The 115,343-nt window shown below is 53.9% G+C and carries 103 protein-coding genes and 1 tRNA gene (2 of these 104 running past the window's edge); 70 read left to right on the forward strand and 34 right to left on the reverse strand.

Annotated elements, in window-relative coordinates; genetic code table 11:
* Window positions 1-436 carry the 3' portion of a flavodoxin family protein gene (locus O5O45_RS03330; RefSeq protein ID WP_305903865.1) on the forward strand. 32 nt of this gene lie to the left of the window's left edge, so the window shows 436 of its 468 coding nt (coding positions 33-468); its start codon lies off the left edge, out of view; its stop codon occupies window positions 434-436.
* 61 nt (window positions 437-497) lie between these two features.
* Here the strand turns inward: O5O45_RS03330 and O5O45_RS03335 are convergent, their stop codons facing one another.
* Together O5O45_RS03335 and O5O45_RS03340 are read right to left on the reverse strand one after the other, a co-directional pair.
* Window positions 498-1,133, reverse strand: coding sequence for a YchE family NAAT transporter (locus tag O5O45_RS03335; RefSeq protein WP_305903866.1), 636 nt, complete (start codon window positions 1,131-1,133; stop codon window positions 498-500).
* A gap of 171 nt (window positions 1,134-1,304) precedes the next feature.
* Window positions 1,305-2,057: a substrate-binding periplasmic protein gene (locus tag O5O45_RS03340; protein WP_305903867.1), complete on the reverse strand. Its 753-nt coding sequence runs from the start codon at window positions 2,055-2,057 to the stop codon at window positions 1,305-1,307.
* A gap of 691 nt (window positions 2,058-2,748) precedes the next feature.
* Here O5O45_RS03340 and O5O45_RS03345 point away from each other — a divergent pair.
* Window positions 2,749-3,594, forward strand: a complete 846-nt coding sequence (locus O5O45_RS03345; protein WP_305903868.1) for a helix-turn-helix transcriptional regulator — start codon at window positions 2,749-2,751, stop codon at window positions 3,592-3,594.
* Window positions 3,591-3,917 (forward strand): cyclic-phosphate processing receiver domain-containing protein, encoded by a 327-nt coding sequence (locus tag O5O45_RS03350; RefSeq protein WP_305903869.1) that lies wholly within the window; start codon window positions 3,591-3,593, stop codon window positions 3,915-3,917. Before O5O45_RS03345 ends, O5O45_RS03350 begins: the two co-directional genes overlap by 4 nt.
* Before the next feature lie 141 nt (window positions 3,918-4,058).
* On the opposite strand, the gene O5O45_RS03355 is transcribed toward O5O45_RS03350, so the two are convergent.
* Complete coding sequence (locus O5O45_RS03355; RefSeq protein WP_305903870.1) at window positions 4,059-4,844, reverse strand: iron-containing redox enzyme family protein; 786 nt, start codon at window positions 4,842-4,844, stop codon at window positions 4,059-4,061.
* Between the two features lie 496 nt (window positions 4,845-5,340).
* Here O5O45_RS03355 and O5O45_RS03360 point away from each other — a divergent pair, with 496 nt between their 5' ends.
* From O5O45_RS03360 to O5O45_RS03385, 6 genes are all read left to right on the forward strand, one after another.
* Window positions 5,341-5,886, forward strand: coding sequence for a YbhB/YbcL family Raf kinase inhibitor-like protein (locus tag O5O45_RS03360; RefSeq protein ID WP_371747961.1), 546 nt, complete (start codon window positions 5,341-5,343; stop codon window positions 5,884-5,886).
* A gap of 146 nt (window positions 5,887-6,032) precedes the next feature.
* Window positions 6,033-6,494: a GNAT family N-acetyltransferase gene (locus O5O45_RS03365; protein ID WP_305903871.1), complete on the forward strand. Its 462-nt coding sequence runs from the start codon at window positions 6,033-6,035 to the stop codon at window positions 6,492-6,494.
* A 310-nt stretch (window positions 6,495-6,804) separates the two neighbouring features.
* Complete coding sequence (locus tag O5O45_RS03370) at window positions 6,805-8,823, forward strand: methyl-accepting chemotaxis protein (RefSeq protein ID WP_305903872.1); 2,019 nt, start codon at window positions 6,805-6,807, stop codon at window positions 8,821-8,823.
* Window positions 8,824-8,920: 97 nt separating this feature from the next.
* Window positions 8,921-9,952 (forward strand): oxidoreductase, encoded by a 1,032-nt coding sequence (locus O5O45_RS03375; protein ID WP_305903873.1) that lies wholly within the window; start codon window positions 8,921-8,923, stop codon window positions 9,950-9,952.
* A gap of 13 nt (window positions 9,953-9,965) precedes the next feature.
* Entirely contained in the window at window positions 9,966-10,376 is a 411-nt protein-coding gene (locus tag O5O45_RS03380; RefSeq protein ID WP_305903874.1) for a VOC family protein, read from the forward strand.
* Window positions 10,377-10,424: 48 nt separating this feature from the next.
* Window positions 10,425-10,952: an O-acetyl-ADP-ribose deacetylase gene (locus tag O5O45_RS03385; protein ID WP_305903875.1), complete on the forward strand. Its 528-nt coding sequence runs from the start codon at window positions 10,425-10,427 to the stop codon at window positions 10,950-10,952.
* 248 nt (window positions 10,953-11,200) lie between these two features.
* On the opposite strand, the gene O5O45_RS03390 is transcribed toward O5O45_RS03385, so the two are convergent.
* Window positions 11,201-11,467 carry a hypothetical protein gene (locus tag O5O45_RS03390; protein WP_305903876.1) on the reverse strand — a complete coding sequence of 89 codons (267 nt, stop codon included), beginning with the start codon at window positions 11,465-11,467 and terminating at the stop codon, window positions 11,201-11,203.
* Window positions 11,468-11,602: 135 nt separating this feature from the next.
* Here O5O45_RS03390 and O5O45_RS03395 point away from each other — a divergent pair, with 135 nt between their 5' ends.
* Both O5O45_RS03395 and O5O45_RS03400 read left to right on the forward strand, forming a co-directional pair.
* Entirely contained in the window at window positions 11,603-12,517 is a 915-nt protein-coding gene (locus O5O45_RS03395) for a LysR family transcriptional regulator (protein ID WP_305903877.1), read from the forward strand.
* A 4-nt stretch (window positions 12,518-12,521) separates the two neighbouring features.
* Window positions 12,522-13,511, forward strand: a complete 990-nt coding sequence (locus tag O5O45_RS03400) for a ribonuclease Z (protein WP_305903878.1) — start codon at window positions 12,522-12,524, stop codon at window positions 13,509-13,511.
* A 130-nt stretch (window positions 13,512-13,641) separates the two neighbouring features.
* Here O5O45_RS03400 and O5O45_RS03405 read toward each other — a convergent pair whose 3' ends face one another.
* Entirely contained in the window at window positions 13,642-13,953 is a 312-nt protein-coding gene (locus O5O45_RS03405) for an EH domain-containing protein (RefSeq protein WP_305903879.1), read from the reverse strand.
* A gap of 364 nt (window positions 13,954-14,317) precedes the next feature.
* A complete protein-coding gene (locus O5O45_RS03410) occupies window positions 14,318-14,809 on the reverse strand; it encodes a hypothetical protein (RefSeq protein ID WP_305903880.1) in 492 nt (163 codons plus the stop codon).
* Between the two features lie 402 nt (window positions 14,810-15,211).
* Between O5O45_RS03410 and O5O45_RS03415 the strand changes: the two genes are divergently transcribed.
* Window positions 15,212-17,794 (forward strand): M14 family zinc carboxypeptidase, encoded by a 2,583-nt coding sequence (locus O5O45_RS03415; RefSeq protein ID WP_305903881.1) that lies wholly within the window; start codon window positions 15,212-15,214, stop codon window positions 17,792-17,794.
* A gap of 419 nt (window positions 17,795-18,213) precedes the next feature.
* Entirely contained in the window at window positions 18,214-18,645 is a 432-nt protein-coding gene (locus O5O45_RS03420; protein WP_216737206.1) for a hypothetical protein, read from the forward strand.
* A 71-nt stretch (window positions 18,646-18,716) separates the two neighbouring features.
* On the opposite strand, the gene O5O45_RS03425 is transcribed toward O5O45_RS03420, so the two are convergent.
* Both O5O45_RS03425 and O5O45_RS03430 read right to left on the reverse strand, forming a co-directional pair.
* Window positions 18,717-18,923 carry a tautomerase family protein gene (locus O5O45_RS03425; protein WP_216737205.1) on the reverse strand — a complete coding sequence of 69 codons (207 nt, stop codon included), beginning with the start codon at window positions 18,921-18,923 and terminating at the stop codon, window positions 18,717-18,719.
* Window positions 18,924-18,986: 63 nt separating this feature from the next.
* A complete protein-coding gene (locus tag O5O45_RS03430; RefSeq protein WP_305903882.1) occupies window positions 18,987-20,177 on the reverse strand; it encodes a YbfB/YjiJ family MFS transporter in 1,191 nt (396 codons plus the stop codon).
* Window positions 20,178-20,278: 101 nt separating this feature from the next.
* Between O5O45_RS03430 and O5O45_RS03435 the strand changes: the two genes are divergently transcribed.
* From O5O45_RS03435 to O5O45_RS03480, 10 genes are all read left to right on the forward strand, one after another.
* Complete coding sequence (locus tag O5O45_RS03435; protein ID WP_305903883.1) at window positions 20,279-21,133, forward strand: LysR family transcriptional regulator; 855 nt, start codon at window positions 20,279-20,281, stop codon at window positions 21,131-21,133.
* Between the two features lie 87 nt (window positions 21,134-21,220).
* On the forward strand, window positions 21,221-21,616 hold the full coding sequence (locus tag O5O45_RS03440) for a diacylglycerol kinase (RefSeq protein ID WP_305903884.1): 396 nt from the start codon (window positions 21,221-21,223) through the stop codon (window positions 21,614-21,616).
* Between the two features lie 856 nt (window positions 21,617-22,472).
* Window positions 22,473-22,979, forward strand: a complete 507-nt coding sequence (locus O5O45_RS03445; protein WP_305903885.1) for a hypothetical protein — start codon at window positions 22,473-22,475, stop codon at window positions 22,977-22,979.
* 22 nt (window positions 22,980-23,001) lie between these two features.
* The gene (locus tag O5O45_RS03450; protein ID WP_305903886.1) at window positions 23,002-23,391 is read left to right on the forward strand and encodes a hypothetical protein; all 390 of its coding nucleotides are present in this window, start codon (window positions 23,002-23,004) and stop codon (window positions 23,389-23,391) included.
* Window positions 23,392-23,740: 349 nt separating this feature from the next.
* Complete coding sequence (locus tag O5O45_RS03455; RefSeq protein WP_305903887.1) at window positions 23,741-24,040, forward strand: hypothetical protein; 300 nt, start codon at window positions 23,741-23,743, stop codon at window positions 24,038-24,040.
* 24 nt (window positions 24,041-24,064) lie between these two features.
* Window positions 24,065-24,757 carry a DUF6882 domain-containing protein gene (locus O5O45_RS03460; protein WP_305903888.1) on the forward strand — a complete coding sequence of 231 codons (693 nt, stop codon included), beginning with the start codon at window positions 24,065-24,067 and terminating at the stop codon, window positions 24,755-24,757.
* Between the two features lie 147 nt (window positions 24,758-24,904).
* Entirely contained in the window at window positions 24,905-26,680 is a 1,776-nt protein-coding gene (locus O5O45_RS03465; protein ID WP_305903889.1) for an alkaline phosphatase D family protein, read from the forward strand.
* Window positions 26,681-26,853: 173 nt separating this feature from the next.
* On the forward strand, window positions 26,854-28,815 hold the full coding sequence (locus O5O45_RS03470) for a methyl-accepting chemotaxis protein (RefSeq protein ID WP_305903890.1): 1,962 nt from the start codon (window positions 26,854-26,856) through the stop codon (window positions 28,813-28,815).
* A gap of 109 nt (window positions 28,816-28,924) precedes the next feature.
* On the forward strand, window positions 28,925-29,632 hold the full coding sequence (locus O5O45_RS03475) for a metallophosphoesterase (protein WP_305903891.1): 708 nt from the start codon (window positions 28,925-28,927) through the stop codon (window positions 29,630-29,632).
* A 109-nt stretch (window positions 29,633-29,741) separates the two neighbouring features.
* Entirely contained in the window at window positions 29,742-30,602 is an 861-nt protein-coding gene (locus O5O45_RS03480) for a CAP domain-containing protein (protein WP_305903892.1), read from the forward strand.
* A gap of 68 nt (window positions 30,603-30,670) precedes the next feature.
* Here the strand turns inward: O5O45_RS03480 and O5O45_RS03485 are convergent, their stop codons facing one another.
* Complete coding sequence (locus tag O5O45_RS03485) at window positions 30,671-31,144, reverse strand: Lrp/AsnC family transcriptional regulator (RefSeq protein WP_305903893.1); 474 nt, start codon at window positions 31,142-31,144, stop codon at window positions 30,671-30,673.
* Between the two features lie 127 nt (window positions 31,145-31,271).
* Between O5O45_RS03485 and O5O45_RS03490 the strand changes: the two genes are divergently transcribed.
* A complete protein-coding gene (locus tag O5O45_RS03490) occupies window positions 31,272-32,240 on the forward strand; it encodes a hypothetical protein (protein WP_305903894.1) in 969 nt (322 codons plus the stop codon).
* Window positions 32,241-32,339: 99 nt separating this feature from the next.
* Window positions 32,340-33,149: a lipase family protein gene (locus tag O5O45_RS03495; protein WP_305903895.1), complete on the forward strand. Its 810-nt coding sequence runs from the start codon at window positions 32,340-32,342 to the stop codon at window positions 33,147-33,149.
* Between the two features lie 9 nt (window positions 33,150-33,158).
* Here O5O45_RS03495 and O5O45_RS03500 read toward each other — a convergent pair whose 3' ends face one another.
* Window positions 33,159-33,677 carry a GNAT family N-acetyltransferase gene (locus tag O5O45_RS03500; protein ID WP_305903896.1) on the reverse strand — a complete coding sequence of 173 codons (519 nt, stop codon included), beginning with the start codon at window positions 33,675-33,677 and terminating at the stop codon, window positions 33,159-33,161.
* A gap of 874 nt (window positions 33,678-34,551) precedes the next feature.
* Between O5O45_RS03500 and O5O45_RS03505 the strand changes: the two genes are divergently transcribed.
* Both O5O45_RS03505 and O5O45_RS03510 read left to right on the forward strand, forming a co-directional pair.
* Window positions 34,552-35,139, forward strand: coding sequence for a PEP-CTERM sorting domain-containing protein (locus O5O45_RS03505; protein ID WP_305903897.1), 588 nt, complete (start codon window positions 34,552-34,554; stop codon window positions 35,137-35,139).
* A gap of 668 nt (window positions 35,140-35,807) precedes the next feature.
* On the forward strand, window positions 35,808-38,204 hold the full coding sequence (locus tag O5O45_RS03510) for a DNRLRE domain-containing protein (protein ID WP_305903898.1): 2,397 nt from the start codon (window positions 35,808-35,810) through the stop codon (window positions 38,202-38,204).
* A gap of 72 nt (window positions 38,205-38,276) precedes the next feature.
* Here the strand turns inward: O5O45_RS03510 and O5O45_RS03515 are convergent, their stop codons facing one another.
* The 4 genes from O5O45_RS03515 to O5O45_RS03530 form a co-directional block, all read right to left on the reverse strand.
* Window positions 38,277-38,744: a GNAT family N-acetyltransferase gene (locus O5O45_RS03515; RefSeq protein ID WP_305903899.1), complete on the reverse strand. Its 468-nt coding sequence runs from the start codon at window positions 38,742-38,744 to the stop codon at window positions 38,277-38,279.
* Between the two features lie 209 nt (window positions 38,745-38,953).
* Complete coding sequence (locus tag O5O45_RS03520) at window positions 38,954-39,832, reverse strand: hypothetical protein (RefSeq protein WP_305903900.1); 879 nt, start codon at window positions 39,830-39,832, stop codon at window positions 38,954-38,956.
* Between the two features lie 41 nt (window positions 39,833-39,873).
* A complete protein-coding gene (locus tag O5O45_RS03525) occupies window positions 39,874-40,389 on the reverse strand; it encodes a hypothetical protein (protein WP_305903901.1) in 516 nt (171 codons plus the stop codon).
* A 410-nt stretch (window positions 40,390-40,799) separates the two neighbouring features.
* Window positions 40,800-40,876: transfer RNA gene (locus O5O45_RS03530), tRNA-Arg, on the reverse strand.
* 161 nt (window positions 40,877-41,037) lie between these two features.
* Here O5O45_RS03530 and arsS point away from each other — a divergent pair.
* The 18 genes from arsS to O5O45_RS03620 all read left to right on the forward strand — a co-directional run bounded on the left by arsS (window position 41,038) and on the right by O5O45_RS03620 (window position 58,060).
* Entirely contained in the window at window positions 41,038-42,000 is a 963-nt protein-coding gene (gene arsS / locus O5O45_RS03535; protein ID WP_305903902.1) for an arsenosugar biosynthesis radical SAM (seleno)protein ArsS, read from the forward strand.
* The gene (locus tag O5O45_RS03540; RefSeq protein WP_305903903.1) at window positions 41,997-42,692 is read left to right on the forward strand and encodes a TIGR04283 family arsenosugar biosynthesis glycosyltransferase; all 696 of its coding nucleotides are present in this window, start codon (window positions 41,997-41,999) and stop codon (window positions 42,690-42,692) included. The genes arsS and O5O45_RS03540 overlap by 4 nt, the downstream gene beginning before the upstream one ends.
* A complete protein-coding gene (locus O5O45_RS03545; protein WP_305903904.1) occupies window positions 42,685-43,347 on the forward strand; it encodes a TIGR04282 family arsenosugar biosynthesis glycosyltransferase in 663 nt (220 codons plus the stop codon). Before O5O45_RS03540 ends, O5O45_RS03545 begins: the two co-directional genes overlap by 8 nt.
* 208 nt (window positions 43,348-43,555) lie before the next feature.
* Window positions 43,556-44,539, forward strand: a complete 984-nt coding sequence (locus O5O45_RS03550; protein ID WP_305903905.1) for an NAD-dependent 4,6-dehydratase LegB — start codon at window positions 43,556-43,558, stop codon at window positions 44,537-44,539.
* Window positions 44,532-45,716 carry a LegC family aminotransferase gene (locus O5O45_RS03555; RefSeq protein WP_305903906.1) on the forward strand — a complete coding sequence of 395 codons (1,185 nt, stop codon included), beginning with the start codon at window positions 44,532-44,534 and terminating at the stop codon, window positions 45,714-45,716. Before O5O45_RS03550 ends, O5O45_RS03555 begins: the two co-directional genes overlap by 8 nt.
* Window positions 45,713-46,897 carry a UDP-N-acetylglucosamine 2-epimerase gene (neuC, locus tag O5O45_RS03560; protein WP_305903907.1) on the forward strand — a complete coding sequence of 395 codons (1,185 nt, stop codon included), beginning with the start codon at window positions 45,713-45,715 and terminating at the stop codon, window positions 46,895-46,897. The genes O5O45_RS03555 and neuC overlap by 4 nt, the downstream gene beginning before the upstream one ends.
* Window positions 46,894-47,985: an N-acetylneuraminate synthase gene (gene neuB / locus O5O45_RS03565; protein WP_305903908.1), complete on the forward strand. Its 1,092-nt coding sequence runs from the start codon at window positions 46,894-46,896 to the stop codon at window positions 47,983-47,985. The genes neuC and neuB overlap by 4 nt, the downstream gene beginning before the upstream one ends.
* Complete coding sequence (locus O5O45_RS03570; protein ID WP_305903909.1) at window positions 47,978-48,613, forward strand: acetyltransferase; 636 nt, start codon at window positions 47,978-47,980, stop codon at window positions 48,611-48,613. The genes neuB and O5O45_RS03570 overlap by 8 nt, the downstream gene beginning before the upstream one ends.
* Before the next feature lie 263 nt (window positions 48,614-48,876).
* Window positions 48,877-49,932 carry a nucleotidyltransferase family protein gene (locus O5O45_RS03575; RefSeq protein WP_305903910.1) on the forward strand — a complete coding sequence of 352 codons (1,056 nt, stop codon included), beginning with the start codon at window positions 48,877-48,879 and terminating at the stop codon, window positions 49,930-49,932.
* A 34-nt stretch (window positions 49,933-49,966) separates the two neighbouring features.
* Window positions 49,967-50,692, forward strand: coding sequence for an acylneuraminate cytidylyltransferase family protein (locus O5O45_RS03580; RefSeq protein WP_305903911.1), 726 nt, complete (start codon window positions 49,967-49,969; stop codon window positions 50,690-50,692).
* Window positions 50,693-50,711: 19 nt separating this feature from the next.
* Window positions 50,712-52,028 carry a glutamate-1-semialdehyde 2,1-aminomutase gene (locus O5O45_RS03585; RefSeq protein WP_305903912.1) on the forward strand — a complete coding sequence of 439 codons (1,317 nt, stop codon included), beginning with the start codon at window positions 50,712-50,714 and terminating at the stop codon, window positions 52,026-52,028.
* A gap of 166 nt (window positions 52,029-52,194) precedes the next feature.
* Window positions 52,195-53,055: a class I SAM-dependent methyltransferase gene (locus O5O45_RS03590; RefSeq protein ID WP_305903913.1), complete on the forward strand. Its 861-nt coding sequence runs from the start codon at window positions 52,195-52,197 to the stop codon at window positions 53,053-53,055.
* Between the two features lie 41 nt (window positions 53,056-53,096).
* Complete coding sequence (locus O5O45_RS03595; protein ID WP_305903914.1) at window positions 53,097-53,978, forward strand: hypothetical protein; 882 nt, start codon at window positions 53,097-53,099, stop codon at window positions 53,976-53,978.
* A gap of 53 nt (window positions 53,979-54,031) precedes the next feature.
* Window positions 54,032-54,808, forward strand: a complete 777-nt coding sequence (locus O5O45_RS03600; RefSeq protein WP_305903915.1) for an oxidoreductase — start codon at window positions 54,032-54,034, stop codon at window positions 54,806-54,808.
* A 54-nt stretch (window positions 54,809-54,862) separates the two neighbouring features.
* Window positions 54,863-56,032, forward strand: coding sequence for an N-acetyl sugar amidotransferase (locus O5O45_RS03605; protein ID WP_305903916.1), 1,170 nt, complete (start codon window positions 54,863-54,865; stop codon window positions 56,030-56,032).
* Window positions 56,029-56,643 (forward strand): imidazole glycerol phosphate synthase subunit HisH, encoded by a 615-nt coding sequence (gene hisH, locus O5O45_RS03610; RefSeq protein ID WP_305903917.1) that lies wholly within the window; start codon window positions 56,029-56,031, stop codon window positions 56,641-56,643. Before O5O45_RS03605 ends, hisH begins: the two co-directional genes overlap by 4 nt.
* Window positions 56,637-57,404: a glycosyl amidation-associated protein WbuZ gene (gene wbuZ / locus O5O45_RS03615; RefSeq protein ID WP_305903918.1), complete on the forward strand. Its 768-nt coding sequence runs from the start codon at window positions 56,637-56,639 to the stop codon at window positions 57,402-57,404. Before hisH ends, wbuZ begins: the two co-directional genes overlap by 7 nt.
* 2 nt (window positions 57,405-57,406) lie before the next feature.
* Complete coding sequence (locus O5O45_RS03620; protein ID WP_305903919.1) at window positions 57,407-58,060, forward strand: LbetaH domain-containing protein; 654 nt, start codon at window positions 57,407-57,409, stop codon at window positions 58,058-58,060.
* Window positions 58,061-58,147: 87 nt separating this feature from the next.
* Here the strand turns inward: O5O45_RS03620 and O5O45_RS03625 are convergent, their stop codons facing one another.
* Window positions 58,148-60,148 carry a tetratricopeptide repeat protein gene (locus O5O45_RS03625; protein ID WP_305903920.1) on the reverse strand — a complete coding sequence of 667 codons (2,001 nt, stop codon included), beginning with the start codon at window positions 60,146-60,148 and terminating at the stop codon, window positions 58,148-58,150.
* Between the two features lie 35 nt (window positions 60,149-60,183).
* Window positions 60,184-62,235: a flagellin N-terminal helical domain-containing protein gene (locus tag O5O45_RS03630; protein WP_305903921.1), complete on the reverse strand. Its 2,052-nt coding sequence runs from the start codon at window positions 62,233-62,235 to the stop codon at window positions 60,184-60,186.
* A gap of 571 nt (window positions 62,236-62,806) precedes the next feature.
* Here O5O45_RS03630 and O5O45_RS03635 point away from each other — a divergent pair.
* The 5 genes from O5O45_RS03635 to fliS all read left to right on the forward strand — a co-directional run bounded on the left by O5O45_RS03635 (window position 62,807) and on the right by fliS (window position 70,193).
* Complete coding sequence (locus tag O5O45_RS03635; protein WP_305903922.1) at window positions 62,807-64,870, forward strand: motility associated factor glycosyltransferase family protein; 2,064 nt, start codon at window positions 62,807-62,809, stop codon at window positions 64,868-64,870.
* Between the two features lie 177 nt (window positions 64,871-65,047).
* Window positions 65,048-67,108 (forward strand): flagellin N-terminal helical domain-containing protein, encoded by a 2,061-nt coding sequence (locus tag O5O45_RS03640; RefSeq protein ID WP_305903923.1) that lies wholly within the window; start codon window positions 65,048-65,050, stop codon window positions 67,106-67,108.
* Between the two features lie 80 nt (window positions 67,109-67,188).
* Window positions 67,189-67,635 carry a flagellar protein FlaG gene (locus tag O5O45_RS03645; protein WP_305903924.1) on the forward strand — a complete coding sequence of 149 codons (447 nt, stop codon included), beginning with the start codon at window positions 67,189-67,191 and terminating at the stop codon, window positions 67,633-67,635.
* A 130-nt stretch (window positions 67,636-67,765) separates the two neighbouring features.
* A complete protein-coding gene (gene fliD / locus O5O45_RS03650; RefSeq protein WP_305903925.1) occupies window positions 67,766-69,736 on the forward strand; it encodes a flagellar filament capping protein FliD in 1,971 nt (656 codons plus the stop codon).
* Window positions 69,737-69,797: 61 nt separating this feature from the next.
* Window positions 69,798-70,193 carry a flagellar export chaperone FliS gene (gene fliS / locus O5O45_RS03655; RefSeq protein ID WP_305903926.1) on the forward strand — a complete coding sequence of 132 codons (396 nt, stop codon included), beginning with the start codon at window positions 69,798-69,800 and terminating at the stop codon, window positions 70,191-70,193.
* 103 nt (window positions 70,194-70,296) lie between these two features.
* Here the strand turns inward: fliS and O5O45_RS03660 are convergent, their stop codons facing one another.
* Window positions 70,297-71,220, reverse strand: coding sequence for a histone deacetylase family protein (locus O5O45_RS03660; protein ID WP_305903927.1), 924 nt, complete (start codon window positions 71,218-71,220; stop codon window positions 70,297-70,299).
* 246 nt (window positions 71,221-71,466) lie between these two features.
* On the opposite strand from O5O45_RS03660, the gene O5O45_RS03665 reads away from it, so the two are divergent.
* Window positions 71,467-74,199 (forward strand): bifunctional acetate--CoA ligase family protein/GNAT family N-acetyltransferase, encoded by a 2,733-nt coding sequence (locus tag O5O45_RS03665; RefSeq protein WP_305903928.1) that lies wholly within the window; start codon window positions 71,467-71,469, stop codon window positions 74,197-74,199.
* 53 nt (window positions 74,200-74,252) lie between these two features.
* On the opposite strand, the gene O5O45_RS03670 is transcribed toward O5O45_RS03665, so the two are convergent.
* Both O5O45_RS03670 and O5O45_RS03675 read right to left on the reverse strand, forming a co-directional pair.
* Window positions 74,253-75,176 (reverse strand): recombination-associated protein RdgC, encoded by a 924-nt coding sequence (locus O5O45_RS03670; RefSeq protein WP_216737814.1) that lies wholly within the window; start codon window positions 75,174-75,176, stop codon window positions 74,253-74,255.
* Window positions 75,177-75,324: 148 nt separating this feature from the next.
* Window positions 75,325-76,902, reverse strand: a complete 1,578-nt coding sequence (locus tag O5O45_RS03675) for a carboxylesterase/lipase family protein (RefSeq protein ID WP_305903929.1) — start codon at window positions 76,900-76,902, stop codon at window positions 75,325-75,327.
* A gap of 275 nt (window positions 76,903-77,177) precedes the next feature.
* Here O5O45_RS03675 and O5O45_RS03680 point away from each other — a divergent pair, with 275 nt between their 5' ends.
* Window positions 77,178-77,549: an MmcQ/YjbR family DNA-binding protein gene (locus tag O5O45_RS03680; protein ID WP_305903930.1), complete on the forward strand. Its 372-nt coding sequence runs from the start codon at window positions 77,178-77,180 to the stop codon at window positions 77,547-77,549.
* Window positions 77,550-77,570: 21 nt separating this feature from the next.
* Here the strand turns inward: O5O45_RS03680 and O5O45_RS03685 are convergent, their stop codons facing one another.
* The gene (locus O5O45_RS03685; RefSeq protein ID WP_305903931.1) at window positions 77,571-78,335 is read right to left on the reverse strand and encodes a substrate-binding periplasmic protein; all 765 of its coding nucleotides are present in this window, start codon (window positions 78,333-78,335) and stop codon (window positions 77,571-77,573) included.
* A 53-nt stretch (window positions 78,336-78,388) separates the two neighbouring features.
* Window positions 78,389-79,180: a substrate-binding periplasmic protein gene (locus O5O45_RS03690; RefSeq protein ID WP_305903932.1), complete on the reverse strand. Its 792-nt coding sequence runs from the start codon at window positions 79,178-79,180 to the stop codon at window positions 78,389-78,391.
* 90 nt (window positions 79,181-79,270) lie between these two features.
* Between O5O45_RS03690 and O5O45_RS03695 the strand changes: the two genes are divergently transcribed.
* From O5O45_RS03695 to trhA, 3 genes are all read left to right on the forward strand, one after another.
* The gene (locus O5O45_RS03695) at window positions 79,271-79,603 is read left to right on the forward strand and encodes a hypothetical protein (RefSeq protein WP_305903933.1); all 333 of its coding nucleotides are present in this window, start codon (window positions 79,271-79,273) and stop codon (window positions 79,601-79,603) included.
* 106 nt (window positions 79,604-79,709) lie between these two features.
* Window positions 79,710-81,332 (forward strand): methyl-accepting chemotaxis protein, encoded by a 1,623-nt coding sequence (locus O5O45_RS03700; RefSeq protein WP_305903934.1) that lies wholly within the window; start codon window positions 79,710-79,712, stop codon window positions 81,330-81,332.
* A gap of 181 nt (window positions 81,333-81,513) precedes the next feature.
* Complete coding sequence (gene trhA, locus O5O45_RS03705) at window positions 81,514-82,158, forward strand: PAQR family membrane homeostasis protein TrhA (protein ID WP_305903935.1); 645 nt, start codon at window positions 81,514-81,516, stop codon at window positions 82,156-82,158.
* Between the two features lie 35 nt (window positions 82,159-82,193).
* Here the strand turns inward: trhA and O5O45_RS03710 are convergent, their stop codons facing one another.
* A complete protein-coding gene (locus tag O5O45_RS03710) occupies window positions 82,194-82,961 on the reverse strand; it encodes a DODA-type extradiol aromatic ring-opening family dioxygenase (RefSeq protein ID WP_305903936.1) in 768 nt (255 codons plus the stop codon).
* 149 nt (window positions 82,962-83,110) lie between these two features.
* Window positions 83,111-83,548 carry a DoxX family protein gene (locus tag O5O45_RS03715; protein WP_305903937.1) on the reverse strand — a complete coding sequence of 146 codons (438 nt, stop codon included), beginning with the start codon at window positions 83,546-83,548 and terminating at the stop codon, window positions 83,111-83,113.
* Between the two features lie 127 nt (window positions 83,549-83,675).
* Between O5O45_RS03715 and O5O45_RS03720 the strand changes: the two genes are divergently transcribed.
* From O5O45_RS03720 to O5O45_RS03745, 6 genes are all read left to right on the forward strand, one after another.
* Window positions 83,676-84,584 (forward strand): LysR family transcriptional regulator, encoded by a 909-nt coding sequence (locus O5O45_RS03720; protein ID WP_305903938.1) that lies wholly within the window; start codon window positions 83,676-83,678, stop codon window positions 84,582-84,584.
* Window positions 84,585-84,733: 149 nt separating this feature from the next.
* Window positions 84,734-86,686, forward strand: a complete 1,953-nt coding sequence (gene acs, locus O5O45_RS03725; RefSeq protein WP_305903939.1) for an acetate--CoA ligase — start codon at window positions 84,734-84,736, stop codon at window positions 86,684-86,686.
* A gap of 129 nt (window positions 86,687-86,815) precedes the next feature.
* Window positions 86,816-87,079, forward strand: coding sequence for a glutaredoxin family protein (locus tag O5O45_RS03730; protein WP_305903940.1), 264 nt, complete (start codon window positions 86,816-86,818; stop codon window positions 87,077-87,079).
* Between the two features lie 2 nt (window positions 87,080-87,081).
* The gene (gene yaaA / locus O5O45_RS03735) at window positions 87,082-87,852 is read left to right on the forward strand and encodes a peroxide stress protein YaaA (protein ID WP_305903941.1); all 771 of its coding nucleotides are present in this window, start codon (window positions 87,082-87,084) and stop codon (window positions 87,850-87,852) included.
* A gap of 61 nt (window positions 87,853-87,913) precedes the next feature.
* Window positions 87,914-89,038, forward strand: coding sequence for an SGNH/GDSL hydrolase family protein (locus tag O5O45_RS03740; protein ID WP_305903942.1), 1,125 nt, complete (start codon window positions 87,914-87,916; stop codon window positions 89,036-89,038).
* 112 nt (window positions 89,039-89,150) lie between these two features.
* Entirely contained in the window at window positions 89,151-89,351 is a 201-nt protein-coding gene (locus O5O45_RS03745; protein WP_127969420.1) for a DUF2788 domain-containing protein, read from the forward strand.
* A 103-nt stretch (window positions 89,352-89,454) separates the two neighbouring features.
* On the opposite strand, the gene O5O45_RS03750 is transcribed toward O5O45_RS03745, so the two are convergent.
* Window positions 89,455-90,489: a LacI family DNA-binding transcriptional regulator gene (locus O5O45_RS03750; protein ID WP_305903943.1), complete on the reverse strand. Its 1,035-nt coding sequence runs from the start codon at window positions 90,487-90,489 to the stop codon at window positions 89,455-89,457.
* A 390-nt stretch (window positions 90,490-90,879) separates the two neighbouring features.
* Here O5O45_RS03750 and O5O45_RS03755 point away from each other — a divergent pair, with 390 nt between their 5' ends.
* The 6 genes from O5O45_RS03755 to O5O45_RS03780 all read left to right on the forward strand — a co-directional run bounded on the left by O5O45_RS03755 (window position 90,880) and on the right by O5O45_RS03780 (window position 101,506).
* The gene (locus tag O5O45_RS03755) at window positions 90,880-91,509 is read left to right on the forward strand and encodes a hypothetical protein (protein ID WP_305903944.1); all 630 of its coding nucleotides are present in this window, start codon (window positions 90,880-90,882) and stop codon (window positions 91,507-91,509) included.
* Window positions 91,510-92,379: 870 nt separating this feature from the next.
* Window positions 92,380-94,410: a glycosyl hydrolase family 18 protein gene (locus O5O45_RS03760; RefSeq protein WP_305903945.1), complete on the forward strand. Its 2,031-nt coding sequence runs from the start codon at window positions 92,380-92,382 to the stop codon at window positions 94,408-94,410.
* Between the two features lie 415 nt (window positions 94,411-94,825).
* Complete coding sequence (locus O5O45_RS03765) at window positions 94,826-96,553, forward strand: RICIN domain-containing protein (RefSeq protein ID WP_305903946.1); 1,728 nt, start codon at window positions 94,826-94,828, stop codon at window positions 96,551-96,553.
* 211 nt (window positions 96,554-96,764) lie between these two features.
* Entirely contained in the window at window positions 96,765-99,413 is a 2,649-nt protein-coding gene (locus tag O5O45_RS03770) for a family 20 glycosylhydrolase (RefSeq protein WP_305903947.1), read from the forward strand.
* Between the two features lie 190 nt (window positions 99,414-99,603).
* Entirely contained in the window at window positions 99,604-100,077 is a 474-nt protein-coding gene (locus O5O45_RS03775) for a VOC family protein (protein WP_305903948.1), read from the forward strand.
* A gap of 259 nt (window positions 100,078-100,336) precedes the next feature.
* A complete protein-coding gene (locus O5O45_RS03780; protein WP_305903949.1) occupies window positions 100,337-101,506 on the forward strand; it encodes an FAD-dependent oxidoreductase in 1,170 nt (389 codons plus the stop codon).
* Between the two features lie 71 nt (window positions 101,507-101,577).
* Here the strand turns inward: O5O45_RS03780 and O5O45_RS03785 are convergent, their stop codons facing one another.
* From O5O45_RS03785 to O5O45_RS03830, 10 genes are all read right to left on the reverse strand, one after another.
* Window positions 101,578-101,793: a dodecin gene (locus tag O5O45_RS03785; RefSeq protein WP_127969428.1), complete on the reverse strand. Its 216-nt coding sequence runs from the start codon at window positions 101,791-101,793 to the stop codon at window positions 101,578-101,580.
* A gap of 63 nt (window positions 101,794-101,856) precedes the next feature.
* Window positions 101,857-102,159 carry a hypothetical protein gene (locus O5O45_RS03790; RefSeq protein ID WP_305903950.1) on the reverse strand — a complete coding sequence of 101 codons (303 nt, stop codon included), beginning with the start codon at window positions 102,157-102,159 and terminating at the stop codon, window positions 101,857-101,859.
* 114 nt (window positions 102,160-102,273) lie between these two features.
* Window positions 102,274-103,125, reverse strand: a complete 852-nt coding sequence (locus O5O45_RS03795; protein WP_305903951.1) for a substrate-binding periplasmic protein — start codon at window positions 103,123-103,125, stop codon at window positions 102,274-102,276.
* A gap of 188 nt (window positions 103,126-103,313) precedes the next feature.
* Entirely contained in the window at window positions 103,314-103,916 is a 603-nt protein-coding gene (locus tag O5O45_RS03800; RefSeq protein ID WP_305903952.1) for a DUF6940 family protein, read from the reverse strand.
* Between the two features lie 13 nt (window positions 103,917-103,929).
* Window positions 103,930-105,666: a BatD family protein gene (locus tag O5O45_RS03805; RefSeq protein ID WP_305903953.1), complete on the reverse strand. Its 1,737-nt coding sequence runs from the start codon at window positions 105,664-105,666 to the stop codon at window positions 103,930-103,932.
* On the reverse strand, window positions 105,660-107,660 hold the full coding sequence (locus O5O45_RS03810) for a vWA domain-containing protein (RefSeq protein ID WP_305903954.1): 2,001 nt from the start codon (window positions 107,658-107,660) through the stop codon (window positions 105,660-105,662). The genes O5O45_RS03805 and O5O45_RS03810 overlap by 7 nt, the downstream gene beginning before the upstream one ends.
* On the reverse strand, window positions 107,657-108,691 hold the full coding sequence (locus tag O5O45_RS03815; protein ID WP_305903955.1) for a vWA domain-containing protein: 1,035 nt from the start codon (window positions 108,689-108,691) through the stop codon (window positions 107,657-107,659). Before O5O45_RS03815 ends, O5O45_RS03810 begins: the two co-directional genes overlap by 4 nt.
* Window positions 108,685-109,149 carry a DUF4381 domain-containing protein gene (locus O5O45_RS03820; RefSeq protein WP_305903956.1) on the reverse strand — a complete coding sequence of 155 codons (465 nt, stop codon included), beginning with the start codon at window positions 109,147-109,149 and terminating at the stop codon, window positions 108,685-108,687. The genes O5O45_RS03815 and O5O45_RS03820 overlap by 7 nt, the downstream gene beginning before the upstream one ends.
* Window positions 109,149-110,075 (reverse strand): DUF58 domain-containing protein, encoded by a 927-nt coding sequence (locus O5O45_RS03825; protein WP_305903957.1) that lies wholly within the window; start codon window positions 110,073-110,075, stop codon window positions 109,149-109,151. Before O5O45_RS03825 ends, O5O45_RS03820 begins: the two co-directional genes overlap by 1 nt.
* A 29-nt stretch (window positions 110,076-110,104) precedes the next feature.
* The gene (locus O5O45_RS03830; protein WP_305903958.1) at window positions 110,105-111,064 is read right to left on the reverse strand and encodes an AAA family ATPase; all 960 of its coding nucleotides are present in this window, start codon (window positions 111,062-111,064) and stop codon (window positions 110,105-110,107) included.
* A gap of 387 nt (window positions 111,065-111,451) precedes the next feature.
* On the opposite strand from O5O45_RS03830, the gene O5O45_RS03835 reads away from it, so the two are divergent.
* From O5O45_RS03835 to O5O45_RS03845, 3 genes are all read left to right on the forward strand, one after another.
* The gene (locus O5O45_RS03835; RefSeq protein ID WP_305903959.1) at window positions 111,452-111,919 is read left to right on the forward strand and encodes a hypothetical protein; all 468 of its coding nucleotides are present in this window, start codon (window positions 111,452-111,454) and stop codon (window positions 111,917-111,919) included.
* A gap of 35 nt (window positions 111,920-111,954) precedes the next feature.
* Window positions 111,955-112,413: a hypothetical protein gene (locus O5O45_RS03840; protein WP_305903960.1), complete on the forward strand. Its 459-nt coding sequence runs from the start codon at window positions 111,955-111,957 to the stop codon at window positions 112,411-112,413.
* Between the two features lie 370 nt (window positions 112,414-112,783).
* On the forward strand, window positions 112,784-115,343 hold the 5' portion of the coding sequence (locus tag O5O45_RS03845; RefSeq protein ID WP_305903961.1) for an NAD-glutamate dehydrogenase. It continues 2,303 nt past the right edge of the window; 2,560 of the gene's 4,863 nt are visible here — the first part of the coding sequence; it begins with the start codon at window positions 112,784-112,786; its stop codon lies beyond the right edge, outside the window.

Consider the following 115,343-nt stretch of genomic DNA (forward strand, 5'->3'; position numbering starts at 1 on the left):
CGCGCCTTCTCCCAATACGCAAAGATTAGTTGAGGCGGTTGTGCGCGGCGCGGGGCATGAAGATATCGAAACAGTGACAACGAAGTGGGTTCCTCCGCTTCAGGCGACGTCGGAGGATGTGTTGGCCTGCGACGCGATTATCCTCGGGACGACCGAAAACCTCGGATACATGAGCGGAGCTTTGAAAGACTTCTTCGACCGCTGCTATTACCCTTGTCTGGAGAAAACCCAAGGACTGCCTTATGCGCTGTATATCCGCGCGGGTCATGATGGAACCGGAACACGGCGCGCCGTGGAGAGCATTGTTACGGGGTTGCGCTGGCGTGCGGTGAGAGAGCCGTTGATCTGTCGGGGCGAGTTTCAGGAAACGTTTGTGGAGCAGTGCGAAGAGTTCGGAATGTATGTGGCGGCGTCGCTGGACGCCGGCATCATATGATGAATCTACTGCTATGGCGGAGAAGGGCGCATGCCGCGCCCTTTCAGACTGTCCCTGAATCCTAGGCCAGAACAGGGAAAAGGCCTTTCAGACCGTTGGCGATAAATTCAATGGCGATCGCCGCCAGGATCAGTCCCATGATACGGGTGAAGATATTGATGCGGGTCTTGGTCAGATGACTGGAAAACCAGGGAATCATTGAGAACACAATCCACAAGGTCAGACAGAGTATCAAAATCGCCACGCCCACCATGGCGTAGTGAGCCGCGTCTGTACCCCGGTGGGCGTAAAGAATCACGGTGCTGATGGCCCCCGGGCCCGCTAGCAGCGGCATCGCCAGGGGAACAATCGCGACGGAATGATGATGCCCTTCCTCTTCTGCGGTTTCTTCTTCCGTATGCACGGTGGCGCTGACTTTGGCGTGCAGCATGGAGATCGCCATCAACAGAATCAGGATGCCGCCGGCAACCCGGAAAGAGTTAATGGTGATGCCGAAGAAGTTCAGCAGGTATTCGCCCAATATCATGGAGATCAGCAGAATCAGGCCTACGGCGATGACCACGGATTTGCCGATTTTCTTGCGCTCCGCTCCGCTGACGTTGGAGGTGAACGCGACGAATATGGGAACCGCGTTAACCGGGTTCACGATGGCCATCAGGCCGATGAGAATCTTGGTGTACTCGTGGAACTCAAGCATAGACGGCGCGCCTTTTACTCGTAAGTAAGGGAGGTAAAAATTCGGCGCAATCATAGCGGCGGGCCGCTTAATAATCGAGGTAAGAAATATACCTACCGTTCAGGCGCCGCCATGCTCGTCCGAGTTCCGGCTGCGTATCCGGGACGACTGCGCGCCCCGGATAGCGACAGCTTACTGCATGTAAACGTCGGTAATGGATCTGGCTTCACCGGAGTCAGTGATGGCTTTGAAGCCGGCCTGCAGCGCTTTCAGCACTTCGGGGCTGGTTTCTTTGTTGATCGCCATGTACATCGGGGTGGTTTTGAACACCAGAGCGGGAACCAGATTGGTCATGTCTTCCACTTCCGACGCCACGTAAGGACCGGACAGGCCGTCAGTCACCCACAGATCGATTTGATCCAACGCCAGACGGCGCGGGTTCAGGCTGTCGTTGGCGATGGTGGATACATTGAAGCCGCGCTCGATGAGATAGTTGCTCATGACGTCGCCTTTATAGCCGCCGATACGATATTTTTTGGCTTGATCCAGGCTGGTGAGCTTCAGGTTGGAGCCTGGTTTGGCGAACAGCGTCCATTTGATTTCCGCCAGCGGCCCGATCCATTCGAAATAGGGGGTGCGGTCATCGGTTTTGGATACGCAGTAAATGGCGTGGTTGGGCTTGTTTTTGGAACGGTTCATGGATGTAGCCAGGTCCCGCAGTTTCAGAGAATACTCCAGAGGCGTACGCTTCAGCAGCGCTTTAACCATCTCCGTACACAATCCCGCAATCTCTTCTTCTTTATGGGCAAAAGGCTGCCCGCTCAGAGACATGTTATAGGGAGGGTAGTTCTCGGTAAAAATATGCAGCTTTTCCGCAGCCAAGCTTTTACCGCTGACAAGGGCCGCCAGTAGCATATAAGTCCAAAAAGCCAGTTTGGATCTCATATTCAAATATCACCTCTATTTACTTAAAAACGCTTCGTTGGCGCCCGGATGCATCCCGTGCGCCGGCCTTATTAACCAGGTTTGTGATTGTTCCGGCTGCGAGCGACTCCAAGCCTGCTGCTACCGACAATAACCCATACGTAAACCCCGGAAATCAATTCCGGGAACTCGTCCGTAAAAAACCCTTTATAAACGGAAGATTCTGTCAGATGGATTACTTCAATTTTTTTGGACGACTTGTCTGTGGCAAGTCTTTGGGCTCTGCGTCGGCATACGGCTGATTGCCTGTTTGGTCCGCGCGCCCGATTTGTTATATGAAAGGCGCAATTTTATAACACTTTGATGTAATGTTTGTGAGCTTATTGTAATGATAGTTCATGATTTGTTAAGCGCCACATCAGGCGTGGATTCTTGTCTGACGGGCGATTCAATGGCAAGAGCCGGATGGCGTTGGGCTAACTGGCTCGCGGCCTGTATTCGGTTGGATTTGTATTCCGCGCTATCCTGTCTGACAGTTTTGCCTCGTAGATATACCGATAGGAATACGCAATGGACTGACGTGTTTTTGATAGGCGATAAACGGGATTAAATGTAATGATAGAAGCAGGTAAATGCGCGCCGCCATATAGAACTGAGTCTCGCATTTAAATGGCGAGCGGAAATAGACCATCTATTAAAACGGGAGAGTAGGGTGTTGCTGGAAACAATGCGGCCAAAGTTGATTCGCTTGATGCAGCGTGAGGAAAAAGAATCCGTCATGCTGCCTTTCAGCGTCTATCGGTGCCTGCAGCCGCAGAACCTGCACGGCGTGCCGTTTATTGATCCTTGTCTCATCATCGTGCTGCGCGGCGCCAAGGTGCTGAGCTTGCAGCCGGAGGTGGCGTGTCGGTCGGGTGAGTTCATTTTGGCGCCGGCGGGTATTGAGCTTCAATTCATGAACCTGCCGGAAGGGGAATACGTCGCAGTGGTGATTGGTTTCTGTGTATCCGACCTTGAGGCGATTCCGGTTTCCGCGCCTCCGGACAGAGACGGCGCGGCCATCGCCAGAGTGGACCGGACTCTGGCGGAATTTCTCAACCAATGGATTAATTGGATAGATGTCAGTCCGCCGGAGTTGTGGGCTTTACGGCGCAAGGAGCTGGCGCATTTGCTGTACGCCAAGGGCTACGGGTCTTTGTTGAAAAGTCGTAGCGGGGCGTCCTGGCGTCGAAAGGTGAGTGAGATTCTGATTCAGGAGCCCGCAAAGGATTGGAGTCTATTGGAAGTCAGCCGCTCGTTGGCGGTAAGCGAATCCACTTTACGCCGTCGCCTGCAAGCGGAGAACGCCGGTTTTCGTGACTTGTTGGAGTCCGTACGTTTGGGAATGGGATTGCATCTGGCGCAAACTACGCTGCTGCCTATTTCCCATATTGCGGATCAATGCGGGTATCAGTCGCAATCCCGTTTTACCGAGCGTTTTAAGCAGCGTTTTGGGATGACGCCGAGCGAGCTGAGACAAACCCGGCTGGAGGAATTAGGAGAGGGTATTTTGACGTGAGTGAGGCATATAAAGTTTATCTGGACGATGAGCGCCCAACGCCGCCGGGCTGGACCCGGGTCTATTGGCCGGATGAAGCAATTGCGTTACTGGAGACGGGCGCGGTGGTTGAGATCAGTCTAGATCACGACCTTGGAGACGATGAGCGGGGAACCGGATATGACGTCGTGCTCTGGATTGAGGAAGCGGTGGCCACCACGCGGGGGTTCAATCCGCCGTTGATTCGGGTGCATTCCGCAAATTCTTCCGCCCGAAAGAAGATGGAGTTGGGCGTGGAGAATATCCAGGCTCTGGCGAAGAGATTAAGTGCGGTCGTCGGTTAGGACTAACAAGACAACAGCGGTAAGTCTTTCGCGAGCTTTGGGGGCGGCTCCTTGTGCCCCCGGCCTTCCTGGCGGTTCAGATAATTCCTCCTGACCTGAATGCCTCTGTTCCGATTTAAAATTAAAGCTTCGTCTTGCCTGCTATTGCAGTCTGAATTGCGATCCTGGCGGATTGATCAACTCTCCCTCGTCATCAAAACGGGGCAGGTAATCCACGCCTATCCACGAATGCAGCATCGCCCCCCACAATGAGACGCCTTCCAGCGCCTTGCGCAGCAGCACTTTCGCACGATGTGAGTCGGCGATATCGCTGTTTTCCGGGAACGACGTCAGATACTCCAGACCCATTATGGAGTGGTGTTCGTCCGCTTCCACATGAATATCGAAGTAACAGTGGCCGGCGTTCAATTCGTACATTTTGGGCGCCACGACCTTGAAAAAGTCATTGGAGCAGCGCTCGATGCCGCTATTGATGGCGACAAGCCATTTCTCCTGGTCCTGCTCAATCGCCAGCTGGTAGGCCATATTAACGCAGGCGTTGGTATATAGACTGGTGATGACGTTATCCAGCTCGGAAGCGTGTCGGATAAGCCCATGCTGCAACATCCAGTCGCGCAACAGCATGTGATGGTCCGCTTCACCGAAAGCATGTTTGGCGTAAAACGGCATCATCGGATTATTGCGTAACGAAGTCATGCCGAGCATCAGCCCGAGCACTTTGGGGAAGGTGGCGGAGTGATAGTACAGTTGCTCCGCCACAGGCTTGAACTGTCTGGCGTCGTTGAGGTTTCGCACCCAAGTGAAGAAAGGCAGCCGGGTAATATGGTCGCTGGCGCGGTAGATAGGCTCCACCAGCCAGGCATGCCTTTTTCTCAGCGCATCCATTTTTCCTTGATCAACCACTTCATATAGGGTCTGTTCAGTCATGATCCATCTCCTTTTGACTGTATTGAGAACATTGCTTTGCACCGAAACCGAGTCTTCGGGCGCGTCAATGAAGCGTTAGAACCTCCGTGGAGGTAAAGCTACTGTCCGTAATATCCGGCGCGTGGACAATTTGAAAACCGTAACGAATTGCGACGCCACTGGTGCAATGCGTTATTGCTGTGAGAAAACAATACGCTTGCGGCGCCAAATGAAACGAATTGTATAAGAGGCTAAGAAGTACGGCGTTGCGTTGATGGCCTGCGATATCCTGACGCTAAAGGGGATGGGCGCATATTCGGCGTGAATAGTGGTTGTTGGCGTGAAGCGATTGGGGAGCGGATTTAAATAAAACGTAACCAGAGATCACACAAGCATGCAAAAACAAAACTGAACGCATCAGGCGAACTTTTGACGTTTTCAGGCGAACGCCAGCGGGCTCTTTTGGGTAGATTGAAAGCCTGTCATTTAACTCAGTCTGACTATTAAGGAGACGGCCATGAAAACGACGACGGCGGCATTGTTAGGGCTGTTAGCAGCCAGCATGTCTCATGCGGAGATGACTCTGACCAGTCCGGATGTGACGGATGGGGGCAAGCTATCGAAGCAGCAGGAATATAAAGGGTTTGGTTGCGACGGAGGAAACCAGTCGCCGCAGTTGGTGTGGCGGGGAGCGCCAGAGGGAACCAAGAGCTTCGCCATCACTGCCTATGATCCCGATGCGCCCACTGGCAGCGGCTGGTGGCATTGGCAGATGATTAATGTTCCCGCCGATATTAATAAGCTGGAGCGCAATGCTGGCGTGGTGAACTCAAGCGCTCTTCCAAAAGGCGCGCAGCAGATTGAGACGGATTACGGCTCCGCTGCATTCGGCGGCGCTTGCCCCCCTGCTGGCGATAAGCCCCATCGCTACCAATTCAAAGTGTACGCGCTGGGCGTGGAAAAGATCGATTTGCCTTCCGATAGCTCCAATGCTTTGGTGGGCTTCTATATTCACGCCAATATGCTGGATAGTGCGGTGATTGAAGCGACCTATCAGCGTTAGAACATTTCCTGCTAAATCCTAACCTTTAGGAATAACCAGCCATATTGGAATAAGTGGAATAAGTGCAATAAAGGGAACAGCGAGCGTAGATGCAGGTGTGCTACGCTCGTTTTCTTTTATGTCATCGGGAAAATCAAGGAGTGTTGATGACTGCTGGTGAAGAAATTCGGTTTTGTTCGCCGCGAAATCCCATGGCGGCGGCATTGGTGGAGGAATTGTCGCAGGCGTTGCGATATCTGACCGGCGATGATGGACGCTCGTCTTTCTCCGAGGCGGATGTGGAAACGCCGGACTCGGCTTTTGTGGTGTTGCTGCGAGGGGGCGCGCCAGTAGCCTGCGGCGCGCTACGCCCGCTACTGAACGACTGCGCGGAAATTAAGCGCATGTATTCACGGAGCCCTGGCGGCGGACTCGTCGTGTTGGCGGCGCTGGAGCGGCGCGCGGGGGAGTTGGGTTACCGTGAAATTCGCCTTTCCACTCGTAAAATCAATGATCGGGCGATCGCCTTCTATCGTAAACATGGGTACGTCATTACCGAGCCTTATGGGAAATATCGGGAGACGGACTTGTCTGTCTGTTTCTCCAAACGGCTGCAACCAAATTCCTGAGAAAGGAAACCGAAGCGGCGTATTAGGTAACAGAAAATAACTCGAAAATTTTCCGCTTTGCCTCTATAAATTGTGATAGGTGTCACAAAACAGGGCGCCTCTGCAGAATGTATGACGTTATAAGGACAAGACGGTCAATTCCCCATAAAAGGAATTCACGCCGCTGAAATAGTAGTAAGTAAATAGATAGTAGTAAGTAAATAGTATCCCTTCCGAACCCAAGCGTGTCCCGCTGGATTCTGATCTGCCAAAGCAGAAGGACCTGCGGACAGCCTGATGAATACGCCTGAGAAAATTCGAGGTGGACGCCATGTTCAGACGGTCTATAGCAGTACGCCTTTCCAGCGTGGTGGCATTATGCATTGCGGTGGTGCTAGGTGTGGCTTCCTTTTTCCTGATTCGTTCGGTTGACAAATCCGTCACCCAACTCACCCGGTCGGACTTGCAGCACTTGGTCGGCGCCGCTCACATGGCGGCCAAAGCATACAGTGAAGAGCTGGATAACGAAGCGGTGCGCCTTTCGGAAGTGTTTGGCCTTACTTTTCCCGGTGAATTCAGTATCAGTACTGGAGAGAAAGTGGATGTCGCGGGGCAAAGCGTTTTTCAGATGTACTCTGGCGACACGCCATTAGCGGGTAATTATACGGCGGTAGATGATTTCGCCAGCGCCACCGGCGGCAATGCGACTATTTTTGTGCGGCGGGACGATGATTTTGTGCGCCTGGTGACGTCAGTTAAAAAGGAAGACGGTTCCCGCGCCATTGGCACGCTTCTGAGTCATTCTTCTCCTGCCTATGAAAAAAATCTGAGTGGCGAGGCCTATACTGGCAAGGTGACGCTATTCGGGCGCGATTTCATTACCAACTATACACCGATCAAGAACAACCGCGGCGATGTCGTCGGCATTCGTTACATTGGCATCGAGTTCTCCAGCTCCTTGGCTAACCTCAAGCAACAACTCGGCGCCCAGAAAATTGGAGAGGAAGGGCTGCTCTTCGTTGTTAACGCCGATAAGGGCGAAGCCCGTGGGACCTTTTTGCTGCACCCTTCGCTGGAAGGCAAAAACATAGTGGGGCAAGACGGGCTCGGGCAGGCGGTCACCGCCATGCTGCAAAAACATAACGGGGAAGTCACTTTTACGGCCCAAGACGCCAATGGCGCGCAGCGTACCTATTTAGCGTTTTTCCAGGAGGCGCCTGAGTTACGCTGGGTGGTCGCCGCCGCCATGCCGATGGACGAAATTTCCGCCACCAGCGACTGGTTGTTGAGCGTCATGATTGTGACCACTGTTCTGATTGTGGCGATCTTGTCCGTCGTCATCTGGTTCGCCACTAAGCGGATGGTCGGCAAGCCCCTTGAGGAGGCCGTTTTCTGGATGGAGGAAATGGCGCAAGGCGATTACTCCCGCGATATCGAGGTCAATCGCGAGGATGAGGCGGGCAGGCTGCAAGAGGCGCTTAACACCATGCATCGGCATATGCGCGACATTGTTAAGGATATCGCCTCCACCGCGACGGATTTGGCTTCGGCCTCATATCAATTGTCCGACGCCAGTAAGCAAGTGGCTGCCGGTTCCACACAGCAAAGTCAGGCGGCTTCCTCCATGGCTTCAACCATTGAGGAACTGACCGTCAGTATCGACAGGCTGTCGGAAAACGCCGACGAAGCGCAGCGCCTGTCATCGGAGTCCTTCCATACGGCGGAAGACGGCGCGGTGGTGATCGAGCGGGCGGGAGAGGAAATGCAGCGCATCTCCACAACAGTAAAAGCCTCTTCTGAAACCATCGGCGCTTTGGGAGAGCTATCTGAACAGATCTCTTCCATCATCATGGTGATCGAAACCATCGCCGGACAGACCAACCTGCTGGCGTTGAATGCGGCCATTGAGGCGGCCCGGGCCGGCGAGCAAGGGCGCGGCTTCGCCGTCGTGGCGGACGAGGTGCGCAGTCTGGCGGCGCGCACCACCGAATCGGCGCGGGAGATTACCTCCACTATCGCCAAGATTCAGGAAGGCTCACTGGATGCGGTGGAAACCATGAGTCGCGGCGTAGAGCAAGTGGAGCAGGGCGCCACATTGGCCGGACAGGCCGGAAGCTCCATTCATGGCATTCGCAACAGCGCCAAACAGGTCATGGACGTATTCAGCGACATCTCTCTCATGCTTCGTGAACAGGCTCAGGCCAGCACCGATGTCGCGCGCAATGTGGAGCAGATCGCCACCATGACGGAAACCAACAATCGCGCGGTGCAGGATGTGGCTACCGCGGCGCGGGAACTGGAAAATATGGCCGGCGGCCTGAAGACCTTGGTGGGACGTTTCCGCACCTGATGCGCCGACGCAAGCGGCCGGTTACTCTGCGTTAAGGTGACAAAGGACTGTCGCCTGCAGTATAAAGCGGTTTTAGCCGATGTAGATGGAGAGGACGATGCGTCCGGTACGAACCGCCTTGATTGGCCTGGGATTTTCCGGCCAGACCTTTCACCTTCCGTTTCTTAAAACCCTCCCTGAATTTGAAGTCAGCGCCGTATTGACCCAGCGCGAAGAACTGGCGCAAGCATTGGCGCCGGAAGCGGCGCATTGCCGCACTATGACGGAACTGCTGCAACAGGATATTGAGCTGGTTGTCATCACGGCGCCTAATGTTGAGCATTATCCGCTGGCGCGACAAGCGCTGGAGGCCGGCGTGCATGTGCTGGTGGAGAAGCCGTTCACGCCTGAATCTGTGCAGGCCAAGACCTTATGTGAGCTGGCGGCGCAACGTAATCTTGTGCTCAGCGTTTATCACAATCGCCGCTGGGACGGAGATTTTTTGACGATTAAGTCGTTATTGGAGAGCGGTCGGCTGGGCGATCTCTATCACTTCGAAAGCCATTTTGACCGTTTTCGTCCCCAAGTGCGCGACCGATGGCGCGAGAAACCTGGAGCGGGCAGCGGCTCGCTGTATGATCTGGGCTCCCACTTGATTGATCAGGCGCTGTGCTTATTCGGGCCGCCCCAAGCGGTCACTGCGCAAGCTCTGCGACAGCGCCCAGGCTCGGAAGCCGTGGACTACTTCCATGTTGTGCTGGACTACGCGCCGCTGCAGGTGATTCTGCACGGCAGCGCCTTGACCGCTTTGCCGGGACCTCGCTTTCAGTTGCATGGCGATCGCGCCAGCTATATTAAGCACGGATTGGATCCGCAAGAGGATGCGCTGCGCGACGGGCGGGCTCCAGACAGCCCTAACTGGGGGCTGGAGCCGGAGGATTGTCATGGCGTGGTGACGGACGCGGAAGGTTCCCAGTCGCAAGCCACTCAGGCCGGGGATTACAAGCTTTTCTACCGGCAGTTGGCGGCGGCGATTCGTGGCGAGGCCGATAATCCCGTGCCGCCAGAGCAGGCGATGCAGGTTATTCGCATCATCGAACTGGCGCAGCAAAGCAGTGACGAAGGCAGACGCATCGCATTCACTAAATAAACCAAGGAACATCATGGAAGTAGTAGGACTGGATCATATCAACATCACAGCGCCGATGGATCTTTTGGAGAGCGTGCGCGATTTTTATCTGCATGTGCTGGCGCTGCGACAAGGGCCGCGCCCCTCTGGGTTTCGGCGTCAAGGTTTCTGGCTGTATGCGGACGAAGCGCCGATTCTGCATCTGACGGCCTCGGAAACCGCAGACAGCGACAGTACGACGACGGGGTATCTTGATCATGTGGCGCTGAGTTGCCGCGGTTTGTCGGAAACCTTGCAACGGCTCGCCGAACATGGCCTGAATCATTCCGTTGAGGTGGTTCCCGGGCTGGGGCAAACACAGATCTTTCTACGCGATCCTGCCGGTTTGGGCGTGGAGTTGAATTTTGTCGATGAGTTTCCGCAGGATGCGGATAGGTCAGTCTAAACCCGTCTATCGAAATAAATAGGCTGTTAGCAAAGGGAGACGAAAGCTATGTTGCAGGACAGAATCGATATCATTCGTGGAGACATCACCCGTTTGCAGGTGGACGCTATTGTCAACGCGGCGAATAGCGCTCTGTGCGGCGGCGGTGGCGTAGATGGCGCCATTCATCGCGCGGCGGGGCCCGAGTTGTTGCAGGAATGCCGCACTCTGGGACGTTGCGATACTGGGGACGCCAAAGCCACCAAAGCATACAACCTGCCAGCGCAATGGGTGTTTCACGCTGTCGGACCGGTCTGGCGCGGCGGCGACGCCAATGAGGAAGCGCTATTGGCGTCCTGTTTTCAGGCGTGTTTCCGTCTTGCTGAGCAACACGCCGTCACCTCTATGGCGTTTCCTGCGATCAGTTGCGGCGTGTACCGTTTTCCCATCGCCAGAGCTTGCCAAATTGCAATGAGGGAAGTGATGGCAGGGCTACAGCACAACCCCCAGATTAAACGGGTGATTTTTGCTTGTTTTGACGGCCAGGTTGAAGACGCGACGCGAAAAGCGTATGCGGAGATCGTTGGCTCGGACTAGTGGTCCTGAACCTCAATTTACTGGTCGGGGCATTGGAGAGATGAGTTCAATCGCGTAAAAGCGTCGAGAGAAGAAAGGACGCGATATTCCTCTTGGGAGAAAAGGAATATCGCCGCCGGCGGTTCAGGGACGGGAGCCCGTTTTTGAGTTGGTCCTCGCCCTGATTTCGCTCCTTGCTTTCCGCTGTGAGGCGGTCTACGGTCATCCGTGATGGCGGTTAGCCGCCGACGGTTTTATCCTTGCGCTTCTCAAGACTCTTCGACGACTTCACCGCGGATGTACTTCACTGTGCCGGTGTATTGGCCGTCGATCACTTTCTTGTCGTCTGCAGACTTAACCACTGGGATGCGTTTGCCCTGTTCAAAGCGGTAGTTTCCGCTGTAATGAGCGTTAGGGGTAGGTACGTCCTGAACGCTTTCAGCGCGACGGTCCGCCAGGGATTCAGCGCTTGCTACGCCAGCCATTGCGGAAAGAGATAAAGCAGCGACTACTGAAAAAAGTTTTGAAGTTTTCATTTGAGATTCTCCTCTAGGGTTTTGACTTCAATCGTTGTGTGGTGGCTACTTTATAGATACCATTGTCAGGAATAAACTCGCCTTTCTGAAATTAATTGTTTCTAAAAATGAAACAATACTAAGGGGGAAATCCGGATGGATAGAATTCAGGCAATGCGTGCGTTCGTCGCCACGGTTGATCATGGCAGTTTTGCGAAAGCGGCGGACATTCTTGATTTGTCCCGGCCCGTGCTGACGCGTCTGGTGTCAGGGCTGGAAGACAGTCTGGGCGCCAAACTGCTGCATCGTACGACCCGTCGGTTGAGTCTGACGGAATCCGGAGAGCGTTTTCTGGAAGCCTGTAGAAATGTGTTCTCCCTGCTGGATGAAGCGGAGTCGGATCTTTCCCAGCAAACCCAATGTCCCAAGGGCGTCCTGCGTCTGAGCGCGCCGATGGCGTTTTCTTTGCTGCATCTGGAGCCGGTCATCGCAGAGTTCATGTCCACTTATCCCAGCATTGAAGTGGATATGGAGCTGGCGGACCGTCGCGTGGACCTGGTGGAAGAGGCGTTTGACCTTTCTATTCGTATCGCTCACGAGCTTGAACCGGGCCTCATTGCGCGTCGTATTGGCGGCACTGCGCTGGTCACCTGCGCTTCTCCGGAATACCTGAAACTCAACGGATTGCCGGAAACCCCAGATGACCTGAGAACCCATGAATGTATGGGATTCTCGCTGGCCCGGCGCAACTCATGGAGTTTCTGGGAGAATGACAAGGTGCGCTACGTGGATGTGCGGGGGCGGTTTAAGTCCAATAACGGCATCTTCCTCGCCAAACTGGCGGAGAGCGGCAAGGGCATCGTGCAACTGCCTTGTTTTATCGTGAATGAAGCCCTGCGTGAGAAACGTCTGGTCACGGTATTGAAGGACTACCAGCCGCCGAATCTGGATATCTTCTGTGTATACCAGAGCCGTGAGTATCTGCCGCAGAAAGTGAGATTGTTTATTGATTTTATTAGTGAATATTTTTCTCGTAACTGTCAGAAAATTGTGACTTTGAAAAGCGCCTGAATTTATGGAACTCACATTTCTTGGAACGTCCTCCGGCGTGCCGACAAAAAGCCGTAATGTCTCTGCGGTGTGCGTCAAAATGGCTGAAACCAAGGATTGGTGGCTGGTGGATTGCGGCGAGGGGACGCAACACCGTCTGCTGCATTGCCGACACACTTTGAAGCAACTGCGCGGCGTATGCATTACACATGTGCATGGCGATCATTGCTATGGCCTGCCGGGTCTCTTGGCCAGCGCCAGTATGAGCGGGCGCACTGAGCCCCTGACGGTAATCGGACCGGCGCCCCTGCAAACGCTATTGCAGGCGGTGATTGAGACTACGCAGTTGCGCTTCACTTATGAATTGCGTTTTGTGGATGTCACAACTTTGTTGCATAGCGATTTCGTTGATGCTGACTTTCAGCTGCGCGCTCACGTGCTTTCTCATCGTGTTCCTTCCTATGCTTATTCATTTACTGAAAGGCATGTGGAGGCGAAGCTGGATGTGTCGAGACTGCAAGCGGACGGCGTACCTCCAGGCCCCATATGGGGACGCCTGCAAAAAGGCGAGAGCGTTACCCTGGATAATGGCGCTGAGATTCATGGCGCGGACTATCTGCTGAGAGCGCGAGCGCCAAGACGCATGGTTATTGGCGGCGACAATGACCAGCCGGATTTGTTGAGAGATGCGTGCGTCGGCGCCCAGGCGTTGGTGCATGAAGCGACTTACACCCGTGACGTGGCGGAAAAAGTCGGACAGGGACCGCAGCACAGTTGCGCGCTGGCTGTAGCGCAATTCGCTGAGTCTGTGGCGTTACCCAATCTGGTACTTACGCACTTCAGCCCCCGCTATCTGGATAAGGCGGATAATAAAAACGCCTCCATTCTTGATATTGAGCGGGAAGCGGCGTCAGCCTATTCGGGGTGTCTGTTTTTGGCGAGGGATTTCGAAATATTTCAATTGGACAAGGAAGGGCGCTTACACAGAAGCGGAGAAGTTGTCGTTAATACCTGACAGCGCTGACGGATGTTGCGTCCTGCGAAAATGGTCCGCCGCATCGGCGGCTGGACCCAAGCCCGGATCTGCAGACGGAATCTGCAGACCTCGGTAATAAAAGCCATCTCTCAGCTAAGGTTAAGGTAACTTATTCAGTTACCGGCTCTTCCAGAATTTGCTCTTCGCTTGCAGAGCCTGAAGCGGTGGCTTCACCCGTGTAGATGGAATATTCCTGTGGGCTGATAACGCCGTCTTTGTCGATGTCGACAGACGCCCAATTGTTAGTCAGCTCAGTGTTGCTGCTGGCTTCAGATTCATCAAGCACGCCATCCTGGTTAGCATCCAGAGCTGAGAATTGTTGCTCGGACGGCATTTTTTCAGAGGCTCCCATATCGCCTTCTGCATAGGCGGCGGAAGCGGCCAAAAATGATGACAGTGCAAGTGCGCTCAGTTTGTTCATGTTAATCACCTCTCTGTGATCCTGTGAAATCTTTATGTTGTCCGCAATGAACATTGTCCTTATCCAATGTTGGCCTTCGTACTCCTGTCGTAATCCCTGCCGATGCGGTTCCTCATGCGCTTTAGTGCGCTCACCGTAGAGTTTCCAATTTCGGCGCCAGAAAATAGAAGTTGTTATAAATCAAATGGTTGGATTCGTTCTGGGGAAGGGGAGGCCGGGAACGCTGTGTTGAAACGTCCCCGTTTTGCGACGCCTGGTTGCAGGCGGAGATAAGAAGTCTTATAAATCAAAAGCTTAAGCGTCCGTGATTTGCGACAGTGTAAATTCTGTGTTAGCAGACGCTTTGGGAAATGGCGCGGCTCGACTATTCCCAGCTATATAGCCAGCCGGAGGCCGTTAACTTGTCGCCATCAAAGGCGAATACCAGTTGGTCATGGGCGCCGCGCCAGTCGTATACCCATAGTGAACCTTGCGGTTTGCCTTTCCATTCAGTCATGCGAATCACAGTGTCGAAATGCTGATCGCCCGGTTGGTGGGTGCGGTCGGGGGCGCCCATCAGCTCGCGGGTGTGGGTGGCGTCAAGGCGTTCCGACGCGACTTTGGCGCCGAGAACCTGCATGACCTGATGCTTTTTGCCTTGCCACTTATCCACATCCTCATTCCATTGACCGCCGCTGAAGTGGCCTTTGATCTCGCGTAGTTCCCGATAAACGCCCGGGGCCTGAGCTTCAAGTCCGGGTAAGGGTTTACCAGTATTGGTGGGAGAGGCCTGCGCGCAGCCTGACAGAATAGCCGTTGCGGCGAACGGCGCTAAAAAATGCCCTAATTTGCGGCAAAATGATGTGATGTTTCGCATAAAGCGCCCCTTTTTGGCGAGTTTTCCCTGCGTGTTTTAGAGAACACAAGTCAGAGTTTTCGCGTCTCGGTACCGCCTTTGATATTGCGGATTGTACTTATATTTGTCAGGAATAAGCAGTAGCGCAACCTTTCTGGATTGACACTAAACAGCTTAGCTTCTACGTTAATCGAGGCTGTTTAACGCTGTTCAAATTTGAAGATTGGGAAATAGGCTTAATCTCTAAGGCCACTTTCGGCCTGGAAGGATTTTGACACATTATGCGTTTTAACAGCCTCAGTGGAACGTCGATTGCAGTAACGGACCGCGCCGCCCAAACCCGGGCGCTGATAATAATCAAATCGATCTCCCTACAAGGGAAAAATAAATCACCGGGAACTTGGATTCCAAGGAGAAATAACAATGAAAAAGAAAGCTAGCGGCTTATCTGTGGCCACTCTCATGGCGGGCGCTTTGGTAAGTTGTTCCGCACTGGCCGCCCCTGGACATGCCCACGACGCCTATCAACTGCTCGAACAGGAAAAAGCGTCGGACAACATTTATAAAGCCTATTTCCCTAATCAGGATATCGCTCGCAAAGCGGCGATCAGTTTTCACGCGCAGATGCTGGAGTCTCATTATGACGACGGCTATCTGGTCATGCAGTTGCAGCCGGAGGAAATGAAAAAGCTGGAGCAATTCGGCTTCACCTTCGAGACCGCGACGGATTTTATTGAACAACGCAACTCCATTCTTACCCAAATGCAGGGCTTGAGCAGCCTGGGCGTCTTTTCCGCGCAATCGGTCAACGGTTCCGTAGCGAGCTCGGAGGCTATGCTGGCGGGTATTCCCGGTTACCCCTGCTATGAAACCGTAGAAGAGACTTTCGCCGCGGCGGAGGGTTTCGCCAGCAGCCATCCTGAACTGGCTGAGTGGATCGACGTTGGCGACTCCTGGGAGAAAAAACAGGGACTCGGCGGCTTCGATATGCGGGTCCTGAAACTGACCAACAAAAACACCGGCGGCGACAAGCCCAAGCTGTTCATTAACAGCGCTATCCACGCCCGTGAATACACCACCGCGCCTTTGGCTCTGGAATTTGCGCGCTGGCTGGTCAATGGCTATGGAACCAACGCCGACGCCACCTGGATCATGGATAACCATGAAATACACTTGATGTTGCAAACCAACCCGGACGGACGCAAGAAAGCGGAAACCGGCTTATCCTGGAGAAAGAACGCCAACCGCAATTACTGCGGCTCCACCAGCAACAGTCGCGGCGCGGACTTGAACCGGAACTTCACATTCAGCTGGAACAGCACCAATGGCGAAGGCTCTAGCGGCAGCCAGTGTAATGATACCTATCGCGGCCCCAGCGCGGGTTCAGAGCCGGAAATCCAGGCCTTGGAAGGGTACGTGCGCAGCCTGTGGCCGGACCGTCGCGGCCCTGGTAAAAACGACCCGGCCCCTAGCGACACAAGCGGTATTCACCTGGACATTCACAGCTACAGCGAACTGGTGTTGTGGCCATGGGGCGACACCAATCAGGCGGCGCCCAATGGAACGGCGTTGCAGACACTGGGACGTAAATTCGCTTTCTTCAATGGCTACTCACCGCAACAGTCCATCGGTCTTTATCCCACCGACGGCACCAGCGATGGCGTCAGTTACGGCGAGCTGGGTGTAGCGGCGTACACCTTCGAGCTGGGCACGTCTTTCTTCCAGAGCTGCAGTACGTACGAGAGCAAGATCAAGCCGGACAACCTGAACGCATTGATCTACGCGGCGAAAGTCGTGCGCACGCCTTACATCACGCCAGCGGGTCCAGACGTCACCAGCCTGTCCTTGAGCGGCGGCGCTTCCAGCGGCGGTGTGGAGCCGGGTACGCAGGTGACTTTGACCGCATCCGTTACAGACACTCGCTTCAACAACAGTAACGGGACCGAGTCCACGCAAAACCTGACGGCGGCGGAATACTACGTTGATACCCCGCCCTGGGCCAACGGCGCCCAGGCCATCGCCCTGTCCGCTTCTGACGGTTCATACAACTCGAAGACGGAAGGCGTCACCGGCGTGATCGACACCACCGGCATGAGCGAAGGCAAGCATATCGTCTATGTGCGCGGCAAAGACGCCAGCGGCGCCTGGGGTGCGGTGAGCGCCGTGTTCCTGGTTATCGACAGCGATCCGACCATTCCGCCTGCGGAATACTGCGACGCAGCCAGCAACAGCTCGAATGACGAGTGGATCTCCAGCGTACAGGTTGGCGGCTTCCTGAAGTCTTCCGGCGCGTCCAAATACAGCGACTTTACTGAAGCCCAGGGCGGCGAAGTAGTGTCCCTGGTGAAAGGCGGCAATAGCGTCACCTTTACGCCTGCATTCTCCGGCCAGTCGTACAAGGAGTACTTCAAGGCGTGGGTCGATCTAAATGGCGACGGCGACTTTGACGACGCCGGTGAGGAAGTCTTCGACTCTGGATCAGCCTCTTCTTCGCCCGCCAGCGGTACGTTGACTATCCCGGCGAGCGCGTCCTTTGAGAAGACCACCATGCGTGTCGCAATGCGTTATAACGCGGCTCCAACTCCATGTGGAACCTTCAATTACGGGGAAGTGGAAGACTACACCGTATCCCTCGGCGATGGCGGCGAGCCGCCGACAGATCCAGACGCTTATGAGAATGACACCGACGTCAGCATCCCGGACAATAACGCCACTGGCGTCAGCAGCCCGATTGATGTGACTCGCAGCGGCGCTTCCGGCTCCGTGAGCGTAGCGGTGAAGATCAAGCACACCTATATCGGCGACTTGATCGTGGATCTGGTGCATCCGGATGGAACAGTCTATAACCTGCACAACCGCACTGGCGGTTCTACAGACGACATCGACCAGACCTACACTGTTGACGTGGGGGCGAAGGATTCCGCAGGAACCTGGAATCTGAAAGTACGTGACAGAGCCAACCGCGACACCGGCAACATCGACAAGTGGGGCATTACTTTCAAGTAAGTCTGCCTGACGTGCGCCATGGCGATGACGCTATCGGCATACTGAACTAGATTAAGGCCGTCCTTCGGGGCGGCCTTTTTTGTAGGGTTAATTTCTTTATAAAATTTTTATGTCCCGCGGGTATCGCAACAGGGCTTATGGGGCTAGAATTTTAATGCTTCCTGCGGCGCCGAAGTCGTTAAGGATAATCGATATTCAGGGAAGGTCCGCTGCGAACGGGAGAGTTCTTGTTCTTCATCACCGGCTTCGTTTGATTGTCGCCTTGTTCTTAACAGTAGCGCTGGCGGCCGTTGTGAAGTGTCCGGGCGCGTCGCGTTCGGGGTACGCTATCAATCGATACAGCCCGCCCTCGTGCGGTTAACAAGTTTGGGTGTCCTTCTTGTCGGCTGTCTAAGTCGGGCGGTGAAGGAGATCTTTCAATGGAAAACCCACAAAAAACACCCGTCTCTTCTTTCGTTGAACACAAGCTTTATAAAGTTTCCGGTATCGGCATTGCGACCTTTTTGGGGTCGGCATTGGCTGGCGGCATTCTGTTGGCGAAGAACTTTCGCAAGCTGGGCAAGGAGTCTCATGCCCGCAAGGCGATCGTTGGTTCGTTGGCGGCGACAATAGGCGTTATTATCGCCGCTCTGCTGGTTCCGGCGGAGTGGCATGTGCCCAAGCTGGTGTACTTCGCCCCGCAGATCATGGTGATGCTGCAGTTGGCGAATCTGTTTCAGGGCAAAGCCATCAGAGGGCACCGCGAAAGCGGCGGTGAGCTGGCGTCCAATTGGGCGGCCGCGGGCGTGGGCGTCACGGTGCTGCTAACCCTCGCCGTTTTAGCGGCTCCCGTCTTGTGGATGTTGCAATAGCGTAGGCTGAATACGCCTGGAGCCAATGCGTTCAGGCGGGCGTGGGCCTGCTTGAACGCATTCATCCGCTGTCAGCCCGCCTCGCGCTTGCGACGCGCGGTGACAGACTCGCCACCGATCCCCCAGTTGTCCGTCTCCACCTCATCAATGATCACGAAAGTGGTGGCGGGATTCTTGTTCAGCGTTTCCTGCAAGAGACGGGTAACGCCTTCGATCAATGCCGCTTTTTGCTCTGCGGTGGCGCCTTCGCGGGTGATTTTGATATTAACGTAGGGCATGCTGGCTCTCTCTTGTTGAGTTGGTTCGCGACTATTAATGGCCAGATGTATGGCAGGTAATAGTCAGGTGTATGACAGGGCCTGACGGCGTTCACTTTGCTCCACGCTTTTCAAGGCCAGCAGTAGCAATACCCCCAGCACCATTACAGCGGCGGCCAGATAAAGGCCGTCCGTATAACCGCCGCCTGTCGCCGCCAGCCTGCCGGTAAGGGCGGGGGAAAGAATCTGTGCGACGCCGTAGGTCAGGGTCATTTTGCCCATCATTTTGGCGGGGCGTGACGGGTAGAAACGTCCCGCCATCGTCAGCACCAAACTGACGATTCCCATAAACGTGGCCCCGAAAAGCGCGCCGCCAAGCAGCGCCATGGCGAGGCCGCCCTGTGTCGGCGCCAGTATGCTCAGAGCATGCAAGGCCGCCGCGATGATCAAAGCGTTGATGTCGCCGATGCGTCGCGCCAGTAAATCCCAAAGGATACAGGCGGGCGCGGCTGCGGCTCCTACAAGAAGAAATACAAAAGCGCCTTGCCCCTGTAAGGCCGGTTGCTGATCGACGATGGCGACTAAAAAGGTGGCGCTGACCACATACCCTACGCCAGCGCAAAAATAGGCGGCCATGAAAATACCCATATAAAGACGCGAGGGCGGTCGGTCTTGCATTGCGTCCTCATGTTGAGAACGGCTGGCGGCGGTGGGCGAGGGCAACCATAGCCAGGCGGGGATAGCGAACAGCAATCCGCATAGCGTCAACGCCACCCATTGCTCGCGCCAATCGAAGTGGGGAGTCATAAGATCCACGGCGAGAGAGCAACACAGTATACCCAGACCGACGCCGCTGAAATGAATGCCCAATTCGCTGCGGTGGCCGTTGCGGATAAGCCAGTGCATGATCAGGCCGGACCCGATCAACAAGCCTGCGGCGCTGCTCAATCCGGCGATGAAGCGCATGAACGCCCATACCCATACGTTGTCGCACAGCGCCATGCCGGCGGTGCTGATGAGGGCGATCAGTAAACCTGAGCGGTATAGCTTGTCTTTCAGCGTCAGGCTGCTGATAGAGGCGGCGATCAAGGCTCCGCACAAATATCCCAGATAATTTACGCTGGCCAGCCAGCCCCCTGCGAAAGCCGATAGTCCCGCCTGCTGTTGCATGATGGGCAGTAGCGGCGTGTAGGCGAAGCGCGCCACGCCTAACATCAGCATCAGACTGAGTATGCCCGCCGTCAGCACTTGTAAGCGTTGTAGTTGTGCGCTCATGGTTCACTTCCGGTTGTATCTCTGGGAGAGAAGATAAATAATGCAATCTATCAAAACAATCGAATAATAGAGAAGAAAATATTCTCTAATGGAGAATGGTTATGGAGTTAGTCGCGTTGCGCACCTTTCTCGCAGTGGTGGAGGAAGGCGGCATTCTCGCTGCGGCGAGTCGGCTCAATACGGTGCAATCCAATGTAACGACGCGTATTCGCCGCTTGGAGAAGGAACTGGAGGTACAGCTGTTCTTTCGCAAAGGACGTGGACTGGAGCTGGCGCCTGCTGGACGGGTGCTGCAAAAACACGCGCAAGAGATACTGCAAATGGCGCAACAGACTGCGGCCGCAGTGCGCTCTGCAGGCGAAGCTACTGGCGAGTTGCGCATCGGGACCATGGAGACTTTCGCTGCTGTCAGGCTTCCCTCCGCGCTGAAAAAAGTGCGCTCCCGGCATCCCGGGCTGGATCTGCAGGTACAGACAGCCACATCCGCGGATCTTATTGAACGCGTTCTGAGCCATAAGTTGGACTGCGCATTTATCGGCGGCCCCCTGGATCATCCGATGTTGATCGCGGAGCCTGTGTTGAGGGAAGAGCTGGTATTGGTGACGGCGAAAGGCGAGGGCGACCTGCAGGAGCCGCTGATTTTGTTTCGCGAAGGTTGCGTCTACCGCGCTCGCGCGCTGGCCTGGCAGCGGGAGTGTGGTCATCAGATTGCATCGGTCATGGAACTGGGGACGCTGGAAGGTATTCTGGGCTGTGTGGCGGTGGGGCTGGGATGCACGTTGATGCCGCGCAGGGTAGTGGAGCAATCTCCCTATGCGAGAGAACTGGCGGTCTCCGAATTGCCGGAGCATATCGCCCACACGCCTACGTTGATGATTCGCTATCGTGACATCCCATTACGGGGAGGCATGCAGACTTTGCGGGACGCCGTCGCCGGCCGGTTCCCGCCAACATAACGCCTGTGCTACTCCCCAGTCGGCTTTGTGATTATACTGTCACCGCATTCAGTAGTGAGTATTCAGCAGTCAGGAGCCATCAGTCCCATGACCGATTCGTCCGATAATCTTTCCTCTTCTTCTAGCCAGCCCAAAGGCGCCACTGGCCTAAAACGCATTATTCTGGCGACGGGTTATTCGATAAACGGGCTGCGAGCCGCTTGGCGAAATGAGTCCGCTATCCGTCAGGAAATGGTCGCCGCCTTGATTCTGATCCCTCTGGCGCTGTTTTTGTCCGTCACAATGGTGGAGAGAATATTGATGATCGGCAGCGTCTTGCTGGTGTTGATCGTGGAGTTGATCAACTCCGCCATTGAAGCTGTGGTCGACCGCATTGGCGCCGAGCGTCATGAGTTAAGCGGACGCGCCAAAGACATGGGCTCCGCAGCGGTGCTGGTGGCCTTGAGTCTGGCTATGTTCACCTGGATTGGCATTCTGATTTAAGTCTCTCGCCGCATGGGCGTTATGTTCATGCGGCCGTCTCGTTATAGTCTCCCGCAGTCCGCATTCTTCGCTTCTTCCTCTGTCTCTTCTGTCTCACCTCCTCCCCCTCGTCAGACGTCCTTTACTCGCTTTGATATTTCCTTGATGTTTTCTTGAGATTTGCTTGGCTCGTGGTTTTTTAAACTCTGCAGATAACTCTGATGAGCGTGCGTTATTTGCAGGAGGGGGAGTTGATTCGGGCCAAACTTATTAATCAGGAAGACAAATAGCTTCCTTCTATTTGTCTTCCTCGGCGCGCCGCCGCATCCATGCGCCTGGTTATTAACATGTCAATATCATTGCCGTGTCAATAACAAGCTACTGGGAGCGGGTACTTCAACGTGGCTTATGTCGTTGGCGGTGCCCGGATATTTGCTCTGCGCCTTCAATACGAAATTCTTCGCTACGGTTTTTCAATTGCGTGGCGATGAGGGCGTTGGTGGTATGAATTGACCACAGATGAATCCGGCGCCCGCGTCAAAGTCTGGTTTTGGGTCGCCTGAGTTCCAGGTTCTGCTGACCTCTCTAAACGATAAAACAGCTAAGCGCCGCCCGGTATGCCGGGGGCTTCCCTGGCTGTTTTGACGTTTCTATTCTTATCCTGAATACCCTGCTTACCCTCTTGTTGATTCCTCTCCAGACATCGCCTTTTTGTTGCTTTGATCTGTTCTGACGTCCAGGTCAATGGCGCCGGATTTTTACAATCTCTGCTTCTCCCTTGTGGATATTCTGAACCCATGACGACATGAGACCCAGTGCGGCGTTGAAGCTCAAGGGCCTCAAGCATGGCGTGGAAAACATGGGAGGAATTTCGACAATGAAACGGACTTGGGTATTGCTCGGAGGCGTTTTGGTGCTGGAGTGTCTGCAAACCGGGTTGCTCTGGACGCGGACTCAGGAAGCCAAGACCCAACCAGTACAGGCTATGGCGTACGAATCACCGCCAGTCGCAGTGACAGAGCCTTCTCCACAGTTCACCAGTGATGTGCATGCGTTGGAACTGCAGATCGCCAAACTGGGGCAGCTGTTGTCTCAACACAGGGAGTTCACCGCTCCCGCTGCGACGGTTACTCAGAGCCTGTCCGATAACGGTTCTACGGTGCAGGAAGAGCGACCCGTGCTCACTTATGACGAAAACTTTCAACGAGGGTTGTCTGTGGTGGAAGGCGCCGTATCGGCGGGCGCATGGGGACAGGAAGACAACCGCAGAATGTTCGAACTGAAACGGACCCTGACTCCGGCTCAGTACGACGCGCTGGTGGATGAAATATCCACGGCGATCAACCAGGGCGCGCTGACTATGCAGGCGCCCCCAATCTTGTAAGCAATCATAAAGGAATATCTGTATGAAAAAACTAGGCAAAGCATTAATGATGGCGGCGGTATGCTCAGTCGCATCAACAGCGATGGCTCAAACTAACGGAGCTGTGCAGGTCGGGGACTGGCTCAATAATGCTGTTATGTTGAGTGCTCAAATTGGAGAGCAGGCTGTGGAGAACAGCGGGCAAATTTCCGCTCATCGCTCGGGGACTTCTATTCACTTTTACGGACAGGACCCAAAGAGCAATAGAAGCTTCGCGTGCAATGTGAGTAAGGGTGACGACTTGTACGACACGGCTTACAACGCCCTTACCGATTTGCGCGAAGGAGGGAGGGTTATTATCCTCCGCCCTGGAAATAGCAATAAGTGCAGTGATTTCATTCTAACAGGCGTTTTCTTTAACTTTAATCAGTAATAGATGAGTTCAGCCCGGCCTCAGAGCTGGGCTTTTTATGTAAATCAGCGTAGAAGCACGAAATACTCACCTTGCAGTACGCCTTGCGTCGCACGCATATCCTCTACTGCGCCTGCCAGGTTTTTTTCCATTCAGATCCCTGCGCCGTTGCTTACAAGCGCTATTGGTTTGGCGATATGCGGAACTTGAAAAAACGGGATTCTGATTCACGCTATGTTAAAGGCTTGTAAGGGAGTCAGGACTGGCTAAATCCATCCACTTGGCATACCCTAGAAAACTGGCGCCAAATGTTGGCGAAAGGGGTTAAATTCCATATTTGGAATTGTTTTTACAAGGAAAGTTGCAAAAAATGAATGGTAAACGACGCGACTACGCGCCGGGCGTTATGGCGTCCGATATATCTCATCCGTTGTCTTCGTGTTATTCGCACGATATTCCTCCGTGTGATGCGGCGGACAAATCCACTGACGCTTTTGAATCCGCGCAAGCGCGTCAGCAGGAACATTATCTTCCCAACTGTTTATTTAGAACCATGATTCCCACCTCCCTAAAGACAGCCAGCACGTCTGAACCAGCGCAAGGCGATGATATTGAAGAGTGGTTGGATCATGTGGACCGTTTGATCTCAACGCCAGGGAAAAGCGTATGAGCTATAAAAGTCAGGATAAATAAAATGGAAAAAATGGATTATTTCAGAATGGACGCGACAGCGAAGGTCACTTTGGACTCGCTGAAGGAATTATACCTGCTGCCCCAGATAAGCCGATATCAACGGCTACAAACTGCTTACCCCTGTGAATCGCCGGTGGAGTACAACCTCTACGAAGGCGTCGCACGCTATGGCGATACGCGTCGGCGCATTCAGCTCATCGGCACCTATGCGACAGGCAGTCGCTCGTTTTGCTGGGCCTGGGCGAGCCCTAATCCACTGCCGGAAACAGTGATTCAGGCCAGCCTGCAATTGGTGGCCTGGGCGGAGGCCGCTAAAATAGAAAGCTGGGGCGTCATCAAAGGCGTCTGTGAACCCGTGGAGCCTGTGGTGGTGTCTTCCATCGCGGCGGGCGTATTGAATCATGACTATGTCTTCGATGTATGGGAATTCACGGAAACGCTGCATGGCTGCGTCTTAGTGGAGCACTCCGACGACCTGCCCAAATTGGGGTTGCATGCTATCTGTCGGGTGCTGCAAACGGCGTTGCGGCGCCTCTCCGCACGCCAGAAAACACCAGTCCTGGAGTATCTGCGTCAGGAAGGGTTCAAGCTGCGTGAGGAGGGCTCTTTCTGCTATGGCTCCAGGTTTGACGGCGAACTCACGCTAACCTTTGACGAGCGGGGCGGCGTGCGCCAGATTACACCCAGCCATTGAATTCTTGGCGTAAGGCGGCCGCTTAGGATCCAACTATCCTCTTCTTCGGGTAACGAAGCCTTCACGAAGTTTTAACAGTGTTTCATTAGCATTGTCTCGCTTTGGCGGCTTCACCATTAAACAAAAACCGAAGAAGAGGAACCCAGAGTGCCTGACTATAACAGACGACAATTTCTGTCACTCATGGCGGCAGGGACCGCCACGCCGTTCTTGCTTACTTTCAGTGCGGATAAAGCGCTGGCCGGACTGAGCCGCGCCGCTTATCCAGATAAAGCACCCTTACCGCTCAACCGAACCGACCCCTCCGCTGTATTTGACCTGTCCGTCGCCTCCGGCGATCCCACCGCCAGCGGCGTCATGCTGTGGACTCATATTCGTTCCGGGCAATATGATCCCAGCGAAAGCCTGACGTTCCAGGTAGCGGTTGATCCTGGGTTCACCCTGCTGGCGTTGGAAGGCAAAGTGCGAGGCGAGCAGTTCGGCGCGGACCGGGACCATACCGTCAGGATCGACCTGGATGGCCAGTTGGATGCTGACAGCTATTACTACTACCGTTTTCAGTACCGGGGCGTATTCAGCCGTACGGGACGGTGTCGCACGGCGGCGGCCGTGGGGCAGTCTGTGGACAGCGTCAAATTCGCGTTGTTGACCTGTCAGGATTACACCAATGGATACTACGGCGCTTTGAACTGCGTCGCTGACGATAACAGCATTGATTACGTGGCCCACCTGGGGGACTTTATTTACGAGAGCGTCGGCGATCCCCGCTACCAGGACCTTCCCTTCGAGGACCGTAAAATAGAGCTGCCCAGCGGCTTCCCGGTGGCGATGAATCTGGAGGACTATCGCTTTCTACACCGCACCTATCGGAGTGATCCTTTTCTGCAAAAAGCGATGGAGAACCATACCTGGATCATCGCCACTGATGACCATGAAACTTGTAACGATTGCTATTGGGATTACGAACAGGACACGCTGGGATGCCCGGACCACCCCTATAGCACTGATCCGCAATTCGGTGATAACGCCGATTTGAAACGCCAGCTTAAACTCGATTCACAACGGGCCTGGGCGGAATATATTCCTGCGCGTATCGACATCGACGAGGGCCGCGCCCATCCGCATTTGTATACGCGTATCTATCGGCAATTCCGGTTTGGCGATCTGGTGAATCTGAACATGCTGGACACGCGTACATACCGAACGCCTCATCCATGCGGCGAAGAGGCGTTTCTGGGGCGTTACGTTCCCTTTGGCTGTGGCAATCTGAATAATCCTGAGCAGAGCATGATGGGGGAGACCCAGCGGGAATGGCTGATCAATTCCATGTCGGGCTCAACAGCGCGTTGGAATATGCTGGGCAACCAAACCTACATGGGGCGTTTGGGCATTGACCTGGGTGAAAAGGCTAAGCTGCCATTCAACGTTGACGCCTGGGACGGATATGACGCTGAGCGGATATGGCTGATGAACGAGGTGCAGTCCAACTCAATCGAAAATCTCGTCGTGGTGACTGGGGACTTACACACTTATATGGCTTCTCAAGTGAAGAAGAATTACGCGGATCTGAATCCGTTTAACTTCTCTAATCAGGTTGGCGTTGAATTCATGACGCCCTCGCTGACGTCCGCAGGCCTGTTTGATGTGCTGTTGGCGCAGGCGCCGGACGACGAAGTGAGAGACTTTCTGCTGAATGCGACCAGCGAGGGCGCTGTACGCCTGACCAACCCGCATATTCGCATGTTCAACAGCAAAGACCATGGCTATTCGACGATTGAATACACCGATGGCTACTGCGAGTGGGTGGCCTACAAGGTTAACAAAAACCTCAATAGCGGCGAGCAGCAGCGCAAAGCGCTGGCGCGTTATCGTAAATACGAAGCCTGGCCCTGGATGACGCAAAAGTCGGTGCAAGGCTACTAGGCACAGATAAATTTACTTTGTTTTGCATATTTTTTAGCCTGTTTTCTTCATGGAAAACGGGCTTTTTGCGTCTAACTGCTAATATTTAAATATACGTGACTATCAAACCATGGAGGTGTGAATGGTCGTTAACCCTTCCTAACAACGCCAGACCTTTAGGTCGGGAGACGCTTATGTTCGCCAACATGAAGCTCCGTACGAAGCTGGCCGCAACTGGCGTTGCGTTGCTGCTTCCCCTGATTTGGGTAACCTATCTTCTGTCCGATGAAATGGACATCCGCATCAATTTCGGCGCGCAGGAAATCCTCGGCGTTGAATATCTCAATCCATTGCAAAACCTATTGGATCTGGCGGGTGAATATAAAGTCGCCGTCGCCGCCAATAGCAGTGTGACGCAAATCGTCTCGCGGATTGAGAAAGCCATGTCCGCTCTGGAGAAAGAGCAGCAACGTTCCGGCGCAGCGCTTAAAACGGCGGAGCAATATGCGAACCTGCAAAAAGCCTGGGGCCAGGCGCGCGCCAAGCCGGGCGTAGAGGAAGCGGACGCACTGATCGCCGCCACCCGGGAGCTGATCGCCAGGGCGGGCGATACCTCCAACCTGATTCTCGACCCGGATTTGGATACCTACTACGTGATGGATGCGCTGTTGCTGAAACTTCCCAATAGTCTGGATTTATTGGCGCAGATGCGAGAGTTCGGGATTGGATTGATGAATAGCGGTTCGATGAGCGCAGATGATAAAACCCGTATGGTTGTGTTGTCTGGACTGCTGCAGTCGGATCTGGACGGCGTGAACTACGACAGCAAAGTAGCCTACGAAAACAATGTGGTGGGAGACATGCCCAAATCTGTTGGAAAAGCGGTGGATAGCTATACCCAGGCTATTGGCAATTTTCTTGGCTTCGTGGAAAAAAACATTACTGGTCGTAGCCTCAATGTTGACGTAAATGGCTTCAAATCTGCAGCGCAGCGCGCGGTGGAAGGCAATATGGCGCTTTTTCAAGAAGCTTCGCCTGCGTTGAAAGACATGTTGCAACGTCGTATTGATGGGTTCTCATCTCATAAGTTTGGGCTGTTGGCGGGAGTGATTCTGTTTGAACTGCTGGCGATTGCTTTTAGCGTCATGACAGTGCGTCGGATATTGAATCAATTGGGCGGCGAACCGGAATACGCTGCGGATATCGTGCGGGCTATCGCCGCAGGCGATCTGACCCGGGAAGTGAAGATCAACGACGGCGATGCGACGAGTTTGCTCGCAGGCATTCGCAATATGCAGAAAGCACTGCACGATCTGATCGGCAAAGTCAGCGACAGCGCAAGCAAGATCCTGTCTTTCTCCGCGGAAATTACCCAGACTACGGAAGCCATCGTCACCAGCTCCAGCCGTCAGAGTCATGCTACTGCGACCATGAGTTCTGCGGTGCAGGAAGTCGCCGCGAGTCTGCATGAAATGGTGGCCAGCGCCGGTGAGGCGCGATCGTTGTCGCTGGAGTCCAATCAACGCTCCAGCGAAGGCAAGGATATCGTTGAACAAGTGTCCGAGGACATTCGCCGACTCTGCGATTTTGTGGGGGACTCCGCCAAGTCGGTACAGAGCCTGGGGCAGCAGTCAGAGCAGATTTACTCCATCGTCAATGTCATCAAGGGCATCGCCGAGCAGACCAATCTGCTGGCGTTGAACGCCGCCATCGAAGCCGCCCGGGCGGGAGAGCAGGGGCGTGGATTCGCCGTGGTGGCGGACGAAGTGCGCAACCTGGCTGCGCGCACCGCATCGTCGACAGTGGAGATTACCGATATGATCGAGCGCATCAAAGATGATACTCTGGCTGTCGTCAAGCGTATGGATTCCGGGGTGGAGGAAGCCTCCCGCAGCGCCGGACGCGTGACCTTGACGGTGGACACTATCGCCGCCATCAGCGACCTGTCGGAAAGTGTCAACCGCTCTGTGACGGAAATATCCACGGCTCTCGAACAACAGGCTCAGGCCAACGAACTGCTCAGCGAAAATGTGGATGAAATCGCGCAACTGGCCGAGCAGAATCACGGCAGCGTCGAGAAGACCGCCGACAATCTGAGTGAACTGAAAGCCTTGGCGGATACACTGGAAACCGCCATCGCCAGCTTCAAGGTATGACGGCGCTAGCGCCGTCATCATCCGTTAAAACGCCTTAATTCGCATAAATGTTAGAAACCCTGACTGCAGAAGCCTAAAATAAGGACTGGTTGTCAGCTTAAGGATGTGCATGGAACTTTTTAAACGTCTTCCCCCAAATACCGCTGGTATAGACTTTTTTGTGGGAGATATTCACGGTCACTACAGTGAATTGATGAAAGCCCTGGAGGCGATAGATTTCAAGTTCGATCAAGATCGGCTAATCAGCGTCGGCGATCTGATTGATCGCGGCGAAGAGAACGAACGCTGCATAGAGCTACTGCATGAGCCCTGGTTTCACGCCTGTCTGGGCAATCATGAATGGATGATGATTGGCGCCTTCGTATATGAAGATCGATATGATCTCAGCCTGCAACGCGGTAATGGCGGCGAATGGCTGGATAATCATGATACTGATCAATTGACTGAATGGGCGCATTTGCTGCAACACTCCTGTCCGCTGGCGATAGAAGTTCCCGGCAAAGGCGACAGGCTGATTGGCGTCACCCACAACGATGTGATCAACAGCGACTGGACCTTTATGGCGTCGGCGCAACGAGGCGATATTGACGAATGCGTGTGGAGCCGGACGCGTTTTGCGTCGGCGCTGACGAATCCCGCATTGGCGGAGCCTATCAAAAATATCGACGCAGTGGTGTCCGGCCATAATTCTCATACGGGCATACTGCTTGCCGGCAACCAGCTCTACATCGACACCCTATGGAAGAGCGGCCAGCTAACCCTCCTGTCAGCAATGGAAGTCTTAGCGGTCGCGGCGCGCGGTAAGGTTTCCGCCTAGTCTCGGTTATTGACCCTGCATTAAATCTGTTTGTTTTTTGAGCTAAACTTGTGTTTGCGGCTACTACAGCCGCTCGCATGAGCGTAATAAGCAAAAAAGGAATTTGCATATGAAAAACAGACTGTATTTGGTATTCACCGCTACTATTCTGATCCTCCTCCTCGGCTCTACGCCGGTTGTTCTTGCTGATGTCCTTAAAAATGGCGAAACGCTTGAAAATCTGTCCGGCGATAGGGGCGGCGAAGCGTTCTACACCATTGACGTCGCAGAAAAATCACTCAGTCTGGTTGTGGAAATCTGGGGCGGTCAAGGCGACGCTGACATGTATGTCGCTTTCAATCGCGAGCCCAACAAATCCGACTTCGACTGCCGGCCTTATGAATGGGGCAATAAAGAGACTTGCACCTTCAAGCCGCCGGAGCAGGGAACCTACCACATCATGTTGCACGGCTATGATCAATATTCGGGTCTTTCTCTGAAAGCCACGTACGTGCCGGATAGCGGCGGCGATCCCGATCCGGATCCGAAATGCGCCGATGGCGGGGAAGGGCCGTCAGATGTGCAACTGGAACTGCTGACCGCTCACAATAAGGCCCGCAGCCAGGGGCGCAGTTGCGGCGGCGTCTATTACGACGCAGCGCCTGCCTTGACTTGGAATTGCAAACTCGGCAAGGCCGCCACCAAGCATACAAAAGACATGGTGGATAATAACTTCTTCAGTCATACCGGGTCTGACGGCTCCAGCGTCGGCGACAGAGTGAGAGCGCAAGGTTATGAGTACCGCACGGTCGGCGAGAATATCGCGGCTGGGTATTCTTCTGTCGAGCAGGTCATGGACGGATGGCTGAAAAGCCCAGGACACTGCGCCAACATAATGAGAAGCAGTTATACAGAGCTTGGGGCTGAAAAAATCAGCACCTCCACCGCGGACTACCCGCATTATTGGACCTCCGTCTTTGGCGCACAGTAGCCCGCCAGACTCTTAAGCTAAACAGACCGCAGCCGCCGCTGCGGTCTTTGTTGGCGATCAGGGCTCCGTCAGGAGGGGATGGCGTCCAGATTCAACGTGGTATCGAATTTATGCCTCTGCATGGAGATCAGGGTGCGGAACTTGCGCATATTGGGCTCCGCATACAGTACTTCATTACAGAACTTATCGTAGGCGGTCATATTGGGCACTGTCACCACTAAGACGAAGTCCACCTCTCCAGTGACTTGGTAACACTGCTTGACCTCCCTGGCGGCGGTCGCTCTCTTAAGGAACTGCTGATACAGATCCAGACGATCTCGCTCCATCACTACTTCCACCACCATATGCAGACAAGCGCCGAAGGCGTCCGGGTCAAGAATCGCCACCTGCTTCTGAATATAGCCTTCCTCACGCAGCTTTTTCACGCGCTTGAGACAGGCGGGCGGCGACAGCCCAACGTTTTCCGCCAGGTCGAGATTGGTTTGGCTGCAATCGTTCTGCAGTAGCGAGAGGATTTTCTTATCAATACGATCTAGCGGCATGAGTTAATAAAATTAAATAAATTGATAAACAAACGAATTATATGAAAAGAAGCCGGCGAAAGAGAGGAAATAATTAAATATCTAACTCTTAAAATAGCAGGCACTAATGTGCTTCAAGGGAAATGTCATGTCCGCCTCACACTCTGGCAGTAGCTGGTTTGCGCGTTTAAAGCAGGAATCAGTCGAGCTGGCGAAAAGTATCTTCAAAGTCTATTGGACCCTGATCAAAGTCACGGTTCCTGCTCTGGTGGCGGTGAAACTGTTGGATATGGCCGGAGGAACCCAGTTGCTGGCCTGGATATTGTCTCCCGTTATGACTCTGGTAGGGCTGCCGGAGTCTATGGGCGTGGTCTGGTCCACGGTGTTGCTCACCAATATCTACACCGGTATGGCGTTGTTAGTGGATATTACCGCGCAGGATCCATTGACGGTGGCGCAAGTGTCCGTACTGGGCGCGATGATGTTGGTGGGGCATGCGTTACCGGTTGAAGGCGCTGTCGCCAAGAGTGCAGGCGTCAGCTGGCGCGCCACTCTGGCTATTCGAGTGGGCGGCGGCCTGGCGCTTGGCGCCTTGTTGCATCTTTTTTACAGTGCGACAGGTTTGCTGCAGCAACCCGCGCATTTCTTGTGGCGTCCGGCTGAGGGACCTGCGGATATGTGGTTGGTGGCGCAAATCAAAACCCTGATCGGCATATTTTTCATTATTGTCATACTGCTTACTTTCTTGCGCATTCTTCGGTGGTTGGGCGTGGAGAAGTGGATGCACGCATTATTGTTTCCGGTGCTGCGCGTGTTGGGAATCGGACGTGAAGCGGCGAACGTGACCGTCATAGGCGTCACTTTGGGATTAAGCTTTGGCGCAGGGTTATTGATAGAAGAGGCCCGCTCGGGCCGTCTCACACGTCGGGATATTTTTCTGACTATCGGTTTCCTGGGACTCTGTCACAGCCTGATTGAAGACACGCTGGTGATCATGTTGCTCGGTGCGGATATGTCCGCGATTTTGTGGGGGCGCTTGTTATTCGCATTGGTCGTGATCGGCGTTTTGGCGAGGCTGCCAGCGCTAAATCGACGTCTGCGGGAAGCGGCGGCGTAATCTGTCTGCACGGCGTGCGTCATATTCTGGTCTATGCTCAATCAATAGCCGGCTCGACACACGCCGGCTTTTGTTTCCAAGGAGCACAGGAGAATACGAATGAGCGCCATCCCCATGTATTTCCCTCCCGCGCCTTTCCATATGGAAGACGCGCGAATTTGCGCCACCCTGGTGAATACCGCCTACGACATGTACGACCAATGGGTGGATCAGAAAAAGCCCCATAAAGATCATTTCAAGTGGACCCCGAAAGGGCCGGCGATGAATTATAGCCAGCCCATTTGGGGGGCCGAAACCATGCTGTGGATTTTCAAAACCTCGGAGCCTTTCGCCTTTGTCTCCTGGACGGATGCGGGAGATGTCTATCTGATGTTTCGCGGCACGGAGTCTCTGGACGACTGGATTGACGATGCAGAAGCCGGACAGAGTCCTTATCCGCAGGTGTTTGGCTATGGCAAAGCCCATGACGGCTTTCTCAAGCTCTACGGCACGATGAATCAGGCTATTCTGGAGGTGTTACAGCAAGTAAATAATCCCAAGAGCCTTTTGATTGGAGGGCATAGCCTCGGCTCATCTCTCTCGACACTGGCGACGCCGGATATTATCAATCACTCTGGCTATAAGCCCGGCGTCGTGAATGTCCGGCATTACAATCTTGCCAGCCCGCGCGTGGGCGATCCTGAGTTTGTAAATGCTTACAACCAATGCGGCGTGCCCACTTATCGCATCGTTAATACCACGGACTTAGTGCCAGAAGTGCCTCCAGGCGTATTGGATCGAGATCTCTACGAGCATGTCGGCATCCCTGTCGATTTCACCGCACAATACGGATCGCTGGCGGGTAATCATAGCGCCTCAGATTGCTACAGTTACGCGCTGAACCACCCCGACAAACCGCAGTCAGACTAACTAACGAAATTAGTCATATAACTCATAAAAGCGGGCGGCGCTGATGGCGAAGGTTAACAGCCCGTCCGCTTCATAAAGTCGGTGGTGGTGAGTTGGCGTCATGCCGATTTTCTGCAGTATGGCGACCGAGGCCAGGTTATCCTCTTTCGCAACGCCAAAAACCTGATCGAACTCCTCCCGCCCCAGCGCATACTCAATACAGGCGATCGCAGCCTCCTTGGCGAACCCTTGCCCTGCATGGGCGCGTGCGACGCCGTAACGTAAATCGAAGCAACCGGGGCAGGAGCTCTCTTCGACTCCCACATAACCCACATACTCCGTACTGGACTTGCAAATGATCATGAAAGAGCCAAATCCACGCTGCCAATGCTCCACCCGGTTGCGTACGTAGCCTGCAATCTGCTCTGGAGAATAAGGACCTTCGTTAGGCAGAAAACGAGTCGATACAGGGCAGGCAAGGAAGTCTTTGAAGAACGGCAAGTCCGTGGATTCAATCGGGCGCAGAATTAATCTCGAAGTCTCAATCATCGTTACAGCGGGCGTCTCTTCTTAAAAAGGTCGCTATTAAAGGCGATTTTGCGAAAAAAGGGAATTAAATCAATGGCCTTTTAATGGAGGTGAGATTTATGTGCTGGTGTTGCTTGATGTGAGTCGTCAGGTGGGAGCAGAGGCTTAACATGCGCTATTGCAATTTCAGTTTGACGATGAGCGAAGTTTTATAGGGAGGTTGGTCCTATGGCAGGAGCGTAAATAGGGTGTTGTTGGGATGTTATATTGGGCGTTATCTTTATAATTAGTAGTTATAAGTTTTCTGGTTAACTATAATCCGCCTCGAACAGATTAGGGTTTTGCATTCCTAATTGGAGTTTTGACGGTATTTGTAATTGTTTATCGCTTTAGACGAAAAAGGATGTGTTTATATCTTTTTATCCTTATTTTTAAGGAGAGGCGCAGGCATTTTCAGGTTAACGCTTTGTTAAATATATTTATCTTGCGGCCCCTGTGAGCCAAGCCTTTCTGAGTGTGATGTAGTCCAGATCAAGCGAAGGTTTTATGCCTTCGGGAAATATCTACATAACTCTCTGTAGCTTTTAATTAGCATTGGATACTCCGAAGTTCCTAGTCCGAAAATACATGCTTAGATTGCACTTTATATGCAATTTAACTCGTTGACAGGAAACAGGTATTCGTTTGAAATAGCAATCCTGACAGCAAAGTTGTAATTTACGGGTATTGCTGAAAATTGGACAGAATGGCGCTATTTTTTCCGATTGTATTTGCAGTTAGTCGGTGAAAATGCCGGTTGAAAGGAGATCCGGTTGCTCGATATGGACGCCTTAACGCTGTCGTTATTTTAGCCAAGTGCGCTTTTTATAAAAACACAACACGGATGACAGATACTATGAAATCTGCTCTTTTGACATTATTCTCAGTAATATCGTTGAACGCTTCGGCGTCCTACGTTGATATCAAGAACCATTGGGGTATGCCCTGGCCGGAATCGACCAGTGTTACTTTGGACTACGATATAGTCATTGATGACTTACCTGATGACAAAAACGTCTTTATTTATGAAACGGCTTTCAATTTTGACTATTTGTCTAGGGATGGAACATGGAAAAGTCTGCTGGATGACCCGTATCCGCTGCAGTTTCCTAGCCCTTGGGATAGCTTGAAAGAAAACGGTGTTTACCATTACTCCTTCGAAATCAGAGATCTGTTAACAGATTATCTGGATAGCACGGATGGATTGGGGATGATTAGGGTAACATCTGTCTTTTCAGAGATGTTGTTCCACGACGATAGTTGTGCGCCTATGCCTGAACCCGGCAGCGATAAGCCTGAATGTACGCCGGATCAGTATAAAGAAGCAAAATTGTACGGAGACAAAGGCTATTATATTTTCGTTGATGAGCCTTCTCTGGTTGGTCTATTAGGTTTAGGCCTTGTGTCAATGGTGGCAGTGCGCCGTAAGAAAGAAAAGGCTTAGTTCTCTGTCAGAGTGGGGCGCACATAGCCCCACTCTCAAGCCTTTTAAGTTTCAGTCTCGTCTCAACAGCGGCTATTCGTCGTTCCTTTTTTCTATCTGTCTCTCCTCCTGTTTATCTCTCCTTAAATAAAAATTACCCCATGCTTGTATTGGTTGGTTGTTTTTTGTTCTACACTTCATGGTAAGGGACCGGAACCGAGTAAAGCGTAATTGGATGGCTTAGTTGTCGAAAACGCAGGCAGTAATCCGGGAGACAGTATGCTCACAATTGCTATGATTCTGTTTTTGTTGTTGTTTTTAGGGGTCTATGCACTAATCCGAAGATCTCCAGAAAGATGTGAAGGGTGTGGGAAGGAGTCCTTAACAAAGCCATGTGGAAGCTTTGATCTATGCGAGCAATGCGAGCAAAAATGGGATGTTGCTCGAATGGCTGTCAGCTACACCGTTGCTCCTGTCTCTAGATCAGTAAAAAAGAGAAAAAGTCACATCTAGGTCCATTTGATTGATATCTGGGTTTTTCTACATATATCTCATGAAAGCCGCGATTACCTCCTTGTCCTTTTCTCATCAGTGCCTATTGGATACAAAACAACGCCGTAACTGAACTGATTGTCACGCCATTGTATAAATAATGGTCACTTTATCTGATCATTATTCGGGAGTGGCGCATGGCGGGTGATTTAAACCAGAAGGTTTGGTGGGAAAGACGCAAGTTGACGGCGGGCGTTAAGATGGCGTTAGCGCTTGGCGCTGCACCTGCTGTAGCGCAAGCGGGTGTGGTGGTGCTTGAGCCGGTTGCGGATACGGTCTTGCAGGAACAGCTAGCTGATTCCAGCCAGGGCGGCAGTCCCTATCTTTCTTTATCTCCAGAAGCCAATGTTCAGCGTGCGCTGGTTAAATTTGACCTCTCTTCTTTGGCGGATTACGCCGGTAGCATCACTTCGGTCAAGCTGGCTTTGAATGTCGACTTTAACGGCAATGATTGGGCTGGAGGCGGTTCGTTGATCGATCTGCATCGTGCGCAGGAGGATTGGAGCGAGAGTGAGGCGACGTGGCGTTGCGCCAGCGCTTTGGTTTGCGGTTGGGACGGCGGAGGCTTCAGCGCTGCCGCCACTGATAGCGTCGATGTTCAGAACATTAATAGTGGTTCTGTGCAGTTTGACGTGACGACGGACGTTGCCCAAATGCTGGCGACAGGGTCCAACTATGGCTGGGCGTTAAAGAAACGTCGGGAAGACAAAGACGGCGGTATAAGTTTCAGTTCCAAAGAAGGCGCAATAGCGCCGAGGCTGATTGTGACAATCAGTGGAGGCGTAGACCTGCCCCCGACGATAGAAATATCTGCGCCTACATTTCCGATTCTTATAGATTCCGACCCCACTTCTTTTGTCATTCACTACTCAGATGACGTTGGCGTCGATTTGAGTTCGTTAGTGGTGACGTTGGATGGCGTTGACCTGGCGACGTGCTCTGCAGCCCGTAATATGGCGACTTGCACCTATTCTGGTTTGACTGAAGGCGTGCACTTGTTGCAGGCGGGGATTCTGGATAACTCAGGCAACGCCGCCAATTATGCGGTGACCCAGGCCAGCTTTTTATATCTGAAAGAGCTTGGCGGAGGCGGCGTCGCTTCAAAATGGCATACAGGATCAGGTGCGCCTTCTGCATCATTGGGCGTGGAAAGCGATCTGTATTTGGATAAGAGTAATGGCGACGTCTACGAAAAGCTAAGTGCGGGATGGTCATTGGCGCTAAATATTAAAGGACCGCAGGGCGTTGCAGGTCCGGCCGGCCCGCAAGGGGCGCAAGGTGAGACCGGCCTAACAGGACCACAGGGGCCGCAAGGCGAGACAGGGCCTCAAGGTCCCCAAGGTATTGCTGGACCAGTAGGTCCTCAGGGGGCAGCTGGACCTGCTGGAGTTCAAGGGTCGCAGGGAGAGCAGGGTGAAGTCGGTCCTCAGGGACCACAAGGCTTGCGAGGTGAAACTGGAGCGCAAGGACCCCAAGGAGTCACTGGGCCGGTAGGACCACAAGGTCCCCAGGGGGATGCTGGACCTGCTGGCCCCCAAGGCGAAGTGGGTCCGGCCGGTCCACAGGGGCCTCAAGGTGAAAAAGGTGAGCCTGGGTCAGCCGGAATCGCCTCCAATGTATTTGCCGGGCTTATTAACCTGGATGCGTCAGGGAGTTCAGCGATCCCCAGCGGCTGGGCATTAAACGAGGTCAGCGATGGGCAGTTCGAGTTGACACACAACCTGAATACTGAGTCCGTCTCCTTTGTCGCCACGATGCAAGCATCGATTGGGGGAACCGGCGACGCGATTACTATCAACCAGCTAACGCCTGATAGCGTTACTTTCAGTCATGTTGACTCCTCTGGCGCGTTAGTGACCGGAAATAGTTCAGGTTTGAGCGCTCACTTTATTATCGTCGCACATTCAAGCATAGCGCCGGTTCCTGTCGGCGGAGGCGTCTCATGTAATGCAATTCTGTCGACAAACCCTGGCGCCGCCAGCGGCATGTACGCTATTGACCCCGATAGTGATGGGCCGTTGACGTCGTTTGACGCATACTGTGATATGGAAACTAACGGTGGCGGTTGGACTTTGGTGGCTCATCTAACCGATGGCATGTCTGGTATACCTGTTGTTGACAGTCTATCTTCGTCGGACATAGGGGTCGTTAATTCAGGCGCATGGAGCCAACTGCACGACAATATGAGCGTTGGTATGATGTTTATTGATGAATATGGCAGAGTTTCAACCATAAGTAAGGAAAAACTTGAATCAGGTAACTGCTTGCCGCTACAAGATGCAGGTAGTCTGAGTGAAAAGAGTGACTACAATCCTTCATTTAAAGCCGCCACGATTTGGCACAATGAAGAAGTTGATTGTAATCACGCGGGTTCAGACTACTCAATGATAGTGATTCCTAATCCAAACTACTCTGGAAACACAAATGCTGGTGCGGCGCTTTATCAGCACTCAAGTGTGAAGTTTGATGTATGGCCATACTCATCTGGCGTGTCTTATAACGAGCAAAATGAGCTTTTCTACTTCATAAAATAATATGCCTTCAGCTTAAGTACGTACCGCCCTGGGCTTTATAAAGTCCAGGGCATCCATTGCTGAATCTATAATTTATGAGAGTTTCATATGCAACAAAGGAAAAGGCTTACCCATCCCGTCGGTGGGGGAGCGTCCGACAATACAAAAACCGAAGCGTTCATAAAAGCCCACAGCCTGTGGGTTTTGTTCATTTACATCGACCTTAATGGCTTGTAGCTCATCAATCGCATGTCGCAACAAACATCCGCCTACACCTGTTCCGCGAGCTTCAGCGGCGACGAAGAGCATCTCGATATTTCTATCCGCGACGCCCACAAAGCCTAGTATTTTTCCCTCCACATTCTTGAGGGATCTCAGATTTACCGCCTCCAGGTAGTCATTCAGTATCAGCGGCTTGAAGAACTGAATATCTTCCTCTGATAAAAAGTCATGGGTGGCCCTTACGGAGGATTCCCAGACATCGACGATTTCCGGGTATTCGTGAGCTTCGACCTGACAGAGTTGCAGTGTTGAAGAAGGTAGGCGGGAAGTTTCAGGCATAGGTATAACTCCGTTTAGTGAGCATGAAAGATACTGACTTTAATGATGTTTTTCAAATCATTAGAGGGAGTTTCAAGGGGAACGAGAAATCATTGCAATAAGTGGATAATAAGTAAGCTATGACCCCGATCTTTGCGCCGGTCAGGTTGTATAGCGACCTTTCGGTATCATGCGTCGGGTGATTTGAGTCTTTTCGAGAGGTGAGTAACTCAGGGCTCGCTTGCATCAAGCTTATCTTCAGAGTCGAGATGTAATAGATTGCATTTAGCTCGACGAAGATATTTGTCTATAGTTCTGGTAGATACCTGCCTTTGTTCAAACTGCTCAAGGAGTTGCTCCAGTACATAGGTAATTCTTTCTTCATCTTCAGGAGCCAAGTCCATGCCTATAATGGTGCTTTGAATTGTCCATCTAAAATCCGAAAAGCAATCCATTGTGCAATTATTGCATGTGTTCTCTATATCCATGATGTTATCTAAAAGCTCAATGGTGTCGGACAATGCTTTTTGACTAAGACGGCGTTTGACGATTTTATCGCGGCTGCTCTTTGCTAAGTTTTCAATAATATAGTCGCATACCTGCGACAGACGAGTCAGGTCATCCAATTTACTGTCATCCAGCAGGGTTAGACAGATAGCGAAATAAGGGTAATTAATGAGAGTTTTATTATTAAATCGTATGATTCTGTCTCTCTGCAGCGTCAAGTGGGTGATTATTTTCGCCTGCAAGTCAGTGATGAAGCCATCATGAGAGAAAAGGTAGTGTTGCTCTGGCCAGTTAACCAGGAAGCAATACTCGAAATCATAGCAAGCAAGCGCCTCTTGAATATGTGCGCCAACGCTTAATGGCGCGCTCTCATGACTGCATCTTTCAAACAGAGCGATAATATTGCCTAAAGAGCTATTAGACCGCATTTGATCCATTAAAAGGTGAGACAGCTCTCTATTGGCTTCTTCAAGGTCTGTATATTTTTTCTCCAGTTCGGAGAGCTTGTCAGTGTTTTGCTTTCTCTTTTTTTTGTTTATGACTGGCGCCTCGTGATTATCTAAGGAAGATGATTTATTGCTTGGTGTAAATAAGTGGAGCATAAACGTAGTACCTTATTTCAACGGATAAACAGGGCGTATGCTTATACGAAAAATGACTGCTTTTGGATTGTTAATGCCTCTTCTTGAGCCATGGAATCGGCGATTGAGTTAACGGTCTCGGCCAATAGAAAAAGCGGCTCCATATAGCGCTCTCTCTCATTAGCGTCAACAAGCATCTTAAACGTGAAATGCTTATTGACGTTGATCCAGTAATTCTCGTGAAAAATGACATGAGGGGATTCTAATGCAGCCTCTGATATATCTTCTACATCGGATAGTAATAGGTAGTCTCCATCAGAGAATATCCATGTGTTTTTACTGATAGATAGCCTAAATATGTAGGCTGGAATATCATAAAAAGAAAGCGTTTTCTGCACGGAAGCCGCCAGAAGAAAAGGGTCCTTAACTACTAAATAATTAGTTAGCAGCCCAATAATTCTTTTGAAGTGGTCACTGTTATCAATTAAGTTGCAGCCGGAAGTTTGTGTTCTGTATACACAGCTTTCGGTAGATTTGGGGCATAAATCTGACATCAGGGTTGGTTTTGGTGCACACAATTTGGCAGCCTCCGAGACAATAATGGAGATCTTATAAAATTTCTTCTCGAAGTTAATTGCGTACCGATACGGAAATTATGGTGTGATTTTAAGTAATACTACGTATTAGCGGCTGACAGGAGTTTGCCTATTTCTAAGCTTGAGCATCGCTGTCCGTTATAGTGAGTACATGTAGACGGTTTATACACACATCGACATAGCTGGTGTGTTGTACTCTTTGATAATGACTATTGAAGCCTCTAATTCAACACTATTTTGGGCGTAATTGTGGCGTAAATTTGGCGTAAACCTGCGTAGAAAAGCGGTATAAAATGGGCTTTTGAGTGAATATTAGCCGCACGTTAAAATCGCTGAAATGCCGCAGGATTAAAGGGTTTTGGGTGGTTTTTGTAGTATCGAGCTAGGCGGGGTGGCGCCCTGGGCAGGATTCGAACCTGCGACCTTCCCCTTAGGAGGGGGACGCGCTATCCAGCTGTGCCACCAGGGCGTCAAGAGCGCTAAATAATAGCGGCATTGAACCTTTCTCTCAACCCTCTATTTTCCAAGTGGGCAGCGCGTTTGCGTGGTTTGTTCCAGTTGGGAAACTTTCCAGTGCGGCGGCTGTCTATTACTCTTATAGACACATGACCCCGCTGTAAGGAGCCCCTGATGTTAGATGTACGGCCGATGTTGATGGTTTCCAACTTTCCCGCGGTCACTCGCGGAACCCTGGAGACCCTGCAGGTCAACTTGGGGTACAAGTGTAATCTTAGCTGCACGCACTGCCATGTCGCCGCCGGTCCCACCAGAACCGAGATGATGACGGAGACGGTAATTGCGGATGTGCTTGAGTTTATCTCAGTAAAGAAAATCAAAGTGCTGGATCTCACTGGCGGCGCGCCGGAGATGAACCCTTACTTTCGTTCTCTGGTGACGGAAGCGCGGGGGATGGGCGTGAAAGTCATGGACCGTTGTAATCTCACCATCATGCATGAAGACGGACAAGAGGATTTGGGTGATTTCCTGGCGGAGCAAAGCGTTGAAGTTGTGGCGTCGCTGCCGTGTTATGCAGAACAGAATGTGGACAAACAGCGTGGCAAGGGTGTTTACCACGAGAGCATTTCCGCGCTGAAAAAGCTGAACGCTTTAGGGTACGGGCGCGAGGGAAGCGGGTTAACCCTTAATCTGGTTTACAACCCCGGAGGTCCTTTCTTACCGCCAGCCCAGGAAAAACTGGAGGCGGACTATAAGCGCGAGCTGTTGGAGCATCACGGTATTGAGTTCAATCAGCTATTCGTGCTGACCAACATGCCAATCAGTCGCTTTGGCAGTGTTCTGTTATCGAAAGGGCAGTTCAATGAATATATGCAACTGCTGCACGCATCCTATTCCGAACATAACTTACATTCGGTGATGTGCCGGACGTTGATCAGCGTGGATTGGCAAGGATATGTGTACGATTGCGACTTCAACCAGATGCTGGATATTCCCTTGATTGCGTCAGACAAGCCCAAAGTGCATCTTCGGGACTTGATGGCCGAGAATCTGGACGGTTCCGTTATCGCCACAGCGGATCATTGTTATGGCTGCACCGCTGGTCAGGGCAGCAGTTGTGGAGGCGCGCTGGATTGAGCATACCCGTCAGCGTCATCATTCCTACTTTGAACGAAGCCGAATCCATTTCGGCTTTTTTACGGGTATTGCAACCGCTGCGCGAAGCAGGGTGGGAGCTTATTCTTTCTGATGGCGGCAGTCGTGACGAGACGGTGTCTCTCGCCGAACCGAGAGTGGATAAAATTATTGTCAGCACTCCAGGACGTGCGGCGCAAATGAACAACGGCGCCGAGAGCGCCAGCGGAGAAGTCTTGCTGTTTCTGCATGCGGATACGCAATTGCCTCAAGACGCGGTCGCGCAACTGACTGCGTTTGTCGCGTCCAATGCTGACTGGGGGCGCTTTGATGTAAGGTTATCTGGACGAAGATTTATGTTTCGCGTGGTGGAAACCCTGATTAATCTGCGTTCCCGCATCACGTCGGTTGCGACGGGAGATCAGGCGATCTTTATTCGTAAGGCGGCTTTTCAGCGACTTGGCGGCTATGCGCGCATTCCGTTGATGGAGGACGTCGAAATCTGCAAGCGACTACGACGTCAGAGCAAGCCATACTGCATCCGCGCCAGGGTAATTACCTCCAGTCGGCGCTGGGAAGTACATGGCGTTTGGAAAACCATCTTTCTGATGTGGCGATTGCGTTTTGAGTATTGGCTCGGCGTTGCTCCTGATAAGCTGTTTCGTCGTTACTACGGGAGGCCGGGAAATGTCTGAGTGCTGCCTGATTCAGTTCGCCAAGCGACCCATCGCCGGGTTGGTGAAGACGCGTTTGATCCCGGAATTGGGCGCAGCGCGGGCGCTGGATGTGCATGAAGCCCTTTTGCGCAAAACGCTGAATGTCTTGCTTGAATCCGACCTTGGCCCGGTAGAGTTGTGGTGGGACGCCCATTGGGATGACGCCGACGCCATGCAACGCTTTCTGATTGCGACGGTGGAACCCTCGCACATGGCGCAGGCCAGGAAGCTGATGATCCGCTATCAAGAGGGCGCGGATCTGGGAGAACGCATGAGTCAGGCTTTGGCGCAGGGACTAAGGCAATCCCAAAAGACGTTATTGGTGGGAAGCGACTGCCCGGTTATCACACCAGACTATTTGCGCCAGGCGATGATGGCGCTGGATCACTCTGATGTGGTGCTCGGGCCGGCGGAAGATGGTGGGTATGTGTTGATTGGCGCGCGCAATCTTACCTCGCTATCTCTCAATGACATGGCTTGGGGCGTTGACACGGTTCTACAGGCAACAATTGCGCGAGTAACCGATGCGGGCCTGAGCCATCAGCTTCTTCCTGTCTCCTGGGATGTTGATAACTACTCTGACTACCTTCGCTGGCGCCAGCAGGAAGAACGTTCGCAGTCTTGCCTTGACTAATCTGTATTGAGCAGTTTTTGTTCCGCTACTTGCTTGATTATTAAAGAATCTAATTGCTATCCCTCCTTGAATTTAAGGCCCGTACAGCTACATTTCATGTATAGGTAGTGAGAAGCTGGAAGCGCTCACGTAGCAGATATACGCGTGTCGGCGCTAAGCTCAGTGCAAGACACGCATAGTGTTTGGCGGGCAGGCCTGAAGAATATTCATGATGAAAACAGCGCTAGTGACAGGGGCGGACGGATTTATCGGTTCGCATTTGGTGGAGATGCTGCATGCGAGAGGATACCAAGTCCGCGCGCTCAGCTATTACAACTCGTTTAATGACTGGGGGTGGCTGGAGCAGTCCGCCTGCCTGAAGGATCTGGATGTGTGGAACGGCGATATCCGTGATCCGCATTATTGCATCCAACTTACCAAGGGCGTGGATGTGATTTTTAACCTTGCTGCGCTGATTGGCATTCCATACTCCTATACCGCTCCGGATACCTACGTCGACGTCAATATCCGCGGGACGGTGAATATTTGCCAAGGAGCCCGGCTCAATGGCGTCGGGCGACTTGTGCATGCGTCAACCTCGGAGGTTTATGGCACCGCCAAGTACGCACCAATCGATGAGAAGCATCCCTTACAGCCGCAGTCTCCCTACAGTGCTTCCAAAATAGGCGCTGAGTCCATGGCGCTGAGTTTCCATAATGCGTTTCAGCTGCCGGTGACGGTGGCGAGACCGTTCAATACTTATGGTCCCAGGCAGTCCGCCAGGGCGGTTATTCCCACCATCATCTCTCAAATCGCCTCGGGTAAGTCGTCGATCAAGTTAGGAGACCCCACGCCTACGCGGGACTTTAACTTCGTTGAAGACACTAGCATGGGCTTTATTGAGTTGGCGGAATGTGATCAGGCTATTGGTCAGGTCGTCAACATTGGTTCCAATACGGAGATCTCCATTGGCGATACCTTTGAACTGATTTGTCGGCTGATGCAGGCGGAAGTTGTGCTGGAGTCGGATCAGCAGCGCGCGAGACCGGCAAATTCGGAAGTCTTTCGTCTTAAATGTGATAACTCTTTGATTAAAAGCCTCACTGGGTATGAACCGCAATATACCCTTGAGCAAGGACTGCGCAAAACTATCGACTGGTTTACGCGCCCTGAGAACCTGCGACGGTATAAAGCGGATATCTACAATGTCTGATCTCTTGTCCTCTGACCATCGCCAGAAATACAAACCTCTGTTTGATTTTATTCGCAACGCCTTTCCCAACGAGGGCATGATTCCCTTGCATGAACCGAGATTCAGCGCGCTTGATAAGCAATATGTGAATGAAGCGATTGATTCAACCTTTGTCTCCAGCGTGGGGGCTTTCGTTGACAGGTTCGAGCGCCAGATTGCTGAGTACACCGGGGCGGGCTACGCCGTCGCCGCGGTGAATGGTACGGCCGCACTGCATCTGGCGTTGCTCCTGTGCGATGTGCAGCCGGGAGATGAAGTCATCACCCAGGCGCTAACCTTCGTCGCTACTGGGGCGGCGATTTTATACTGTCAGGCGAAGCCTGTGATGGTGGATGTTGACAAAGATACGTTAGGCATGAGCGCGGATGCATTACGAAACTGGTTGGAGAACAACGCCCGCAAGGAGGGTGGGGGGGCGATCAATCAGGGTACGGGGGCGGTGATAAAAGCCTGCGTTCCAGTGCATGTGTTTGGCCATCCCTGCCGGATCGATCAGATTAGAGATGTTTGCCAGGAATGGGGAGTAAAGCTGGTGGAGGACGCTTCCGAGTCGCTGGGCAGCTTCTACAAAGGTCGCCACACGGGGACATTTGGCGACATGGGAGTATTTAGCTTCAACGGCAACAAAGTGGTCACCACCGGCGGAGGGGGCGTTATTGTGACCAATAATGAACGCTTCGCCAAACGCGCCAAGTTTTTATCCACGACGGCAAAACAGCCTCATCCCTATGAGTTTTTTCATCCGGAACTGGGATACAACTACCGTCTTCCCAACTTGAATGCGGCGCTGGGCTGCGCTCAACTTGAGCAACTTGAAGAGTTTATTGAGGCCAAGCGAGAGCTGGCGCACACCTATCGTGACTTCTTCAATCTGGCGGGAATGCCCTTGGCCTTTGTGGAAGAGCCATTGGAATGTCGCTCGAATTACTGGCTGAACGCTATTTTGACGTCGAGTGAACAGGAGAAAACCGCGTTACTTGAAGCAGCCCTGAATGAGTCCGTACAGATGCGCCCAGTCTGGCGTTTGCTGCATGAGCTGCCAATGTTTGAGGGCTGCGCCCATGATGGATTGACGGTTTCCATTGAGCTTTCGCGCAGGCTGGTCAATCTCCCCAGCAGCGTGGTTCAAAGGCCATGACGACATCCCGAAGAAAAATCTGTGTCGTGACTGGCGCACGCGCTGACTATGGCCTGTTGTATTGGTTGCTGAAAGAGATAGAGACGGATGAAGCGCTGACTTTGCAACTGGTGGCGACAGGCATGCATCTTTCCCCAGAGTTTGGTTCCACATGGAAGCAAATCGAGGCGGACGGATTGCGCATATCAGAAAAGGTGGAGATGCTGTTGTCTGGAGACTCGCCTCAGGCGATCAGCAAATCCGTTGGCCTGGGGGTCATCGGTTTGGCGGACGCCTATGCACGGCTACAGCCGGATCTTCTGGTGTTGCTCGGAGATCGCTTTGAGGCTTTGGCGGCGGCGCAGGCGGCTATGCTGGCGCGTATTCCCATCGCTCATATTCATGGGGGAGAACTGACGGAAGGGGCCGTGGATGAGTCCATTCGCCACGCTATCACCAAGATGTCGCAATTACATTTTGTGGCGGCGGAAGCTTACCGCCGCCGAGTCATTCAACTCGGTGAAAATCCGCAAAGAGTGTTTAACGTGGGCGCGCCTGGGGTAGAGAACATCCGACGCCTGCCCTTGTTGAGCAAAGACGAGGTGGCGGCCCAGTTAAATGTCCATATGGACCGCCCAGTTTTACTGATCACTTATCACCCTGAGACGCTCAGCGAGACCGCGCCGGTGGAGTCGATGCAGACGCTGCTGTCTGCGCTGGATGAATACCCGGACGCGCTCAAGATCTTTACCTATCCTAATGCCGATGCCTATGGCCGCGATCTGATTGATTGTCTGCATCGTTATCAGGAGCGCTGTGGAGACAACGTGGTGGTGTCCTCTTCCCTTGGCCAGTTGCTGTATCTGAGCGTCATGCGTTGCGCTGACGCGGTGGTCGGCAACTCATCCAGTGGTTTGATCGAAGCGCCAGCGCTGGGGCGGCCTACAGTGAACATCGGCGATAGGCAAGGGGGACGCTTGCAAGCGGCATCCGTCATCCAATGCAAAGAAGGGCGCGCCAGTATTGTCCAAGGGATCTCTCGTGCGCTGGAGCCTGCATTCGTGGCGAGCTTGAACGGGATGACGCCGCCATATGGCGGTGGCGATACTGCCCGACAAATTGCAGCGGTTCTCAAACAGGCTCCATTAAAGGCGCTATTGCTCAAACCATTTTACGACCTGCCGCAAGGAGATGTGGAGTGAAGACGCTGATCATTGCGGAAGCCGGCGTGAACCATAACGGCGATGAGGCCATGGCGTATCAGCTGATTGAGGTGGCGAGCGTTGCTGGCGCCGATGTTGTGAAGTTTCAAACGTTCAAAGCGGATCTGTTGGCCACCGCGGCGGCGCCCAAAGCGACGTATCAGAAACGGGGAGCCCTGGCGGAGGAATCGCAACTGCAAATGCTGCGTCAGCTGGAGCTGGACTACGCGGTTTTTCGGCGCTTGCGGGATGAGTGCGAGCGTCGTGAAATCGGGTTTATGTCTACCGCATTTGAGAGCCGCAGTCTGAAGTTTCTGGTGGATGAGCTGGGCGTGGAACAATTGAAGATTCCCTCTGGCGAAATCACCAACGCGCCTTTTCTCCTTGAGCATGCGGCGGCTGTTCGAGTTTCGGAGAATGGACGCCTCATTCTGTCTACCGGCATGGCTACTCTGGGCGAGGTTGAGTCTGCGTTGAGCGCGTTGGCCTTCGGGCTGTTGGCGGAAAGTGGAGAACCACCATCCCCGGAAGCCTTCGAAGCCGCCTGGGGATGCCGTGAAGGGCGCGAGGCGGTTCGCGCCAAAGTGACCTTGCTGCACTGTACGACGGACTATCCGACGCCGTTTGACGATGTGCGATTGCCGGTCATGCAGACCTATCGACAAGCGTTTGGGGTCAGGACGGGGTACTCTGATCATACGCAAGGCGTCGCCATCGCATTGGCGGCGGCGGCGCTGGGCGCTGACGCCGTGGAAAAGCATTTTACTCTGGATCGCAACCTGCCGGGGCCGGATCATCGGGCGTCGCTGGAGCCTGACGAGTTGCAGCAAATGGTGGCGGGCATCCGGGCCATTGAGCTGGCGCTGGGAGAGTCGGTCAAAGTTCCCAGCAAAGCGGAAGTGGATAACCGAAAAGTCGCCAGGAAAAGCCTGGTGGCTGCGCGAGCTATTAAAAAAGGGGAGCCTTTCGATACGTTGAACATCGCCGTCAGCCGACCTGGCGGGGGCATGTCTCCCTTCCTGTACTGGCAGCTGCTGGGCGGCTCTGCGACTCGGGACTATCAGGCTGGGGAGCTTATTTGTGAATAAGCCAGTGCTGCTGATCGGAGGAGGCGGACACGCTCGGGTGTTGATAGATATTCTCGTCCTAAACGGCGCGGAAGTCATTGGCGTACTGGACCCAAGTATTGCACAGGGAACGCAATTGTGGCGTGGAGTGGAAGTGTTGGGAGGTGATGAACGCTTGAGCGATTATGACCCCTCAACGGTGAATCTGGTTAATGCGCTGGGATATTTGCCGGGCAAGACGGCGCGCAACCAGCTTTTCGCCCAGTTAACTTCCCAAGGGTACCGCTTTCCTACATTGATACATCCTTATGCCGTTCTTTCTGATGATATTAGGTTGGGGGAGGGCTGTCAGATAATGGCGGGAGCTATTCTGCAGCCGGGCTGCGTCATTGGCCCCAATACCATCGTTAATACCCGCGCGGTCATAGAGCATGATTGCGTTGTAGGCTCGGACAATCATATTGCGCCAGGAGCAGTCTTATGCGGAGGCGTGCAAACAGAGAACGGCGTGTTTATCGGCAGTCATGCGACCGTCCTGCCGCAGGTTCATATTGGCGTTAATGCGTTGGTTGGAGCCGGCGCCGTAGCGGCAAAAGACATACCTTCACACGGCAAACTGGCGCCGCCTAAAAGCAATTTGATCTCCTGATGCGGCAAATCCACGCTTTTGCCTTGTGTCGCCTTTGTAACGGACTGTGGCGAAAGCGTAACCGCCACTAAAGAATAAAGGAGAAAAGCCGATTAACAATTATGCAACGCGTCGCCAATTCACTCTTCTTCGCCTCCACGCGCCAAGCGTTGAACGGGGCGCATATCAAAGGCGGAGGGACTGGAACGAAGATTGCTGTGTTGCCATATATGTAATCGGGTCGGTCCAGCGGGATTTATCCGACTGGTTTGGAGGGTAGAAGTATGTGTGCCGATTGGCGTCAGGTATTGATCCAGCCGCAAGCAAGTATTGAACAGGCGATAGAGGTCATAGAAAAAGCCACTTTGCGCATTGCTTTAGTTGTCGACGAGCAACAAAGGCTGTTGGGCACGGTGACTGATGGTGATGTGCGCCGGGCGCTGATCAATCACACCCCTTTGTCCGCTTCTGTCGTGCGAATTATGGAAAGCGAGCCGAAAGTCGCGGAAATCAATGATTCGCGGGCGCGCATTCTCACCATCATGGAACGGCGCAAACTGCTCCATATCCCTGTCGTTGACAGTCAGCGTCGGGTAGTGGGGCTGGAAACTCTGCTGAATATCGCGCAGCAACCGCGCTACGACAATCCTGTCATGCTGATGGCGGGTGGTTTGGGAACGCGCTTGCGTCCGTTAACCAACAACTGCCCCAAGCCGCTTTTAAAAGTCGGCAATAAGCCTATTTTGGAAAACATACTGGAGAGCTTCGCCTCGTCTGGTTTCTCTAATTTCTATATTTCGGTGTATTACAAGCCGGAAATGGTGATGGACTACTTTGGCGATGGCTCCAAGTGGGGCGTCAATATTCAGTATGTGCGTGAGAACACGCCTCTGGGCACCGGTGGTGCGTTGGGACTGCTGCCGAACGACATGCCTGATTTACCGGTATTGGTGATGAATGGCGACATTCTTACCCGTGTGAACTTCGAACACTTGCTGCGCTTTCACCAGCAGCAGCGAGGGGCCGCGACATTGTGCGTGCGCGAGTACGAGTTTCAGGTGCCATACGGGGTTGTACAGGCGGAGGATCAACGTATTACCAGTATTGTAGAAAAACCCACGCACTCTTATTTCGTCAATGCCGGCATATATGTTCTGGAGCCGCAAGTGATACGGGATATCAAGCCCGAGCAGCACCTGGATATGCCGACTTTGTTGCAACAGTTGATGGAAAGCCGGAAGGATGTGGCGATGTTCCCCATTCACGAGTACTGGCTGGACATCGGTCGCATGAACGATTTTGAAAAAGCGCAGAAAGACTACATGGAGGATTTCGCGTGAGCCGTTTTACCTTGGTTAGCCAACAGGCGCCGTTATGATAGATGGTAAACGCGTACTGGCGGTCATTCCCGCGAGAGGAGGCAGTAAAGGGCTTCCCGGTAAAAATATTCGTCCCTTATGCGGCGTTCCTTTGGTGGGGTGGCCAATCAGGGCGGCCCTTCAGTCCCGTTATGTGGACCGGGTATTGGTGTCGACGGACTCGCCTGAAATTGCTGAGGTGGCGAAGAGTCAGGGCGCGGAGGTTCCTTTCCTGCGACCCAATGAGCTGGCGGGCGATTGCGCGCCGACAGCGCCGGTACTGCTGCATACCCTGGATTGGTGCCAGCTGCATGGCGAATCCTATGATTATTTAGTGCTGCTTGAGCCGACGTCTCCGCTCACTGAGGCGACCGATGTGGATAAGGCGTTGGAAATGCTGTTTGGATCGCAGGAAGCGCAAGCGATTGTCGGGGTGGCGGATGTCGATGTTCACCATCCAGTGTATTGCGCGGTGATCAATGAAAGCGGCTTGCTGGTTCCTTATCAAGGCGGAGACTTCGCCGCCATGCCGCGTCGACAGGATATTCCTGACGTGTATTACTTTGACGGGACCCTCTACATCTCCAAAGTCGAAGCTTTACGTGAGAAAGGCGGTTTCTACCATGATCGAACTCTGCCTTACGTGGTGCCTAAGTGGAAAGCCCTGGACGTGGACACTTTAACGGACTTCATCTGCGTGGAAGCTGTCATGCAGCGCAGAGAAGAATTGAAGTCTATGTGAACCCATTGAGCGTGGCCCTATGTCTGATTATCAAAGCCGATTGTTGAATGTCATTCCTGGTGGGGCGCATACCTACTCCCGAGGTTTTGACCAGTTTCCCGCCAACGCGCCGCAGATTCTTACTTCCGGCAAAGGCGCTTATGTATTTGACCCGGACAATAAGCGTTATCTGGATTACGGTATGGCGCTACGCTCGGTGATTCTGGGGTATGCGGATGAAGCGGTGAGTATGGCCGCCATTGAACAAATCTGGGCCGGCAACAATCTCACCCGGGCGTCGATTGTAGAGCTGGAGGCGGCGGAACTGCTGGTGGACATGATCGACGCCGTGGATATGGTCAAGTTTACCAAAAACGGTTCTACCGCTGTGTCGGCGGCGGTGAAGTTGGCGCGCGCTTATACCGGGCGCGATCTGATTGCGCGCTGCGGGCAACACCCATTTTTTTCCTATGATGACTGGTTTATCGGCTCAACGCCTTTGACGCGAGGGATTCCGCAGAATGTGGTAGAGCAGACCAAATGCTTTAACTACAACGATTTGGCGTCACTGGAGCAACTCTTCGCCCTTTACCCGCAACAAATTGCCTGTGTCGTCATGGAGCCCGCGACAACGGAGCATCCTGCGCCGTCGGCTACTCACGAAGGAGAAACCTTTCTGCATGACGTGCAGCGCTTGTGCGCGAGCCATGGCGCTGTCTTTATCCTTGATGAAATGATTACAGGGTTTCGGTGGGATCTGCGCGGGGCGCAGCATAAATATCGCATTAAACCGGACCTCTGCACATTCGGCAAAGCCATGGCCAACGGCTTTTCGGTGGCGGCGGTGGCCGGACGCAGAGAGATCATGGAGCTGGGCTCTATTGAAAAGAGCGGTGCGGAGCGCTTGTTTTTGCTATCCACGACCCATGGCGCGGAAATGTGCGGACTGGGGGCGTTTGTGAAAACGGCGGCCATGTTGCGGGAGCGTGATGTTGTTAATCATATCTGGTCATACGGGGCCAAACTGAAGTCCGGTATGAACGCTCTGGCGGCGGAAGCAGGAGTGGCGGATTACTTTCGCGTTGAAGGCATAGACTGTTCTCCGGGTTATCTGACGTTGGATAGCGGTGGAAATTCTTCGATGGCGTTGCGCACGCTATTCAACCAGGAAATGATCCGGCAGGGCGTGTTGATGCCATGGATCGCCTTGTGTCGCGAGCATGGCGAAGCTGAGCTGGAGCAAACCTTGAGTGCGGTAAAAAACGCATTGAGGGTATACGCGCAAGCGCTGGAGTCCGGATGGGAGAACTTTCTGGAAGGGCCCATCATCAAACCTGTTTTTCGCAAATATAACTGATCTCAGCTATATAACATTGTATATACGGCGTTTTTCGACGCGGGCGGACGGCTGGCGCTCGAAAATACAATGGCGTACCAATTGCAGTCACTATAAAGAACTGGCGGGCGAGACAAATTTTCGTCACCCCCGGCAAAGAACAGCAGCCTGTGCGAGAGAGGAATCCATGAAAACTCACAATCCACACGATGACTTTGTAGAGATTCAACCTATAACGCAGACCCCACAATCTGCGCCCAAACCCGCCAAGCTGCCGCCGGTGACGTTGTCTCAACAGGATCTGGCGGACATTAACGCCCACCTCAATCAGAGCCCGATAGACCTGCTGAAAGTGCCGGCAGTGCGAATGATACTGACCCGTAACCGTATGGCCCAGGTGAATCGCGAGAGTATCGAGCGGGCGGCGAACGTCGACTCCGCCGTTATCGATAACTGCATTGAATACAACATGTCCTGTCTGGCGGATGATGTCACTCATAATCGCCCGGAGCGCTTGATCGCTCCCTTGTGCCAGATCGGCTACATTGCGCGAAACATGCCGAAAATGCGAGTGCTGACAGTTGGGCCGCGTTCAGAGTCGGAGCTGCTTTGCCTGATATCTTCCGGCTTCAACGAAAATAATATCCGTGGTCTGGATCTGTTCAGCTTTTCTCCCTATATCGACGCTGGCGACATGCACGCCATGCCTTATCCGGACCACTCTTTTGACATCATTATCCTTGGCTGGGTGCTGGCATACAGCAAAGACAACAAGAAGGCGGCGCAGGAAGTTTTGCGGGTGGCCAAGCCTGGCGCTCACATCGCTATTGGCTGCCAGGTGCAGGAAATTGTGGATGAGGCGTACTGGGAGCAATGGTCGAAAGCCAACAACAAACCCCATGTCACTGCGGGCACCAAGTTCAAACATACCAATGAGTTGCTGGCCTTGTTCGGAACCTCCATTGACCGGGTTATTTTTCAGGAGGACGCCCATCCAGAGTTTGAGGGCAAAACCTACGACATCATGACGATCTTCCGGCTGAAGTAAAGCGAATTCTGGGACTGACGCATATCAGGGGGGGAGGCTTTATGTCCGCATCTGAAATCATGAGGCAAGTGTCAGAACACTATGACCTGCGAACCGGTTGTCGCCAGTATCATCTGGAGTGCCAGCAGTCATTCACCCGATATCTGACCATGCCGGGATATTCATCTTTCTACAACAACGGCTTTGATCGCCTGCAGGTTTTGGATGCGGCGCATGTTGAACGCATCATGCAACAGTTGCGAAGCCTGCAGAATGATGATCGCAGCGCCTGGTTGGACCCACATGTGGAGACCATTAGATTTGACTACCGGAATGATGCGGGCTGGATAAGGGAAATGTATGGGGCGGTGCTGAACGTGGAAATGGACCGCATCCTGGTGAACTTCTTTCAGTCCGAGTACATGGTTCACTCGTTGTGCTTTCATCGCACATTCCCTACGCAAGTGGAGGACGATGTCTCCTATCGCTGGCATCGGGACGCAGGGCCTACCGGACATATAAAGATCATTATTTATTTCACTGGCGGAGAAATCAGCGGCGCTGGAACGGAAGCGCTGGATGTCAATGTCACCTATGAGTTGGCGGAGCAGGGGTATTCATTTCCTCCCCTCAACGAACGCCGCTCTGATCTGGGCGAGTATTTCGACCGCGCCAATATTGTTTACAAGCCCTACGATCACTGCACGCAAGCGGGGGAGGCGCTGATTTTCAGACCGCGGGATGTCCTGCATCGCGGCGTGTTTTCTCGGGATCCTCAATCTCCCAGATATGTCGCGACGATGCTGTTGCTGCCCAGTCCGCTGCATTGGACCCAGGCTCATGAGTTATGGCCGCTATACGCACAACAACGCTTCGCTGGGAAATCCATTGATATGCAGCATGGGCCAGTCCTGAAGGGGCAGGCCAAAGTCATGGTGCCGTGAAGCCAGTCAGAGTCAGTCACATAGATAGGGCGTTATAGAAGTTGAATGAATGTATGAAGCAACTGGAAGGGAAAGTCGTCGTTATCACTGGCGGATGCGGACTGCTTGGCGGGAAGTTTTGTCGCGCGGTGCTGCAGGCCGGCGGCAGGGTGGCGGTGGCGGATATAGATTTATCTCAGGCTGAGTCTTTTGCAGAGAGCCTGCAAAGCGAATTTGGCCGAGAGTCGGCGTGCGCCGTCAAATGCGACATCACTGAAAAAGAAAGCCTCCTCAGCGCCATTGCTGAAACCGAACGCGCAATGGGCGCGATCAACGCCTTGGTTAACAGCGCCTATCCCCGCAATAAGCATTACGGCCGCAGCTTTTTCGATGTGGAATATGAAGACTTTTGCGGCAATCTGTCTTTGCATCTGGGGGGCTACTTTTTGGCGTCACAGCAGTTCGCGAGGCATTTTGTACAGCGGGGTGGCGGCAGCATCGTGAATATCGCCTCTATCTATGGCGTGACGGCTCCCCGCTTCGATATTTATCAGGGGACGACGATGACGATGCCGGTGGAGTATGCGGCGATTAAATCCGCGCTTATCCATCTCACGCGTTACATGGCGAAGTACTTGCGCGGCACAGGCGTAAAGGTCAATGCCATCAGTCCTGGCGGCATTGCAGACGGCCAACCGGAAGCTTTTTTGCAGGCCTATGCGGAATATTGCAGCGAAAAAGGCATGTTGGACCCTGACGATATCTGCGGCGCGCTGGTGTTTTTATTGTCCGACGCTTCACGTTACATCAATGGCGGGAACCTGATCGTAGATGATGGTTTCTGCCTCTAGATCCGTCGCTTCTTAAAAGTATTAAACTGAATAAATATTGCTATGAATACTGCTATGAAAAAGCTGAAGAGATGTACTCGGTGCCTGCTGCCTGAGACTTATGAAACCATCGAATTTGATGCGAATGGCGTGTGCAATATCTGTCGCTCCTGGGAGATCAAGGCGGACCAGATTGATTGGGGCGCTCGCAAGACGTTGCTGGATCAGCTGATTGAGAAATATCGGGGTAAATACGATTACGACTGCATTGTGCCGTTCAGCGGAGGAAAAGACAGCACCTATCAGCTTTACTATTTGGTCAAGGAATACGGCGTCAAACCGCTGGTCGTACGCTTCAATCATGGCTTTATGCGCCCGACTATTGAAGAAAACTGTACGCGGACGTTCAAAAAGCTGGGGGTGGACGTCATTGAGTTCACGCCCAACTGGAAGATCGTCAAACGTTTGATGCTGGAGTCTTTCCGCCGTAAGACGGACTTTTGCTGGCACTGTCACACGGGCATTTATTCATACCCCATGCAGATTGCGGTTAAGTTCAATGTACCATTGATAATCTGGGGCGAACCGCAGGCGGAGATCACCGCGTATTACGATTATCTGAATGACGAGATCGAGTACGAGGATGAGAAGAAATTCAATATGATCCGCAACCTTGGCATCTCCGCGGACGACATGTACGGCATGATCAATTCGCCGGAAGACCCCATTGACCGCCGCGATCTGGCCCCGTTCACTTATCCTAGCCTGAAAGACCTCAAGCGGATCGGCTACGCCTCCGTTTGCCTGGGAAGCTTTATTCCCTGGGATTATGAGAAACACGTGAAGGTGATCAAGGAAGAGCTGGGCTGGCGGACGGACGAGGTGGAAAGCGCGCCGATAGCGGTGAACACCACTTGCGAAAAAATTGAATGTTTTATGCAAGGAACCCGCGACTACATCAAGTATTTGAAGCGCGGTTATAGCCGCATCACGCAAATAAACGCCATGAAACTTCGCCGCGGCCGCATTTCTCTGGAAGAGGCGGAGCGATTGAATGAACTGGATGGACGTCGACCGGAGTCTCTGGATATTTTCCTGGGGTATGTGGGGCTGACCGAGCAGGAGTTCAATGAAATCGTGTCAGGAATGGTCATACCACCTTTCGAGCCTGACTTTGATCATCCTGTCCGCGGCGAACCGCTTTGGGACGCCATTAAATGGTACCGTGAGGATGAGCCGGGATGAATATCGGCGTATTGAATTATGGCATGGGCAATATCAAGTCAGTACTCAACGCCATTGACGCCGTGGGTTACGATGCTCACGTTGTGGCAGCGCCTGAACAGCTCGCCGAACTGACGCACCTGATCATTCCTGGCGTTGGCGCTTTTGGTAACGCCATGGCCAATCTGGCTTCGGCGGCCTTACTGGAGGCGATCCATGACCACGTTCAGCAAGGGCGTCCGTTGATGGGCGTCTGTCTTGGCATGCAATTGTTGGCGACGCAAGGCGAAGAGGGCGGCGTGAACGCCGGCCTTGATCTGATACCCGGCGTGGTGCGCCATCTGGAAGTCGACGCTCCGGTTCCGCACGTTGGATGGAATTCACTGATTCACCATCAGGAACACCCCATCTTTCAAGGGGTGAAAAAGCACGTAGACTTCTATTTCGTGCATTCTTATTACTTCGCTGCGCAAGATCGCCGCCATGTGATCGCGGAAACTGAGTATGGCGCGTCATTCCCCGTCGTGGTCGGGCGGGATAATATTGTCGGTGTGCAGTTTCACCCTGAAAAGAGCCAGGATAACGGTTTGAAAATTTTAGAAAATTTTTGTGAGTGGGACGGACAATGCTGAAAAAGCGCATTATTCCCATGCTGCTGCTGAGTCAGGGGCGCATGGTGAAGGGGAAGCAGTTTTCCGCTTTTCGGGACACCGGCGATCCGGTTTCCGCCGCTCGCATATATAACGCTCAGTTTGCGGATGAACTGGTGTTTCTGGATGTCGACGCCAACCGCCAGGGAAGCGACTTTGAGCAATTGCTGAGTCTCATCGATAAAGTGTCCTCCGAATGTTTTATGCCGCTGAGCGTCGGCGGCGGTGTGAACTCAGTGGAGCACGTGCGCCGCCTGGTGCAGTCCGGCGCCGATAAAGTCGTTATCACGACAGCCGCGTTAGAAAATCCGGGTTTGATTAACGATGCGTCGGCTATTTTTGGCCGCCAATGTATTGTCGTCGGCCTGGATGTGAAACGTGAAGGTGACGCATACCGTTTATATTCTCATTGTGGGCGTTACAAAACTGAGCGTGAACTGGAAGAGTTTATTCGTGATATGACTCAGCGCGGCGCTGGTGAGTTTATCGTCAATGCGATTGATCGCGACGGCATGATGCAGGGATATGATCTGGAGATGATCAAGTGCGCCAAAGCGGTTACCGAGCGGCCTGTTCTTGCCGCTGGCGGCGCCGGCACGTTCGCGCATCTTGCCGCGGCCTTTCAGGAAGCGGACGCGGACGCCGTGGTGTGCGCGAGTATATTCCACTTTGGCGACAACAACCCCATTCGCGCCAGATCACACTTGTTGAACGCTGGCGTTCCTATGAAGCTCATCAAATAACCATGCAGCTATCTTTAGCCCCTGAGCGTTTGGCTCATTATGTCAGTCAGCAGCTTGGTCATTTTTTCCCGGATGGCCGCAGTGTAGAGGCGGCGCTGTCGCAGTCTTTACCTGAAGCGTTGAAGCGACTGGAGTTCTGCTTTTCCCATATTCGTCTGAAATACTATGTCGAAAATGACGAGGCCGTGTTTAACCATCTCCACGGCGATCATTACGCTACCTTTTTGTATTTTCTCGCTAACCAGGCCTACCGTGACAGTCAGGTGACGCTGGCGGAAAAGGCGTTTCTTCTTAATAAAGCCTTACACGGGGTAGACGCTTTCTATGGCGTGGAGCTGCCGCGTATCTTCCTGTTGGTGCATCCGCTTGGAACGGTGTTGGGCTCAGCTTCTTACAGCGATTATCTGACGGTGTATCAGGGCGTGACCATTGGCTCCACCTATCGCGGCGACTACCCAACGATTGGAGAGGGCGCCGTGTTCTGTTCCGGCTCCAAGTTGATTGGTAACTGCCGCGTCGGCGCTAATGTTACATTCGCCGCCGAAGCGTTCGTGCAAGGCATCGATACGCCGGATAGCAGTCTGGTCGTGGGGAAATTTCCTGACTGCCGGATGTTGCCTAACAAGCTGGATAATCGACGGGTCAAGTTTGGTTGAGAAGTGAGTTTGATGTTGGCGGGATGCAAGGGAAGGCGCATGAGGCAAAAAAAAGCGGCGGGCTGTTCAGCCCGCCGATAGTGGCTTTTACCTTTTCACAAAATACAGCTTGAGATCGTGGCCAATAACTTTGCCGATATCAGCCCCGAATACTTCGGTCTGCAGTTGTTTCAATATTGGGCCTGAGGGTTGCACTTTATCGTCCCGGTCTTTGACTTGCGCCAGCTTCCAGTCCACCTCATTGCTGAGATAAGTCAGCACTGACTGAATCTGCGCGCGGTCTTCACCGGCGAACCAGGTGCTGCGGCACCCTGTCAGGTTGTAAAAGTGCGGATGGCTGAGTAATGGCGCCCAGGCGGGATCATCTGCATTTTCGATGATGGCGCAGCGCAGCAAGCGGATATCATTGGAGCGACGCGTCAGCCGATAGTGCTCAATAATACTTTGAGCCTTATCCGTTACCTGGGTTAACTCGCTGTCGCCAGTTGAAACCTGTACGACGCCGCCCTTGCACACCATTCTTTTGATGCTCTCGATCAGGTTAAACTCCGCCTCGCTCAGTGAGGGAAACTTCTCAATCTTCAAGAAGTGAATCGTGGACCCGTCGTCAATAAAGCGTTGAGCGATGGAGTAGGGCCAGAACACGATATTTTCCAGATCGTACTGCTCCGCTTTGCGGGCGCCAAAAGCGAGGTTCGCCAGATTTTCGTCGACGGCGATAACATCCACGTCATCAAAGTAGCGGGCGAACTCCACTGCACGCTGTGACGACTCGGCGCCGAGAATCATGGCGCACAGGCGTTCGGGTAACTGTTGCGCCCGTGCGCCTAATACGCTTTCCAATTGTTTGCGCAACGATTGCTCGCTGAAGAACTCTATGTTGCGCCACACTGGGCAGGCCATAGCGACTTCCGCGGCGTCTTCCAGCAGCTCCAGTTGTTTTTCCTGAAACCCTTGTTTGTAACCTTCGTCTTCCATTGGCAAGTAGAAGCTGGCCTCCATCAGCGTTTGCATTGCGTCTGGCCAGTCGTTCAGGGAGAAAGCCGACAAGTAGCGCGAATAGGCTTGCGGGAAGAGAGTAACGTACATGGCGGCGATGATAAGAGCGCCGGCGATATCCGTCACGCTGTTTTCCGTTGTGCAGGAGAGTAGAATTTTTCTGTTTAAGTCGCTGATTTGATAGGTTTCGTCTTCGGTGGCATAGAGGGCTCCGCCGGTCGCGACATTATAGACGCCAATGGCGATGGCCAGCTCCTGCAGTCCTTCGCGTAATTCACCGGAGGCCATCACTTCTTCAAGGATGGCTTTGCGTATCAAGGTGATGAACTGCTCCACATCTGCATTGGGCATGACAGTTCTGGTCAGCGCCAACAGCAGTAATGGGTCCTGGGCGGCGTCATTGATATCAATGCACACGTCAGGGTTGCGCAGATCGTATTTCAACGTCAGCGCCTGAGCGGTAAGGCGAGCCAGATTCTGATGAGGCAGATCCTCTTGCTGCAACAGATCGATCAAGTCGCGCTCGATAACTTCGGAGCGTCGCTCTACCTGCAGATGGGCGCAGCACTTGATCATGCCTGCGTACAGAGTGGGCCACTTCAGACCGTATTCCAGTAAGCGCCTGTAGTGCATATAGGCAATGTCGTAATTGCCCATTGCGGCCTGACAGTGCGCGATTCCCAGAAAGGCCGCAGCGTAGCTTTTATCTTGCTGCAGCGCCTGCTGGAAATATTGCTCCGCCTGGGCGGGCTGATTTTCCATCAGGTTCAGATAGCCAAGGTTGGCGATCAGTTGCGGCGCGTTACGGTCTTGGGCCAACGCTTGGTTGAAGAACCGGCGCGCTTCATTAAGCCGTCCTTCATCCAGTTCTATTCGTCCCAGCAGGCCCAGCGCCGAGGCTTGCCCTGGTTCCAGCGCCAGTGCTTGCTCTATCAACGTTTTGGCGGCGCTTCTGTCCTCACTGCGCTGTTGATGCGACGCCCCTGGGCGATTGGAAGCGCGGTATATCTCGTTCGCCTCTATCAGTAGATGGGCGGCTTCAACACGGGTGGATTGAAGTTTTTCGTTTGCTTGCGCTGTTGCCTGCATGGTTCTTACCTCTGCTAGCTCAATTCAATCTCTGTTTAGCCTTGCAGCAGCTGCAGCACCTGCTGCGGCTGTGCATTAGCCTGGGCCAGAATCGACAATCCGGCTGACTGCAATACCTGGGTTCGGGACAACTCGGCGGTCTCCGCCGCGAAGTCCGCATCGCGGATTCGCGAGTTGGCGGCGGTCAGGTTTTCTGAAGCGATCGCTTGGTTGGAGATGGTCGACTCGAAGCGATTCTGTATCGCGCCGAGATTGGCGCGCTGGAAGTTGATAGTGTTCAACGCGTTGTCCACCGCGCTGAGAGCCAGGATGGCGCCATCTACCGTGGAGATGTCGATGTTTTGCACCAATTGTCCGGTGGAGTTGGAGCCGTACGTGCCGACTTCGAACCCGCTCTTTTCTATCTGACCGGTCAGCGTATCCAATTCGATGGCGCCGGCCGAGAGCAGGGTGATGGTGCTGGCGGTAACGGTGTCTACAGTGCCCAATCCAATCAAAGATGTGGTTGTGGACGCGTTGGATATCTGAATATTCCTGCCATCGTCGGCAATCATTCTATAGCTGCTGCCGAAGGCTTCCGCTTGCACCCCGGTCTGTCCGGACTTGTTGTTGATCGCGGTGATAACCGTTCTTTGCACATCCGCCACGGTGTCGTTAGAGCCGTAGGAGATGTTGATCTGCACGCCATTGATCTGGAAGTTGAAGTTTTGTGCGCTGCCGGTCACCAATGCGGTGGCGTTCTGGATCGTATCGTTTACCTCCGCGACGACGCCGGTCTGGTCGCTGACCTTATTGATGGCCACGGCTTTGGCGATGGCGCTGGAGTCAGTCTGCGTGCTGGAGGATGTGTCAAAGTTAGTTTGCGTTGGACCGATGGGAACGCCGTTGATAACCAAATCTCCGGCGGCGAATGGGTTAGCGTCCACTTGGTCGCTGATGGCTCCGCTGTTATTGCCGCTGAAAGTGCCTACCGACAAGCCCGCGTTACCTATGTTGCCGGTTGTGGTGTCAAGCCCGATGGCGCTGCCGTCGCGGGATATGAGCGTAAAGGTGCCCGTATAGGTGATTGCTGCGGAGGCGGTGGTGTCGGACGGTGGTAAACCGAAAGCGGTGGAGTTGAGGGCGGTGCTTTGGATGACAATGTTACGGCCATCCTCCGCTGTCAGTCTGATGCCGACCGTCGGGTTACCGTCAAAGGTGGCGGTAACGCCAGTTTGTCCGGATTTTTCATTGATCGCCGCTGCGACGTTCTCGAGGTTGACCTGTGATGACAGGTTAGAGGAGATGGTCACAGCGATCGCCACGCCGTTTATCGTCACGGACGCTGACTGGGTAGTGGCGATAAAGGTGGTGGAGCCGCTGACGTAGGTGCCGTTAATCACGGCTTCTACGCCGGTGGACTCGGTCAGTTTATTGATGGCCGCCACTTTGGCGATGGCGCTCTGGTCCTGGTTGGCGCTGGAGAACGCGTCGTCAACACCGGTGGAGGCGCCGATGGCGATGCCGTTGATCACCAGGTCGCCTGCGGCGAGGGCGGCGGATTCTGGTTCCGAGGATATGCCGTCGGTTTCCGCTGCTCCCAGTTTGTCCACGGTAGCGCCCTCAATACCGAAGGTGACCGACTCTCCTTCGTTAGCGCCGATTTGGAAGGTCACGTCTGTGAAGGTGCCGTCCAACAATTTGGTGCCGTTGAAGTTGGTTTGCTCCGATACCCGCTTGATCTCTTGAAGCAGCTGGTTGACCTCTTCATTAAGCGCTTTGCGATCCAGCCCGCTGTTAGTGGCGTTGGCGGATTGCAGCGCCAGGTCGCGAATACGCAGGAGGTTTTCGCTCATCGCGCCAAGCGCGCCTTCCGCTGTTTGCGACAGCGACACGGCGTCGCCGGCGTTGCGGATAGCGACGCTTAATCCTCGTACCTGAGAGGTAAAGCGGGTGGATATCGCCAAACCGGCTGCGTCGTCCCGCGCGCTGTTGATACGAAGACCCGATGACAGGCGCGCCAGAGCGGTCTGGTTGGCTGACTGCGAATTGTTGAGATTTCGCTGCGCGTTAATCGAGGCGATGTTGGTATTAATTATCTGAGGCATAACTTCCCCCTATTGCGTCTATACCAGCCGGGCCGTTTCCTTCGTAAGAGCCGCTCGGATGCGTAGCAACCGGCTACCTGACTTTGCCTGCCCCTGTATGCGAATAAAAATTGCGCAGACAGGGACGTTTCCACTGCCTATGCAAAAGCATTGCCAGAACTATTGCGAAATTTTATGTGTTTGATTTTTAATCACAAAAAAATGCGAATAAGTTTTCAAAGAAGAAGGGGCCGAGGATTTTGGCAGGAGTTTGCCAAGCAGCGGTCAAAAAGTTGCCGCTTGCCGCCAAGGGAAAAATAGAGGAGTCCACGGGGCGCTTCCTTATATAGATGGCATGGCCTTGCAAAGAAAGGCGGCGCAACCTGATGCGTCCCGTTTGCAAGCGGCTGTGGATATGGCGGCATGATAATTGCCGAGTCTAAGGTCTAAAGGAGTTAAAAGTGGCGAAAACAGGAGTAATGGCCAGATCACTGCTACGCTAACTTTGTCTGTTCACTAAAAATTTTTCGAGTGACGGAAAATTGCCGTCCCAATTTTCTCGTTCGGAAAAACTAAAAAAGAGATAGAAGCAATGACCGATCAAGCGGAAATACTTAAGCCTTTCATCGAGCGCAGGGAAAAGAATTTAGCCTACTTCAAAGATCACTTTCCCGGCATTTATAAGCACTTCCTGAACTATCAGATGAAAAAAGCCAAGCTGAATATCATCCCTGACGCAGGCGAAGTGGATATTCACGATGAAGGTCGTTCCGTTTACGATGGTAAAGCCAAGGCCTATGCGTTAAACGAAATTAAAGAGTTCACCAAGGCTTATAGTGAAGGCGGCAAGGTGGTTTCCATTGACCCGCCGTTTCCCGGCGATTACTGCTTCCCAAGGTTTTTCTTCAAAGCCGCCGACGCCATTATTCGGAAGTCTCCCATTAATAAGTCGAACTTCAATCACTTTTGGCTGGGCGACTCCTATCCCTGTATTGTCTTCCTCGGGTGCGGCGTGGGTTATCACATTGAGGCCTTCCTGGAACAGCACAAGGTCAACTACGCCGTGGTTTTTGAACCTAATCTGGACCATTTCGCCGCGAGTCTGTACGCCGTCGACTGGGCGGAGATCTGCAGCAAGTATGACGGCGCGGAAGGGCGCACCATTCACTTTCTGCTGGGCGGGCAGGAAGACGAATACTCACAGTGGGCGCTGCTGTGGAATAACCTGGTTACGACGCCGCCGGCGTTTCCTCTCGCGACGCTGTTTTATAACCATCGCGGCTTGAAGTCTCACGATAATTTATCTGAGAAAGTGTGCGACGACCTGTATGTGTTCCTGGTTTCCTGGGGCAATTACGATGATGAGGTCAATCAGCTCAATCAGGCGGCGCACAATATATATAGCGGCGTTGAACTATTGCCGCCGCCTGTCAACGACATTACTGATGTGCCGGTGTGCATTGTCGGGGCGGGCCCCTCCCTCGACTTGCGCATTGATCAGTTACGGGAGATGCAGCAGCGCGGCGCGTTGATCATTTCATGCGGTTCGTCCATTACGGCGCTGCATCCCATGGGAATCAAGCCGGATATTCATGTCGAGCTGGAGTCTGACTATCAGTATGTGGTGGGGCAGTTGGAGCGACTTAAAGATCCTGATTATTTGAATTCAATAAAGGTCATCGCGCCTATTCATATCAGTCCGATCGTTTACCAATTGTTTGGCGAACGGCGCGCCTACATCAAAGAAGAGTGTGGGCTGGCGACCATGTTTTCCGAGCATGGGCAGATCATCCGCGGGGGAACGCCCACTTGCACCAACCTCGGGTTAGCGTGGGCGCTACATTATGGATTCAAGAATATCTTATTGTTTGGAATGGACTTTGGCTTCACAGACAGACGCCATCACCATGCGCAAAGCTCGATCTATTACGACGACGACGCCCATGAAGCGTTCAAGCGCAGCGTGGATTACGACGGTCAGCATGTGTTTAAGGTGGAGGGCGTTGACGGCGGCTCCGTATTGACGTCACCGCAATATTTCGCCGCCAAACGCAAAGCGGAAAACAGCCTGCGTGACTTCCCGGAGCGAGGCAAAGTCTACAACTTCTCTCATGGGGCCAAGATTGAAGGCGCTGAGTGGGTGGCGCCCGGACCATTACCGATTTCCCTGACGGCGCTCAACGAGAGCAGCGACAAGAAGCAGAAGGTGGTGGATTACCTCTACGCGTCGCAGCACGAAAAAATACCGGTAGACGTGCTTGAGAAGAAGCGAGACCGCTTAAATGTCTTATTCGGACAGTTCAGCGACGATGTTTCCACATTTTTGCAGGCGCCCATTACCACCAAGGATGAAATGAACAGAGTCTGTAACCGCATTAACACTTACATGGAAGATCAGGTGCAAGTTAAAGCTAAAGAATTTTATTTCCTGTTGCGGGGCTCTATCAGGCATTTTCTTTATATCGGCTTTGCGCATGCGCTGGCCATTCAGAATGATACGGAGAGGCTGACTTTCATGGAGGAGTGGAGACAGACTATGCTGCGCTTTCTCCTTGATGTACATAAACATTTTCTTCAGGTTATGTATAAAAAATTCGACCTCGCCACAGATCCCTGGGTGTGCCGTTCGATTAATGATCCAGACGACTTCGCGTGAGTGCGACATTATGGGTTTAAGGCTTACATTTCATTACAAAGAGCAGGCAAAAATTAACTAAAGAATCTTCTCCTGAAGCCGTTACTAAGGACAACGGGTTAGCGCAGTTCGACCGGCCCAGCTGTGTAGAAGCGAGAACCTCTTAACCGAGTGAGAAGGGTTACAGGAGAAGCAAATATGCCTCAAATAATTAATACCAACATTGCGTCGTTGAATGCGCAGCGTAACCTGAACGCTTCACAGCGGTCAGGGGATACGGCGCTGCAGCGGCTTTCCTCGGGTCTCCGCATCAACAGCGCAAAAGATGACGCGGCAGGTCTGGCGATTTCAACACGTTTCGACGCTCAGATTCGCGGCACCAACGTCGCGGTTCGTAACGCGGGAGACGCGATCTCATTGGCGCAGACCGCTGAAGGCGCATTGAGTTCAATGAAAGACAGCTTACAGCGTATTCGTGAGCTGTCACTGCAATCTGCGAACGACACTAACTCAACTATCGACCGTGAAGCCTTGCAGGAAGAGGTTGGCCAGCTGATCAGCGAGATTGAAAACATCGCTGCAACTACCAACTTCAACGGTAAGAAACTGCTTGACGGCTCTTTCCAGAATTCCGTATTCCAGACTGGCGCCAATTTGGGGAACACCATTAGCGTGTCCATCTCCAAGCTGGACACCAGCACTTTGGGAACAGCGGACACCAGCGGTATTTCCAGCAGAACGACTACGACCGCTCTGGTTGTAGGCAGCACCGGCAATGAAATGGTTGCAGGGGACATCGTCATTAACGGTATCTCCGTGGGCGCCTCTGTGGGTACTGACGACACGGCTTCCACCAGTCATGCAGCTTCCAGCGCCATCGCCAAAGCGGCGGCGATTAATGATGTATCCGATCAGACTGGCGTCACCGCGACTGTCGATGCAAACTATGTCGCTGGCACCACGACCGCTGACGCGACTGCGGCGAACGTGTCCTTGAACCTGAACGGCGTCAGCATCAGCCTGAGTAAAGGCACCACCTTGACTGTCGAGCAGAACCTGCAAGCGACAGCAGACGCCATTAATGAAAAATCCGGCGCCACTGGCGTGCGTGCGGTCTTCGATGGCGACACTGCCAAAGGTATCTCTCTGGTGGCAGACGACGGTCGTAACATCGTATTGACCGAAACTACGAGCAACACCTTGGCCACCTTTGGTCTGGCCGCCGCAAGCTCCTTGGGTAACGCCTATGTCGGCACCTACTCGCTTTCAAGCGACGATGGCAGCGACATCGCTCTGACCACTACAACTGGAAACATTGATAACGCCGGTTTTGAAGTGGGCACTTTCAGCGGAAATAATGCAGGTATTGTGAGCGATAATGGCACCACTACTGCTTTGGTGACTGGTGACATCGTCATCAACAACGTGGGTATCGGGCCCAGCTTGAGCACTGACGACACGGCTTCTACTGCGAATGCGGACGGTAGCGCCATCGCGAAAGCGGCTGCGATCAACCGTTCGTCTGATCAGACTGGCGTTACCGCGCTAGCTAATGAGAACCGTGTTAACTCAGGCAACCTGACGACCACAACAGAGTCCGCTACGATCACAGTCAACGGCGTCTCCATCACTGCGAGCTTCAGCACCACTGACGACGTTGCTGTGAAGCAGGCGGCGATCATTGACGCGATCAACCAGAAATCCGGCCAGACTGGCGTTACTGCGGAAGTACTGGACTCTGACTCCTTTACTCTGGTGGCTGCGGACGGTCGTAACATCGACATCAGTGGCGCCACAGCGATGGCCAGCATCACCACCACGACCTTTGTCAGCTCTGTGACGCTGTTGTCTGGCGGTCAAATAGATGTTGAATCTAACACCAACTCTGCCGGCCTGGCGAAAGCGGGTCTGCGAATCGGTACATTCGGCGGCGCTGAGAGCGGCTCCCTGCTGCAAGATGTAGACATCTCAACGGTAGCTGGCGCTGAAGCGGCTCTGAAAGCAGTGGATAACGCATTGCAGACCGTAACGTCCAAGCAAGCGGAACTGGGCGCGATCCAGAACCGTTTCCAGAACACGATTGCGAACTTGGAAGTGAACAACGAGAACCTGAACTCCGCCAACAGCCGGATCAGGGACGCAGACTTCGCCTCTGAGACCGCCGCGTTGTCAAGGGCGCAGGTACTGCAGCAAGCCGGTATCTCGATATTGGCGCAGGCTAATGCAAGACCCCAGCAAGTCTTGTCGCTCCTGCAGTAACGGAGTGAACTAACGTGAAATACCGGCCGGATGTTCTCTTCCGGCCGGTTTAAGCGTTAAGACATGCTAAGAGGTGAGATATGAATGACGTTAAGACTACTGAACTGAGTATGGCGGCAGTCACGAAACCCGTGATCCTGCCGTCTGCTCAGTCTGCGACGTCGTCACCTCCGATTGAACCTAAGGTTAAGTCCGGGGTAGCCACGTCTACGCCTGATACGCAGGCTGCGAAGCAGAGTTCTGCAGCCAAGCCCACCGACGACATTGCCAACAAGCAGCAACAACAGTTGGAGAAGGAGCAAAGCCAGGAGCTGAGGGAAGCGGTGACCAAATTGAATGAATACGTTCAATCTGTCCAGCGCGACCTGCAGTTCGAACTGGATGAGGATTCGGGAAGAACGGTCATTACTGTTTTGGACAGAACCACAAAAGAAGTAGTGAGACAGATTCCTGATGACTTGGCCCTTAAGCTGGCGCGCAACTTGCAGCAGGATGAACCAGTTAATCTGTTCTCCGCCAAGGCATGAGGCTTGGCGGAGAACAGATAGGGTTCGGCAGGGATTTACGATCCGTAACAAAAAAAGGGGCAAAGTTTTGCCCCTTTTTGCCGATAAATAGAGATATGATCGTACACACAATCCGCGAGGTTGGCTTCACATGGCAAGCGTTTCTTCAATAGGCATCGGCTCGGGAGTATTGACCAGCGATTTGATCGAGCAGCTGGCCAGTGCTGAGCGTGAGCCGACGGAAAAAAGGCTGGATCTCAAAGAAGATGAAGTGACGGCCAAACTCAGCGATCTGAGTCGTCTGAAAAGCGCAATCACCGACCTGCGTTTGTCCGCCCGAACATTGAGTACGCCGGAGTCGATGTCCAGCAACACGGCGACCTCCAGCGGCTCTTCTATTGGCGTCACCGCCAATACCTCCGCGAAAACTGGCTCATATGCGCTTACCGTCAGCAATCTGGCTGTCGCGCAGTCATTGAGCTCCGGCACTTTCGCTGATAAAGACACCACAACTGTAGGAACTGGAACACTGTCGTTCACTGTCGGCGGCGTTACCAAAAACCTAACTGTAAATAGCAGCAACAACACGTTGCAGGGGTTGTCCGACGCCATTAACGATATGGGGCTGGATGTTAATTCCTCCGTTATCTATAACGGCACTTCCTATCAGCTTGTGTTATCCGCTTCAAAAACCGGTGTGGCGAACGCTATTTCCATTTCGGCGACGGATAACGACGGCAACAGTACAGATGGTTCCGGGATTTCCCAGTTTATTTATAACGCCACTAACCAGAATTTAACTCAGGACGTCGCAGCGGAAGACGCCGCCTTTACTTTGAACGGTGTTGCCATCACCCGTTCATTGAACACCGTCGATGACGTGGTGGACGGCCTGACTCTTACTTTAAATGCTGAAACCGCAAGCGCAGTCAACGTTACCGTTAGCAAAGACCTGAATGCTGTGACCGAAAGGGTCCAGGATTTAGTGGATAAATATAATGCTTTGCAGGAAATCATTAATGAAGTCACTGCTTTTGACAGTGATACTGGAGAGAAAGGCACTTTGCTGGGCAGTTCCACTGTGCGCACTATCTCCACCCAGTTGCGCTCTACATTGAGTTCAATTGTTCCCGGGCTGGAAAGCGCTAACGTCCGTAGCTTGTCTGAATTGGGAATTACGACCAACTCAGAATCGGGACAGCTGGAGTTCAACAGCCTTACGTTCCAAAACAAGCTGCAAAGCTATCCGAATGACGTAGCGGCTTTGTTCGCCGACCAGGGGCGTACGACGGATGCCCAGGTCAAGTATGTCAGCGCCGGGATAAATACCAAGATTGGCTCGTACGCCGTCGATATCACTCAGGTGGCGACACAGGGCGCTTTCACCGGCAATGTGGCGCTGGGCGGCTCAACAGTCATTGATGCGGATAACGACACCTTCAAGATCAAAGTCAACGGGGTGGAGTCGAACACCATTACGCTGACAGCCGGGACTTATACTGACAGCGAGTTACTTGCGGAAATTCAGACTCAACTGGATGCGGATACGAATATCGCCGGATCTGGCCTGACCGTCTCACTGGACGGCAGTAATCAGCTGGTATTTACCTCTGGAACATACGGCGCTTCATCCAAGGTTGAGATCACTGCTATCGACACCAATACGGCGGCGCAGCTGGGTTTGACTATCGCCACTGGCGTAGATGGCTTGGATGTCGCTGGCACAATCAATGGTAAGGCCGCCACTGGCAATGGCCAGTACCTGACCTCCTCGGAAGGCGATTCCAAAGGACTCAAACTGCAAATTACCGGCGGCGCCACTGGCGCGCGCGGCACAGCGACTTATATTGAAGGGGTGGGAGACCAGATGGTCGACCTGGTGAACAACTACCTGTCCGCCGAAGGTTTGATTACGGTCGCCATCAATGGCTTTAATTCACAGCTGGAAAAAATCTCTGAAGACCGGACGGAGTTGAACGATCGCATTACCGCCCTGACGGATCGGTTGGCGCGTCAGTTCACCGCCGCAGATTTGATTATTTCCCAGCTCAAGAACACGGAAAGCTTTTTATCCACACAGCTGGAAGCGCTGCTGGCCAGCAGCACTGGAAGTAAGAGTTAAGCGGCGGGCCTGATCCAGGCGCTTAAGATCACAGACGAGTAATTATGAGGTTGCTATTACAATGAACGCGTTACATCAGTATCAGAGCGTGAATCGTCAGACCAGCATCGTCGATGCGGATGGGCATAAGTTGATCCAGCTGTTGTTCGATGGGGCGCTGGAGCGCATTACCATGGCGAAAGGGCAGATTCTGGCCAATAACTTTGAAGGCAAAAACCGGCTGATTGGCAAGGCGGTTGAAATCGTCGGCGGTTTGCGCGAGTTTCTGGACAAAGAAAAAGGCGGCGATATTGCACAACGTCTGGACGCCTTATACGAATATATGGAACGCCGTTTGTTTGAAGCCAATCTGCGCAATGACGCAGCGATTCTGGACGAAGTGGCGAACTTGCTGAAGCAAGTCAAAAACGGCTGGGACGGCATTCGTCAGGAAGCGTTGGAAAAAGGACTCGTCTAACTTGGCCTGAACAGGCCGCTTTCTCGCAACCTTATGGAAACTCCGTCCGCTGTCGGCGGGCGGAGCTTCTAAACAAGGTTAAGCCGTCCCCTTATTCGGCGTTTCAATTCCCCATCAAGCCTTCCATGTGCGCCTCCACGCTGGCGGATAAGGCGTTCAGGTTATAACCCCCTTCCAGAATAGATACGATGCGCCCGCTGCTGTATACCCGCGCCACATCCATCAACAAGCGCGTGACCCAGCGGTAGTCTCTTTCTTCCAGCTCCAGATGCGCCAGGGGATCATGCTTGTGGGCGTCGAATCCTGCTGATATGAGTATGAGTTGCGGACGATGATCCTGCAGACGTGCGAGCCAGTCCCGTTCAACGCAGCGCCGGAATTGCAGGCCGCGAGTGTGGGCGTCCAGCGGCGTGTTGATGATATTGGGGCGGTCCACCGCATGGTGACTGAAAGGGTATAGCGGATACTCAAAACTGGAGCAGAACAGGACTCGCGGGTCATCTTGAAAGATATCTACTGTGCCGTTGCCCTGATGTACGTCGAAGTCCACGATGGCGATGCGCTCCAGACCATGAAAGTCCATGGCGTGGCGGGCGGCGATGGCGATATTGTTAAAAAAACAAAAACCCATGGATTGGCTGCGCTCCGCATGATGGCCTGGCGGGCGCACGGCGCAAAACGCGGTATTCGCCTGGCCGCTGAGCACCATGTCCGCCGCTTCCACTGCGGAGCCCGCCGCCAGGTAAGCTGCGCGCATGCTGTGGCGCATTAAGGCGGTGTCCGGGTCGACCATGATGCGGCCTTTGTCCGGATTCAGATTCTCCAGTTGTTCAACGTAGCGAGAGGGATGCACCCGAATGATTTTGTCGCGGTCGGTTTCCTGCGGCTCGACCAGATCCACTTCCTGCAGTATGCCAGCGTGCTCAAGCCGGTCCATAATCGCCTGTAATCGCATGGGGCTTTCGGGATGCCCTTCGCCCATGTCGTGCAATGTACAGTCTTTATGATAGAAAAGGGCGGTTTTCATCTTTGTTTTCCTTTTAGAGGCTTTTAGTCTACTGCAAAGCGATAACGGCTTGAAACCGGAGATGGGGCGAATGTTATAGTCCGCGTCCGCGATGGTTTCGCGCCCATTCCTTAACGCCAAGTCAGTCAAAGCGGGGGATATTGATATCTGTCAAAGTGGCCGGTATTGGTCTATGTATCTTAGGTATCGGCGGCGGTTCCGCAGTCGCCGGATCCAGAGCCTGTCAACGCAAATGGAGAAAACAGATTGGGAACCCGACATTTAGAAGCGCTGTTCAACCCTAAGTCCATCGCGGTGATCGGCGCGTCCGAACGCTCTAATAACCTGGGTGGCATGGTGTTGCGCAATCTGATGTCCACGGACTATTCAGGGCGTTTGGTGGTGGTGAATGACAAGGGCTATCACGACGTGCATGGCGTCCCCTGTGTGAAACGACCCCAGCAAATGCCGTTTCGGCCGGATCTGGCGATTATTTGTACGCCTCCAGAGAGCGTGCCGCGCATTGTTCGGGTGCTGGGCTCCGTCAAGGTAAAAACAGCGATGATCCTTACCGGCGGCCTGTCGCGCACTCACAGCCGCAGCGGCCGACCGTTGATGTACTCCGTCCAGGAAATTGCGTCTGAGTACGGCATACGTATTCTGGGGCCGGAAACCATCGGTATGCTGTCCCCCGCCAGTAATCTGAACGCTACTTATATGCATATGGGCGTGTTGCCGGGCAAGATCGCTTATATCGGCCAGTCCGGCTCTCTCGCCAGTGCAGTGATTGACTGGGCGTTCACCCGGGGAATCGGCTTTTCGCACCTTACCACCCTGGGAGACGGCATTGACGTCGGGCTGGACGACCTGATCGATTACCTGGCCCAGGATCGCAGCACCAAAGCTATTTTGCTGCACATGGAGAACATCCATTCGCCCCGACGTTTTATCTCCGCTGTGCGGGCGGTGTCCCGGGGTAAGTTGGTGATCGCCGTGAAAAGCGGCCGCACTCCGGCATCACAATGGCGTCCCGCAGAGTTGCCTTTGGGAGTGGTGGACGGCGACAAAATTTTCGACGCGGTGTTCCGGCGCGCCGGGGTGCTGCGGGTGAACGGCGCTGATGAGATGTTCGATGCGCTGGAGACTTTAACCCGGATGAAACCGGTGCGTGGCGAGCCATTGCACATCATCAGCAATGGTCTGGGCCCTGGAGTGCTGGCGGTGGACCGTTTGGCGTCTTTAAATGGTGAGTTGGGTTCATTGTCGCCGGAAACAGTGAGTGAACTGGGCAAGCATCTGCCGCCTTATTGGACGCGCCGCAACCCGATTGATCTCAACTACGACGCCAACCCGGAGCTGTATCGCCGCACTCTGGAGATTCTAGGACGCGATCCTCATGTGTCCAATGTGCTGGTGTTGTACGCCCCGTCCCTGACGGAGGACAGTCTGCAGGTGGCGGATGCGGTGATAGAAGCAAGCAAGCGTTCCCATCTGAATATTTTCACCTGCTGGCTGGGGCACAGCACGGTGTATGACGCCAGAGAGGCCTTTTTCCATAGCGGCGTGCCCACATTTTCCACGCCGGATAAGGCGGTGAAAGCCTTCATGCATATGGTTAACCACCAGCGCAGCCAGCGGGTGTTGCGGGAGACGCCGGAGTCATACACCGACCCGGTGGTGGATCGTTCCCGCGCGCGCAAGACCATTCAGAAGATATACGCGTCAGGGCGGCGGGTGCTGACCAATGCGGAGTCGCGGCAGATTCTCACCGACTACGGCATAAATATGCAGGATACGCGTTACTGCGAAACAGAAGAGCAGGTGGTGGAAGTGGCGCAGGAATTCGGCTCGCCGGTGGATATCCGCATTTTGCACGAACACAGCTGTATCCCCTTTAAAGACGAGAAGACCGGCCGCGGTCGCTATAAGGGCAGGGTGAAGGGGCTGGTGGAGGAGGCGTCCATTCGCGATTCCTGCCGCTACCTGTTGACGCACTACAGGGAGCACTTCCCGGACAGCGGATTTTTAGGCTTTGCTGTGCAGCCCAGTTTTCAGACGGTTGGCGGAGTGGGGTTCAGTTTAGGGGTCACCCGCGATCCAGTGTTTGGACCTTTGATGGTGTGCGGCGCCAGCGGCGCAGCAGTGAATGTGTCGGCGGATCGCAAGCTCGCCCTGCCGCCGTTGAACATGGTGCTGGCTCGGGATCTTTTGCTGCAGACGCATATGTTTCGCCTGCTGAAAGACTATAGCTATAACCCGGAACAGGATATCGCCAAGATCTGCGAAACCCTGGTGATTCTGTCGCAGATCATTATCGACATTCCTGAGATCAAAGGCCTTGAGGTTATGCCGCTGTACTTTGACAAACACGGGGCGGTGGCGGTCAACGCCATGATTGATCTCGACAAGCCGGCGAAGCTGGCGATTCAGCCTTATCCGCAAGAACTGCGGGAATGGATCATGCTGCCCAAGTCGAAGCGCAAGGCGGAAATCCGTCCGGTGCGTGGAGAGGACGAGCCGAGTCACATTGAGTTTTATTCCGGGCTGTCGCCGGAATCGATTCGTTACCGCTTTTTCCACTACCGGAAATCCTTCACTCACGATGAAATGGTGCAGATGCTGCAGATCGACTACGATCGGGAAATGGCCTTTATCGCCATGTCTCCAAAGGAAAGCGGTTATGGCGAGGATACGCTTGGCACCGTGCGCGCCTGGACCGATGCGGACAATCTGCAGTGTGAGTTCGCCATCATCGTGCGCGATGATCTGCGTGGTGAAAACCTGGGATGGGTGCTGATGCGCAAGATCATTGAGTACTGTCGGGAGAAAGGCACAGTGGAAATGGTGGGCTCAGTGTTGCCGGATAATAAGCCGATGTTACGTCTGGCGGAAAAGCTGGGATTCAGTATTCGCTACGATGACGAGGAAGGGGTTATGGCCCTGCGTTTGCCGCTAAACGCGCCAGATGAGTGGCAAGCGGAGCGCTTGAAGCGCAAATAAACAACGCAGGCCGATCCGTCGTTGAAGGAGTCGGCCCGCGCTGCAGCGCTGATTTATTCCTGAATCACCGCAGACATATCCTCTCCGCCCAAAACCTTGATCAGGTCTTCGGTCATGCGGGAGAACTCAAGCGTCATCAGGCTGAAGTCGGCGGCGAAACGCTCGGCGGCCTCGCCAGTGTCGCCATCCTTCAACTGCTCCTGCAGGGTGTCCATAAACTTGATGCGTTTGATCTTTAGATCGTCGCTGACCGCGAAGCTCAGCTTCTCGTCCCATTCCAGGGACAGCTGCGTCACCTGCATGCCGTTTTCAATATGCGTGGAGATGGCGTCCGTCAACGATTCGGTGCCTTTGCAGCGAATGACGGTGTCGGAACCGTCGCCGGAACGCAGTTCACAGTTGTCGCCGGAAACAAAAGGCGTTGGCGTGTTGTCTTTTTGCACCCAATCGGAGAAGTGCACTGCGGGAGCCTCATTCAACGCCACGAAACGAATCGGCAGCGTGCCCATGGACTGACGCAGGAAGGATGTGAACTCGTCGGCGCGGGTTCCTGAGGACGTATCCACTACCAGCAATCCTTTATCCAGATCGATGTAGGCGGACATCAGGCGTGAACGCTTAAACGCCTGAGGCAGCAGAACAGTGATGACCTGTTCCTTCAATTCGTTCTTTTCCTTCTTGCGCAATTTGCGCTGCTCGCGCTCTTCGATTTCCTGAGCGCGTTCTTCCACTTCTTCCTTAATGACGCTGGCGGGCAGAATTTTTTCTTCCCGTTTCAGAGTCAGCAACAGGTAGCGGCCTTGTTGATAGACCAACGCGTCGCTGACCAGTGGCGCAGCGGGAACCCAACCCAGGCGATACGTGTCGTTGGCCTGGCAAGGGGTGAAAGCATGTTCGCTCAAACCGGTTTCCAGGTCTTCCAAAGGCCAGGGCACGGGTTTGGTGAAACGATAAATCAGTGCGTTTTTGAAAAGCATAGGTCTCTATTTTCTTAGTGAAGAAGGAAATCGGGCCGGGAATTATGGTGGACCAGAAGGAATTTGGCTAGTTGAGGTTTCGTAATTCCCGTCCCGCGCGAACGACAGCTGGGCGAAGGCGCGCATCGGCGCCGGCCCTGATCGCATATCAATACTTTTTATTGTTGTTGCGGTAAAGCGTCGTGAAAAACTCAATTCTCTGGCGGAATAAGCCCGCCATCGGTTCGGCGGCGTCGCCCAGTACCATCATGATCTGATTCTGGGCGTTATAGGCGGGCCAATTGGGCAGCGTCGGATCACTGGGCGAAGCGCTGCGCATGAAGTTGACCAGATAGCGTTGAAAGCGCTGCGCCATGGTGATGTCCTGAGGCTGGAAATTGGCGTACATCTCTGGAATCAGACTATAGGTTCCGAATGTGAAAGGCAGGTGCCAGCCGTGAGGCGCGCCGGAAAATTGCTCGCGCAGATATTGCGGCGCGTAGTTAAAGTAATAGAACCAGGCCGCAGCGCGGTTGGATTGTTCCAGCGCCAGCCAGCGGTTAGGGGCATTGTAGCGCATGTCGGAAAATACTTTTTCTGCGAACTGCGTGTCGCTCCAGTCCTTTGGATACAGGGCGCGAGCGGTGTCCTTCTGATCGCCCAGCGGCGCCAGAATGGTTTCCTGGGTCAGGCCCAGTTGCGGCGCGATGCTGACTTCATAGCTGTTGACGCCAGTCAGCAGAGGAACCGGCGCGATCAGCTTGCGATCCACCGCATCCAATAAGGTGTAAGGAGCCGCTTCGTCGCCGATGATCGGGCCGAACGCCGCATCCGGCGGCAGCTCGTTATTCAGCTTTATCAAAGTTCCGGCGGGAATGGCGCGTAGTTGAGCGGCGTCCGCATCGGCCGCGACGCCAGCTTGCGTCGCGGCTTTCATGCCTGATTTTTTCGCCTGATTGCGGTCTTCCAGTTTGAGCCAGGGATCGCCGCTTTGTGCGATGACTTTATGAAACAGCCCCAGCGCTTTCGGCGAGGCCATCAGATAGTAAGCGCTGACGGCGCCGGCGTCGTCACCCGCCAAGGTGACGTTGCCGGGATCGCCGCCAAAGGCGCTGATATTCTCCTGCACCCATTTCAAGGCTTCAATCTGGTCCAGCAACCCGAAGTTCGCGGGGGTGGTGACGTCCTCGCGAACCAGGGCGGGATGATCAAAGAAGCCGAAGTAGCCCAGGCGATAATTAAGTGTGACCACCACAACCCCTTGGTTAGCCAACTGTGCGCCGTTGCTCAGTGGATAACTGACGACGCCGCTGCGGTAGTCTCCGCCATGCAGCCAGACCATTACCGGCTTAGGCGCATCGGGAGCGCCGATTGGCGAGGAGGGCGCCCAGACATTGAGCGTCAAGCAGTCTTCACTGATCGAGGGCGCGGGCAGCCTGGTATTGGGGTCCTCTTGTGCGGATTGAGCGCACGCCGGACCAAATTGGGAGGTGACGCGTACGCCGCTCCAGGGCTGAACCGGCTGCGGCCGTCGCCAGCGATTTTCTTTGATGGGCGGCGCGGCGTAGGGAATGCCTTTGAAAGCGCGTACGCCAAGTTCGTTGACGCCCCTGATCAGTCCTGATTTGATCTGGACCAGCGGGCCGTTAAGGTCTTCCGCTTGGGCTCCGGACAGTAATAACCCGGAAAGCAGCATCGCTTTGGCCAATGTTGTTAAGACTTTGTATCCGGTGTTTCCTGAGTGCATTCTAAAACCCTTGAACTAACTACATGGCGTTGATTTATGGGCGGTTTGCGCCGTGCTTGCTATAGTCCATTTGTTATATTTTGGCGGCGTGATTTAAAAGTCTTTTATAGTCAGGGCGTTAGGAATCCCAATATGGATGGCGACGCGGGGGCGTTCCATGGCTTGTATTTATATCCGGGACCATCAATGAATAGTTTTCAATGGATATCCGGTTCACAGCCGGATATAACTGTGAGTCGTTTAATGCGACGCATGCAGCGTCTGAGTCTTGTCCAATGAATATCGATGAAATCAAACACTACTGCCTTTCACTTCCCGGCGTGGAGCGGATCGAGTATGGAGAGCCTTCCAATATCCTGGTGTATTACGTGTTGGGGCGGAAGTTCGCCTACTTTAAAACCAGTGCGCCGGAGCGCTGGCGTTTCAGTGTGAGAACTACCCCTGAACGCTTTCTGGAATTGACGGATCAGGAAGGGGTGAAACCGGCGCGCTACATGCACCGGTTTCACTGGGTGTCTATCGTCGACGCCGCCGCGTTTAACGAGGACTACCTGCGCGATCTCATCGACTGGTCCTATGATAAGGCGGCCGCAAGCTTGCCGAAAAAGCGTCGCCTGGCGTTGGCGCAGCTGTCTTCGGAAGCATAAGCGGACGGCTGGACTAAGTCGCTACTTGGTCCAGCCGTCGACGATTTCCTGCAGTTTGCCGGATTGTTTCAACTTTTCCACCGCCGCGCTCATCTTGGCGATGAAGTCATCGCGGTAGGGAAAGTTCTGATTCTTGGAGTTAGAGAACGCCAGATAGGCGACTTCTTCGCTGATAACCGCAGCGGGTGTAATCTTAAGGTCCTTGAGGGTGGGGTCGGAACGGTTGTTCTCCAGCGTCCACAATACGGAAAGCTTGTCATTGGGATGGCCGTCTATGCGTCCCGCCGCCATTTTTTTCAGGTTGGCGAGAATATCGGAAGCTTGGCTCATATTGAACATAGCTTTCTCTTCATCGGATAGCGTAGCGAAGCCGCTTTGCAAGCCAACGCGCATGCCTTTGAAGTCATCCGGCCACTTGCTCAACTGCTTTTTACTGGCCATGTCCTGCGTGACGAACATCGCCACAGTCTCTGCCAACAAGGGAACGGAGTAATCCATCCAGGGGCGGTCTTCAGGGCGGTAATAAGGTGGGAACAACGCAAACTCTTCACCGCTCTCCATCTGCGCCAACGCGCGTTTCCAGGGCAGGGGCTTTAGCGTAATTGCATAATCCGGCGTCAGCTTAGCCGCCTCCATGATGATGTCCACGTATATTCCCTTGGGTTTGCCGTTCTCTGCATAGCTATAAGGAGGGTAGGCTTCATCCATCAACAGGGTGACGGACTGCGCGGCGGCGAACCCCGCGAATCCCAACATCAGGGCGGCGAATAGAATTATTCTTTTCATACAGACTCCTCTTCAGTGGTTGTCATGAGTGAAAAAGCGAACATGTGGAAACATCAATAACCAGCGGCGGCATTTACGTCCCGGGTCCATTTGTTGACGATTTGCTGCAACCGGTTCTTATCCCTCATGCGCGTCAGGGATTGATTCATTTTGGCGATGAAATCCGCCCGATACGGCCATTGTTCGGGCTGGATGTTGGAAAAGGCGAGGTAGGCGACCTCCTCGTTAATAATGGCTGCGGGGGTGATTTCCAACGTGGCCAGAGCCGGGTCCTGACGGTTGTGCTCCAACGTCCACACCACCGACAGATAGTCATTGGGATGACCGTCTATGCGATTCAGCGCGATTTGTTTCAGGTTGGTAAGAATATTGGGCGACTCAGAAATGACGAACAGCTCCTTTTGTTGCGGCGACAGCGTGGCGAATCCCAACTGCAGGCCAATGCGCAGGCCTTTATAGTCCTCCGGCCAGCGAGTGGGCTTGAGACGCTCCAGCAACTCGGGTGGAGTAAATAACACGACCGTTTCTTTAAAAAGCGGAACGGAGTAGTCCATCCAACCACGACTGACCGGGCGGTAATAGGGCGGGAGCACGGCGAAGGCGCGCCCGGTTTCAACCAGATTGAGCGCTCTTTTCCAAGGAAGCGGCTTAAACTTGACCTTGTAGTCAGGAATGGATTGCATCGCCTCTTTGATGAAGTCGACATAGATGCCTTTGGCTTCATTGTTTTCGGCATAGCTGTATGGCGGATACGACTCGTCCATAAGCAGGACTATGCTTTGTGCGTCAGCCCTCGTATACCCGGCCAGCAGGAGAAGAAAGGCGATGATGCTGAGTGCTTTCATATTGCCCATATGCTGGAGGCGGTTTATTAGAAGATATAGAACAGCGTTGGTTGTTTTTCAAACGGGGTTAGTAAAGATGGATAGAAGATAATGGCTAAGAAGATCATACGGCGGCTAGTAATATTTGTGGCGATGGTTGGGCTATTTCTAAGCGGAGTAGTGGTAGGCGTCCGTTACAATTTGACGGATCTGCTGTGTCCGATGGAGGCCTCTCCTTTTCGGTTGGAGACGGACTTGGTCAGCATGGAAGGAATCGTATTCCCTAAAGGAACTATCGTGCCGTTGCGGCGTTGCGCCTACATGCAACGGTTTGAGTGGAATTTCGCCATTGATAACTCAGTGAGGCTCACACCGGCGCAGGAGGAAGACCCTGAACACTACGGTTTTTCCGTCATCGCTCCAGTCGGGCAAGCCCAAAAATAAGCGGACACCATGTCGTTTAGCCACCACGTTTTTTGCCCGGCAGGCGTTTTTCGACTTCACTTGTATAGTACTAATGCTTCATTGAAGACGGAAAAGGGTGACTGCTGTGTCAAACCTGAGTATTCGCTGGAAAATACAAATCGCATTCTTTGCTGTGGCGGTGGTGACAATTATTTACAACCGCACTCTCGCTGCGGTGGAGTTGCAGGCGCTGATTGATCTGGCGGAAAGCCGTCAGGTAGCGGCGACGACCATCGCCGCCATGCAGGAAGAATATCGCTCATTCATGTTCAATGCGATTTGGGAGTCCAGCCTGCAGTTTCTGGTTCAGTTCGCCGTCATTTTTGTCCTGGGCAATTATTTCGTCCGCCCGATCCTGGCGTTGACCAAGTCGCTGAAATCCGTGGAGAAAGGCGACTTTACCATCGAGGTGGAAATCACCAGTGAGGATGAAATCGGTCAGTTGGGTCGTCAGTGCAATCAAATGCTGGCGACGTTGAACCGGGTTATCGCCAGCGTGAATGACTGCTCTGTGCATATGGGACAGTCTGCTTACCAGATCGCCGCTGTCGCCCGGGAGATTGAGCGCATCAGTCAGGCGGAGGCGACCCGTTCGGAAGAAGTGAATGACGCAACGGAAAGTCTGCACCGGATATCCGAGAAAGTGATGGAAATCGCCCAGACTAATCGGGACGAGGCGATTAAATCCGAGCAAAGCAGCACGGAAGGCATCGCCCTGGTGCAGGAAGTATTGGATTTACTGGTGCGGTTGGCGGAGGAGATTCGCAGCGCCGCCAGTCAGGTGTCCAGTCTGCAGTCCTCGGTGGGCACCATCGTAACCGCCCTGAAGGATATTCTGGAGATCGCCGATCAGACCAACTTGCTGGCGCTTAATGCGGCCATTGAGGCGGCGCGAGCGGGAGAGCAGGGACGCGGGTTTGCGGTGGTGGCGGATGAAGTGAGGGCATTGTCTCACCGAACCGCCGAGTCAGCGGAAGAGGTCTCACGCATCATTAATGATCTGGATCAGAACGTGACCACCAGCTGCAATACGATGTCGCGACTGGTGGATGAAGTGCAGTCCAATCGCGGCAAGGCGGAGCGCACCCGTGGCATCATCAGCGACCTTGAAGTGCATGTGAAAGGTTTTGTTGGTAGTTCGGAAGAAATATTCAGCAATGTGGAGACGCAGCTAAATCAGTTTTCCGCTCTGGAGACGACGTTGTCCTGTCTGTTTGAAACCTTGCGGGAAAACAGCGCCAAGATCGGCAATACCGCCAACATCAGCGACTCGTTGTTTGGTTTGACCCAACGGCTTGACCACGAATTATCCGGACTGGATTTTCGGCGGCAGAAAGTGGCTGAGGTCAAAACCAAGGACTCGGAAAGAAGGGCGGCGCCGCGGGTGGAAGGGACGCTGCTGGTGCGTATCGAGTCGGACGGCGGCGGCAGTGAGGGACTGAGTCAGGACGTCAGCGAGACCGGCATGAATCTGGTGGTGAAAGAATACTATGACGTGGGAGATCGGTTGGTGTTGTCGATTCGTCTGCCGAGCCGGGATCAGAACCGCTATGATCAGCAGCAACCGGTGGCGGTCAACGCCAAAGTGGTTTGGAGAAAAACGGAAAGTCAGGGACGTTATCGTTACGGCGTGCATTTCATCGATTTGAGCCAAACCTCTGCGAACTACGTGAAGGAGTGTTGTGAATTTTATAAAAATGTCGCCTGAGAAATGACTGCGAAGCGGCGCGTACGCGAATAGTAATAAAAATATCAAACGTTGTTCATGCGCCTGTGACAAGCTGGAGCGCAGTACCACTAACCGCTTATGGCAGGCCGGTCATCCGAAAGTTAAGTTTTATTCCCCACCGGTCCATGCCAATATGGGACGTCAACTAGGGGAGACAAACATGTCATCGAAAAATAAGCGGCAGCAAACCCTGGGCGAAGAGATCGTGAACGCGTTGACTCATGGCATTGGAGCTGTGGTGAGCGTGTCGGCCGTGACGTTGCTGATCGTCTTCGCCAGTCTGCAGGAGGATCCCTGGAAGATCGTAGGCGTGTCCATATACGGCGGCGCGCTGATTTTGTTGCTGCTGGCGTCCACTCTGTACCACGGCGTACAGCATCCGCGAGCGAAATTCTTTTTAAATCTGTTTGATCACTGCGCTATCTATCTGCTCATTGCCGGCACGTACACGCCGTTTTTGCTGGTGAATTTGCGCGGCGTTCTGGGTTGGAGCATGTTCGGCGTAGTTTGGGGACTGGCCCTGGTGGGTATTGTCTGCAAGCTCTGCTTTCACGGACGCTTCAAAACCATTCACCTGTTTAATTACCTGATTATGGGCTGGGTGGGCATTGTGGCGACGCCGGAGTTGATGGCGACGCTATCCAGCAATGCGTTCGCCATGATCATCGCTGGCGGGTTGGCTTATACCATCGGTGTTGTCTTCTACGTTTGGGATCGCTTTCCATACGCCCATTCTATCTGGCATCTGTTCGTGTTGGGCGGCAGCACCTGCCATTACATCGCTGTCTATAACGGCGTTCTGTAAAACAAGGCGCGGCTGAGCTGCGCCTTGTTTTTGTTCTAAACGAATTCGTAGCTTCCCATATACAGAGACTGATAGGTATAGGACGCGTGCAGTCTCTGCGCATATTGGCCGTGACCAGCGCCGGCGGCGATAAACAGCGGCGTCAGATGCTCGTCGGTGGGATGCGCCTGCACGGCATAGGGAGCGGAGCGACGATATTCGAATAGCGCTTCCCAGTCATTCTGCGCCAGCTTTTCCTCCATCCAGGCGACAAACTCCTGCGCCCATTTCGGGGCCGCCGCTTCATTGGGACCAATTTCTCTCAGATTATGGGTCACTGAGCCGGACCCCAAGATGGCGATTCCGTGTTCCCGCAAGGGCGCCAGCGTTGCGCCAAGTTCAAATAACTGCCGCGGCGAGAATCGGCGCGGCAGGCTGATCGCAACGACAGGGACGCTTGCTTCCGGGTCCATCAGGCTGAGTGGAGCCCAAACTCCATGGTCTAGCGCTTGCGATGTCGCGACCTGCGGCGATAGCGGCGCCAGCGTCGCCATAACCTGATCATTCAATTTGTCGCTGCTGGCGGGCGACCAGCGATACCTGTAGAGCGCCTCTGGAAAGCCGTAGAAATCATACTGGATATACGCCGGCGCGGTGATGTTCACTGTCAGCGCCTCTGTGCGCCAATGGGGGGAAATCGCCACGACGCCTTGCAGACCCGTCAGGCGCGAACTTAACCCGCGCAAGAAACGGTGAGCGGGCGCTTCTGCATGGACGATCAAGTCCGGCGATCCGTGAGAAATAAACCAGGATAGTGCTTTCATGGCGATCTCCTCAGATGTAACAGTACGCTATTAATATGGCGGGCGAATAGCGTTCATTTATTTGTCTGCAAACGACGGACCCTGTGCATGTCGTGCCCCTGATGACCAACATATCAATATCATCATCGCTATGTTGGCCATGCTTGGGATCAAGACTGGCGCAATGCGGTGCGATGGACGGATTTACCACTGACAAGGTCGCGGAAGGAGAAAGCGCCGTCACCCAACAGGGCTTGCACTAGAGACGCGGCTAACAGAAATGCAGGATATTCCCAACCGCCGCCCTCGGCGCTGAACGCCCACCCATTGGCGCCATGCACAAAAACGATGGCTCCCAACAGGATCGGCGTCAACGCCAGGGCCACCCATTGCGTGCGATAGCCGATGACCAGCAATGCGCCGCCGCCCAGCTCCGCCAGGATCGCCAGATAAGCAAACCAGCCGGGCAGGCCGAGAGAACCGAAAAATCCAGCAGTTCCAGCAGGGGTGAACACCAAAAGTTTCAACAGGCCGTGAGCGATGAACATCGCGCCCAGGGACAAGCGCAACATCAAGGCGGCGTAGGGGGCGGTAGCGGTATTAATCATGACTGAAGCTCCGAAAGAGTAAATTGAGTTAAGTTGCTGACAGTATGATTTCTCTTTTAATGGCTAACAATTGATCGTATTGTGATAACACTGTTAACGATACATTAACAATAGAGTTGTTCCTATTATGGATACTGTGACCTCGATGAAGGCGTTCTGCGCGGTGGTGCAGGAAGGCGGGTTTTCCGCCGCCGGCAGGAAGCTGAAATTATCCAAAGTGCTGGTGAGTAAATACGTCGGGCAACTGGAAGACCGACTTGGCGCCCGCTTGTTCTATCGCACCACCCGCAAGGTCAGATTGACGCCAACCGGGGAAGCGTATTATTTGCGCGTCACGCCCTTATTGCATGAACTGGATGACATCGAAGCGCGGGTGCGGGATGAGCACGGCGAGCCGGAAGGTCTGTTGCGGGTCGCGGCCCCCACCTCGTTTGCGGAAATTCACTTGATGCCGCTTGTAGCCGCCATGCTGGAGAAATATCCGGGGCTGATGCTCGATATTCGTCTGGCGGATCGTTATGTCGATCTACTGGAGGAGCAGGTGGACCTGGCGGTGCGCATTGGCTATCTGCCGGACAGTAGTCTGGTGGCTCAGAAACTGGCGGATATTCCTGTCGTCTGGTGCGCCAGCGCAACCTATCTGGAGCGTCAGGGGACGCCACAGACGCCAGCGGACCTGATGCGACACAGAGTGGTCTTCGATAGCAACTACAGTGGGGGAGACTATTGGCCTGTGGCGCAGGAGGGCGGCATTGCGCGGTTGCCTTTACATAAGCGCGTCAGCGTCAACAGCGCACGGGCGGCGAAAGAGCTGGCGCTGGCCGGAATGGGATTGGCGCGTCTGCCGGCCTTCGTTATCGGCGATGAGCTGGCGTCCGGGGAATTGCGCCCGGTGTTGCAGGAATACTGGCCGGAAGCCTCCGCCGTTTATGCGGTATATCCCCATCGCAGACACCTGTCCGTGCGGGTGAGACTGTTCGTGGAGGAGGCCAAGGTTTATTTCGGTACCAATCCACCGACTCCTCCCTTAGTATGATTGCCCGTTCAAGGGCGAACTTTGCTTATACAATGGTCGTACGTAGTTTTATCTATGATACGACTTGAATAAAAAATGCCGAATAATAACTGTTAACCAGGATCACATAATTAGATAACAAAGATCGCAAACCAAGATAGAGGGAGTTTATGAGTACACACGAAACCCATCCTGCGCCGGCCGACATTGCAAAAAACGCCTGGGCCGACAAAGAGACCTACTTGCGCATGTATCAGGAATCCATCGAGGATCCGGAAGGTTTCTGGAGGCAGCATGGAACGCGAATCGACTGGATCAAACCTTACACCCAAGTTAAAGACGTCGACTACTCGCAGCAGAACCTGCATATCCGCTGGTTCCACGACGGTACATTGAACGCCTGTTATAACTGCCTTGATCGCCACCTGCCGCAACGCGCGCAGCAGACCGCCATCATCTGGGAAGGCGATGACCCCGCCGATGACGCCAAAATCACTTATCAAGAGCTCTACGACAAGGTTTGCAAACTGTCCAATGCACTGAAGGACATGGGGGTCAAGAAAGGCGACGTAGTGACCATCTACATGCCGATGATTCCAGAAGCCGCCATGGCGATGCTGGCCTGCGCACGGATTGGCGCGCCGCACTCAGTGGTGTTCGGCGGGTTTTCGCCGGAAGCGTTGGCCGGACGCATCGAGGACTGTAAGTCCCGCTTCGTCATCACGGCGGATGAGGGCGTGCGCGGCGGACGCATCGTGCCTCTGAAAAAGAATGTCGACGCCGCAGCGGAGATTACCGCCAGCAAAGGCGCGGAAGTGGATAAAGTGCTGGTGGTCAAACGCACCGGCAATACAGTGAACTGGAGTGAAGGTCGCGACGTCTGGTATCACGACGCCGTCGCCAATGCGTCAACCGACTGCCCGCCGGAAGAAATGGCGGCGGAAGATCCGCTGTTCATCCTTTATACCTCCGGCTCCACCGGCAAACCCAAGGGCGTGCTGCACACCACTGGCGGCTACATGGTATACGCCTCTATGACTCACCAGTACGTCTTTGACTACAAAGACGGCGATATCTACTGGTGCACCGCAGACGTGGGCTGGATCACAGGTCACAGCTACATCGTATACGGACCGCTGGCGAACGGCGCCGTGACGCTGATGTTTGAAGGCGTGCCGAACTATCCTGACGCCTCCCGCTGCTGGCAAGTGGTGGATAAGCACAACGTCAATATATTCTACACCGCGCCTACCGCAATCCGCGCACTGATGCGTCTGGGCGACGAACCGGTGGTGAAGAGCTCCCGCAAAGCACTGAAACTGCTTGGTACTGTCGGCGAGCCGATCAATCCGGAAGCCTGGGACTGGTATTACGATGTCGTCGGTGAAAAACGCTGCCCCATCGTCGATACCTGGTGGCAGACCGAGACCGGCGGTATTTTGATCACCCCGCTGCCGGGCGCTACTGCGCTGAAACCGGGCTCCGCCACGCTACCTTTCTTCGGCGTTAAACCTGCGTTGGTGGACAACGAGGGCGCGTTGCTGGATGGGACTGTATCAGGCAATCTGGTGCTGCTTGACAGCTGGCCTGGCCAGATGAGAACTGTTTACGGCGATCATCAGCGTTTTGTGCAGACCTATTTTTCCAGCTATCCCGGTATGTATTTCACTGGCGACGGCGCCCGTCGCGACGAAGACGGTTACTACTGGATCACTGGTCGCGTGGACGACGTCCTGAACGTCTCTGGTCACCGTCTGGGCACCGCTGAAGTGGAAAGCGCGCTGGTGGAGCACGACGCGGTGGCGGAAGCGGCCGTAGTGGGCTTTCCCCACGACGTCAAAGGGCAGGGCATCTACGCCTATGTCACCCTGGGCGTGGGCTTCGAGCCTTCCGACGCACTGCTGAATGAGTTGAAACAGATGGTGCGCAAGGAAATTGGCCCTATTGCGACGCCAGATGTAATTCAATTCTCGCCAGGCCTGCCGAAGACGCGTTCCGGCAAAATCATGCGGCGCATTTTGCGGAAGATTGCTGCGGACGAGACGGACTCCCTGGGCGATACCTCTACTTTGGCGGATCCCTCGGTTGTGGATGATCTGATCAGTAATCGCGTCAGGGCCTGATCCAGACTTCTGAAATGACAACACAGCCCCTCCACCGTCAGGCGCGAGGGGCTTTTTTTGTTCCCGCCGGATAATCCGGGCTAGAATAGCCGCCTGTTTCTATTAAGCCGCCCGCTGGAACAACCGCCTATGCGCACTTTCAAGTTGTACGGAACCCTTGGCTGCCATTTATGTGATGTGGCGGAAGAGGTAATCAACGATGTGTTGGAAGCCAATCCTGACGCATTGAACTTTATCGCCCTTGCGAAGGTCGATATCAGCGACAGCGATGATTTGATAACGGCGTACGCCGAACGCATTCCAGTGCTCGCCTGCGCGGAGACCCAGGCGGAACTGGCCTGGCCCTTCGATCATCAGGCCTTTGTGAATTTTCTGAATCAGAACCTGAGGTAAAGATGCTGATTGTTGTATCTCCAGCCAAGACGCTGGATTACGAAACTCCCGTTCCCACCACTGAGAATACACAGCCGCGCTTTCTTCCCCAGAGCGCTGAGCTGGTGGATATTCTCAAGCAACAGGAGCCCTGGCGTCTGAGTGAACTGATGGGCATCAGTGATGAACTGGCGACGCTGAACGCCAACCGCTATCAGTCCTGGTCGCTGCCGTTCGACGGCGACAACGCCAGACAGGCGCTGTTCGCCTTCAAGGGCGATGTGTACACAGGCCTTGACGCCTATAGCTTGAGCCAGGGCGCCATAAACACTGCGCAGCGGCAATTGCGCATACTGTCCGGCCTGTATGGCGTTTTGCGTCCATTGGATCTGATGCAGCCCTATCGTTTGGAGATGGGAACTCGTCTGCAAAATCCTAAAGGCGCGAACCTGTATCGTTTCTGGGGCGATACCTTGACTCAGTCGCTCAACGAAGAAGCGCGGGAGACAGGGGCGGATGTGCTGATCAACCTCGCCTCCAATGAATATTACAAGGCGGTGAATGAGAAGAAGCTTGCCGTGCCGGTGATTACCCCGGTATTCCTGGACATGAAGGGCGGCAAGTATAAGGTCGTCAGTTTCTGGGCGAAAAAGGCGCGAGGCATGATGACCCGCTACATACTGCAAAATCAGTTGCAGCGCCCTGAAGATATCAAAAGCTTTGATACGGACGGCTATAGTTACAATCCTGCGTTGTCCGACGGCGCGCAATGGGCGTTTACCCGGGACCACTGAGCGAAGCGTTCGAGGCGTCGCCAGCGGAAACAACGAACTTTAATGACATGAGTTGATCCACGTGAGTGCAAACACCACCAAACCCAAGCGAGAAATCCTCTTTACTCTGATCTCTGTGATGATCGCCGTTGCGGTGGGGCTGACAGGCGTCGAGTTCGCTCTGGGCTACTTGTCGAAACAGGCCGCCGCCAGTGAAAAAATGGATCCGGGACTTCTGCAATACGACGCCCAGCTGGGGTGGCGCCTGGCGCGAAGCTGGAGTGGGACTCACGAGCACCAGGATTTCAAGGTGCATTATCAGACCAACCCGCTGGGGCTGCGCACGCCGGTATCCACGTTGTCGGCGGATAAAAAAGTGGCGGTGGTGGGCGATAGCTTCGTATTCGGGCTGGGCGTCAATGACGGCGAGACTTTCACGGATCTGCTGAATGGCCGCAGCCCGGAGTGGCGTTTCGCCAATTTTGGAACGCCTGGCTATAGTACCGACCAGCAATTGTTGCTGTACCGGGACCTGGTGAGCAAGTTCAAACCAAGCAAGACCTTATTGGTGGTCTACCTGGGCAACGATCTGCTGGACAATCGCCTTGCGTATCCCTTGCAGGCGATATACGGCAAGCCTTTTTTCTCTCTGAACAACGGCGAGCTGGAGCTGAATAATACGCCTGTACCGCAAACGCCGAAGCCGGCAGGCTATCCTTATACATTCTCCAGCGAAATGACCCGAGGTTTGCCTGAATCCGCCTGGAAAAGCAGCCTGCGCGCTATGCAAATCGGTCAGCGGCTGTTGGCCTTGATGGATGATCCTGAGCAGTATCGCTCACATTTCGCTGAGAAATTCGAACCCGACTTGCAACTGATGCAGACCCTGGTGAGTGCGATGCGCAAAGAGGCGGAAACTGTCGGCGAAGGGGACAACGCATTCATGGTTGCGTTGCTGCCGGGGCGCTCTTATATCGCTCAGACCCGTTCTTTGCCGGCCTATTATCAGGAGTTTGTTCGCAGCGCCCTGAAGCAAGGGTTTGAAGCGATGGGCGTACCGGTTCTGGACGTAGCGGCGGAGCTGAGTGAGCAGGCGCAGCAGGGTGGGGAGGATTGGTATCATCCTAATGAAGGGCACTTCACACCCGCCGGCCATAAAGTGGTTGCGGACATACTTTGGAGTGGCTTACAGGGGCGGCTGCAATAACCAGCGGAGTGATGGGCTATATAACTTTTAGCTTTAGGCGACCCGGTTCTTTGTCTGTTTACTTATTAACCTTGCTGCGTATAATGGGCCCCGAATTTGGGAGGAGAAATTTATGTCCGTTGAGCAGTTTGAAAATCTGAGCCTGGTGGTTTTAATTTCGGTGTTGGTCGGCTTCATGGCCTTTATTATTTACGATTTGGCGAAGCGCTCCAAAGCAGGCAAATTTGGTACTTTTATCCTGTTCACTGCATTGGGACTGGGTGTGCTGGGCTTTGTGATCAAAACCGTTCTGGTTGAAGTGTTGAACGTGTAGTCGCCTGAGATTTTCAAAAAAGCCGCCCCGGAGCAGTCCGCGGCGGCTTTTTTAATACTTTTGCAATCTGTTTATCTGGAGAGAAATTGTCCAGGCGGGCAGGTCAGCAGGATTCCCGCACTACCAGCTGCGCTGTCAGCAATCGATTGTTGCTGGTGTCGCCTTTCAGAACCGCTTGTGCGGCCAGACGCCCTTTGGCGACGCTGGGCTGGTGGACCGTCGTCAGGCTGGGACGCCAGTGCGCCGCGTCCGGAATGTCGTCAAATCCAACGATTTTAACGTCGTCCGGGACTTTGAAGCCCAGATCCAGACTGGCCTGGATCGCGGCCAGAGCAAGACGGTCGCTCATGCACAGTAAAATGTGTGGACGCGGACGGGCGGACAAGGCTTCGCGAGCAGCCTGATAACCGTTCTGGAAGTTGCTGTCGGGAGTATGCCAGATCATTTCCGGCCGAATGTGTCGATCCATCGCCTCCGCGGCGGCGAGGTAACCGTTGAGACGGCGTCTTGAAATCGATATATCATCCCCAAACATTTCGGCGTCTTTAATGCGCCGCACCTCATTTAGGTCAAGCAGGCGCAGACCAATAATGGCCGCTTCGCCGTCTGATCGTTTAAAGGCGTGTTCCGCGCTTTCCCGGGCGCCGCTGAAATTGTCCACGTTGATGGAGGCATGGCTCTCGCCAAGATCGAAGTCGACGGTAATCAGCGTTTTCTGTTGCTGGAGAATGCGCTCTACGATGCTTTCGTCATTGGGGCGGCCGTACATGATAAATGCGTCGGGTACGGATTCAATGGAGCGGTGCTTGTAATAATCCGCACGGGTAGGCAGCAGGAACATGTTGACGCCGTTGCTGTCGAACACCTCGGCGACGCCCTGCAGAAACTGACTTGCGACCGGATCGGTAAAGTTAAAGTGCAATCGGTCCGCCACCATGACGCCAATAATGCCGCTGGTGCCGCGACGTAAGCTGGCGGCTGTGGCGTTAGGGCCGTTATAGCCCAGTCGCAAACATTCTTTGAGGATATGGCTCCTCAACTTGGCCGATAGTTGGTCCGGCCGGTTATAAGCGTTGGATATGGTCGCGGTTGATACACCCAGCTCCGACGCCACATCTTTCAAGGTCAATTTCTTCACTGTTGCTCCTTGTTATTCGTCGCCGTCGTCCGGCAGGTTTTAATAATCATTCCACTTCCTTGTATGTTGATGAGTCCGGTTCGGCCCCTCGTGAGGGCATACGGATAAACAGAGGGTCCTGTCGCGCAAGGGGTATAGCGCGACATGGCGGCATAGGGAGTCTAATTGGCTGGAAATTTATGTCCACTCATTTTACGGTAAAAATTAGGTATTTTTACGTAAAAAGTGAAAGTTTAGCCTGAACCATACAGATAGACTTGTATTGTGGGAGAATTGTTAACAAGTGTTCACTTTTTCGCGGAGCTAAATATAATGCGCATCCCTTTTATATTCCCCTCGTTTCTGAGGGTGTTCTTTGTAGTTACGGGTACATCCCCTTAAGGTAGTTTAATGAAGTCCTTTGTTGTTAATGCGCTGGCTGTCGCAGCCCTGTCCGTTTCCTGTATGTCTGTTCAAGCGGAAGAAGTTCAAGATTCCCGCAGCCTGTATTTTGCTCTGACTGGTGGTTTCACTTTTGGCGGAGATGAACTGGCGAAATTTAAGTACACTGATGGCGACACTGCCAAGTTGGAAGCCGGCGGCCTGGTTAACCTTGGTGTGGGCGTGTTGTGGCAGTCTCAAGAGCAGCCTATCGCTGCCCAGTTGACTTTTAACTATCAATTTGACCATGCCAGCGCAAAAAATGGCGATGCGACATTTGACCGCATTCCTCTTGAAGCAGTGGTATTTTACACAGGTGTTCAAGATTGGCGTTTCGGCGCAGGTGTCCGCTATGTAGCGAGCCCAGAGCTGGAAATAGAGCTTAACGGCGATACCGCTACGGTTGATTTCGAGCCTACAGTTGGATTTGTTGTTGAAGCTGGCTATCAAGTAACCAACAATATTTGGTTGAACGTTCGTGGCGTTTCTGAGAAGTACGAAGCGGATACAGCAACTTTCGGCGGCAGAACAATGTCTGTTAGGTCTAGTGAAGAAGTCAGCGGCAACCACGTTGGCGTGAATCTGGTTGCGTTGTTCTAATTAGCCGCAAGCCAACTCTCTTGTGTAAAAGCCTCCGCCGTAAGGTTGGAGGCTTTTCTTTTTTATAGGGGCTGTCCGCCTGCGTCTAAATCTTTCTCTTTACTTCTCCCGCCTCAACTCGACCATAAGTCCAATTCTGGGTTGGTTGTGGTCTTTCAATACCATTTTTGTTGACCAATAAGACCACTTTTTCTTCCTGATTGATGTGATTATCTTCTGCCTGCAACTTTCGGCGTGATATGGACACTAACGCCGAGCGATTGAAATATAAGGCATTGTCACGGTATGCGATTGTTCACACAAATTGACTAGGCTCTTGGGCGGATTGTCTTGGCAGGGGGAATGCCTACACTGGTATGCGCCTTGGTACGTCGCATGCATACCTGTTAGAAAAAACAGAAGATGACAGTTAAGCAATTTAAATACCAAAAAACTACCATATTGGAATATAGGAACTAGTTATCACTTTTGTGGTATCTAAATGGTATTTTTAAATTGACTGAAAGTCTCAAATAGGTATTATCTGGTATATGAAAGCATTTCCTTGCGCTTTTTTGTGATTTGCCGCTTACGGATATTGTGAGGAATACATAGGGCAATGCGACCTGATTTTCGGAGAGAAAAAGGAAAATTTAAAAGAGGTTCCGAAAAAGGGGCGACTATTAAGTCCAGGTTGGATTGCGTTATGAAAGCGCTTTCGTTCAGTGATGGGTTGTGTAGCGTCGGCTGATGGGCGAACGGGAGAAAAGCTCTGGTTGATGAGGCTTCATAGATGGAGCGCGCGCCGGAGTTGCGCCGATTGTGATCGTTAAGATGGCGAACGGACTTTTCCTACTTCTAATAACGAATCGATAACCTTAGGACGATCCTATGTATATGGACAAAAAACACAGCAAATCCGGCTTTATGAAGACCGCGCTCTGTGCGGGTCTCATCGCCGCATCCCAGGCCTCCTGGGGCGTAGAATGCAGCCAGGTGTCCGGCGCCTGGCAGGACGGCGGAAATTACTCCGCCGGTCAGTATGTTACTTACAACTCCGGCATTTACTCCGCTTTAGTAAACCACACCGCTCATCTGGGCGCTGGCTGGACGCCGGCGGTTGGTTCTTTGTGGCGTTATGAAGAGCCAGACCACTGTGACGGCGGTGGAGATAACGGCGGTGATTCTGGCGGCGATAATGGAGGCGACACCGGCGGAGACAATGGTGGAGACACCGGTGGCGATACTGGCGGTGATAACGGCGGCGACACTGGAGGAGATAACGGCGGCGACACTGGAGGAGATAACGGTGGCGATACTGGCGGTGACACCGGGGGCGACACTGGCGGCAACAACAACGGCGGCGATGATTGCGACGCCAGCGCGCCAGCCTGGAGCTCCGCCACCGTTTACACCCAAGGTAAGGAAGTCTTCCACAAAGGCGCTGTTTACAAAGCCAAATGGTGGACGCAAGGCGATGAACCCGGCGCCAGCGAATGGGGCCCATGGGAATTGGTAGATGCGTCTGGTTGCCCTGGCGATGGCGGGGATAACGGAGGCGACGACGGCGGTGACAATGGCGACGGTGGAGATAACGGAGACGGCGGCGATAATGGCTCCGATGATCCGATCGACACCACTGGCTGGCCGAAGCCCTTGATGGAGAACAACAAGCCTTATCAGAACACCACAGGCAGCGTTGTCGGCACTTACTTTGTTGAGTGGGGCGTCTACGGCCGCAACTTCCCGGTAGAGAAAATACCGGCGCAAAACCTGACTCATTTGCTTTACGCGTTTATCGCGGTGTGCGGACCTAACGAATCACTTCGTCAGGCGAACCCGCAAGGCCACTCCGTTCTGATGAACGAATGTAGCGACCAAGCTGACTACACTGTCACCATCCACGACCGCTTCGCGGCGCTTGAGAAGAGCTACCCCGGCGACAAGTGGGATGATCCCATGCGCGGTAACTTCGGTCAGTTGAGACGTCTGAAGAAAACCAACCCTGACATCACAATCCTGCCCTCCATTGGCGGCTGGACTTTGTCTGATCCATTCTTCTACTTCGCCAACGACGCACAGAAGCGCGCTGTGTTCGTCGACTCAGTGGTCGACTTCCTGAAGACCTATAAGTTTTTTGATGGCGTTGATATCGACTGGGAATACCCTGGCGGCGGCGGCGCTAACACCGGTCTGGGCTCGCCTCAGGATCGCGATGGCTACGCGGAGCTGATGCGTGACTTGCGCGCAGCGCTGGATACGCTGGAAGCGGAAACCGGCAGAGAATACCAGTTAACTTCGGCGGTAGGCGCCGCGCCAAGCAAGATTGACTCCGTGAACTACTCCACTGCGGTGCAGTACATGGATTACGTCTTCGCTATGACGTACGACTACTACGGCGGCTGGAACAATCAACTGGGTCATCAGACCGGTCTGTATGCAGGCGATCATGAGATCCACGAAGGCTTCAGCTCTGACGCGACCATCAATAACCTGATGAGCGCTGGCGTGCCTGCCAACAAACTGGTGTTGGGCGCAGCCATGTACGGACGTGGGTGGAAAGGCGTGACCGGCGGGACGGAAACTGATCCATTCGCAGGAACTGGCGGCGGCAAGCATGCAGGCACTTGGGAAGACGGCGTATTGGATTACCGCGCCATTGAGCAGAAGTTCCTGGGCGGCGCCAACGGTCAGGGCATCGACGGCTACAAGTATTTCTACGATGAAAAGGCGCAAGCGCCATTCTTGTGGAACTTCTCCAACGGCTCGTTGATCACCTTCGATAACGCCCGTTCTGTCAAAGCTAAAGGCGAATATGCGCGCGATAAAGGTCTCGCCGGCATATTCACCTGGGAAGTCGATGCGGATAACGGAAATATCCTCAACGCCGTTCATGAAGGCTTGGGGCATCCGCAACAGTAGCCCTTGTTGGGGGTAGAATCGGCACTACCCCCTTTTTTTACTACCGACGGTTTTTACTACTGACGATTTTGACTAGTGACGATTTTAACCAGTGATGGTTGTCACAAGCAGTGAAGGTCGTAGCTAAATCATCACTGACTTAGATCAAGTAGTAGCCGTAACGCTAAACCGGATGGGCTAAGCCCCCATTCGGTTTCCAAAGCACAGCGATGAGATCGCGTGCGGTAATCAACATTTTTTCGGATAAACACTAAACCGGCATTGACTGCTTTTGTCCAACGAGTGAAAAATGAAAACGCTTTCATGCAAAAGAGTGGTAAGTCAGCGCATTTTTCCTTCTGGAAGAGTTGAAGTGTCTATCCGAAAAAGTGCTCTGGTTTCTCCATTCAAAAAACCAATAAATAAGGAGAACTCGATGAATAAGAAACACTGGCCGGCTTCCGCGCTAATGACGGTGTCCATCGTCGTCGCGGGTTGCGGCAGTTTCGTCGCCAATGCGGAGATTCCGGAAGGGGTCTATCAGATAAAATCCAAGAAAAGCGGCTTATGTCTGGATGTGTGGAGCGGTTCCACGCAACAGGCCGCGCGCATCGTCCAATGGCAGTGCCATGACGGCAATAATCAGCGCTGGAAAATTACGCCCGCAGGCGGCGGCGCCTACCGGTTGTTGGCTATGCACAGCGGATTGGCGATGGATGTGGAGTCCGCTTCCACCGCTAACGGCGCCGGGCTGCAGCAATGGCCGGATAATGGCTCCGGGGCGCAGCGCTTCAAATTTGAAGGTCTCGGCAATAATGAGTTCCGCATCATCAATAGCGGCAGCGGCAAGTCTCTGGATATCGAGGAAGCCAGCGTCGAGCCAGGCGTCAGGTTGCAACAATGGGACTGGAACAGCGGCGACCATCAGCGTTTCTATCTGATGACCGATGGCGGCCCCACGCCTCCTGGCGCGTCCATTCCCGGCAAGATTCAAGCCGAGGATTACAGCGCTTTCTCCGACACCACGCCAGGGAACACCGGCGGCGGTTATCGTCAGGACGATGTGGATATCGAAGCGACGGCGGATCAGGACGGTGGCTTCAATGTCGGCTGGACGGCGCCTGGCGAATACCTGCGTTATAACCTGAACGCCGCCGAATCCGGCGAGTATAAAGTCACCTTACGAGTCGCTTCCATCTACGTAGGTAAACAGGTGGTCGTGAAGCTAGACGGCTCGGACGTCAGCGGCGCGCTGGCGGTTCCTAACACAGGCGGTTGGCAAAACTGGGCGGATATCAGCTTCAATGCGAACCTGTCAGCTGGGGCGCATCAGTTGGAAGTTGGTTTCCTGACTGACGGCATCAACCTGAATTACATCAATTTCGCCAAAGGCGGCGATCCTACTGATCCCACTGATCCGCCCGGATGGACCCTGGTATGGCGGGATGAGTTCAATGGCGACAGCATTGACCTGGGCAAGTGGGAGCACGAAGTCAACGCTAATGGCGGTGGTAATAACGAGTTGCAGTACTACACTGCGCGTTCGCAAAACTCCTGGGTATCTGGCGGCAAGTTGCACATTCAGGCGCTGAAAGAGCGCTACACAGGACCCGAAGGGACCCGTGACTACACGTCCGCCCGTCTGCGTACGCTCAACAAAGGCGACTGGAAATACGGCCGTTTTGAAATCCGCGCCAAGCTGCCATGGGGGCAGGGCATGTGGCCGGCCATCTGGATGTTGCCGACGGACTGGGTCTATGGCGGCTGGGCGGCCAGTGGTGAGATCGACATCATGGAGGCGGTCAACCTGAAAGGGGCTGGCGGCAATAATATCTACGGCACGCTGCACTACGGCGGCGAGTGGCCCAACAATACCCACACCGGCGATCACATGGCGCCTTCCTCCAGCGTGGTGGATCAGTTCCATACCTACGCGCTGGAATGGGAGGAAAATGAAATTCGCTGGTATATCGACGGCGTACACTATCAGACGCAAACCAGCTGGTACTCCACCGCGGCGCCGTATCCCGCGCCGTATAACCAACGCTTCCATATGATTCTGAACCTTGCTGTCGGAGGCAACTGGCCGGGCAATCCGAATGGATCAACCGTGTTTCCGCAATCGATGGAAGTGGATTACGTGAGGGTGTACCGCAAAAACTGAGGAAAACGATTTTCCTCAGTATGGACGGATTAAGACAGTATCTCGTTAACAACAAGAAAGCCCCCGCCGCGACTTCGGTCGCCGGCGGGGCTAAAACCGCGGCCCGCCTGTTAGCAGTTAAGGTTGGTCGGCACAGCGTTCGGCACTGAATAGATAACAACAATGTGTAACAACGCAACGCCTCCAAGGGCATATAAAGGAGAACGTTCTTATGACATACCGAGGAAATCAAACCCGCCTGAAGCGTTTATCTCTGTGTGTGGCCATGCTGGCCGCGATGCAGGCGCAAAACACTATGGCGGAAACTCTGCATGCCGCTGCGGCGCCCACAGGTTTCGATGCGCAGCAGTCGGCGCAGACGGTGTCGGAATTGGGGGTGACCTGGCAAGTGACGGACAATCTGCAGGACAGCTATAACAGCTTCCTTGCGGATTTGACCATCCATAACCGCGGCGCCACGGACCTGGAAGCGTCCGGGTGGACCATCTATTTTAATTTTGTGCGCGACGTATTGGCGGTGACGCCGTCGGATCAATTCAATGTCGAGCATATCAACGGCGATTATTTCAAACTGACTCCGGCGGCGGGCTTCACTGGCCTGAAAGCGGGGGAGTCTCTCAAGGTTCAACTTAAAGCCAGCTTCTGGGCGATCAGTAAGTCCGACGCCCCGGCCGGCTTTTATATCGTTAAGAACGACGGCGCTGGCGGCCAGAGCGTTGAGGCGATCACTGATGTGACGCTGGGCGCGCAAACGACGCCAGAGCAAACGCAACGCTTTGATGGCGACAATATGCCGTTGGACACGCCGGAAGTGCGCTTTGAGCGCAACCGCCAATATCTGGCGGCGGCGCAAACCGGCCCAACGCTGTTGCCGACGCCGGCCTCCATGACTGTGAATGAGGCGGAAAGCCTCACTGTCGCAGCGCCTTTCAAACTCTACTTCGATCGTCGCTTCATGCGTGAAGGGCGTTATCTGCAAAGCCAGCTGCAGGCGCTGGGCGTGCCGGTGGAAGTAGTGCGCCGCTGCGCAGACGCGGCTAACGCTATCTGCTTGCAAGGCGCGCAAAATCACGGGCGTCCTGGCTCGGATGAAAGCTATCAGTTGAGCACCAGCGCGGCTTCTGGCGTGCGCATCGCGGCGGACTCGCCTACGGGCATGTTCTATGGCGTGCAATCGCTGCTGGGCCTGCTTCCTCTGGAAACCTACCAGGGCGGCGGACTGCCTGTGCGTCTGCCTGTTGTAGAAATTTCCGACGCGCCGCGTTTTTCGTACAGGGGCATGCATCTGGACGTGGCGCGGCATTTCAGCCAGCCCGAAAGCGTCAAAAAGCTTATCGACGTCATGGCGTTGTACAAGCTGAACAAACTGCATCTGCACCTTTCCGATGATGAAGGCTGGCGCCTGGAGATTCCCGGCCTGCCTGAGTTGACCACTGTCGGCGGTAAACGGGGACATTCCGAGAACGAGCTGGATCATCTGGTTCCATCCTTCGGCTCTGGACCTTTCGCAGGCAGCAATAACGGCTCCGGTTATTTCTCCCGTCAGCAATACGTTGAATTGCTGCGTTACGCGGCGGAGCGTCATATCGAAGTGGTGCCGGAGTTTGACCTGCCCGGTCATGCCAGAGCGGCGATCAAATCCATGGAATCCCGCGCCAAGCAGTTCGCCGACGCGGGCAAGCCATATCAGGGCAGAAATTTCCTGCTGAGCGATCCTGAGGACAAATCGGAATACAAGTCTGTGCAGGGCTGGAAGGACAACGTCGTGAATCCATGTTTGCCGACCACATACTTCTTCATCGACAAAGTGGTCGGCGAGGTGTCGCGTATGTACCGTCAGGCTGGTCTGCGCATGCCTGCTTTCCATGTGGGGGCGGACGAAGTGCCGACGGGCGTCTGGAAGAAATCTCCCGCCTGTACCCGTATGTTTGGTTCAGAAGAGCTGAGCGCGGACGACGTGGAAATGCTGAACCGCTTCTTCAACGCCACGGTGACCGGCATTGTCGCCGCCCACGGGACCAAGATCGCCGGCTGGGAAGAACTGGCGTTCATGCATGAAGACGGCGGCAAAGTGGTCAATCCGCATTTTGTCGGCGGCATCATGATTCCGTATGTCTGGAACAACGTGTGGGGCTGGGGCACGGAAGACAACGCTTACAAGCTGGCTAACGCCGGTTACCCTGTCGTGTTGGCCAACGCCACCAACCTGTACTTCGATCTGGCTTACCAGAAAGACCCGGAAGAACCCGGTTATTACTGGGCCGGTTTTGTGGACACCCGTCGCGTGTATGAATTCACGCCGATGGATGTATTCAAAGCCGCATGGGTGGATCGCATGGGCAACCCGCTGACGGACGATATGTGGAATGATCGCACCCGTCTGGCGGCGGACAAGCAGGACATGATTCTCGGCGTGCAGGGCGAGCTGTGGAGCGAGAACGTGAAAACAGAATCTGACCTGTTCTATCTGGCGCTGCCCAAGTTGTTGGGATTGGCGGAGAGGGGGTGGTCGCCGCAACCGGATTGGGCGAACGAGGCGGATCAGGCGCAACGTTTGAGCGGACTGAATCAAGCCTGGAGCGGATTCGCCGCGCGGGTCGGCGCCTATGACCTCAAGCGTCTGGACAGCTGGAACGGCGGTTATGACTTCCGCGTACCGCCTCCTGGCGCCAAGGTGGCTGACGGCATGCTGGAAGCGAACCTGTCCTTCCCCGGTCTGGAGATCCGTTACACCCTGGACGGCTCCGAGCCAACAACCGAATCGCCACTGTATGACGGGCCTGTCGCTGTCAGCGGCGGCGTTAAACTCAAAACATTTACCCCTTCGGGTCGCGCCAGCCGCACAGTTGAGTTGAACTAGCCGCGGATTGGTAATTCTTGACCTACACTCCGGAGTTTTTGCTGGGAACTCCGGGGTGTCTTTTTGTTGCTTGCGCACTCTTTCAATCAGGCGGACAATGCCAGTTCCGGATCTATCATAGGTCGCCGCGGTAGGTGTAAGAATAGGGCGCTTGTATTCGGATACGAAGCAACCCTGCCAAGGAGATCCCATGAGCAAACAAGTGCAACCCATTCCCGACGGCTTTCACTCCGTCACCCCTTATCTGATTATTAAAGGCGCCGCTGACGCGTTGGCTTTCTACAAGCAGGCTTTCGGCGCAGAAGAAACGCTCCGCATCAATGGCCCAAACGGCGCTGTCGGACACGCGGAAATCCAGATCGGCGACTCCCGTCTAATGCTGGCTGATGAATACCCGGATATGCAGTGCTTTGGCCCTCAGACTTTGGGCGGTAGTCCGGTGAGCCTGATGCTGTACGTTCCAGATGTCGACGCTACCTTCGCCAAAGCGTTAGCCGCCGGCGCCAAAGTACGTACTCAGATAGAGAATAAGTTTTACGGTGATCGCAGTGGCAGCCTGGAGGACCCTTTTGGTCATGTCTGGCATATCGCCACCCATGTTGAAGACCTCAGTGAGCAGGAACTGGCGGAGCGGGCGAAAAAATTTATGGAAAGTCAAAGCTGACGCACATAAGGACGCATGCCGGAGTCCTCGTGTAATGGATTCCGGCTGCTTCTCACTTCTTTTCCTGTCTCTCCCTGTCTCCCCTTGTTAACTCCCCCCAATCACTTCGGATGATTGTTCTGGTAAGCGGCGGCCTGACCTAAAGTCGTGTTTTTATTCACCGGTGGACGTGTTTTTATCGAAGCCTTAGCGTGGTGGACGGTCATGCGCATGACCTGCGTCTGCGACGGGACTTATCGAATCAGAAGGAAAACGCGAGATGAAAATAGCCATACTGGGTGGCGGAGTCGCGGGCGTCAGCACGGCGATTGCGCTCACGCAAAAGGGTTTTGACGTGGCGATATACGAGCGTCGTTCAGCGCCAACGGATGTCGGCGCGGGCATTGTGATATGGCCAAACGCAGCCTATGTGCTCGATCAGCTTGACGTTCTGAATGACATTGCTGCGTTATCCGGACGCCCCACGCACATGCGTAGACTTTCCCATCACGGCGAGGAGCTTGGCTCCGTGGATATTTTCGATATTAATCGGCGCATGGGCTATCCCAGCCTGTCTGTATTGCGGCGGGATCTGCAAAGGGCTTTGCTGGAGAAGCTCGATGCGTTGGGAGTCGAAATTCGCTATGGCCATGCGGTAGCGGATTTTGAACAAGAGGGGCGGGACCGGAGCTGCATCCGCTTCGAAAATGGCGCGCAGGCGATGGCTGATGTGGTCATCGGCGCCGACGGGCGAATGGACTCTCCATCAAGGCGCTACGTGCATGGCGACAGTCGGCCGGTATACCAGGGTTTTATCAACTGGGTTGGGGTCTATGAAGCGCAAGAGGATGTCTTCACTGATATGGCGGTGCGTGATTACTGGGGCGTGGGGGAACGTTTCGGCATTGTGCCGGTCAGCAAACGGGCGGCGTATTGGGCGGGAGCGATAGTCAGCAAGTCCATAGAAAAGAGCAATCCGGAGCTGTACAAAAAGGAGCTGCTATCCGTCTTCTCTACGTGGCCGTCGCTTGTCGCTAAGATTATTGAAGAAACGCCCGCTGAGAGCATTCATAAGGTCTATGTGCATGACCATGATCCTATCGGGTTATGGCATAAGCGCAATGTGATCATTATCGGTGATGCGGCCCATGCGCCGCTGCCCACGTCTGGGCAAGGCGCCTGTCAGGCATTGGAGGACGCCTGGCATTTGGCGAACTGTCTGCAAGAAAATCCCCGCGACCTGGATGCGGCGTTTACGGCTTTCACCGCTTTGCGCTCGGAAAAGACGGCGGATATCATTCGGGCGGGGCGCTCCCTGGCCGCAGCGCTGTTTAATACAGATGCATCCTTTTGCGAGGCGAGAAACGCCAGCAGCAAAAGTTCAAACTTCGCAGAGATCGCCAAAGGGATAGCGCAGTTTTGGGGGCGTGGTCTGCCTTTGAATGCTTAGCTTGCGCCGCCGCATGCCGGGCCCCTGAGGGCCCTGAAGCATGGATCGCAGGTCGGTATTCCCGCTGGAACTTAGCTGTTCTCGATACGGAAGCCGACTTTCAGGCTGACTTGAAAGTGGCCGACTTCGCCGTTGACGATATGGCCGCGGGTTTCCGTGACTTCGAACCATTCGAGATGCTTGATGGTGCGGGAGCACTCCCGAATGGCGTTTTGAATGGCTTCATCAATGCTGTTTTTAGATGAACCGACCACTTCCACTTTCTTGTAGGTATGATGATCTGACATGTGAACTCTCCTTTGTTTCTGTGACGGACGCTCCTTCGTCAGTGTAGCAAGAAATGCCCTTGCTTAAATGTCGTCGTCGGAACGGCTTGCTTCCGCCTGCTCGGACATCTTCATCATCAGCGCCATGTTAAGATTCCGGTCGAAGGTCTCGCAGCAGGCTTCCGTGCGGATTTTGCACTGACCGCTCTCGGACTCATAATTCAATTCGTAGCCGGTTTTTTCGCCGTGTTCGGAGCAGACCATGTCGCCCAAAGTCTCCTGATAGGCGTTGACCAGAAAGTCTTCCGCTGCGCTTCTGTCTTCATCCTGGCGAAACTCTTCGGCGCTCACTTCCACGCCGTCCACTTTGTATTTAACGTTGCTCATAATTCTGAACCCTTTGATGTTGTGGGCTGCAAGGATAAACCCTAAGCGCCCCGGTTTGAAGGCTTGATCATGGCGAGGGGAGGGCGTGATAAAGAGGCGAGGAAGGCGCGTCGCTCAAGGTGAAGGGATTTCCTCGGGAGGCGCGTCCAGGTGGATAACTCTACGCTGCGACAGGTTCAGTTCGGCAAGATCCTCTCCCCAGTATTTCTGTATTAAGCGGTCTATCAAACCGCTGCTGCGCGCGCGATTCATACTGTCCGTCATCGCGTCCGCATGGTCCTGGGCGTCGTGAGAAAGATAGAAATAGAAGTCGCTTTGATATTGCAGCAGCAGGTTTTTCTCAATATCCAGGCCGGGGTATTTGTGTGACTCACGGATAATCTCGTTCGCCCCCCGGGGGAAATAGTCGATGCCGCGATTTCCCTGGGCCAGCGGTCGGAAAGCGGCGGTCCAGTCGCCATCGAAAATCATCACTGGTAGGCGATTATGCTCCCAGACGCGTCGGTCGTACCAGGTCTTGCCGATCGCCGCCACTTTGTTCAGGGTGCGAAAATCTTCCAGGTCGCGGACCTGATCGTAAATAGCCTGACGACCTTCGGGGATCAGCAAAATCCGCTTGCTGATCAGGCCATTGGTGATGGGGACAGGCACCCGGACGTGTTGACTGTCGCGCTCCGCCGTGGGGAGCATCCAGGCGATGGTGACGTCGCCTTTGTCCAGCATCTGAATCACGCGTTTCTGCGGGAACGGCGGCGAGGTGACGATTTCGTACTCGTAGCCCGCCTGCGACAGTGCGCTTTCGATGAGTTCTCTGTAGTAAGCGCCGTCTTTGCCGGCTTCGACGAAATGAGCGACCTTGAGCTTAACGGTTTCTTTTTGAGCCCAGGCTGGCGCAGATGAGATAGCGGTCAGCAGACAGATCAGTCCGACCAAGTAGCGCTGCGTTAGAAAAAGTATGTGAGTCAATTAATATGCCTCTAAGCGTCAATACCGGGACCCTCCATTGACAACATCCCTTGCTGGCCGCTGGATCAGGGACTGACGACTCTCTCAGGCCATTGCGAATGAAGAAGGAGTTCAGTCACTGGTAGACACAGAGAATACTGCGCATCTATTTAGTTTAGCAGGTGATGGAAATATTTCCGGGCGTGGAATTACCCGGAGTGCGCTGCGTAGGGCGCGTATCGATAGTATTTGGGCGTGACGCAGATGCGCGCATGAAGCCAGGACACGCCAAGACCCGCGGTACTGAGCCAGACGGGCTGCTCGCCGATGCGCGCCAGTGTCTCCCGGGCAAGGTATATCCAGAAAGCCTCGATCTGTTGCGGCGGCGCATTGCGGATAAAGCGAGCCAGATGAGCGTAGTCGCACTGTTTCGTCTGCGGTCGGGGCGACACCAGTCGGGCGTCGCCGCCCAGATTATTGAACGCAGCCACCAGATCGGACTGTCGAGAGGTGCGAAACGGCTTGGCGAAAGGCCGCCAGTCCGGCTGCAGGCGCGCGAGCGGACTGCTGTTGATCAATACGAACTCACATGCCTGACTCTCATTGGCGTTGGATAGTGGTGGCGACTCCCAGAAATAGCCTGAACTGTCGACGGAGGCGAAAATTGAATTGAAGAAGGCTCGGAACGCTGGGTTCTCCTCCAGAAACTGCAAAGCTTCCAGATAGCTGAACGGGGTTCCTTGATGAAACAGAGCATACCGACAGCCGTCATAGTGTGCGAGTCGGGTTGCTTCTACGCTGAAATCCACCATGACGGTGAGCGGCCTAAGTGGGATACAAGGGCGCGGGCTCGCCCTGGGTGTTGGATTCGGCTTTGATCGCCTGCTCGCTGTTTACCGCTAACTTCAGCGCCAACTCGCTTAAATCCGTGTTAGCGGCACTGGCGTTCGGTCCATAAAGGTCGCGCTGCAGTTGGTTGAGCGGCTCTCGACTGAGTTCGCGCAGTTGATTGAGCACATGGTGAGCATAGCGCTGTTCCAGGGCGGCTTGCTGCAGCCAGCGCGTATACAGGTCCACAAACTTGACGACATCGTTCTTCGCCAGCTTTTTCAATTGGTTCAGCTCAATATGCCGGGCGCCTTGGCGTGGGTGCTCCCGCATCACAGGTTTCACGATCGCGGGTTTGCGCCACCAGGCGTATATCGTGGCCAGCCAGGCGATCAGCAACAGCCCGGATAGGGTGGGCCAGAAAACTCCGCTGTCTGAGGAAGCGGGAGCGGGCGTGGACAACGGTTCAGGCGTTGAGTCCAAGGTTAAGTCGGTCTTGTCGTCCGTCAGCGTTGTCTGCGACGGTGCGGTAGGCGTATTGGCAACGGCGGATTGCGCGCCTGGCAATACAGTAATGGTGCGCTCCGGTAACGTCGCCACGCGCTCCACATCGTTGGTCACGTCCCACCAGGGGATACTGACGGCGGGCAGGGTGTAGGTCCCAGGCTTGATCGCCACCAGGGCCTGGGTTTCCTTGCGTTGGCCGGTGACGCCTGCAGCGTGCTCTTCCGTGTCGATGCTTTCAGGCTCCGGATAGACTTTTACTCCGTCCACACTGACGCTATTGAGTGGGGGGATCTGCACGCCTTCGATGCCTAACGCCTGTACGCTGATAGTTCGGGTTAAGGAGTCGCCGACCTTGATTTCACGCGCTGGATCACTCCATACGTCGCGGATGCTCAGGCTTTGCGCCGGCACCCATTGCTTGCCGGAAAAAGAGGCGGGCGGCGCTTTGACGTCAATTTCCACGGCGGGCGACTTTTCCTCGCTGTAGAAACGGCGTCCAATGCGGCGCTGGGCCAGCGTTCCGGTGAAGATCTGCTCGGGAATGACAATCTTGCCGGCTTTCTGCGGGAAAATAACGTACTGGCGCTCCACCACGCTGAAGCGGCGGGAGCCCAGGTAACGAGTGTACTCTTTCTGTTTACCCAGCTGTTTGGCCAGGATGTCCGTGTGGTCGGGATGCGTCAGCTCGCCCCGCAGCATATCGTCGCTGTAAAACAGGCGGATAGTGTAGATCAGTTGCTGTTGCACGTAGACGGACTTGTTGTCCACCTCCGCTTCCAGGAAGACGGGCTTTTCTTCCTTCGCCACCGCTTGCTGGCTGGTGTCGACTACCTTGATGGCGATCGACTGAGATTCATTGTCTTTGTACTTGACCGCTGGAATCTCCAGGTCGCCGCTGCGTTTGGGCAGCAGGGTGTAGACCCAGGTGATGACGGAGTTGTTCTTGTTGTTCTCGATCTGCACCCGATAGCTTTGCTGACGGTCCATGACCTCGAAGTCTTTGTCCAGCTCGCCGACATCCGGCTGCGGTATGGACAGGGTGTTCAAGTTGAAGAAGTCCAGGGCGGAGTCGACTTCCAGTTTGCTGGTGATCGTCAGTTGTAAGGATTCATTCTGTCTGACTTCCTGACGGTCCACACTGACGTTGAGACTGTCCTCCGCCCAGGCTCCCAGGCTGAGTACACATAGCATAAGCAGGCATAAAAACCGGTTTACAGGAGTTACCATAGGGGTCTACCGCTGTCTTGTTTGGACGAGGAAGGACGCGAGCCTTGTTGATATTGCTGCAGAAACTTTCTGCGCAGCAGGCCGCCGGGGTCGTCAGGAATCCTGCGCAGCCATTGCTCCGTTTGCTGGTCCTTCAATGAAATACTATTGTCTGATTGGGCGGCGGAAGCCGCGTCCGACGGTTCTTTGTCGGAGTCTTCTTCGGGCTTGCCCTGACTGGCTGTCTGGGTTTCTTTGTCGCCATCCTTCTTCTCGGCCTCTTGCTGCTCGGCGCTGGCGGCTTTGGATGCGTCGTCCTTAGGATCAGCTTTGTCTTCTTTATCTGCTTTTTGCGCTTGCTCTGCGTCTTGCTGTGTATCTTTGTCCTGGCTGGAGGAGGCGTCCTGTTTGTCCGCATTTTGACTTTGCGGCTGCTGCGCAGGATTGCCGCCTTGCTGGCCCGGTTGGCCTGCACTGTCCTGATCGGAAGGCTGCCCATTTGGTTGTTGCGAGTCGGATTGATTCTTTTGCGAGTCCGATGAATTCTGCTGCTGACTTTGTTGTTGGTCGGCGTTCTTCTGATCGGATTGCTGCTGATCTTTATTCTGGTCCTGGCTGTTCTGTTGCTGTTGCTGTTGCTGCTTTTGCTGTTCCAGCATTTCTTCCAGCCGACGTTTGTTTTCCTCGGCTTCGGACATCTCTGGATTGCGCTTCAGCGCTTCTTCGTAGGCTTTGATTGCTTCTTCGTAGCGCTGCTGGTAAGCCAGACTGTTGCCGCGGTTGTAATGGGCCTTCGCTGTATCCAGTTTGCCGAATTCCGCTTCCGCTTTCGCGTAGTCGCCTGCGCGGAAATAGGCGGCGCCTTTGCCCATCGGGCTGCCATAGGCGTCTGCGGCGTCTTCGTACTTTTTATCCTGGTAATACTCCCAGCCCCGTTGATCCGGGGTGGACCAAAGATTGTTCCACTCGATGGCGTGGGAGACTTGTGGTTTCGCCAGCAATACCAGCAGGCACAACGCGACGCCAGCCTGCCGATACTGCCAAAGCAGCAGAGGGATCACGATCAGCAGCAGGAGATAACCCGCGTCATGCCATTGTTCCCCTTGCAGCGTGTTGTCTTCGTTGGCGTCTTTGAAGCTCGTGGTATTGGCGCTGGGTAGCAGACGCCGCAGGTCGGCGTTGTCCAAGGTCATTTTAGTGAAGCGGTCGCCAGGGCGGTCTGCGATTTGACGCATCAATGAGAAGTCGGGCTTGGCCACGACGACTTGATCGCCTTGTTTGATAAAGCCCCGGTTGGGGATGGGGATCGGTCCGCCGTCATCCGTGCCGACGCCCAGTATGGATATTGAAACCCCGGCTTTGCTGAGCTGATCCTTGATTGGCTGCACGTCCATTTCTTCCACGCCGTCCGTGATCAACAGAATACGGGCGTTGGCGGCGCCGGCCTGCTTGATCACATTCAAGGCGGTTTCAATACCTGCGGCGGCGTTGCTGCCCATTTCCGGCATGATAAACGGGTCCAACGCAGGCAGCATGGCGCGTAGTGTATTGCTGTCCTCCGTCAACGGCGCGACGACATGACCGCTGCCGGAAAACGCCACCAGGGCGGTTTGTCCTTCCTTGCGGGCGTCCAGCAGGTCATACACTTTTTGTCTGGCGCGGGTCAGGCGATTGGGCGTTAAATCGGTCGCCAGCATGGAAAGAGACAAATCCAGAGTGACCACCAAGGCTTCCTGCTTCAGGGTGACTGGCGTTTCCTGCTTCGACCAAGTAGGGCCAGCCAGCGCGATGACGGACAACACAAGAATCAGCGGCCACAGCCAGAAGCTGCTGCGCTTGACGGTTTGCGGCGGCGTCTCGCTCAGCGCGGCGAGAAACTCTGGCGGCAATAAGGTATGCCAGGAGTTTTGACCGTTTCTGCGACGACGCATAAGAAATAGTAGCGCCAGCAATGCCGGCGCCAGCAATAACAGCGCGGGGCGCAGGAAGTGAAACTGGCTTAGGAACTCCATCATGGCGCTTCCTCAAACTGCGTCGGCGCGCTTCGGCGGATCAACCCGGTCAGGGCGGGCGCAAGCCAACAGAATGAAAGCAGGGCGACAGCGACCAGTAAGGGCAGCCAATACCACTCCGTCTTAGGACGGAAGAAGCGTTGCTGCTGTTTGATCGGCTCCAATTGGTTGATGGATTCGTAGATCAGCTCAAGTTCCCCGGTATTGCGGGCGCGGAAGTATTGTCCGCCGGTCTGGTCGGCGATGCTTTGCAACAAGGTTTCGTCCAGGTCGGCGGAAGGATTTTCCTTGCGATAACCGAAGATGCCGCGGCGGATAATTTCATCTGCGCCGACGCCGACGGTATAGATTTTAATGCCGGCTTCAGCGGCCAGTTTGGCGGCTTGCTCAGGGGAGACTTCGCCGCCGGTGTTGGCGCCGTCGGTCAGCAGCACCAGCACTCGGGAATCGGCGGGGCGCTCCCGCAGGCGCTTGATCGCCAGCCCGATGGCGTCGCCGATGGCGGTGGCGTTGCCGGCGATGCCCAGAGTGGCTTCATTCAACAGTTCGCCGACGGTGATCAGGTCGTAAGTGAGCGGCGCCTGGATATAGGGTTGCGCGCCGAACAAAATCAATCCCAGGCGATCACCCTGGCGGACCTGAATAAAGTTAGTGACCACAGACTTCACGACGTCCAGGCGAGTGGCTTGATAGCCTTTCAATTGCAAATCGGTTTCCTGCATGCTGGGAGAAATATCCACCGCCAGCATGAGATCGCGGGCTTCGTAGTCCATGGGAATGGGCTCACCCTGCCATTGTGGTCGGCAAACCGCCAACACCAACAGAGTCCAGGCCAGGACTTGTAATATCACGCTCCAACGACCGCTGGGCGCGTTGCTTGAACCAGCGTCGGCGCCTTCCAGCACCAGTGCGGCTTGTTGATAGAAGGGGACCCGCAACGCCAGATTGCGCCCTTCTTCATTTTTATGGCGCTTTTTCATTAACCAGGGCAGGGGAAGCGCCAGTAACAACCATGGCCAGGCAAGCGTTAGCACCGCAGCCTCCTTATCCAGCGCTGCGCGGCCTTGTAGGCGGCGTCCGGGGGTAAGGCGGGACGCGGGCTGTACAGGCTTTGCAGGTAGGCGTCGATATGGCTGTGCTGGCCAGCGGGTAAACGTTGTTTCAGGAAAGCTCCCCAGGCGTCGCCGGATAGCGGCAGGGCGGCTTTTAAGCCCATGGTGCGGCAATGACGCTTCAGCACGAGGTTGACGTTAGCGAGAAAATCGCCGGGACGACCATGGTCATTGAACTCGCGCCAGTGTTGTTCAAGGACGGACAGGGAGGCTTTGGTTCGCTTGTGACGGCGATACAGCCATATTCCGAGCCAGACGAGCCCCAGCAGCGCGAAAAAACATTCCAGAATCACGAACCACCATCCCCAAGGCAACGGCCACCAGCCGGTGGGCGAGGGATCCATGATATCCAGGAGTTGTAATGACTGCGTCGGGTCCATCAGGCGGCTCCTCGTGCGCCGTTGGAGAACTGTAGCTGGTGTAGCTTCTCCGCCGGATCTTCCCAGGTGGAGAGACGGGCGCAGGCCAGTCCGATCGAGGCGAGCTCCTGCAGCAACTGGTTTTGCCACTGCTCGTATTCACTTTTCAGACGCTGGGACAGGCGCTCGTTGCGAGTGTCCAGGTCCAGGTGGGAGTGCCCGTCGGTAATGCGAAAGTTGCCTGGGGGCAAGGTCTGTTCCAGTGGGTCAAACACCTGGAACGGCAGCACCTGACTATGTCGACGCAAATCGAACAGCAGATTTTTGCTGGTGGCGTCGAACTGGCGCCAGTCGGAAATAATAAAGCACTGGCTGCCGGGGCGGGCGATACGACGCAGCTCCAGCAGCGCATCGTTAAAACTGAACCTGACCTCGCTCTGCTGCAGGCTTAGCGCCTGATTGAACGAGTTGACGCACTCCAGAATACGCAGCGCCTGACGGGGGTGTCGGGACGGCTTTAGCGCTTGATGGCCCAGGTGAGAGAACACCAGTCCGCCGATACGATCGCCTTGCGCCAGACCGGCCCAGGCCAGCAGAGACGCGATTTCCGCCGCCAGCACGGATTTGAAGGCGCGACGGCTGCCGAAAAACAGGCTGATGGACTGATCCACCAGAATCAGTACCGGGCGCTCAACTTCCTCGTGAAAAACTTTGGTGAACGGGCGACTGCGTCGGGCGGTGACTTTCCAGTCAATGGAGCGAGGATCGTCACCTTCCTGATAAGGGCGATACTCTGCGAAATCCATACCGCGCCCGCGAAAGCGCGACAAGTGCGCCCCCGCCTGTTGCTGCAATTTACGCGGATCAAAGCGCAAGCTGAGTCGGGCGGCGGCGATGCGCAGTTGAATGAGTTCATCCAATTGGCAATAAACGCGATGTTGATTCATTGTGTCCTGTGGGCGCTTCAGGATTAATGTCAGGGAACCGGCACCTGCTCCAGCAAACGGGCGATGACCTTGTCGGTGGATACTCCTTCCGCTTCCGCTTTGAAGCTGGTGATTAGACGGTGGCGCAGTACGTCGAAGGCCATCGCCTGCACATCCTCGGGGGCCACGAAATCCTTGCCGTTCAGCCAGGCGTGCGCGCGGGCGCAACGGTCCAGTGCGATAGTGGCGCGGGGGCTGCCGCCGTATTCGAGCCACTCAGCCAGTTTGGCGTCGTATTTTTCGGGGAAGCGGGTCGCCATGATGATCTGAACGATGTACTGCTCAACAGAGTCGGCCATATATACGTTCAACACTTCTTTGCGAGCCTGGAAAATGGCTTCCTGCTCCAGTGGTTGGGATTCTTTGACTTTAGGCCCCGCCGCTTCATGGCGAGCCAGGCGCAGAATGTTCAACTCGGACTCTGAGTCAGGGTAATCAATGCGGACGTGCAACAAAAAACGGTCCAGCTGCGCTTCCGGCAACGGATAAGTGCCTTCCTGCTCTATGGGGTTCTGCGTGGCCATGACCATAAACAGACCATCTAACGGATAACTGCGTCCGCTCACGGTAACTTGTCGCTCCGCCATGGCTTCCAGCAGCGCGCTTTGCACTTTGGCGGGAGCGCGGTTGATCTCATCCGCCAGCACTAAGTTGTGAAAAATGGGGCCTTTGCGAAACTCGAAGTTCCCCGTCTCTGGACGATAAATGTCGGACCCGGTAATGTCCGCCGGCAGTAAATCGGGAGTGAACTGGATGCGCTGGAAGTCGCCTTCAATATTGGAAGCCAGTTCTTTAATTGCTTTGGTTTTGGCGAGGCCGGGCGCCCCTTCGACCAATAAGTGGCCGTCAGCGAGCAGAGAGATCAGCAACCTATCGAGCAGGTGTGACTGTCCGATAATGGATTCACTGAGTTGGTTCTTTAGATCGAGAAGAGTGGCCTGTAAGGACATGCTTAACCTAATACCAGTGTTTGCGTTGTTCTTCCAAAAACGTCAACAAACCCTCGACGCATCCGCCGGAGGTTCCGGGCCTGTAGCGGGCTTAAGATGTTAGGAAACTCAGCTGCAGGCGTCCAGCGCCAACGTGACAGCATTCTGCAATAATTAACTTTGTTTCGTTATTAATTATTCGTCATAACATTAAACTATCAATGCGACGACTGCGGTCGCCCTCAAATCGACAAGCGAGTTGCGCAGCGAAAATCAAAAGCCGCCTAGCTGTCATGTTTTAAAGTGCGTACTGTAGAATGCCGATTCAAGGGTGATTAAGATTTTTTAACCTTGATTAAGCCAGAGTGGCGCAGCTACCCACTTTTGATATGCGCGTTGGAGTTGTTCGTGGAAATCAAAGAAACAAGGGCTGAACGCTATTACGAACGGCAGCCAATCTTCAGTAAGTCCGTTTTCTTAATCTCTGTGATATTTTTCCTGTTCGGCGGAGCTTTCGTCGATAAGTCGCTCCTAGATGAGTATTGGGTGGCGGTTCTTATCCTGGCGATGGTTAGTGTGCTGGCGTGTATTGAGATAGAGCGTCGCGAAAAGACCCGTTGGGTAGAGGCCGTCTTGTTAAAGTATGAGGGCGACCAGCTTATATTTGAGCAGAGAGACGGGGTTCAAACGCGAACCGTTGAGGTTGCACTGGAGAAGGTGAAAAAGATTACCTATGGGAAAAAATTTATCTGCTTTGAAGGCGCGCACCCATATTCCAAATTAATAGGTATTCAGAAAAGTCTCCGGCCTCACGTAGGGGAATTAATCGAGAGTATCCGGGCTGCGCGGCCTGATATTCATTTCGAATCGCAGTAGCAGTAATTGAATGAAGTGTTGTAAGCGGCGGACCTATGAAAATTGAAAGGTGGAGAAAAGTAGCCTTCGAAGAGAAGTCTTTGTGGCTGGAAAAAATAGTGCTCGGCGTTGTGTGGTTATTGATCTTTACATCCGGCCATAACTTATGGAATCCCTATCCAGTGCTGGGCCTGTTAGCCCTTCTGCTTGGATTAGGCGCGCTTTGGCGCGTTGTACGAGGAACCAAGTACCGCTGGGAGTTGGAGACATTATTGTCGTATGACGGGGATAAAGTGGTGTTCGACCTTTATCCTGAGCGTAAAGAAGTGCGTCCCATAGAGGTTTTAATCGCTAAAGTTGAGCTGATACGTTACAGCAACACATTTGTGTATTTTGAAGGCGCGTATCCCTATGCAAAGGAAGCTTCCTTCGCAAAAAAGTTCCTGCCTCATATCAAAACGCTGATCAGCAAAATACGAACTTCATATCCGAATATTAAAGTTGAAGAGGTCTGATAACGCAGCGGTTAAATGGGGTGGTTAAAATCCGTTCTTTTGTTGCGTGTTATTGCCTAGGTATTTCCACCTACCAATGTGGTTGTGATAGAACGCTTTTTTGCAAAGCGTTCTCCGTAACTCTATGAAAAAAATAATAAAAAAATTTCGTTAGCGGCGATTTTTGATCTTTTGTAGTAGGTACTAAACTGTATTAAAAACGCGTATCCGCCCTGCTAGGCTCTCGGCTCCCAAACAGCATAAACAGATTTCAATACCTGAACTATTCTTAAAACTGCAGGCGTCATCTCACTCAGTTCACTGCCTCGTTGTAAAAGAAGTTTTGGGGTCGTTGCTTTTTTTGAGCCAATAATAAAAAGGTGCAAATTTAATGAAGCAGATTAGCGTAGAGACCAGGGAGCAGTTTTTTGAACTTTTAGAGGAGGAGTTCAAAAAGAAACTGGATCCTGGCTTAGCGGAGGATGTGAACCGGTTCGCCCGGCTTTATCTCGAAATGTCGCCTCTGGACGAAATCCGTAGTCGCCGTCTGGCGGATATCTACGGCGCTGTCGTCGCCTGTTGGCACTTCCTGCAAGAACATCATCAAGACCAGCCCAAGGTCACCGTATTCAACCCTGACCTGGAAACTCACGGCTGGCAATCCACCCACACCGTTATAGGCATTCTTCACAATAACATTCCCTTTATCGTCGACTCGGTGCGTATGGGGCTGAACCGCATGGAGCTGACGCTGCACTCCATTCAGCATGCGGTTCTGTACATCGAGCGGGACAGCTCCGCCAAACTCAAGCGCGTTATCGGCCGCGATGAAGAGCCGGCGCGGGAGTTGGGCGAGTCCATGGTGTATGTGGAGATTGATCGTCATAATGATCCCGCTGATCACCAGCGCATCAGAGAGGAACTGGAGACCGTTCTCGGCGAAGTGCGGACTGCGGTAGGCGACTACGAGAAAATGAAGTCGCACGCGCAAGAACTCATCAGCGAGTTCGAGAAAGATATTCCCAATGTCAAAAAAACGGATTTAAAAGAAGCGAGCGAGTTTTTGAAGTGGTTGGCTGCGGACCATTTCACTTTCCTCGGATACGATGAGTATCAGTTCAAGAAAGCCGGTAAAGACACCATCATTCAACAGGTTGCGGGTTCTGAATTGGGTATCTTGAAGAGCCATCCAGAACGTCCCGCGATGATGAAGTTGAGCGATCTGCCTCAAAAAGCCCGTCGGCAACTACTGCAATCTGAAATTTTCACCTTCGCCAAATCGTCGCAACGCTCGCGGGTGCATCGTCCCGCTTATCCTGATTATGTGTCAGTGAAGAAGTTCAACGAGCAGGGGGAAGTCATTGGGGAGCGCCGCTTCCTGGGTCTATATACCTCACGGGTTTACCACCAGCGTCCTGACGATATTCCATTGGTCAGACGCAAGGTCAAGCATGTCCTGAAGCGCTCTGGTTTCAATCCTAGCGACTACGCTGGCAAAGAGTTGGATCAGATTCTGGCGGTTTATCCCAGAGACGAGCTGTTCCAGTTGGGGCGCGATGATTTGTTCGATGTGGCCATGGGGATTCTGTATATCCAGGAGCGCCGCAAGATTCGTCTGTTTATTCGCGAGGACGTGTACGGTCAGTTTGTCAGCGCCATCGTGTATGTGCCGAGAGACCTGTACAGCACCGATCTGCGTCTGCGCATTTCCGATATTCTGGTCAAGGCTACCGGCGCAGAAGACGTAGAGTTCACCACTTATTTCTCCGAATCCGTGCTGGCGCGTACGCAGTTCAACCTGCGCGTACCGCAAGCGGAGCGTCGCGACCTGCGTCCTGCAGAGCTGGAAGAGCGCATCATCGCAGCGGCTCAGTCCTGGCAGGATGGCCTGATGGAGAGCCTGTACGAGGCGCATGGCGAAGAACAGGCCAACGCCTATATTCATCTGTACGCCAATGCGTTCAATGGCGCCTACCGAGAAGAGTTTTCACCTCGCCGTGCGGTGATCGATATCGAGCATATTGCGTCACTGAGCGATGAACGCCCGTTGGCGATGAGTTTCTATCGCGCTCTGGAAGAAGATGAAAGCATTCTGCATTTCAAACTTTTCCATGGCGTTGTGCAGGTGCCTTTGTCCGACGTGTTGCCGTTGTTTGAAAACCTCGGTCTGAGAGTCCTGGGCGAGCACCCGTTTGAGGCGGTTGATCGTAACGGCAAGGTGGTCTGGATTCATGACTTCTCTCTGCAGAGCCGCGGCGGTGAAGTGATCGATATCCAGAAAATCCGCAAGAAGTTCGAAGAGCTGTTCCTGCGCGTTTGGACCAATGAGGCGGAGAATGACATCTTCAACCGCCTGGTATTGGCGGCCCAGATGGATTGGCGGCAGATCGCCATGTTCCGAGCCTACGCCCGTTACATGCGTCAGATCCGCTTCAGCTATAGCCAGGACTTTATCGCCAATACCCTGGTTAATCACGTTCATATCGCCAAGTCTATTTACGAGCTGTTCGAAGCGCGTTTCAACCCAGCGAAAATTCAGAGCGAAGCCCAGTGTGGCGCTGCGCAACAGAAGCTGGAGATTGAAATCAACCAGGCGTTGGATGAAGTTGAACACTTGAGTGAAGACCGCGTACTGCGTCGTTATGTTGAACTGATCAAAGCGACATTGCGCACTAACTATTATCAGCGCGGCGAAGACAATGGCGTGAAGGGATATATGTCCTTCAAATTCAGCCCTCGCGACATCCCGGAAATGCCGCTGCCGCTGCCAATGTTCGAAATCTTCGTGTACTCCCCGCGTGTAGAAGGCGTGCACTTGCGCGGCGGCAAGGTCGCCCGTGGCGGTCTGCGCTGGTCTGATCGCTTTGAGGATTACCGGACGGAAGTGCTGGGGCTGGTGAAGGCGCAGCAGGTCAAGAACTCCGTTATCGTTCCTGTAGGCGCGAAGGGTG

The sequence above is a fragment of the Hahella sp. HNIBRBA332 genome (genome assembly GCF_030719035.1).
Lineage (GTDB): Bacteria > Pseudomonadota > Gammaproteobacteria > Pseudomonadales > Oleiphilaceae > Hahella.

Bases quoted from the DNA above. Each gene is read 5' to 3' on its own strand.
- O5O45_RS03335 (WP_305903866.1), bottom strand. From the start codon at position 1,133: ATGCTTGAGTTCCACGAGTACACCAAGATTCTCATCGGCCTGATGGCC.
- O5O45_RS03340 (WP_305903867.1), bottom strand. From the start codon at position 2,057: ATGAGATCCAAACTGGCTTTTTGGACTTATATGCTACTGGCGGCCCTT.
- O5O45_RS03355 (WP_305903870.1), bottom strand. From the start codon at position 4,844: ATGACTGAACAGACCCTATATGAAGTGGTTGATCAAGGAAAAATGGAT.
- O5O45_RS03360 (WP_371747961.1), top strand. From the start codon at position 5,341: ATGAAAACGACGACGGCGGCATTGTTAGGGCTGTTAGCAGCCAGCATG.
- O5O45_RS03365 (WP_305903871.1), top strand. From the start codon at position 6,033: ATGACTGCTGGTGAAGAAATTCGGTTTTGTTCGCCGCGAAATCCCATG.
- O5O45_RS03370 (WP_305903872.1), top strand. From the start codon at position 6,805: ATGTTCAGACGGTCTATAGCAGTACGCCTTTCCAGCGTGGTGGCATTA.
- O5O45_RS03375 (WP_305903873.1), top strand. From the start codon at position 8,921: ATGCGTCCGGTACGAACCGCCTTGATTGGCCTGGGATTTTCCGGCCAG.
- O5O45_RS03380 (WP_305903874.1), top strand. From the start codon at position 9,966: ATGGAAGTAGTAGGACTGGATCATATCAACATCACAGCGCCGATGGAT.
- O5O45_RS03385 (WP_305903875.1), top strand. From the start codon at position 10,425: ATGTTGCAGGACAGAATCGATATCATTCGTGGAGACATCACCCGTTTG.
- O5O45_RS03390 (WP_305903876.1), bottom strand. From the start codon at position 11,467: ATGAAAACTTCAAAACTTTTTTCAGTAGTCGCTGCTTTATCTCTTTCC.
- O5O45_RS03395 (WP_305903877.1), top strand. From the start codon at position 11,603: ATGGATAGAATTCAGGCAATGCGTGCGTTCGTCGCCACGGTTGATCAT.
- O5O45_RS03400 (WP_305903878.1), top strand. From the start codon at position 12,522: ATGGAACTCACATTTCTTGGAACGTCCTCCGGCGTGCCGACAAAAAGC.
- O5O45_RS03405 (WP_305903879.1), bottom strand. From the start codon at position 13,953: ATGAACAAACTGAGCGCACTTGCACTGTCATCATTTTTGGCCGCTTCC.
- O5O45_RS03410 (WP_305903880.1), bottom strand. From the start codon at position 14,809: ATGCGAAACATCACATCATTTTGCCGCAAATTAGGGCATTTTTTAGCG.
- O5O45_RS03415 (WP_305903881.1), top strand. From the start codon at position 15,212: ATGAAAAAGAAAGCTAGCGGCTTATCTGTGGCCACTCTCATGGCGGGC.
- O5O45_RS03420 (WP_216737206.1), top strand. From the start codon at position 18,214: ATGGAAAACCCACAAAAAACACCCGTCTCTTCTTTCGTTGAACACAAG.
- O5O45_RS03425 (WP_216737205.1), bottom strand. From the start codon at position 18,923: ATGCCCTACGTTAATATCAAAATCACCCGCGAAGGCGCCACCGCAGAG.
- O5O45_RS03430 (WP_305903882.1), bottom strand. From the start codon at position 20,177: ATGAGCGCACAACTACAACGCTTACAAGTGCTGACGGCGGGCATACTC.
- O5O45_RS03435 (WP_305903883.1), top strand. From the start codon at position 20,279: ATGGAGTTAGTCGCGTTGCGCACCTTTCTCGCAGTGGTGGAGGAAGGC.
- O5O45_RS03440 (WP_305903884.1), top strand. From the start codon at position 21,221: ATGACCGATTCGTCCGATAATCTTTCCTCTTCTTCTAGCCAGCCCAAA.
- O5O45_RS03445 (WP_305903885.1), top strand. From the start codon at position 22,473: ATGAAACGGACTTGGGTATTGCTCGGAGGCGTTTTGGTGCTGGAGTGT.
- O5O45_RS03450 (WP_305903886.1), top strand. From the start codon at position 23,002: ATGAAAAAACTAGGCAAAGCATTAATGATGGCGGCGGTATGCTCAGTC.
- O5O45_RS03455 (WP_305903887.1), top strand. From the start codon at position 23,741: ATGAATGGTAAACGACGCGACTACGCGCCGGGCGTTATGGCGTCCGAT.
- O5O45_RS03460 (WP_305903888.1), top strand. From the start codon at position 24,065: ATGGAAAAAATGGATTATTTCAGAATGGACGCGACAGCGAAGGTCACT.
- O5O45_RS03470 (WP_305903890.1), top strand. From the start codon at position 26,854: ATGTTCGCCAACATGAAGCTCCGTACGAAGCTGGCCGCAACTGGCGTT.
- O5O45_RS03475 (WP_305903891.1), top strand. From the start codon at position 28,925: ATGGAACTTTTTAAACGTCTTCCCCCAAATACCGCTGGTATAGACTTT.
- O5O45_RS03480 (WP_305903892.1), top strand. From the start codon at position 29,742: ATGAAAAACAGACTGTATTTGGTATTCACCGCTACTATTCTGATCCTC.
- O5O45_RS03485 (WP_305903893.1), bottom strand. From the start codon at position 31,144: ATGCCGCTAGATCGTATTGATAAGAAAATCCTCTCGCTACTGCAGAAC.
- O5O45_RS03490 (WP_305903894.1), top strand. From the start codon at position 31,272: ATGTCCGCCTCACACTCTGGCAGTAGCTGGTTTGCGCGTTTAAAGCAG.
- O5O45_RS03495 (WP_305903895.1), top strand. From the start codon at position 32,340: ATGAGCGCCATCCCCATGTATTTCCCTCCCGCGCCTTTCCATATGGAA.
- O5O45_RS03500 (WP_305903896.1), bottom strand. From the start codon at position 33,677: ATGATTGAGACTTCGAGATTAATTCTGCGCCCGATTGAATCCACGGAC.
- O5O45_RS03505 (WP_305903897.1), top strand. From the start codon at position 34,552: ATGAAATCTGCTCTTTTGACATTATTCTCAGTAATATCGTTGAACGCT.
- O5O45_RS03510 (WP_305903898.1), top strand. From the start codon at position 35,808: ATGGCGGGTGATTTAAACCAGAAGGTTTGGTGGGAAAGACGCAAGTTG.
- O5O45_RS03515 (WP_305903899.1), bottom strand. From the start codon at position 38,744: ATGCCTGAAACTTCCCGCCTACCTTCTTCAACACTGCAACTCTGTCAG.
- O5O45_RS03520 (WP_305903900.1), bottom strand. From the start codon at position 39,832: ATGCTCCACTTATTTACACCAAGCAATAAATCATCTTCCTTAGATAAT.
- arsS (WP_305903902.1), top strand. From the start codon at position 41,038: ATGTTAGATGTACGGCCGATGTTGATGGTTTCCAACTTTCCCGCGGTC.
- O5O45_RS03545 (WP_305903904.1), top strand. From the start codon at position 42,685: ATGTCTGAGTGCTGCCTGATTCAGTTCGCCAAGCGACCCATCGCCGGG.
- O5O45_RS03550 (WP_305903905.1), top strand. From the start codon at position 43,556: ATGATGAAAACAGCGCTAGTGACAGGGGCGGACGGATTTATCGGTTCG.
- O5O45_RS03555 (WP_305903906.1), top strand. From the start codon at position 44,532: ATGTCTGATCTCTTGTCCTCTGACCATCGCCAGAAATACAAACCTCTG.
- neuC (WP_305903907.1), top strand. From the start codon at position 45,713: ATGACGACATCCCGAAGAAAAATCTGTGTCGTGACTGGCGCACGCGCT.
- O5O45_RS03575 (WP_305903910.1), top strand. From the start codon at position 48,877: ATGTGTGCCGATTGGCGTCAGGTATTGATCCAGCCGCAAGCAAGTATT.
- O5O45_RS03580 (WP_305903911.1), top strand. From the start codon at position 49,967: ATGATAGATGGTAAACGCGTACTGGCGGTCATTCCCGCGAGAGGAGGC.
- O5O45_RS03585 (WP_305903912.1), top strand. From the start codon at position 50,712: ATGTCTGATTATCAAAGCCGATTGTTGAATGTCATTCCTGGTGGGGCG.
- O5O45_RS03590 (WP_305903913.1), top strand. From the start codon at position 52,195: ATGAAAACTCACAATCCACACGATGACTTTGTAGAGATTCAACCTATA.
- O5O45_RS03595 (WP_305903914.1), top strand. From the start codon at position 53,097: ATGTCCGCATCTGAAATCATGAGGCAAGTGTCAGAACACTATGACCTG.
- O5O45_RS03600 (WP_305903915.1), top strand. From the start codon at position 54,032: ATGAAGCAACTGGAAGGGAAAGTCGTCGTTATCACTGGCGGATGCGGA.
- O5O45_RS03605 (WP_305903916.1), top strand. From the start codon at position 54,863: ATGAAAAAGCTGAAGAGATGTACTCGGTGCCTGCTGCCTGAGACTTAT.
- hisH (WP_305903917.1), top strand. From the start codon at position 56,029: ATGAATATCGGCGTATTGAATTATGGCATGGGCAATATCAAGTCAGTA.
- wbuZ (WP_305903918.1), top strand. From the start codon at position 56,637: ATGCTGAAAAAGCGCATTATTCCCATGCTGCTGCTGAGTCAGGGGCGC.
- O5O45_RS03620 (WP_305903919.1), top strand. From the start codon at position 57,407: ATGCAGCTATCTTTAGCCCCTGAGCGTTTGGCTCATTATGTCAGTCAG.
- O5O45_RS03625 (WP_305903920.1), bottom strand. From the start codon at position 60,148: ATGCAGGCAACAGCGCAAGCAAACGAAAAACTTCAATCCACCCGTGTT.
- O5O45_RS03630 (WP_305903921.1), bottom strand. From the start codon at position 62,235: ATGCCTCAGATAATTAATACCAACATCGCCTCGATTAACGCGCAGCGA.
- O5O45_RS03635 (WP_305903922.1), top strand. From the start codon at position 62,807: ATGACCGATCAAGCGGAAATACTTAAGCCTTTCATCGAGCGCAGGGAA.
- O5O45_RS03640 (WP_305903923.1), top strand. From the start codon at position 65,048: ATGCCTCAAATAATTAATACCAACATTGCGTCGTTGAATGCGCAGCGT.
- O5O45_RS03645 (WP_305903924.1), top strand. From the start codon at position 67,189: ATGAATGACGTTAAGACTACTGAACTGAGTATGGCGGCAGTCACGAAA.
- fliD (WP_305903925.1), top strand. From the start codon at position 67,766: ATGGCAAGCGTTTCTTCAATAGGCATCGGCTCGGGAGTATTGACCAGC.
- fliS (WP_305903926.1), top strand. From the start codon at position 69,798: ATGAACGCGTTACATCAGTATCAGAGCGTGAATCGTCAGACCAGCATC.
- O5O45_RS03660 (WP_305903927.1), bottom strand. From the start codon at position 71,220: ATGAAAACCGCCCTTTTCTATCATAAAGACTGTACATTGCACGACATG.
- O5O45_RS03670 (WP_216737814.1), bottom strand. From the start codon at position 75,176: ATGCTTTTCAAAAACGCACTGATTTATCGTTTCACCAAACCCGTGCCC.
- O5O45_RS03675 (WP_305903929.1), bottom strand. From the start codon at position 76,902: ATGCACTCAGGAAACACCGGATACAAAGTCTTAACAACATTGGCCAAA.
- O5O45_RS03680 (WP_305903930.1), top strand. From the start codon at position 77,178: ATGAATATCGATGAAATCAAACACTACTGCCTTTCACTTCCCGGCGTG.
- O5O45_RS03685 (WP_305903931.1), bottom strand. From the start codon at position 78,335: ATGAAAAGAATAATTCTATTCGCCGCCCTGATGTTGGGATTCGCGGGG.
- O5O45_RS03690 (WP_305903932.1), bottom strand. From the start codon at position 79,180: ATGAAAGCACTCAGCATCATCGCCTTTCTTCTCCTGCTGGCCGGGTAT.
- O5O45_RS03695 (WP_305903933.1), top strand. From the start codon at position 79,271: ATGGCTAAGAAGATCATACGGCGGCTAGTAATATTTGTGGCGATGGTT.
- trhA (WP_305903935.1), top strand. From the start codon at position 81,514: ATGTCATCGAAAAATAAGCGGCAGCAAACCCTGGGCGAAGAGATCGTG.
- O5O45_RS03710 (WP_305903936.1), bottom strand. From the start codon at position 82,961: ATGAAAGCACTATCCTGGTTTATTTCTCACGGATCGCCGGACTTGATC.
- O5O45_RS03715 (WP_305903937.1), bottom strand. From the start codon at position 83,548: ATGATTAATACCGCTACCGCCCCCTACGCCGCCTTGATGTTGCGCTTG.
- O5O45_RS03720 (WP_305903938.1), top strand. From the start codon at position 83,676: ATGGATACTGTGACCTCGATGAAGGCGTTCTGCGCGGTGGTGCAGGAA.
- acs (WP_305903939.1), top strand. From the start codon at position 84,734: ATGAGTACACACGAAACCCATCCTGCGCCGGCCGACATTGCAAAAAAC.
- O5O45_RS03730 (WP_305903940.1), top strand. From the start codon at position 86,816: ATGCGCACTTTCAAGTTGTACGGAACCCTTGGCTGCCATTTATGTGAT.
- yaaA (WP_305903941.1), top strand. From the start codon at position 87,082: ATGCTGATTGTTGTATCTCCAGCCAAGACGCTGGATTACGAAACTCCC.
- O5O45_RS03745 (WP_127969420.1), top strand. From the start codon at position 89,151: ATGTCCGTTGAGCAGTTTGAAAATCTGAGCCTGGTGGTTTTAATTTCG.
- O5O45_RS03755 (WP_305903944.1), top strand. From the start codon at position 90,880: ATGAAGTCCTTTGTTGTTAATGCGCTGGCTGTCGCAGCCCTGTCCGTT.
- O5O45_RS03760 (WP_305903945.1), top strand. From the start codon at position 92,380: ATGTATATGGACAAAAAACACAGCAAATCCGGCTTTATGAAGACCGCG.
- O5O45_RS03765 (WP_305903946.1), top strand. From the start codon at position 94,826: ATGAATAAGAAACACTGGCCGGCTTCCGCGCTAATGACGGTGTCCATC.
- O5O45_RS03770 (WP_305903947.1), top strand. From the start codon at position 96,765: ATGACATACCGAGGAAATCAAACCCGCCTGAAGCGTTTATCTCTGTGT.
- O5O45_RS03775 (WP_305903948.1), top strand. From the start codon at position 99,604: ATGAGCAAACAAGTGCAACCCATTCCCGACGGCTTTCACTCCGTCACC.
- O5O45_RS03780 (WP_305903949.1), top strand. From the start codon at position 100,337: ATGAAAATAGCCATACTGGGTGGCGGAGTCGCGGGCGTCAGCACGGCG.
- O5O45_RS03785 (WP_127969428.1), bottom strand. From the start codon at position 101,793: ATGTCAGATCATCATACCTACAAGAAAGTGGAAGTGGTCGGTTCATCT.
- O5O45_RS03790 (WP_305903950.1), bottom strand. From the start codon at position 102,159: ATGAGCAACGTTAAATACAAAGTGGACGGCGTGGAAGTGAGCGCCGAA.
- O5O45_RS03800 (WP_305903952.1), bottom strand. From the start codon at position 103,916: ATGGTGGATTTCAGCGTAGAAGCAACCCGACTCGCACACTATGACGGC.
- O5O45_RS03805 (WP_305903953.1), bottom strand. From the start codon at position 105,666: ATGGTAACTCCTGTAAACCGGTTTTTATGCCTGCTTATGCTATGTGTA.
- O5O45_RS03810 (WP_305903954.1), bottom strand. From the start codon at position 107,660: ATGATGGAGTTCCTAAGCCAGTTTCACTTCCTGCGCCCCGCGCTGTTA.
- O5O45_RS03820 (WP_305903956.1), bottom strand. From the start codon at position 109,149: ATGGACCCGACGCAGTCATTACAACTCCTGGATATCATGGATCCCTCG.
- O5O45_RS03825 (WP_305903957.1), bottom strand. From the start codon at position 110,075: ATGAATCAACATCGCGTTTATTGCCAATTGGATGAACTCATTCAACTG.
- O5O45_RS03830 (WP_305903958.1), bottom strand. From the start codon at position 111,064: ATGTCCTTACAGGCCACTCTTCTCGATCTAAAGAACCAACTCAGTGAA.
- O5O45_RS03840 (WP_305903960.1), top strand. From the start codon at position 111,955: ATGAAAATTGAAAGGTGGAGAAAAGTAGCCTTCGAAGAGAAGTCTTTG.